General features: G+C 62.5%; 94 protein-coding genes (2 of these 94 running past the window's edge). 47 read left to right on the forward strand and 47 right to left on the reverse strand.

From position 1 onward, the window contains the following. The 4 genes from pgm to C0058_RS16780 form a co-directional block, all read right to left on the reverse strand. On the reverse strand, window positions 1–590 hold the beginning of the coding sequence (gene pgm / locus C0058_RS16765; protein WP_087694418.1) for a phosphoglucomutase (alpha-D-glucose-1,6-bisphosphate-dependent). 1,057 nt of this gene lie to the left of the window's left edge; 590 of the gene's 1,647 nt are visible here — the first part of the coding sequence; its start codon is at window positions 588–590; its stop codon lies off the left edge, out of view. Between the two features lie 99 nt (window positions 591–689). Next, complete coding sequence (locus C0058_RS16770; protein ID WP_102369125.1) at window positions 690–2,102, reverse strand: PLP-dependent aminotransferase family protein; 1,413 nt, start codon at window positions 2,100–2,102, stop codon at window positions 690–692. Window positions 2,103–2,126: 24 nt separating this feature from the next. Next, window positions 2,127–3,548, reverse strand: coding sequence for a hypothetical protein (locus tag C0058_RS16775; protein ID WP_256579483.1), 1,422 nt, complete (start codon window positions 3,546–3,548; stop codon window positions 2,127–2,129). Between the two features lie 651 nt (window positions 3,549–4,199). After that, a complete protein-coding gene (locus tag C0058_RS16780) occupies window positions 4,200–5,222 on the reverse strand; it encodes a zinc-dependent alcohol dehydrogenase family protein (protein WP_003217140.1) in 1,023 nt (340 codons plus the stop codon). Window positions 5,223–5,470: 248 nt separating this feature from the next. On the opposite strand from C0058_RS16780, the gene C0058_RS16785 reads away from it, so the two are divergent. Next, on the forward strand, window positions 5,471–6,385 hold the full coding sequence (locus C0058_RS16785) for a LysR family transcriptional regulator (RefSeq protein ID WP_003217142.1): 915 nt from the start codon (window positions 5,471–5,473) through the stop codon (window positions 6,383–6,385). A 75-nt stretch (window positions 6,386–6,460) separates the two neighbouring features. On the opposite strand, the gene C0058_RS16790 is transcribed toward C0058_RS16785, so the two are convergent. Genes C0058_RS16790 through C0058_RS33265 form a run of 4 tightly spaced genes read right to left on the reverse strand, consistent with a single transcriptional unit; the run spans window position 6,461 to window position 9,642 of the window. Beyond that, a complete protein-coding gene (locus C0058_RS16790) occupies window positions 6,461–6,646 on the reverse strand; it encodes a hypothetical protein (RefSeq protein WP_102369127.1) in 186 nt (61 codons plus the stop codon). Window positions 6,647–6,666: 20 nt separating this feature from the next. Beyond that, window positions 6,667–8,535, reverse strand: a complete 1,869-nt coding sequence (locus tag C0058_RS16795) for an FUSC family protein (RefSeq protein ID WP_102369128.1) — start codon at window positions 8,533–8,535, stop codon at window positions 6,667–6,669. Then, window positions 8,535–9,443, reverse strand: a complete 909-nt coding sequence (locus C0058_RS16800) for an HlyD family secretion protein (protein WP_102369129.1) — start codon at window positions 9,441–9,443, stop codon at window positions 8,535–8,537. Before C0058_RS16800 ends, C0058_RS16795 begins: the two co-directional genes overlap by 1 nt. A gap of 10 nt (window positions 9,444–9,453) precedes the next feature. Next, window positions 9,454–9,642 carry a DUF1656 domain-containing protein gene (locus C0058_RS33265; protein ID WP_032899212.1) on the reverse strand — a complete coding sequence of 63 codons (189 nt, stop codon included), beginning with the start codon at window positions 9,640–9,642 and terminating at the stop codon, window positions 9,454–9,456. Window positions 9,643–9,769: 127 nt separating this feature from the next. Here C0058_RS33265 and C0058_RS16810 point away from each other — a divergent pair, with 127 nt between their 5' ends. Next, the gene (locus tag C0058_RS16810; protein WP_102369130.1) at window positions 9,770–10,564 is read left to right on the forward strand and encodes a helix-turn-helix domain-containing protein; all 795 of its coding nucleotides are present in this window, start codon (window positions 9,770–9,772) and stop codon (window positions 10,562–10,564) included. A gap of 2 nt (window positions 10,565–10,566) precedes the next feature. Here the strand turns inward: C0058_RS16810 and C0058_RS16815 are convergent, their stop codons facing one another. After that, window positions 10,567–11,484, reverse strand: a complete 918-nt coding sequence (locus C0058_RS16815; RefSeq protein ID WP_087694537.1) for a LysR family transcriptional regulator — start codon at window positions 11,482–11,484, stop codon at window positions 10,567–10,569. A gap of 110 nt (window positions 11,485–11,594) precedes the next feature. On the opposite strand from C0058_RS16815, the gene C0058_RS16820 reads away from it, so the two are divergent. Next, complete coding sequence (locus tag C0058_RS16820; RefSeq protein ID WP_102369131.1) at window positions 11,595–11,813, forward strand: DUF2790 domain-containing protein; 219 nt, start codon at window positions 11,595–11,597, stop codon at window positions 11,811–11,813. On the opposite strand, the gene C0058_RS16825 is transcribed toward C0058_RS16820, so the two are convergent. From C0058_RS16825 to C0058_RS16860, 8 genes are all read right to left on the reverse strand, one after another. Beyond that, on the reverse strand, window positions 11,810–13,057 hold the full coding sequence (locus C0058_RS16825) for an OprD family porin (protein WP_102369132.1): 1,248 nt from the start codon (window positions 13,055–13,057) through the stop codon (window positions 11,810–11,812). The genes C0058_RS16820 and C0058_RS16825 overlap by 4 nt on opposite strands. A gap of 30 nt (window positions 13,058–13,087) precedes the next feature. Beyond that, on the reverse strand, window positions 13,088–14,422 hold the full coding sequence (locus C0058_RS16830) for an MFS transporter (RefSeq protein ID WP_102369133.1): 1,335 nt from the start codon (window positions 14,420–14,422) through the stop codon (window positions 13,088–13,090). A 55-nt stretch (window positions 14,423–14,477) separates the two neighbouring features. Beyond that, window positions 14,478–15,239: a 1,6-dihydroxycyclohexa-2,4-diene-1-carboxylate dehydrogenase gene (locus tag C0058_RS16835; RefSeq protein WP_008433831.1), complete on the reverse strand. Its 762-nt coding sequence runs from the start codon at window positions 15,237–15,239 to the stop codon at window positions 14,478–14,480. Window positions 15,240–15,249: 10 nt separating this feature from the next. Next, entirely contained in the window at window positions 15,250–16,272 is a 1,023-nt protein-coding gene (gene benC, locus C0058_RS16840) for a benzoate 1,2-dioxygenase electron transfer component BenC (RefSeq protein WP_008433832.1), read from the reverse strand. Window positions 16,273–16,282: 10 nt separating this feature from the next. Then, complete coding sequence (benB, locus tag C0058_RS16845) at window positions 16,283–16,771, reverse strand: benzoate 1,2-dioxygenase small subunit (RefSeq protein ID WP_102369134.1); 489 nt, start codon at window positions 16,769–16,771, stop codon at window positions 16,283–16,285. Further along, on the reverse strand, window positions 16,768–18,144 hold the full coding sequence (locus tag C0058_RS16850; protein WP_003210841.1) for a Rieske 2Fe-2S domain-containing protein: 1,377 nt from the start codon (window positions 18,142–18,144) through the stop codon (window positions 16,768–16,770). Before C0058_RS16850 ends, benB begins: the two co-directional genes overlap by 4 nt. A gap of 85 nt (window positions 18,145–18,229) precedes the next feature. After that, window positions 18,230–19,189 (reverse strand): AraC family transcriptional regulator, encoded by a 960-nt coding sequence (locus C0058_RS16855; protein ID WP_008433834.1) that lies wholly within the window; start codon window positions 19,187–19,189, stop codon window positions 18,230–18,232. 118 nt (window positions 19,190–19,307) lie between these two features. Next, the gene (locus C0058_RS16860) at window positions 19,308–20,708 is read right to left on the reverse strand and encodes a DHA2 family efflux MFS transporter permease subunit (protein ID WP_102369135.1); all 1,401 of its coding nucleotides are present in this window, start codon (window positions 20,706–20,708) and stop codon (window positions 19,308–19,310) included. 263 nt (window positions 20,709–20,971) lie between these two features. Here C0058_RS16860 and C0058_RS16865 point away from each other — a divergent pair, with 263 nt between their 5' ends. Genes C0058_RS16865 through C0058_RS16880 form a run of 4 tightly spaced genes read left to right on the forward strand, consistent with a single transcriptional unit; the run spans window position 20,972 to window position 24,891 of the window. Beyond that, the gene (locus C0058_RS16865; RefSeq protein WP_008433837.1) at window positions 20,972–21,817 is read left to right on the forward strand and encodes an ABC transporter substrate-binding protein; all 846 of its coding nucleotides are present in this window, start codon (window positions 20,972–20,974) and stop codon (window positions 21,815–21,817) included. A 16-nt stretch (window positions 21,818–21,833) separates the two neighbouring features. Next, the gene (locus C0058_RS16870; protein WP_102369136.1) at window positions 21,834–23,342 is read left to right on the forward strand and encodes an amino acid ABC transporter permease/ATP-binding protein; all 1,509 of its coding nucleotides are present in this window, start codon (window positions 21,834–21,836) and stop codon (window positions 23,340–23,342) included. A 17-nt stretch (window positions 23,343–23,359) separates the two neighbouring features. Next, window positions 23,360–24,025, forward strand: a complete 666-nt coding sequence (locus C0058_RS16875) for a GntR family transcriptional regulator (protein WP_003210850.1) — start codon at window positions 23,360–23,362, stop codon at window positions 24,023–24,025. A 14-nt stretch (window positions 24,026–24,039) separates the two neighbouring features. Beyond that, window positions 24,040–24,891, forward strand: a complete 852-nt coding sequence (locus tag C0058_RS16880) for a DUF1989 domain-containing protein (RefSeq protein WP_008433843.1) — start codon at window positions 24,040–24,042, stop codon at window positions 24,889–24,891. Window positions 24,892–24,921: 30 nt separating this feature from the next. Here C0058_RS16880 and C0058_RS16885 read toward each other — a convergent pair whose 3' ends face one another. From C0058_RS16885 to C0058_RS16900, 4 genes are read right to left on the reverse strand one after another with little or no spacing between them, the layout of a single operon-like run. After that, window positions 24,922–25,896 (reverse strand): ABC transporter permease, encoded by a 975-nt coding sequence (locus C0058_RS16885; protein WP_102369137.1) that lies wholly within the window; start codon window positions 25,894–25,896, stop codon window positions 24,922–24,924. Further along, complete coding sequence (locus C0058_RS16890) at window positions 25,893–26,885, reverse strand: ABC transporter permease (protein ID WP_102369138.1); 993 nt, start codon at window positions 26,883–26,885, stop codon at window positions 25,893–25,895. Before C0058_RS16890 ends, C0058_RS16885 begins: the two co-directional genes overlap by 4 nt. Further along, window positions 26,872–28,407: a sugar ABC transporter ATP-binding protein gene (locus C0058_RS16895; protein WP_102369139.1), complete on the reverse strand. Its 1,536-nt coding sequence runs from the start codon at window positions 28,405–28,407 to the stop codon at window positions 26,872–26,874. Before C0058_RS16895 ends, C0058_RS16890 begins: the two co-directional genes overlap by 14 nt. Further along, window positions 28,407–29,393, reverse strand: coding sequence for a sugar ABC transporter substrate-binding protein (locus tag C0058_RS16900; RefSeq protein ID WP_102369140.1), 987 nt, complete (start codon window positions 29,391–29,393; stop codon window positions 28,407–28,409). Before C0058_RS16900 ends, C0058_RS16895 begins: the two co-directional genes overlap by 1 nt. Before the next feature lie 265 nt (window positions 29,394–29,658). Here C0058_RS16900 and C0058_RS16905 point away from each other — a divergent pair, with 265 nt between their 5' ends. The 5 genes from C0058_RS16905 to C0058_RS16925 all read left to right on the forward strand — a co-directional run bounded on the left by C0058_RS16905 (window position 29,659) and on the right by C0058_RS16925 (window position 36,598). Further along, on the forward strand, window positions 29,659–30,045 hold the full coding sequence (locus tag C0058_RS16905; protein WP_102369141.1) for a cupin domain-containing protein: 387 nt from the start codon (window positions 29,659–29,661) through the stop codon (window positions 30,043–30,045). 68 nt (window positions 30,046–30,113) lie between these two features. Continuing rightward, a complete protein-coding gene (locus C0058_RS16910) occupies window positions 30,114–30,524 on the forward strand; it encodes a DUF3757 domain-containing protein (RefSeq protein ID WP_102369142.1) in 411 nt (136 codons plus the stop codon). 225 nt (window positions 30,525–30,749) lie between these two features. Next, window positions 30,750–31,991, forward strand: a complete 1,242-nt coding sequence (mexE, locus tag C0058_RS16915; protein ID WP_008433857.1) for a multidrug efflux RND transporter periplasmic adaptor subunit MexE — start codon at window positions 30,750–30,752, stop codon at window positions 31,989–31,991. Window positions 31,992–32,006: 15 nt separating this feature from the next. Beyond that, window positions 32,007–35,186 (forward strand): efflux RND transporter permease subunit, encoded by a 3,180-nt coding sequence (locus C0058_RS16920; protein ID WP_003210869.1) that lies wholly within the window; start codon window positions 32,007–32,009, stop codon window positions 35,184–35,186. Then, on the forward strand, window positions 35,183–36,598 hold the full coding sequence (locus C0058_RS16925) for an efflux transporter outer membrane subunit (RefSeq protein WP_102369143.1): 1,416 nt from the start codon (window positions 35,183–35,185) through the stop codon (window positions 36,596–36,598). Before C0058_RS16920 ends, C0058_RS16925 begins: the two co-directional genes overlap by 4 nt. Before the next feature lie 927 nt (window positions 36,599–37,525). On the opposite strand, the gene C0058_RS16940 is transcribed toward C0058_RS16925, so the two are convergent. The 3 genes from C0058_RS16940 to C0058_RS16950 all read right to left on the reverse strand — a co-directional run bounded on the left by C0058_RS16940 (window position 37,526) and on the right by C0058_RS16950 (window position 41,938). Continuing rightward, window positions 37,526–39,226 carry an aspartate:alanine exchanger family transporter gene (locus C0058_RS16940; RefSeq protein WP_168197511.1) on the reverse strand — a complete coding sequence of 567 codons (1,701 nt, stop codon included), beginning with the start codon at window positions 39,224–39,226 and terminating at the stop codon, window positions 37,526–37,528. A gap of 69 nt (window positions 39,227–39,295) precedes the next feature. Then, complete coding sequence (locus C0058_RS16945) at window positions 39,296–40,726, reverse strand: glutamate decarboxylase (RefSeq protein WP_008436222.1); 1,431 nt, start codon at window positions 40,724–40,726, stop codon at window positions 39,296–39,298. A gap of 189 nt (window positions 40,727–40,915) precedes the next feature. Continuing rightward, window positions 40,916–41,938 carry an AraC family transcriptional regulator gene (locus C0058_RS16950; protein ID WP_102369145.1) on the reverse strand — a complete coding sequence of 341 codons (1,023 nt, stop codon included), beginning with the start codon at window positions 41,936–41,938 and terminating at the stop codon, window positions 40,916–40,918. Window positions 41,939–42,106: 168 nt separating this feature from the next. On the opposite strand from C0058_RS16950, the gene efeU reads away from it, so the two are divergent. The 4 genes from efeU to efeO (C0058_RS16970) are packed head-to-tail and all read left to right on the forward strand — an operon-like array spanning window position 42,107 to window position 46,336. Beyond that, window positions 42,107–42,955, forward strand: coding sequence for an iron uptake transporter permease EfeU (gene efeU, locus C0058_RS16955; protein ID WP_003218412.1), 849 nt, complete (start codon window positions 42,107–42,109; stop codon window positions 42,953–42,955). 10 nt (window positions 42,956–42,965) lie between these two features. Next, entirely contained in the window at window positions 42,966–44,168 is a 1,203-nt protein-coding gene (efeO, locus tag C0058_RS16960) for an iron uptake system protein EfeO (protein ID WP_003218413.1), read from the forward strand. Between the two features lie 14 nt (window positions 44,169–44,182). After that, window positions 44,183–45,490 carry an iron uptake transporter deferrochelatase/peroxidase subunit gene (gene efeB / locus C0058_RS16965; RefSeq protein WP_008436218.1) on the forward strand — a complete coding sequence of 436 codons (1,308 nt, stop codon included), beginning with the start codon at window positions 44,183–44,185 and terminating at the stop codon, window positions 45,488–45,490. 27 nt (window positions 45,491–45,517) lie between these two features. Further along, window positions 45,518–46,336, forward strand: coding sequence for an iron uptake system protein EfeO (gene efeO / locus C0058_RS16970; RefSeq protein WP_003218415.1), 819 nt, complete (start codon window positions 45,518–45,520; stop codon window positions 46,334–46,336). Window positions 46,337–46,383: 47 nt separating this feature from the next. Here efeO (C0058_RS16970) and C0058_RS16975 read toward each other — a convergent pair whose 3' ends face one another. From C0058_RS16975 to C0058_RS17015, 9 genes are read right to left on the reverse strand one after another with little or no spacing between them, the layout of a single operon-like run. Further along, window positions 46,384–47,793 (reverse strand): isochorismate synthase, encoded by a 1,410-nt coding sequence (locus C0058_RS16975; protein WP_003218416.1) that lies wholly within the window; start codon window positions 47,791–47,793, stop codon window positions 46,384–46,386. Then, on the reverse strand, window positions 47,786–48,100 hold the full coding sequence (locus C0058_RS16980) for an isochorismate lyase (RefSeq protein WP_003218417.1): 315 nt from the start codon (window positions 48,098–48,100) through the stop codon (window positions 47,786–47,788). Before C0058_RS16980 ends, C0058_RS16975 begins: the two co-directional genes overlap by 8 nt. Window positions 48,101–48,112: 12 nt before the next feature. After that, on the reverse strand, window positions 48,113–48,892 hold the full coding sequence (locus C0058_RS16985) for a thioesterase II family protein (RefSeq protein WP_003218418.1): 780 nt from the start codon (window positions 48,890–48,892) through the stop codon (window positions 48,113–48,115). Continuing rightward, on the reverse strand, window positions 48,889–49,977 hold the full coding sequence (locus C0058_RS16990) for a saccharopine dehydrogenase NADP-binding domain-containing protein (RefSeq protein ID WP_102369146.1): 1,089 nt from the start codon (window positions 49,975–49,977) through the stop codon (window positions 48,889–48,891). Before C0058_RS16990 ends, C0058_RS16985 begins: the two co-directional genes overlap by 4 nt. Further along, window positions 49,974–55,397: a non-ribosomal peptide synthetase gene (locus C0058_RS16995; RefSeq protein ID WP_102369147.1), complete on the reverse strand. Its 5,424-nt coding sequence runs from the start codon at window positions 55,395–55,397 to the stop codon at window positions 49,974–49,976. The genes C0058_RS16990 and C0058_RS16995 overlap by 4 nt, the downstream gene beginning before the upstream one ends. Continuing rightward, window positions 55,394–58,801, reverse strand: a complete 3,408-nt coding sequence (locus C0058_RS17000; protein WP_102369148.1) for a non-ribosomal peptide synthetase — start codon at window positions 58,799–58,801, stop codon at window positions 55,394–55,396. Before C0058_RS17000 ends, C0058_RS16995 begins: the two co-directional genes overlap by 4 nt. Beyond that, on the reverse strand, window positions 58,791–60,548 hold the full coding sequence (locus C0058_RS17005; protein WP_003218423.1) for an ABC transporter ATP-binding protein: 1,758 nt from the start codon (window positions 60,546–60,548) through the stop codon (window positions 58,791–58,793). The genes C0058_RS17000 and C0058_RS17005 overlap by 11 nt, the downstream gene beginning before the upstream one ends. Then, complete coding sequence (locus C0058_RS17010) at window positions 60,545–62,293, reverse strand: ABC transporter ATP-binding protein (protein WP_003218426.1); 1,749 nt, start codon at window positions 62,291–62,293, stop codon at window positions 60,545–60,547. Before C0058_RS17010 ends, C0058_RS17005 begins: the two co-directional genes overlap by 4 nt. Next, window positions 62,286–63,938, reverse strand: a complete 1,653-nt coding sequence (locus tag C0058_RS17015) for a (2,3-dihydroxybenzoyl)adenylate synthase (RefSeq protein ID WP_003218428.1) — start codon at window positions 63,936–63,938, stop codon at window positions 62,286–62,288. Before C0058_RS17015 ends, C0058_RS17010 begins: the two co-directional genes overlap by 8 nt. Before the next feature lie 352 nt (window positions 63,939–64,290). Between C0058_RS17015 and C0058_RS17020 the strand changes: the two genes are divergently transcribed. The 8 genes from C0058_RS17020 (at window position 64,291) to C0058_RS17055 (ending at window position 73,169) form a co-directional block, all read left to right on the forward strand. Then, window positions 64,291–65,193, forward strand: coding sequence for an AraC family transcriptional regulator (locus C0058_RS17020; protein WP_003218429.1), 903 nt, complete (start codon window positions 64,291–64,293; stop codon window positions 65,191–65,193). A 133-nt stretch (window positions 65,194–65,326) separates the two neighbouring features. Beyond that, window positions 65,327–67,555, forward strand: coding sequence for a TonB-dependent siderophore receptor (locus C0058_RS17025; protein WP_003218431.1), 2,229 nt, complete (start codon window positions 65,327–65,329; stop codon window positions 67,553–67,555). A 5-nt stretch (window positions 67,556–67,560) separates the two neighbouring features. Then, window positions 67,561–68,412: a PepSY domain-containing protein gene (locus tag C0058_RS17030; RefSeq protein WP_003218433.1), complete on the forward strand. Its 852-nt coding sequence runs from the start codon at window positions 67,561–67,563 to the stop codon at window positions 68,410–68,412. Further along, complete coding sequence (locus C0058_RS17035) at window positions 68,409–69,524, forward strand: ABC transporter substrate-binding protein (protein ID WP_003218435.1); 1,116 nt, start codon at window positions 68,409–68,411, stop codon at window positions 69,522–69,524. Before C0058_RS17030 ends, C0058_RS17035 begins: the two co-directional genes overlap by 4 nt. Then, window positions 69,521–70,588 carry an iron ABC transporter permease gene (locus C0058_RS17040; protein WP_023658859.1) on the forward strand — a complete coding sequence of 356 codons (1,068 nt, stop codon included), beginning with the start codon at window positions 69,521–69,523 and terminating at the stop codon, window positions 70,586–70,588. The genes C0058_RS17035 and C0058_RS17040 overlap by 4 nt, the downstream gene beginning before the upstream one ends. 26 nt (window positions 70,589–70,614) lie before the next feature. Next, window positions 70,615–71,394 carry an ABC transporter ATP-binding protein gene (locus C0058_RS17045; protein ID WP_102369149.1) on the forward strand — a complete coding sequence of 260 codons (780 nt, stop codon included), beginning with the start codon at window positions 70,615–70,617 and terminating at the stop codon, window positions 71,392–71,394. Window positions 71,395–71,397: 3 nt separating this feature from the next. Further along, complete coding sequence (locus tag C0058_RS17050; protein WP_003218442.1) at window positions 71,398–72,618, forward strand: MFS transporter; 1,221 nt, start codon at window positions 71,398–71,400, stop codon at window positions 72,616–72,618. Between the two features lie 107 nt (window positions 72,619–72,725). Then, a complete protein-coding gene (locus C0058_RS17055) occupies window positions 72,726–73,169 on the forward strand; it encodes a hypothetical protein (RefSeq protein WP_008436193.1) in 444 nt (147 codons plus the stop codon). Between the two features lie 18 nt (window positions 73,170–73,187). Here the strand turns inward: C0058_RS17055 and pssA are convergent, their stop codons facing one another. Continuing rightward, on the reverse strand, window positions 73,188–74,531 hold the full coding sequence (pssA, locus tag C0058_RS17060) for a CDP-diacylglycerol--serine O-phosphatidyltransferase (protein WP_102369150.1): 1,344 nt from the start codon (window positions 74,529–74,531) through the stop codon (window positions 73,188–73,190). Between the two features lie 125 nt (window positions 74,532–74,656). On the opposite strand from pssA, the gene C0058_RS17065 reads away from it, so the two are divergent. Then, window positions 74,657–75,208: a TetR/AcrR family transcriptional regulator gene (locus C0058_RS17065; protein WP_102369151.1), complete on the forward strand. Its 552-nt coding sequence runs from the start codon at window positions 74,657–74,659 to the stop codon at window positions 75,206–75,208. 32 nt (window positions 75,209–75,240) lie between these two features. Further along, the gene (locus tag C0058_RS17070; protein WP_008436190.1) at window positions 75,241–75,720 is read left to right on the forward strand and encodes a nuclear transport factor 2 family protein; all 480 of its coding nucleotides are present in this window, start codon (window positions 75,241–75,243) and stop codon (window positions 75,718–75,720) included. A 126-nt stretch (window positions 75,721–75,846) separates the two neighbouring features. On the opposite strand, the gene C0058_RS17080 is transcribed toward C0058_RS17070, so the two are convergent. Both C0058_RS17080 and C0058_RS17085 read right to left on the reverse strand, forming a co-directional pair. Beyond that, a complete protein-coding gene (locus tag C0058_RS17080; protein WP_003218452.1) occupies window positions 75,847–77,007 on the reverse strand; it encodes a PQQ-dependent sugar dehydrogenase in 1,161 nt (386 codons plus the stop codon). Window positions 77,008–77,037: 30 nt separating this feature from the next. Beyond that, window positions 77,038–77,358, reverse strand: a complete 321-nt coding sequence (locus tag C0058_RS17085) for a hypothetical protein (protein ID WP_087692672.1) — start codon at window positions 77,356–77,358, stop codon at window positions 77,038–77,040. Window positions 77,359–77,554: 196 nt separating this feature from the next. On the opposite strand from C0058_RS17085, the gene C0058_RS17090 reads away from it, so the two are divergent. Further along, entirely contained in the window at window positions 77,555–78,403 is an 849-nt protein-coding gene (locus C0058_RS17090; RefSeq protein ID WP_003218456.1) for a Ku protein, read from the forward strand. A gap of 11 nt (window positions 78,404–78,414) precedes the next feature. After that, window positions 78,415–80,913 carry a DNA ligase D gene (ligD, locus tag C0058_RS17095; protein WP_102369152.1) on the forward strand — a complete coding sequence of 833 codons (2,499 nt, stop codon included), beginning with the start codon at window positions 78,415–78,417 and terminating at the stop codon, window positions 80,911–80,913. Window positions 80,914–80,931: 18 nt separating this feature from the next. Here ligD and lpxO read toward each other — a convergent pair whose 3' ends face one another. Both lpxO and C0058_RS17105 read right to left on the reverse strand, forming a co-directional pair. Then, the gene (gene lpxO / locus C0058_RS17100) at window positions 80,932–81,831 is read right to left on the reverse strand and encodes a lipid A hydroxylase LpxO (protein WP_102369153.1); all 900 of its coding nucleotides are present in this window, start codon (window positions 81,829–81,831) and stop codon (window positions 80,932–80,934) included. A gap of 262 nt (window positions 81,832–82,093) precedes the next feature. Further along, complete coding sequence (locus tag C0058_RS17105) at window positions 82,094–83,434, reverse strand: LPS O-antigen chain length determinant protein WzzB (RefSeq protein ID WP_102369154.1); 1,341 nt, start codon at window positions 83,432–83,434, stop codon at window positions 82,094–82,096. Between the two features lie 400 nt (window positions 83,435–83,834). Here C0058_RS17105 and C0058_RS17110 point away from each other — a divergent pair, with 400 nt between their 5' ends. From C0058_RS17110 to C0058_RS17125, 4 genes are all read left to right on the forward strand, one after another. Further along, window positions 83,835–84,221, forward strand: coding sequence for a TIGR03067 domain-containing protein (locus tag C0058_RS17110; RefSeq protein WP_008436175.1), 387 nt, complete (start codon window positions 83,835–83,837; stop codon window positions 84,219–84,221). Between the two features lie 541 nt (window positions 84,222–84,762). Further along, window positions 84,763–86,001 carry an MFS transporter gene (locus C0058_RS17115; RefSeq protein ID WP_087692676.1) on the forward strand — a complete coding sequence of 413 codons (1,239 nt, stop codon included), beginning with the start codon at window positions 84,763–84,765 and terminating at the stop codon, window positions 85,999–86,001. 162 nt (window positions 86,002–86,163) lie between these two features. Continuing rightward, window positions 86,164–87,753, forward strand: a complete 1,590-nt coding sequence (locus tag C0058_RS17120) for an ABC-F family ATPase (protein ID WP_008436174.1) — start codon at window positions 86,164–86,166, stop codon at window positions 87,751–87,753. Window positions 87,754–88,100: 347 nt separating this feature from the next. Then, window positions 88,101–89,285: an MFS transporter gene (locus C0058_RS17125; protein ID WP_102369155.1), complete on the forward strand. Its 1,185-nt coding sequence runs from the start codon at window positions 88,101–88,103 to the stop codon at window positions 89,283–89,285. Here C0058_RS17125 and C0058_RS17130 read toward each other — a convergent pair. Next, on the reverse strand, window positions 89,279–90,316 hold the full coding sequence (locus tag C0058_RS17130) for a dienelactone hydrolase (RefSeq protein ID WP_102369156.1): 1,038 nt from the start codon (window positions 90,314–90,316) through the stop codon (window positions 89,279–89,281). The genes C0058_RS17125 and C0058_RS17130 overlap by 7 nt on opposite strands. Window positions 90,317–90,543: 227 nt before the next feature. Next, window positions 90,544–91,155 carry an FMN-dependent NADH-azoreductase gene (locus tag C0058_RS17135; protein WP_087692678.1) on the reverse strand — a complete coding sequence of 204 codons (612 nt, stop codon included), beginning with the start codon at window positions 91,153–91,155 and terminating at the stop codon, window positions 90,544–90,546. Window positions 91,156–91,280: 125 nt separating this feature from the next. On the opposite strand from C0058_RS17135, the gene C0058_RS17140 reads away from it, so the two are divergent. Beyond that, complete coding sequence (locus C0058_RS17140; RefSeq protein ID WP_003215364.1) at window positions 91,281–92,189, forward strand: LysR substrate-binding domain-containing protein; 909 nt, start codon at window positions 91,281–91,283, stop codon at window positions 92,187–92,189. Beyond that, window positions 92,186–92,548, forward strand: coding sequence for an MmcQ/YjbR family DNA-binding protein (locus C0058_RS17145; RefSeq protein ID WP_032899493.1), 363 nt, complete (start codon window positions 92,186–92,188; stop codon window positions 92,546–92,548). Before C0058_RS17140 ends, C0058_RS17145 begins: the two co-directional genes overlap by 4 nt. Here C0058_RS17145 and C0058_RS17150 read toward each other — a convergent pair. Both C0058_RS17150 and C0058_RS17155 read right to left on the reverse strand, forming a co-directional pair. Then, window positions 92,531–92,914, reverse strand: a complete 384-nt coding sequence (locus tag C0058_RS17150; RefSeq protein ID WP_003215359.1) for a DUF1294 domain-containing protein — start codon at window positions 92,912–92,914, stop codon at window positions 92,531–92,533. The two genes, C0058_RS17145 and C0058_RS17150, sit on opposite strands and share 18 nt — an antisense overlap. Beyond that, window positions 92,911–93,741, reverse strand: a complete 831-nt coding sequence (locus C0058_RS17155; protein ID WP_003215357.1) for an undecaprenyl-diphosphate phosphatase — start codon at window positions 93,739–93,741, stop codon at window positions 92,911–92,913. The genes C0058_RS17150 and C0058_RS17155 overlap by 4 nt, the downstream gene beginning before the upstream one ends. A 229-nt stretch (window positions 93,742–93,970) precedes the next feature. Here C0058_RS17155 and C0058_RS17160 point away from each other — a divergent pair, with 229 nt between their 5' ends. The 4 genes from C0058_RS17160 (at window position 93,971) to C0058_RS17175 (ending at window position 98,537) form a co-directional block, all read left to right on the forward strand. Next, a complete protein-coding gene (locus C0058_RS17160; RefSeq protein WP_102369157.1) occupies window positions 93,971–95,605 on the forward strand; it encodes a methyl-accepting chemotaxis protein in 1,635 nt (544 codons plus the stop codon). A gap of 191 nt (window positions 95,606–95,796) precedes the next feature. After that, entirely contained in the window at window positions 95,797–96,360 is a 564-nt protein-coding gene (pnuC, locus tag C0058_RS17165; protein ID WP_003215352.1) for a nicotinamide riboside transporter PnuC, read from the forward strand. Beyond that, window positions 96,357–96,878, forward strand: coding sequence for an AAA family ATPase (locus C0058_RS17170; protein ID WP_102369158.1), 522 nt, complete (start codon window positions 96,357–96,359; stop codon window positions 96,876–96,878). The genes pnuC and C0058_RS17170 overlap by 4 nt, the downstream gene beginning before the upstream one ends. Window positions 96,879–97,019: 141 nt before the next feature. After that, window positions 97,020–98,537 carry an FAD-dependent oxidoreductase gene (locus tag C0058_RS17175; protein WP_102369159.1) on the forward strand — a complete coding sequence of 506 codons (1,518 nt, stop codon included), beginning with the start codon at window positions 97,020–97,022 and terminating at the stop codon, window positions 98,535–98,537. Here the strand turns inward: C0058_RS17175 and ggt are convergent. Beyond that, complete coding sequence (gene ggt, locus C0058_RS17180) at window positions 98,534–100,258, reverse strand: gamma-glutamyltransferase (protein ID WP_102369160.1); 1,725 nt, start codon at window positions 100,256–100,258, stop codon at window positions 98,534–98,536. The genes C0058_RS17175 and ggt overlap by 4 nt on opposite strands. Before the next feature lie 153 nt (window positions 100,259–100,411). Here ggt and C0058_RS17185 point away from each other — a divergent pair, with 153 nt between their 5' ends. Continuing rightward, complete coding sequence (locus C0058_RS17185; protein ID WP_003215344.1) at window positions 100,412–101,068, forward strand: TetR/AcrR family transcriptional regulator; 657 nt, start codon at window positions 100,412–100,414, stop codon at window positions 101,066–101,068. A gap of 121 nt (window positions 101,069–101,189) precedes the next feature. Here the strand turns inward: C0058_RS17185 and C0058_RS17190 are convergent, their stop codons facing one another. From C0058_RS17190 to C0058_RS17205, 4 genes are all read right to left on the reverse strand, one after another. Beyond that, on the reverse strand, window positions 101,190–104,726 hold the full coding sequence (locus C0058_RS17190) for a molybdopterin cofactor-binding domain-containing protein (RefSeq protein WP_174717784.1): 3,537 nt from the start codon (window positions 104,724–104,726) through the stop codon (window positions 101,190–101,192). Between the two features lie 16 nt (window positions 104,727–104,742). Continuing rightward, complete coding sequence (locus tag C0058_RS17195) at window positions 104,743–105,219, reverse strand: (2Fe-2S)-binding protein (protein ID WP_087692683.1); 477 nt, start codon at window positions 105,217–105,219, stop codon at window positions 104,743–104,745. A gap of 256 nt (window positions 105,220–105,475) precedes the next feature. Continuing rightward, complete coding sequence (locus tag C0058_RS17200) at window positions 105,476–105,910, reverse strand: MarR family winged helix-turn-helix transcriptional regulator (protein ID WP_003215338.1); 435 nt, start codon at window positions 105,908–105,910, stop codon at window positions 105,476–105,478. Between the two features lie 189 nt (window positions 105,911–106,099). Continuing rightward, complete coding sequence (locus C0058_RS17205) at window positions 106,100–107,152, reverse strand: 2,5-dihydroxypyridine 5,6-dioxygenase (RefSeq protein WP_102369162.1); 1,053 nt, start codon at window positions 107,150–107,152, stop codon at window positions 106,100–106,102. A 308-nt stretch (window positions 107,153–107,460) separates the two neighbouring features. Between C0058_RS17205 and C0058_RS17210 the strand changes: the two genes are divergently transcribed. The 8 genes from C0058_RS17210 to C0058_RS17250 all read left to right on the forward strand — a co-directional run. Further along, a complete protein-coding gene (locus C0058_RS17210) occupies window positions 107,461–108,594 on the forward strand; it encodes an FAD-dependent monooxygenase (RefSeq protein ID WP_003215332.1) in 1,134 nt (377 codons plus the stop codon). Then, window positions 108,591–109,400: an alpha/beta fold hydrolase gene (locus C0058_RS17215; RefSeq protein ID WP_102369163.1), complete on the forward strand. Its 810-nt coding sequence runs from the start codon at window positions 108,591–108,593 to the stop codon at window positions 109,398–109,400. Before C0058_RS17210 ends, C0058_RS17215 begins: the two co-directional genes overlap by 4 nt. A gap of 11 nt (window positions 109,401–109,411) precedes the next feature. Further along, window positions 109,412–110,164: a hypothetical protein gene (locus tag C0058_RS17220; protein WP_003215329.1), complete on the forward strand. Its 753-nt coding sequence runs from the start codon at window positions 109,412–109,414 to the stop codon at window positions 110,162–110,164. Between the two features lie 139 nt (window positions 110,165–110,303). Beyond that, window positions 110,304–110,936: an N-carbamoylsarcosine amidohydrolase gene (locus C0058_RS17230; RefSeq protein WP_003215327.1), complete on the forward strand. Its 633-nt coding sequence runs from the start codon at window positions 110,304–110,306 to the stop codon at window positions 110,934–110,936. Window positions 110,937–111,159: 223 nt separating this feature from the next. Further along, entirely contained in the window at window positions 111,160–112,470 is a 1,311-nt protein-coding gene (locus C0058_RS17235) for an MFS transporter (RefSeq protein WP_008436141.1), read from the forward strand. Window positions 112,471–112,497: 27 nt separating this feature from the next. Beyond that, the gene (locus C0058_RS17240; protein ID WP_102369164.1) at window positions 112,498–113,580 is read left to right on the forward strand and encodes a nucleoside hydrolase; all 1,083 of its coding nucleotides are present in this window, start codon (window positions 112,498–112,500) and stop codon (window positions 113,578–113,580) included. A 71-nt stretch (window positions 113,581–113,651) separates the two neighbouring features. Beyond that, window positions 113,652–114,935: a glycosyltransferase gene (locus tag C0058_RS17245; RefSeq protein ID WP_102369165.1), complete on the forward strand. Its 1,284-nt coding sequence runs from the start codon at window positions 113,652–113,654 to the stop codon at window positions 114,933–114,935. A 71-nt stretch (window positions 114,936–115,006) separates the two neighbouring features. After that, window positions 115,007–115,343, forward strand: partial view of an AraC family transcriptional regulator gene (locus C0058_RS17250; RefSeq protein WP_102369166.1) — the start only. It continues 569 nt past the right edge of the window; 337 of the gene's 906 nt are visible here — the first part of the coding sequence; its start codon is at window positions 115,007–115,009; its stop codon lies beyond the right edge, outside the window.

Here is a 115,343-nt window from a genome sequence, read left to right on the forward strand (position 1 = left end):
GCCTGGGCATGGGTGATGCGCTTGACCCCGGCCAGCTTATTGGCCAGCAGTTCGTTAGCCTTGGCTTCGATCCACTTGGTGATGTGGGTGTCGGCCGGGCCGCCGTTGGGCGGGTTGTACTTGTAGCCGCCGCTTTGTGGCGGGTTGTGGGACGGCGTGATCACGATGCCGTCGGCCAAACCACTGGTGCGGCCGCGGTTGTAGCAAATGATGGCGTGGGAAATCGCCGGTGTCGGGGTGTACTCATCGCCTTCGGCGAGCATCACGTGCACGCCATTGGCGGCCAGCACTTCCAGCGCACTGGCGCCGGCCGGGGTGGACAACGCGTGGGTGTCGAGGCCGACAAACAGCGGGCCGTTGATGCCCTGGGCTTCACGGTACAGGCAAATGGCCTGGCTGATGGCAAGCACGTGCCATTCATTGAAGCTGAGGTCGAACGAGCTGCCGCGGTGTCCGGAGGTACCAAAGGCGACGCGCTGGGTGGAGATCGCTGCATCAGGCTGGCCGGTGTAATAGGCCGTTACCAGTCGCGGGATGTCTACCAGCAATTGAGCTGGTGCCGGCTTGCCCGCAAAAGGACTGAGAGTCATGCATAAACCTCGGAAAGAGAAGGATTCGGAAAAAAGTGCAGTTTACTGGGACTTGGACTGCTCCGCGACGTTATAAATCCTACAGCAATCAGCGAAATTTCATTCAGTGCCGGTCTGTGCCTGCCTGAGCGCCAGAGCCAGCTCATCCAGGGCATTCTCCAGGTTATGGGCGCCGTCAACGGCATGGCTCAGCCGCAGATGCTGGCAGTGCAGGCCACTGAGGCTGAACAACTCCCCCGGCGCAATCACCACCTGCCGGGTGAGCAGGCGCTGGAACACCTGGCGCATATCCACCGGGGCCTCTGAGCGCAACCAGAAGGTCGCGCCAGCGACGGGCATTCGGTAGCTCACCTGGTTGCCCAGATGCGTGTCCAGCCGCAGGCCCATGAGCCGGGCCTGCTCTTTGAGTTGCGGTCGCAACTCCCGCAGATGCTGGTCGATGCGCCCGCTTTGATAGAGCCGCGCAATCGCGCGCTGGCGGATAGAGGACAACCGGAATGCGCGCAACAGGAACTGGCGCTGCAGCTCGCCGCTGAGGTGGCGCGACAGCAAATAGCCAAACGGCGCTTCCGGCCCGAGCATCTTCTCGAACGTGGAAAACACCATCAGCCGCTCGGGATTGGCCAGGTCCCGTAACGCGGTGATTGGCTGCCCGAAGCCGAGGTCACCATGGCTGTCATTTTCTAACAACCAACAGCCATGCTGGTCCAGCAATCGCACTAGCTGCAGGCGATCATGGGTGGACAGGACTACGCCGGACGGCAGGCTGACACCGGATGACAGCAACGCCAGCTGCACCGGCTCGGTGCTGAGCAAGTGCTCGAACAACGCCAGGTCCAGGCCGTCGTCCGCCGTGAATGGCAATTCGAGAACCCTCACGCCTGCCCCCTGCAACAACCGCAGGATCAGCCAGTCACACGGGGATTCGACGATGATCGCAGCGCCCTTGAGACCCAGCACCTCGATCAGGATTTCCAGTACCCCGCGCAAGTCGGCGCCGATGTATACCTCGTCCGCCTGCCAGCAACGGGTCGGCGACGAGGTATAGCGCGCCGCGAGCGTCGCCCGCAGTTCCCACACGCCACAGGGCTGCGACCATGGCTGCAGATGATGCGGGTAATGCCGCAACAGTTCGCGCTCGAGCAGCAACAGCGCTGCGTCCAGTGACGCCGCAAGTGCCGGCTCATCGGCGCTGAGCACGCGCATTCCCGGACGTCGCGCACTGGCATAGAGGCGCTCCAGCAGGTCGCCACCGCTGCTGCCTGGCGGTTTATTCAACACCGGCCAGGCGTAGTAGCCCGACTTGGGCACCGAGTACACCCGGCCCTCCTTCTCGAGCAACGAGTAAGCGTATTGAATGGTCGAGATCGACACATTCAGGCGCTCCGCCAATTGGCGCAATGATGGCAGTTTTACCCGGGCATCCGTGCCCACCTCGCCGATGAGGTTGATCATGTAGCGATACACCGCCTGGTAGGCGAAGTCGGTTTGCCGGTCGTCCCTGAGGTTCATCGCTGGTCACCCGCCGCCACCCGCTTAACGCCCCGCCAGTTGGTAGGCTGCCAGGGCGGGCGCATCTTGCTGTGGCGTCTCGGCCATGCCCGGCACGCCGGTGGCGGGCCGCTTGCGATAGAGATGTTGCAGCAGGTCGATCGGCAACCCGCTGGTGTCGATGGCCCATTGCACCAGCATCTCGGCCACCGGCTTGCCTTGCAGCGCCTTGTGCAGCTCGGGGAGCGCCACCAGCATGCCGGGGTGGCATTGGCGCAAAAAGCTTTCGAGGCGCTCGCCGTGACGGATAAACGGCGAAAACATCAGGCAATTCAGTTGGCTTTCATCCAATCGGAACAGCGCCTGGGCGTAGTCGGCCGCCAGCGCTCGGCCATCCTGGGTCGCTGCCTGGGCAATCAGGTGTTCGGAAATCTGCTTGCGCCGCATGAACATCGCGGCCTGCTGCATGAAGCCCTGTGCGCCCTCCTCGTAATCCAGTTCCCGCAGGCACTCGGCCTGCAGGCCCCGCAGATGGGCCATCAGCAACGGGTTCGCATAGCTCGCGTGGCTGAAATGAAAGCCAAACTCGTCCGGTTCATAGCCCATGAACTGACGCAACAGCGGCCCGGAGGAGTATTCGGCCGCGTCCTTAAGGTCGGCAGCGCCGATATAGGCCAAGTGGCGATGGTTGTCCGTGTCGGACTTATCGGCGACGGCGTAACGCTCGCCGTAAAGGTCGCAGTAATAGGCGTTGCTCCACTCATCCATGCGCGCGAACAGTCCGCTGAGCACCAGAGGCTGGCGCGGCGGGACCTCTGCACCGCTCGCCAGCGCAGCCTTCTTCAGCCACGCCAGGTACTCCCGCTGCTTGCGCGCGGAGTCACCGCTGACCAGCGCGTGCACGCCCCCATTGCAGGTGGTGACACGCCGGTAAAAGTCACCGAGGGCCAGGTAGGCGTCGTTGCACAGGGTTTGGCGAAGATCTCCCGAGGTCAGGTGCCCCACCATCAGCATATTGCGCCGGCTGGTATCGCGCGCCGCACTGGAGGCCGGCCGCAGGTGGTTGAACGGCAAGACTTCCTGATTCTCGACCATCAGCAATTCGACACGCGCATCGTCATGCAGGAACAGCGCGCTGTAGCCGCGGTGCAGCGTGTCCAGGGCATTTTGCGACATGCCGGCATGGCGCAAGGTCGCGACCCGCAGTTGAAACGTCCGTGGCGCCCGGCCTGCAAGCGTCAGCTGGGCTGCGCGCAACAACGCCAGGACATAGCTGCTGCCGGCGCCTGCGCCGTGAGCTACCAGCACCTTGTATTCACCGATCCGCTCCATGCCGCCTGCCGCTACCACGATTCGTTGAATCAATAACTGGAGCGAGGTACGTTCTGTTCGAGAGAAATGCCCTATCAAGCGTTGCAATACTTGTTGATAGACATAGTTCATGGCTTGTTCGTGAATAGCGCTCATAGTTCTACTACCTGAGTTGAAATATCAGTTTCGGGCAATCGTTGACGGCATTTGCCTGACCTGTTGTTTCTGTAGGGGCGTTACAACATGTGACATTCAATGGAGATTAGCACCGGGCCCTACCTGCCAAGCCTGCCTTTGGGGGCTTCCAGTCCCGAAAAGGCGCCAAGCCAAGGGGCACGCAGCCCAAACCGAAAGTCTTAGGAACGCTCTGACAACTTCCTACGCTGCTTTAACTTACAAACTAGAGAAGCATCCGACATAACCCACTTCAATATTGATGTTCCGGCAAAACAGCCATGGGAAACATTATTGGGCTTGACGGATGTACGGGGTGATTTCATATATTCAATCATTGCTCAATCCTTGAGATAAAAGTGACGGGGCAATTATCGGCACTTGAATAATGATTAACAGATACAGAACGCCGGCTAAAACCGGTTCAGATGGGGGCTTGCATGGGGTATCGAGTGTGCAGACACGACAACGCCGCGCTGGGATTCAGGGCGGCGTCAGGGGCATACATCTGGTTTATCGGGCTGAAGTGCTGAAATCCCGATTCAAGCGGTGGGCAGGTTAAGTCCTGTCAAATGGCGCATTTGCCCCATGCGCCCGGGGGCAGGAATACTCGCTTGAGAATATTCCCACAGATCAAACAGTTTCTACCTGCAAGGCAACCCGTTCACGGCACGGACATTCGTCCATATAGCGGTGCGCTTCAACGAACTGGCTGAACGGAAATACCGTGGTTTTCAGCGGTACCAGCACCTTGTCGGCGGTCAGTTGGTTGATGTCACGCAGGGCTCGCTGCAAGGCCACCTGGTCCTGGATGATGCCCAGTTCCGGTTTGCCGGTGAAGTTGCCGATGCAGTGCACAAAGAACTGAATGTTCTTCTGGAACGCCGCGCAGGCCGGGAATGGCGTCTGGTTGCCACCTTGCAGGCCGTACAGCACCAGGCTGCCACGCGGCGCCAGCACATCACCCAGCAACGACATCTGCGGGCCACCCAAGCCATCGAACACCACGTCTACGCCGCGGTTGTCGGTGAACTTGTTGACTTGCATCAGCAGGTCCTGCTCTTCGGTGACGATGACCTTCTCGGCCCCGAGGGACAGCAGGTATTCGCGCTCATCACTGGTCTTGGTGGCGGCAATCACCCGCACACCCAGGGCTTTGCCCAGTTGCACGAACGATGGGCCGGCACAGTGGCTGGCGTCCGTTACCAGGGCGAATTGCCCGGGTTTGACCCGCGCCAGGTCCATGTACGCAAAGTAGGCAATCAGCAACGGCGTGTAGTGCACGCTGGCTTCGATCGGGCTCAGGACATCCGGGTAGCGGGTCAGGGCCGAGCGCGGCAGGACGATCTGTTCGCCGTACACCGGGTAGTCATTCGGGCTCTCGGCCGGGAAGCTGGCGACCTTGTCACCCACCGCCAGGTCGTCGACACCCTCGCCAACGGCCACAACCACGCCGGCCATTTCATGGCCAAGGCCGGAAGGCAAGCGGGCATGGGACGACGCCAGGTTCTGGCGCCACAGAATGTCGTACCAGCTGATGCCAATCGCCTCGACGCGCACCTGCACTTCGCCCGGTGCGGGCTTAGCGGCTGCATGCTCTTCGCATTTGAGCACCTCGGCCGGACCAAACTTGTGAAAACGGATCGTGCGGGACATCGCAAACCTCGTCAAAGTAACCTCTATTGCCATGAACTCTATCTGGGCTTTCGGGGCAAGACCACCGGTCGCCGTTAATAGTCGACATGCCTGTCATTGATTCCGCACATACGGAAAAGGTGCCAAGCCATGTAGGAAAACTGAATTAGCCGGTGCAGAGTACCAGCCTTTCCCCGTAAGATTCATGCCGGTCATTGTTCTTATATGACCGCTCCCGTCAAGTTTACTGACGCCGCCTGGGACACAAGATGAACCGTAACGACCTGCGTCGTGTCGACCTCAACCTGTTGATCGTATTCGAAACCTTGATGCATGAGCGCAGTGTGACCCGCGCTGCCGAGAAACTGTTCCTTGGCCAGCCGGCCATCAGCGCAGCCCTGTCACGCCTGCGCGGCCTGTTCGACGACCCGTTGTTCGTGCGTACCGGACGCAGCATGGAGCCCTCGGCCCGTGCGGTAGAAATCTTCGCCCTGCTCTCCCCGGCCCTGGACTCGATTTCCACGGCCGTCAGCCGCGCCTCCGAATTCGACCCGGCCACCAGCACCGCGGTATTCCGCATCGGCCTGTCGGACGACGTCGAATTCGCCCTGCTGCCGCTGCTGCTCAAGCGCCTGCGGGCCGAAGCCCCCGGCATCGTGCTGGTAGTGCGCCGCGTCAACTACATCCTGATGCCCGGCCTGCTGGCCTCCGGCGAAATCTCCATCGGCGTGAGCTACACCACCGATTTGCCGGCCAACGCCAAGCGCAAGGTATTGCGCCGCAGCAAGCCGATGCTGCTGCGAGCCGACAGCATGCCGGGTTCCATGAGCCTGGATGATTTCTGCGCGCGGCCCCATGCCCTGGTGTCATTCGCCGGGGATTTGAGCGGGTTTCTGGATGAAGAACTGGAAAAACTGGGCCGCAAGCGCCATGTCGTGCTGGCTGTGCCGCAGTTCAATGGGCTGGGGACGTTGCTGGCGGGCACCGATATTGTCGCGACCGTGCCGGACTATGCCGCTGAAGCGTTGACTTCAGCGGGTGGCTTGCGGGCTGAGGAGCCGCCACTGCCGGTGCGCACCTTTGAATTGCACATGGCGTGGCGTGGGTCCCAGGACAATGATCCGGGGGAACGGTGGTTAAGGTCGCGGATTCAGATGTTTTTTGGGGACCCGGACAGCCTATAAAGCAACAGCACTGCCGGGCATCACACCGAACTCGTCACTTCGCTCCGAATAGATTGCAATCGACCGGGAACCGGCTCATCGCTGGGGATCTGCCTTGGGCCTTGAATCGCGGCCAGCCGCCCGGTGCTCAGCGAGCTTTTTTTGCTCTTGTTTGAATTGCTGTTGCCAGCGGGCCAGCGCCTCAGCCCCGTCCGATGCCTGCACCGCCATTGGCACAGACACGATCATCCCGAAAAGCGTCCAGATAAGGAGTTGCTTCATTTCATCTCACCTTCGTTGTTTTAGCTGAAACTGGTTCGGATATCGGCACGCTGGTATTGGTCGAGCAACCGCGCCAAATCCCGGTAACAAGCAGCCAGGTCGCGGGCACCAAGGCGGATCAGTGATCTCGACGTACGCCGGGCCTGGGCCGCGCTGATCGCTGAATCGAAGGCATATCTGGCAATACGCCGATCGCCCGCTTGCACACACCTGGCGATTGACGAATGAGGCTCCAGGTCGCGTGTCTTGCGGTGCAGCAACCTTAACTGTCGACCCAGTTGAAGCGAGACGGCACCGGCCTCATCGGCGCCCGACAGCGCTTGCAGGGCAACCATCCGGTGCTGTTGCGTGGCCTGCCACTTCAGAAGATCCATGCGGTGCCCGTGACGCAGTAACCGGCGTGTGTCCTTGTGCAGCGCGGTCCTCAGGACGTCGGCGTGGCTGGCGGGTTTCCCCGGCAGCAACTGGAAGGCCAGCAGGCAGATAGCAAGCGTCACCATCCAGGCCAGGGCTTGATTCGCGAAGTCAGCGAAGTCGTATTGGGCGGTCCCGGCGGTGCCGACCAGGGTATTGAACGTAATCAGGTAGGCGACGCCTTGCAGGGCATGGCGCGGCCGGGTCGTGGCATGAATCCCGACCGCCCAGAACGCAACCAGCACCACCGTGAGCAACCCGAACCCGCTGATGTGCGGCAACAGCAGGAACTTGCACCCCGCCGCTGCCAGGATTGCGTAGAAGGTTCCCCTGGCAAGGCTCGCAATGCCTTGCTCGGGCGCCGCGCTGGTGGCCAGCAAGGTGCAGAACGGACCCAGTACGGCCAGCAAGGTTGGCCCCTGGTCCCAGCCGGTGAGGTACCAGACAGCACCGGTCGCCAGCGTGGCCAGCAACGCTCGCACACCGTTACGCAGTGCAGCGCCGTAGTGTCGGTGAAACCCCACGGCGCGGGCCGGCGGCAGGGGCGCGCGCTCAAGGCAGGCAAAACTCGACAAGGCGCTGGCCAGTTCGGCCAATGGCTCATTCAGACGCCGCTGGCTCGCGCCTGGTTCAAGGCTGGCTTGCAGCTCCCGGACACGATCGGCCGCCACGCAAAACCCGGGCATGGCTTCAGCCAGCTGGCGCAACTGTGCGCCGATTCCAGCGTGCGAAGGTATCGCGCATTCGTCGAGCACCACGGCATGCAGATACGCAAGTCCTGCCTGCAGGGTCGCCAGCCTGGCGCGGATCAGCACCGACTCGCCCCGACCAATCCCGAGAAGGTCGTCCACTTTGCTGATATCGATGGCCAGCGGGTCCTGCGCACGCGCCGGCCCGCCGTCAAACCGCACGGCCAATAACCGCAGGGTGCGCGACGAGACGTCGCGAAGTGCCATGGTCAGTGTGCGCTCGACGGTCTTGCGGCTGAATAATGTGGCCACCAGGCTCAGGCTCAACACCCCCAGAACAACGGCCGTGCCCCGCCCGACGATATGTTCGAAACCTTGCTGTGGCGCGACGATGGCGGGCCCCAGGGCCAGGCAAACGGTGTAGCCGGCGACCACCGCCGCCGTGGCCTGGTAGTGCCGAAACACGGTCATGGCGCCGACACAAAGGCCCAGCCATACCCCGATCCCGAGGATAAACAGCAGCATTTGCTGGGCGAACAGGCTGGTCAGGACCAATGCCACAGCCAACCCCACGAGGGTGCCCAGTGCCCGGTGGAAGCCCTTGCCAACCACTGCCCCCTGCAGCGGATGGATCAGCAACAACACGGTTGAGGCGGCCGAGAACGGCGAATCCAGGTGTAATTGGAACCCCAGCCACAGGGCCAATGAGGCCGCCAAAAGACTACGCAGCACATAGCCCGAGGTAGCAGCTTCCCATGCCCCCAGCATGCGCAGTGCACGGAGCATCACATGAACGCCTGAAGCCATTGCACCAGCCTCCAGCGCGGCGCCGTGCCCTCCTCGGCAACCTCGATGCTGGCGGTCATCCCCGCCGCCAGTTCCACACCGGGCGGCACTTTGTCCAGTTCAATCCGCACGGGCACGCGCTGGGCCAGGCGTATCCAGCTGAACGTAGGTGCCACCTGGGGCAAACCACTGTTACTGCGCAGCTCGTTACCGTCGGCAATGCCCCGACCAATGCTCGCCACATGCCCTTCGAGCAGCGGTGAAAAACCCATCAGCTTGATGGACGTCGCAGCCCCCACCCGAACACCAGCCAGCTTGGTCTCCTCGAAGTAACCGGTGACCCAGAAGCTATGGCTATCGACCACAAAGATATTGGTCTCGCCCGCTGCCGCGTAGTCACCCGGCTGCAGCCGCAACTGGGTCACATAGCCGTCGACCGGCGAACGAATCGTCGTGCGGTCCAGATCCAGCCGCGCATGGGCCAGTTGGCTGCGGGCCGCATCCAGGCGCGCCCTGGCCACCGCCAGGTCCCGGGCTGCGTTGTCGGTTTCCTCCCGCGCAATCGCATCGCCGAGCTGGTTGCGGCGTTTGAGCTGTGCACTGCGCTGCTCGAAAACACTGCGCGCCTCGGCAAGCTCGGCCGTGCGCTGTTGCTGGGCAAGCAAGTAGCTGCTGCGATCGATCTGGTAGAGCAACGCGCCCTTGGCGACCCATTGGTTGTCGCCCACCAGCAGGTGTTCGACCTGGCCGGACACCTCGGGGGCAATACGGATGACTTGCGCGCTGACACGCCCGTCCCGCGTCCAGGGGGCCAACTCATAGGCACGCCACAGTTGCGTGCAGAACAGCAATGCGGCCAGCCCGAGCACCAGGGTGACGAGGGTCTTGAGGATGTGTTTGATGATCATCGCGCTGCCCTCAAAAGCTCAGAACCAAGGTCGAGAGCACGATCAGCGACACAAAGAAACGCGCCAGGCTGGGGTGCCAGGCCCAATCCAGCCAGCGCCGCAGGGCCCGCTCCAGTAGCCCGTACACCAGGGCTGCAACGCCGACGTAGAGCAAGAACGGAGGAATGTAGAGGTGGGCAATCGTGATTTCGCTGAGCATCGGTTGAATCTCGCAGTCGGCAATCACCTTGATCGCCTTGATAAAGATGGTAGGGACTGCAAGGTCGTGCCGATATTGAGTATGCTGCCAGGATATAATCAATTTCAGACAATCGAGGCGGTGCAACATGGGCGAGATGAAGCTCCAGGGCGTTGATCAATTCGAACTGGACAGTTTTGATCAGCCCGCCGTCGCGTTGATGCTCGGCAGCCAGCGCAACGACACCGAATTCCCCGTGCACAGCCACCGCAAAGGCCAACTGGTGGTGGCATATCACGGCGGTATCGTGTGTACCGTAGAGGATGGCGTGTGGATGGTGCCGTCGGGCTTCGGCGTGTGGATTCCGGGCGGTATCGCCCACAGCAACCGGGTGACCGCCAACGGCAGGATCGGCTATCTGTTTGTCGAGCCCGGCGCCGCCGCGCTACCGGAGAAATGCTGCACGCTGGTGCTTTCGCAGCTGGTCCTGGCGTTGATCCTGCACCTGAGTGCCCAGCCCCAGGATTATCCGCCTGCCTCTGCCAATTCGCGCGTGGCGAGCGTGCTCCTTGAACAACTGGAACTGGCTCCTTCGGAGCAGTTGTACCTGCCGCTCCCCGCTGCTACGCAGTTGCGCTTCATCGCCCGCGGCCTGGCCCAGGACCCGTCAAACCGTTGCACCATGGCCCAGTGGGCACGCCAGGTGGCCATGAGCGAGCGCTCCCTGGCCCGCCTGGTCAAGAGCGAAACGGGCCTGACTTTTGGCCAATGGCGCAAACAATGGCAAATCATCGTGGCCTTGCAGAGCCTGGCCGAGGGCGAGTCGGTGCAACGAACCGCCGAGGCGCTGGGGTACGAGTCGGTCAGTTCGTTCATCAGCATGTTTCGCAAGACACTGGGCTCGTCGCCGGCGCGCTACATTCGCCGTACGGCAACGCGCTAGCCTCAAGGTGCCTCAATCACTGCCAACTGCTCCGCCAACAACCCCGGCAATCGCGCCTGCAAAAACCCGACCCACGTCCGCACCTTGGCATCCAGAAAGCGCCTTGATGGATACACCGCGAAAATGCTCCGCTCCCGTAGCCGATATCCGGGCAACAGCCGCACCAACGAGCCCTCGCGCAGCGCCGGGTTGGCGCTGAAGAACGGCAACAAGCTGATGCCCATTCCTTCCTGCGTCGCCTTGACCATCGCATCCGCGACATTGGTCCTGAAGGTGTCACCCGGCGAAATCGCAATCTCGCCCTCTTGCCCCTTGAACAACCACGCATCCTCCTGGAAATCCTGCAGATGCAACCGTCGATGCTGCATCAACTGCTGCGGATGCTCGGGCACGCCGTACCGGGCCAGATACCCCGGTGCCGCACAGGGCACACTGAACAACTGCCCGATCGTCTGGCTGACCAGCGCCGAATCCGGCAACGAATGGGCGATGGAGATCACCACGTCGTGACCCTCTTCAAGCGGGTCCGGGTTGTGCTGGGACAGGGTCAACTCGATGGACACGTCCGGGTATTGCTCGCTGTAGCGGGCAATCAGCGGCGTGATCAGCACCCCCAACCCGCTCATGCAATGCACCCGCAATCGCCCGCGCGGGTTGAGGTGCGCGCCGCTGGCTTCTGCCGTGGCTTCCCTAACGTCTTCAAGAATGTCGCGACAGCGCAACAGAAAGCGCTCGCCCGAATCGGTAAGGCCCAGGCGTCGGGTGGTGCGTTGCAACAGGCGGGTCTGCAGGTGTTTTTCCAGCTCGCAGATCAACCGTGATACGTGTGCCCCGGACAGGTCCAGCGCCTCGGCCGCTGCGGCAAAGCTGCCAGTGTCGACAACCCGGGCAAACACCTGCATGCCATTGAGCAAATCCATCAACATTGCCCCTCGATTGCTACGTGATACGTACGAGTCATTCACCTGTTCCTGTCTTTATCCCGCTGCGGCAATCACTAAAATGAACCCTACTCACAGAGGAACTCATCATGAATATCAAATGGCTCAGCCTGCTCCTGTTTTTCACCGCCGCCGGCGCCATGGCGGCCGGCAGCAATGAAGCGCTGGATATCCAACACGTTGTTTCAATCACGCCCGTGCCGGGCAGTTGCCAGGTAGAACCGGCGACCATGGTGTATCTCGACAGCCAGGGCGCCAGCCACACTGTCAACTACCAGGTCATGGGCACGTGCCAGGGCGGGGTTTAAAGCAGCTTCCAGGTGTAACTGAGGATCAGCCGGTTCTCGTCGATGTCGCTGCGGTAGTTTGAACGGGCCATGACATTGCGCACCCGAATGCCCAGGCCGCTCAATGTGCCGCTTTGCACCACATAGCCGATATCCAGGTCGCGCTCGCGATCCTTGCCTTCATAACCCGCGCCGGTGGTCACGTTGTTACCGGTGATATAACGCACGGTGGTGGTCAGCCCCGGAATGCCCAGCGCCACGAAGTCATAGTCGTACCGCACTTGCCAGGAGCGCTCGTCGGTGTAGGCAAACTCGTAGGTGGGTACTTCGTTGCCCAGCGGCGTGATGTTGGCGAAGACCCGCGGGAAGGCACTGTCGCCGTACATGGCTTGATAACCGACGTAGAAGATATGGCCGCCATGCTTGGCCGACAGCAGCGAGAAAAACGCCTGGTTGTCGATCTTGCCGAGCAGTTTGTCGCCGTCTTCCCGGGCATCGTAGTAGCCGAGGTTGGCGCCGAGCGTCCACTCGCCCATTGGCTGGCTGTGCTTGAGGCCGACAAAGTCCTGGCGGTAGATGTCCTTGAGTTGGCCATGCCAGTAGCTGACGCTGGTGCGGTTGGTGTTGAAGGCGTAGTCGCCGCCGACGTAGTTGAACCCATCACTTTCAGCGCCGCGTTGCGGCACATGGCCGAGCATGGCGATCATTTTCTCGTCGCCGGCTTCGTTGCGCAGGCTGGTGGTGGTCAAGTGCCCGGCCTGCAGCGCAAGGCCGGCGATTTCGCCGGAGCTGACACTCACGCCCTGATAGCTCGGCGGCAGCAAGCGGATATCGCTGAAGGCCAGCACCGGCAGGTTCGGTTGCAGTTCGCCGACCTTCAATTCGGTCCTGGAAAACCTGGCCTTGAAGGTCAGGCCCAAACGGCTGTAATCATGCGGGGCGCTGCCGTCGCCCTTGACCGGGAGCAGGCCGGTATTGGTGCGGTCCGGGCTGCTGTCGAGCTTGAGGCCGAGGGTGCCCAGGGCATCCAGGCCAAAGCCCACGGGCCCCGGGGTGTAGCCGGATTTATAGGTCAGGATAAAACCCTGGCCCCACTCCTCTGCCTTTGATTGCTTGTTGGCGCCGACGATGTCCGAGAAATCGCGGCTGAAGTAATAGTTGCGCGCCTGCAAGGTGGCGGTGGAGTCCTCGAAAAACCCGCCCTCGGCCGCCGTCGCCGCAAGCGGCACGCCCAACAGGGATAGCCAGATACGTTGTGTGTTCATGTCGTTGCTCTTAGTTATTGTTATCGACAGTTACTGCGCCGGGGCGGCGATCACCTCCTGCCGGCCCCGACGTTCATTCAGCGCATACGCCGTCATTGCCAGCACGGCGATGGCCCCGGGGATGGCAAAGGCCATGAAGTTCAGGTGCAGCGGCAGTTCAATCCCCATCAGCGCGCCGCCCAGCAGCGGGCCGACGATGGCGCCGGTACGACCGATACCGGAAGCCCAGCCCAGGCCGGTGGCTCGAATGTTCAAGCCATAGAGTTGTGCGGCGCCGGCGTACAGCAGGATTTGCGTGCCGATGGTGGTGGCGCCGGCAAAAAAGATCAGCAGGTACAGGACCGGCATCGGGCTCTTGATACCCAGCAGGCTGATGGAGAGCAGCGCGGCGATAAAGAAACCGATCACCACCTTCACCAGGTTAAGCCGGTCACACAGCCAGCCACCGACAAGCGCCCCGGCGATGCCGCCAAAATTCAGCGCCAGCAGGAACGACAGGCTCGATCCCAGGCTGTAACCGGCACCCGCCATCAGTTTGGGCAGCCAGGAACTCAGGGCGTAGACCATCAACAGGCAGCAGAAAAACGCGATCCAGATCGCCGCCGTCCTCAAGGCCAGGCCGTGGCGGAACAACTCCAGCACCGAAGCGCCCTTGCCTTTACCGGCGCTGACGAGCAGTTGGTCTTGCGGGTCGATCCGGGTCTGCGGCGACAGGCGCTTGAGCAGCTCACGCGCCTGTTCATTGCGGCCCTGGCGAATCAGGAACCCGATGGACTCAGGCAGCCAGTACACAATCAACGGCATCAGCAGCAGCGGGATCGCCGCGGCGAAGAACATGGACGACCAGCCAAAACGCGGCAGCATGAAAATCCCCACGCCGGCCGACAGCATGCCGCCCAGCGAGTACCCGCCAAACATCACCGCCATCAGGATGCTGCGCATTTTCTTCGGTGCGTATTCGGTAATCAGTGCGGCCGCATTGGGCATCAGGCCGCCACAGCCGAGCCCGGCAATAAACCGGCAGATTCCGAACTCAGTCGGGTTGCTGGCAAAACCGTTAATCACCGTGGCGACGCTGAACAAGGCAAAGCAGATGGCGATGCCTTTGCGGCGACCGAACTTGTCGGCCAGGCTGCCGAAGACCAGCGCGCCGAACATCATCCCGAACAGCGCATAACTGCCCAGAGCGCCGGCCTGCAGGGGCGATAGTCCCCATTCCTTCATGATCGACGGCAAGACCACGCCGTAGATGAACAAGTCATAACCGTCAAAGATCAACAGCACAGCACACAGGCTGACCACCAGCCAGTGGAAACGATTGAAATGGGCATTATCGATAATCGAATTGACGTCATGGGTACGCATGGCAGTGCTCTCATTATTGTTGTTGTGAGTCAGTGTCTGCAGGTACGGCGCTGGGTCAGCCGAGGTCGCCGCCTCCTACCGGCAAGGTGACGCCCGTGATGTAGGAGGCCTCATCAGAGGCGAGAAACAGAATCGCGCCGGCTTGTTCGTCGATGCTGCCGTAGCGCTTCATCGGGCTGCTGTCGAGGGTCTGGTCGACGATCTGCTGGTACCAGACGCGCTCCTGGTCGCTCTGGGGCTGGCTGTTGCGCGGGATCCGCCGCGGTGGCGCCTCGGTGCCACCGGGTGCGGTGGCGTTGACCCGAATGCCGCTGCCGGCGGTCTCCAGGGCCAGGCACGCGGTCAAGGCGTTGACGCCGCCCTTGGCCGCGCCATACGGCACACGGTTCACTCCGCGCGTGGCCACGGACGAGACATTGACGATGGCACCGCTGCCCTGCTCCAGCATGTAGGGCAACACGCAATGGCAGCACCACAGGGTCGGGAACAGCGAGCGGCGCACCTCGGCTTCGATTTCGTTCTCGGCGTAGTGCTCGAAGGGCTTGGCCCAGATAGTCCCGCCGACGTTGTTGACCAGGATGTCGATACGCCCGAACCGCGCCTTGGCAGCGGCCATCACACGGGCACATTCGGCATGCTGCTCCAGGTCGGCGGTGAGGATCAGCGCCCGCTCATGCTGCAATTCATGCACGAGTTCCGAGCGATCGACGGCCACCAGCCAGGCGCCCTCTTCCAGCAAACGCTCGGCAACCCGCCGGCCGATGCCCTGGGCGGCGCCGGTCACCAGCGCAACCTGGGTGTTGAAACGTGGAGTCATGGGGGATTCCTCAGGCGGCGTCGCCGGTGACGATGGCGTTGGGGGTGAACTTCTCGTAGTGGAAGCTGGCGGGGGTGACGCCCTGGTTCTTGAAGTGCTGGCGTACCGCGTCGACCATCGGTGGCGGCCCGCACAGGTACACATCCACGTCGCCATCGTTCAGCACGTCAGCGGCCATGTGCTGGGTGACATACCCCTGCCGGGGGTGCGCGGTCTGGGGGTCGGCCACGCAGGTGACAAAACCGAAGTTGGGCAGGCGTTGGGCGAACGCCTCCAGCGCCTCGACCATCACCAGGTCCTGGTCCCGCGTCACGCCGTAGATCAGCGTGACCGGCCGGGTTTCCTCGCGCTCGGCCAACACTTCAAGCATCGACAGGAACGGCGCAAGCCCCGTACCACCTGCCAGCAACAGCAGTGGCCGCGCCACTTCGCGCAGGTAGAAACTGCCCAGCGGCCCGGTCATCGGCACCGCGTCGCCCGGCTGGGCACGCTCCAGCCAGCCACTCATCAACCCGCCGGGCACATGCTTGATCAGGAAGCTCGCGCGTTTGTCGCCGGGGCGACTGCTGAAGGAATACGCGCGGGTCTGCCCACTGTCGGGCACGCCGATATTCACGTATTGCCCCGGCAGGAACACCGGCGCCTGATCCAGTTCGAAGCTGACTTCCAACGCTGCATCGGCATGCCGGGTAATACTCGCCACCGTCGCGGCAAATTGCGCGGTGCCGGTCTTGCAGGCACCGGACGGCACCGGCACGGCAATCACGCAATCGGATTGCGGCACCATCTGGCAGGTGAGCACCTGGCGCTCAGCGGCTTCATCCTCGCTCAGGGCGTCTTCGATGTAGTCGTCGCCCAAATCATAGGCGCCGGTTTCACAGCGGCATTTGCAGGTGCCGCACACACCGTCGGAGCAGTCCATGGGCAGGTTGATACGTTGGCGAAAGGCCGCGTCGAGGACCTTTTCACCCACCTTGCAGTCGATGAAACGGGTTACCCCGTCCTCGAAGTTCAGGGCAATGGAGTACGTCATGGGCGTGTCCTCAGATGTGGTAGATATCGATGACCTGATGGATGTAGTCGTTTTTCAGCACCACCTTCTTGCGCGTGATCAGCGGCTGTTCGGCGCTGATGTCGAGGCGATAGAACGAGGTACCGAAGTACGTATCCGTGGTCTTGTAGCGATGGCTGAGGGTTTGCCAGTTGAAACGCAACTCCACGTGCTGCCCGTCGTCGGCCAGCACTTCGAGGTTGGTGATCAGGTGCGCGGTGCGCGGCTCCGGGGTGCTGGCGCTGGAGCGCTCGGTCTTGATCCGGAACACCCGGTCTTCCAGGCCGTCGCGGCTGGGGTAATAGATCAGCGAGATTTCGCTCTGGGGGTCTTCGGTCAGCGTGTCGTGGTCGTCCCAGGCCGGCATCCAGTACTCGACCTTGGGTGAATAGCATTCGAGCCACTCATCCCACTGGCGGTCATCCAGCAGGCGGGCTTCGCGGTACAGAAAGTCCAGCAGGCGGTCACGGGAAGCACTCATGCCAGCACCTCCTTGTCCGTCGCGATCAAGCCTTGCTGCTCCCGTTCGATAGCGCGTTGCAGGCTCTGGGCCCAGTGGGCGTGCTGGCGCACGAACAGGCCTTCGTCCTCGGTCTTGACGCCACTGAGCTGCGGATTCATGCCCATGGCCCGGGCGTTTTCGTCAGGGCCTTCGACCCACTGTTTGGCGCCGCGGCTGAGGTCATTCCACAAGGTGGTCGCACCCTGGTAGCCGGTCTGGCAGGCGCGGAACTCTTCCAGATCGTCCGGTGTACCCATGCCGCTGACGTTGAAGAAATCTTCGTACTGGCGGATGCGCGTGGTGCGTTCCTCGGCACTTTCGCCCTTGGGCGCCATGCAATAGATCGTGACTTCGGTCTTGTCGACCGCGATTGGCCGTACCACGCGGATCTGCGTGGAGAACTGGTCCATCAGGTACACATTCGGGTAGAGGCACAGGTTGCGGGTTTGGTCGACGATAAAATCGGCGCGTTCCTGGCCCAGGCGCTCGGCCAGCGCCTCGCGATGGGCATGCACCGGACGCACTTCGGGGTTGAGCAGGCGCGTCCACAGCAGGATATGGCCATGCTCGTAGGCGTACACGCCGCCCAGGCTTTTCGACCAGCCATTGGCATCCACGGTGCGCGTGCCTTCGGCTTCGTAATTGCGCCGGCCCATGGTCGCCGAGTAGTTCCAGTGCACGGAGCTGACGTGATAACCGTCGGCGCCGTTTTCGATCTGCAGCTTCCAGTTGCCGTCATACACATATGACGAACTGCCCCGCAGCACCTCCAGCCCCAGCGGGGCCTGGTCGACCATCTGGTCGATGATCACCCGGGTCTCACCCAGGTAGTCGCTCAGCTCCGGCACCGTCTCGCTGAGGCTGCCGAACAGGAAGCCGCGATAGTTTTCGAAGCGGCCAAGGCGTTTCAAGTCGTGGGAGCCGTCACAGTCGAAGCTGTCGGGGTAGGCGCCGGTCTTGGCGTCCTTCACTTTGAGCAGCTTGCCGGCGTTGCTGAAGGTCCAGCCGTGGAAAGGGCAGGTAAACGAGCCTTTGTTGCCTTGTTTACGGCGGCAGAGCATGGCGCCACGGTGGGCGCAGGCGTTGACCAGGCCGTGCAGCGTGCCGTGTTTGTCACGGGTGATGACCACGGGCTGGCGGCCGATCCAGGTGGTGAAGTAGTCGTTGATCTCCGGCACCTGGCTTTCGTGTGCCAGGTAGACCCAACCGCCTTCGAAAATGTGCTTCATTTCCAGGGCAAACAGGTCGGGGTCGGTAAAGATGTCGCGGCGGCAGCGGAACACCCCGGTGGCGGGATCTTCCTGGACGGAGTCGCGCAATTGTCGGGCGAGTCGGTCGAATGTGCTGATCATGGGGTAGGCCCTCGGTTGTTCTTGTATCAGGCCCCCCCACCTTATGTGCTTGCCCTACCCCTCAATATCCGCTGACTGCAATTCGTTATCCGCCTGGCGCGAGCCGGCGCTTCCACGTTTGCGAGGGCAGCTCGCCAAAGCGTTTGCGATAGGCCTCGGAGAACCGCCCCAAATGCACAAACCCATGATCCAGCGCCACCTCCGTCACGCTGCGCGCCGTGGCCAGTTGCAGCATGGCGTGCACCCGCTCCAGCTTGCGCTGGCGCATGTAGTCACGGGGTGACAGGCCGACCTGGCGTTCAAACAAGGTATACAACGAACGCTCGCTGACCCTGGCGATGGCCATCAGTTGTTCGACGCTGATGTCGTCGGCCAGGTGCTCCTCGATGAACTGACGCACGGCTTCAAAGCCCCCACCCTGATCCGGTCGCGGAATCACCCGCAGGACGTTGCTGGCCAGCAGCGCCAACAGCTTGTTCGCCACAATGCGCTCGTACAGGCCCTGCACTTCGGGTTCGGCGGCGTTTTCGGCCTCATGGCAGATCAGCCCCAGCAATTGCAGGAACCCACCCATTTCGGCAAGTGCGTGGCGCGGCGCCGCAAAACGGATGCCCGGCTGCGGCAACGTCCAGTGCTGCTCAAGGCAGGCGTTTTCCAGCAGGCGCACGGGCACCTTGACGATGAATTTTTCGCAGTCGGCGGAATAGGTCAGGTCTACCGGGTCATCCGGGTTGATCAGCAGCACTTCGCCGGGGCCCAACACCTGTTCTTCGCCACGGGAGCTCGAGCGGCAGTGGCCGTGCAGCAGGATCTGCAGGTGGTAGATGGTTTCCAGCGCCACCGAGGTCACCCGCACCGGCGCGCCGTAGCTGATGCGGCACAGGTCCAGGCTGGAAAAGGTCCGGTGGCTGATGCTTGCCTGCGGGCGGCCCTTGGGCGGCAGGCGGATGCAGTGGCTGCCGACATGCTGGTTGACGTAGTCGGACACGGCATAGGCATCTGCACGGTCGAAAATCTGGCTGCGCTCACTCAATAGCACGGTCATGGTTGCGCCTTTTATTGTTATGGGCCCTGCGTATGTACTTCACCGCAGAGTGATGCGGGGGACGCAAGCCGTCCAATATTCAATAGGTGTTGCTTCATACCCCGAAGGTATCGTGGGTTCACTTTCGCTGCAAAACCGACTCACCGGCCTGGGGCGGCAGCCGCAGGTTATCCAACAGCGCCACGCCGGCGATCACCGCCACTAGAAGAAACGTCAGCTGGAAATCGGCGGTGGCGGCCTGCCCGGTATTGCCGTGAAAATTCATGGCAAAACGTAACAACAGCGCGCCAATCGCCACGCCCATGGCCATGCTCAGCTGGAAGAACATGCTGAACAAGGTTGAGGCGTCGCTCATCTGCGCCTTGGGTATATCAGCGAACCCCAGGGTGTTGAACAAGGTGAACTGCATGGAGCGTGACAGGCCACCCACGAACAGAATGAACAGGATCAGCGCCCAGCTCATGCGCTCGTCCAGCAGCGCACAGGCCGCAATCGCGAGCACGCCAAGGATGCCGTTGATCATCAGCACCGAGCGAAAGCCCCAGCGCTGCATCACCGCCGTGGTGAACGGCTTCATCGCCAGGTTGCCGGCAAATACCGCGAGCACCAGCAACCCCGCATCGAATGCAGAAAGGCCGAACGCCAGTTGAAACATCAGCGGCAGCAGGAACGGCAAGGTGCTGATGGCCACCCGGAAAATCGACCCGCCGCACAGGCACACACTGAACGTGCGCACACTCACCACACCCAGCGCCAGCAATGGTTGGGCATGCTGGCGCATATGGCGCCAGGCAAAGGCACCGAGCATCACGCCTGCAGCGCTGAGTAACAGGCCCTGCAACAAGCTGCCACGGCTTTGCCCGAGCAGTTCCACGCCGTACAACAGCGCCGCGCTGGCGACACCCACCAGCAGGAAGCCGCTGAAATCGAATGAGCGGGACGTGACCTCGTCGTGTTTGGGGATCAGTACCAGCGTGGCAATCAGCGCCAGCAGGCCCAGCGGCAGGTTGAGGTAGAAAATCCACGGCCAGGACGCGTGGGTAACGATAAACCCGCCCACCGGCGGCCCGAGTATCGGCGCCACCAGGCCGGGCCAGGTGATGAATGAAATCGCCCGCACCAGGTCTTTTTTCTCGGTAGCCCGCAGCACCGCCAGGCGCCCCACCGGCACCATCATCGCGCCGCTGATGCCCTGCAACACGCGCGCGGCGACGAAGGTCTGCAGGCTGTCGCTCCACCCGCACAGCAGTGACGACAGGCTGAACAGCACGATTGCCCAACCGAATACCCGCCGCGAGCCAAAGCGGTCGGCCAGCCAGCCGCTGATGGGAATGAACACCGCGACGGCGAGCATGTAGGCGCTCATACCGATGTTCACGTCCACCGCGCCCACGCCGAAGGTTTTGGCGATGTCCGGCAACGCGGTCGCGATCACGGTGGCATCGAGGTTCTCCATGAAGAAGGTGACGGCGACCAACAAGGCAATCAGGGTTGAGCGGCGTTGGGAGGTCGACGTCATTGCTGTTCACTCATGGTTTCGAATCGGCACTTTATCAATAAGTGCGTCCTTTATGGTCCGCGAAATGCCTGCCTCACAACGTGGCGCCCGGTAACGAATTGCCCCGAATTGGGGTGCGCGCTTACAAAAAATGGCTGTCTCACGCGTCAAAACCCATCAAAAACCTGGAAAAGTCATTAGTTGGCACGATAACCGCTTATTAGCTAATGCAGGATTGTTGAACAATCCAAATCTCTCTGCATCCAGCAACCGAGGCGACGAACATGCAAAAAGGTCTGACGGGCAAGAACACCCTGCGCACATTGGCGCTAGCGATCACCCTGGCGTGCGTGACGCCGCTGCTGTCGGCTGCCGAAATCAAGGGCACCCTGAAACCGGGCGAGCTGTCCATCGGCTCCGACCTCACCTACCCGCCTTACACCTACCTTGAGCAAAAGACCCCGGCCGGTTTCGACCCGGAGTTCATGCAACTGATGGGCAAGCAACTGGGGCTCAAACCACGTTTTCTCGACACCCGTTTCGCCAACCTGATCCTCGGCGTCAACGCCCGGCGTTTCGACGTGGTGGCCTCGGCGCTGTACGTTACCCCCGAGCGCGCCAAACAGGTGGATTTCCTCAGCTACCTGAAGACCGGTTCTTCGCTGATGGTGCTCAGCACCGGCGACTTCAAGCCCCAGCGCCCGGAAGACCTGTGCGGCAAGCGCGTCGGGTCGATCAAGGGCGCGTCGTGGGTGCCAAAGCTGAACAAGGTTTCGGCGGACTACTGCCTCCCTGCGGGCAAGCCGGCGATCGAGTCGCGTGAGTTCCCGACGTCCCCGGAGGCCGCCCAGGCCCTGCTCGCCCAGGCGGTGGACGTGCAGATGGAAGACGCGGCGGTCGCCAAGATCACCGTGGAAAAACTGCAAGGCAAAACCGTGATCAGCTCCAGCGAGTTGATCTACCCGGTGGTGGTCGGCCTGGCCGTGCGCAAGGAAAACCCGGCACTGCTCCAGGCGCTGACCGGCGCCCTGAGCCAGATCAAGCAGGACGGCAGCTACGGCAAGCTGCTGGCGCGCTACAACCTGGCCGAGCCGAACGCCGCCGAGATCAGTGCGGCACTGGGTAACTGAAACGCGGAGCACCTTTATGCAATTCGATTGGCACTACACCCTGGGCTTGTTATGGAACGGCGACTTCTGGCGAGCCGTCGGCACCGTGGTCGAACTGAGCCTGGAAACCTGGCTGCTGGGCATTGTGCTGGGGTTTTTCCTGGCCCTGGCGCGGCAGTCGGAGCGCCGCTGGCTGCGGGACTCCGCCGGCGTCTACATCTGGTTCTTCCGCAGCCTGCCGTTGCTGGTGCTGTTGATCTTCGTCTACAACCTGCCGCAGGTGTTTCCGTCCACCAGCGTGGTGTTGTCCAACCCCTACTCCGCGGGCCTGATCGCCCTGGTGCTGAGTGAGGCGGCCTACATCGCCGAGATCCATCGGGGCGGCCTGCTGGCGGTGGTCAAGGGGCAGCGCGAAGCCGGCAAGGCGCTGGGCGTGGGTTATCGCGGCGTGCAGCGGTTGATTGTGGTGCCGCAGGCGCTGCGGGTTGCGTTGCCGACACTGGCCAACGAATACATCACCATCGTCAAGCTCACCTCGCTGGTGTCGGTGATTTCGCTTTCGGAAATCCTGCTGGTGGGCCAACAGCTCTACACCCAGAACTTCCTGGTGATGGAGACCATGCTGGCCGTGGCGTTCTATTACGTGTTCATCGTGACGGTGTTCAGTTGGTTGTTGCGGGTGCTGGAGAACCACCTGGACGTGACCCGGCGCAAACCCAAGGCCATCGCCCCCGCCGTGCTCGACCAGGTGGCCACGCGTCGTGCCCCCGGCCAGGCCGAGCCCGGTGAGTTTGCCTTGCAGGCTCGCGGGGTGCGCAAGGCCTATGGCGAGCTGGAAGTGCTCAAGGGCGTCGAACTGAATGTGCGCTGGGGCGAGGTGGTGTCGATCATCGGCCCGTCAGGCTCGGGCAAGACTACGCTGATTCGTACCATGAACGGCCTCGAAAGCCTCGACCGTGGCGAAATCACCCTGCAAGGCCAGCCGTTCCTGCGTGGCAGCCAGGAGCCGCAAGGCGCGCTGGGGCACAAGGTGCATATGCGCGGCATCGTGCATGTCGGCATGGTGTTCCAGGGGTTCAACCTGTTCCCGCATAAAACCGCCCTTGAGAACGTGATGCTCGCGCCGGTCTACCATGCCCATGGTAGCGGCGAAGAACTGCGCCTGTTGAGCCTGGCCCTGTTGCGCAAGGTCGGCATGCTGGAGCACGCCGGCAAATACCCGCACCAGCTATCCGGCGGGCAACAGCAACGGGTGGCGATTGCCCGCGCCCTGGCGATGCGGCCTTCGGTGATGCTGTTCGATGAACCCACCTCGGCCCTCGACCCGGAACTGGTGGGCGACGTACTGGCGGTAATCGAGGAATTGGCTCGCGAGGGCATGACCATGGTCATCGTCACCCATGAAATGAACTTCGCGTTCAAGCTTTCCGATCGTGTGGTGTTCATGGAAGGCGGCGAGATTATCCAGGACGCCGCACCGCGTGACATGCTCGAGCAACGCAGCGAACGCATGACCAAGTTCCTCAAAGACGTCCAACTGGCGTGAGCCCAAGGAGCCCCGACGTGAGCCAAGCCAAGGAACCCAGCCTGTCGCTGGCCGACCAGGTTGCCATCGAACTGCGCGAAGACATCATCGGCGGCCGCCTGCTGCCCGGCATGCCGCTGGTGGAAAGCGAACTGGTGAACGCCTACAACGCCTCGCGCAACACGGTGCGTGAAGCCTTGCACCACCTGGGCCGCGAAGGCCTGACCAGCTACGTGCGCAACAAAGGCGTGATCGTGCGCCGCCTGGGGGTGGAGGAAGTGCGTGACATCTTCAAGGTGCGACGCACCCTGGAGTTGCAGGCCATCGCCGCCAGCAAGCCGCTGCGCGAATACCAGTCCGACCTGATGCTGGAGTCCATCGAGGCCGCGCAGCTGGCCCAGGACCGCGAGAACTGGCAAGCCTTTGGCACCCACAGCCTGCGCTTTCACCAACATATTGTCGGGCTGATGCGCAGCCCGTTGCTGGACGAGTTTTTTACCCATATTGCAGCCCAGATGCGCCTGGTGTTTTCCAACGCGCCCAGCGAGGAAACCTTCCAGAAGCCCTGGCTGGAGCGCGACCGGCAGATTCACGACTTGCTGGTTGACGGCCACAAGCAAGCCGCCGGCGAAGCCCTGGCCAGCTACCTCAATGACTCCGAATCGCTGCTGCTGGACATCCTGAGCAGCATTCCAAAACCCTGAAGCGAGGACCCACCATGTACAAGGACTACCCAGCGGCCTACCAAGTCAGCAAAGGCGCTGCCTTGCAGGTCGACAAAGCCTTCTATGACCGCGTGCGCGAGTCCCGGGACGGCCGCACCCTGATCGAGCAATTCGAAGTGCCGATCCGCACCGGCCGCGCCTGGAAAGTACCGGCGGGCCATGTGTTCCGCGTGACCACGCCGGTTGGCCCGCAGGTTGGCGACTTCAACGTGTGGAGCGCCAACGACCCCCGCGAACGCATGTGGGCGGCACGCACCCGCCAGCTGCAAGGCGCGCACGTCACCACCTACGACCGCCTGTGGTCGAACCTGCCGTTTTTGCGGCCGATGGTCACCATCACCGACGACAGCCTGGCCGACTATGGCATCGACGAACACGGCGGGCGCCTGCACGACTTGCTGGGCACGCGCTGCGACCCTTACGTGAACAAGATGCTCACGGGCGAAGACTTCCACCACCACTGCCACTCCAACCTGACCCGCGCCGTGCTGCCCCATGGCCTGACCGAGTTCGACGTGCACGACGTGCTGAACATTTTCCAGTGCACCGGCCTCAATCACGACGACATGTACTTCATGAAAGCCTGCCCGGCCAAGCAGGGCGACTATCTGGAGTTCTTCGCCGAAATCGACCTGCTGTGTGCCCTCTCCACCTGCCCCGGTGGCGACCTGTCGCTGCCGATGTGGGGCCCGGATGCGGAAGACCCGTTGAAGGTCTGCCGTCCGCTGGGGGTGGAAATCTACCGCCTCGACGACGCGCTGCTGGAGGGCTGGAAACAACCCGAGCGCGCCGCCTATAACGGCAACCATGGCCTGTTGATTGCCAAGGCCGACTGGGAAAAGTAAAGGGCAGGCCCGCACCTGGGGCGCCGCGCCTCAGGTGTTCTGCGCAATACTGCGGCTGACAAAACTGAAGGCCAGCACGATAAAAATCAGCACGCCGGTTGCCACCTGCTGCCAGTAGAAGTTCCAGCCGATCAACAGCAAGCCATTGGCGATGACGTTGATGAACAGCACCCCCAGCAATGTGCCCGGAATATTCGCCCGGCCCTGGCGGTTCAATGTGGTGCCGATAAACACCGCACCAATCGCATTCAGCAGGAACGCATTGCCCGACAGCGGCACGTAGGCGCTCACCGTCGAACTGAGCAGGACCCCCGCCACCGCGCACGCCAGCGCCGCCGCCAGCACCGTGGTGGTGACGATGCGCCGCACCGACAACCCCGAGTAATACGCCAGCAGCGGCTGGGTACCCTGGGCCAGCAGTTCGCGCCCCAGGCGTCCTCGAGCCAGCAACAGGCCGTAGACCACGGCCAATACCAGCACGATCAACAGCGGCAAGGGCACGCCCAACGGGCTGAAGCTCGCCAGTTCCGGCTTGAAACCCTGGGCGATATAAATTGGCTGGCCGCCGTCCGAGAGCAGTTGCTGGGCACTGGTGCCGATAAACAAGGTGCCGAGGGTGGCCAGGAACGGGCTGATCCGCAGCCCCGCGATCAAGCCGGCATTGAACAGTCCTACCAGCAGCCCGGCGGCCAACGCACCGGCAATCGCCACACCCAGCCCGTGCCCGGCGTTAAGCAACACCACGAAGCTGAAGCTGGCGAAATCCAGCGCGGTGCCTACCGACAGATCGATGCCACCGGCCGCCACCGCATAGGTCATGCCGATCGCAACAATCGCCAGCAGCACGAAGTTATTCAGCACCAGGCTTTTCAGGTTGCCGCCACTGAGAAACCCCGGGGCCTGCCAGGCAAACACCACCACGATGGCCACGAACACCAGCGGCAACGTCAGGGGCAACAGCGAACGCCAGCCGCCATGGGCTTGCAGGATGGATACCTGACTCATGAATGTTCTCCCCGGTTCAATGCGCTGGAAGCGGCGACCACCAGCAGAATCAGCACGCCCTGGACACCGTTGACCCAGAAGCTCGATACGTTGAGCAACTGAAACCCGTTGATCAAAAAGCCGATCAACAGCGTCGCGAGCAAGGTGCCGGGGATGCTTGCCACCAGTCGCCGGGAAAACACCACGCCAAGAAAGGCTATGGCGACCACCGACAACAGCATGTCACCGGAGCCGGTGGTGCTGCCGCTGAAAAATGCCGCTGAACACAAAGCCGCCACCGCGGCACACAGCCCAGAGAGCAAATAACTGGAGAGTACGTAGGCCGGCACTCGAATCCCGGCGGCCTCGGCGGCGTGCGGGTACTCGCCGACGGCATGCAGGCGCAGCCCATAGGCGGTGTGCTGGATCAGCAGCGTCAACACAAAGGCCGTCACCAGCAACACCCAGGCGAGTGCCGGCACGCCCAGCCAGGTCCCGCCACTGAGCAGGTCGAGCAACGGTGAGTCAGTCGAGACCACGGTGTTTTCGGTGAGGACCAGCTCCAGCCCGGCCAGTACATTCATGCTTGCCAGCGTTGCGAGCAACGGTGGCAAGCGCAGCACCACCACGGCCAGGCCATTGAGCAGGCCCACCGCCAGGCCGCAACCCAAGGTCAGCAGCAGGCTTGCCCACAGGTCGAGGCCTGCGTTGTTGAGTCGACTGAACACCGCCGCGCACAAGCCCAAATTGGCCGCCAGCGACAGATCAAGCCCGCCCGCCACCACGTTGGAGCCGCCGCCGATAATCACGCAGGTCAGGCCGAAGGCAAGTACGCCGAGGATCGCCGACTGGCTGAACACATTCGCGATATTGCCGACTGAAAAGAAGTTCGGCGCGGCGACGGCAAAGCCCAGCAAAATCGCGAGGAATACGCCCACCGAGCCGCGCCGCAACAGCAGTACCCATAACCGTTGGGACAAGCCAGGAGTAGCAGCTTCAAGCAGGGACATGCACCACCTCCTGTTTCACCTGCACAGCCACTGTGGACTGCACCGCACCCGTGGCACACGCCAACAGTTGATCACTGTCCGCCTCACCGGCATGGAACTCCCCGGCTATTTCGCCTCGATGCAACACCAGGATGCGGTCGCAGATCCCCAGCAGCTCGGGCAAATCCGAAGACAGCACCAGCACCGCTGCGCCCTCTTCCACCAGCCGCCCGATCACGCGATAAATCTCGACCTTGGCGCCGACGTCCACACCTACGCACGGTTCGTCCAACAGGTACACCGCCGAGCGCCGGCTCAGCCATTTGCCCAGGGCGACTTTCTGCTGGTTGCCGCCGCTGAGCTGGCTGACGGCAGCCTGCGGGCCCGGCGTCTTGATCGCCAACTCGTCGATCAGCCGCAGGCTTTCGGCCTGCTCCTTACGCTGGCTCAGTAACCCCCAGCGACTGAAACGCCCAAGCCCGGCGAGCGTGAGGTTTTCCAGCACCGACAGCAGCGGTGAAATCCCCTGGCTGCGGCGTTCTTCCGGCACCAGTGCAATCCCTTGGGCAATGGCTTCTCCGGGTGAACGCAGGCGCAACAAACGCCCCTCCAGATGAATGCTGCCGCTGTCGGCGCGCACCACACCGAACAGGGTCTTGAGCAGGTCCTTGGCGCCCGACCCGACCAGCCCGGTGAGGCCGACGATCTCGCCACGACGCAATTCCAGGTCGATCTGCCGGTAGCGCCGGGCCAGGTTCAGCCCACGCACCTGCAGCAATGGTTCGCCGAGCTCGACCTGCGCCTTGGGGTACATCTCCTGGACCTCGCGGTTGACCATCAACCGCGCAATCTGCGCGCTGGAGGTGTGCCGTGGCTCAACCACGGCCACATCTCGACCATTGCGCAACACCGTCACTTCATCGCACAGGCTGTCGATTTCCTGCAGGTAATGGGAGATGTAGAGAATCGACAAACCCTGGTCCCGCAGGCGCTTGACGATCCGCAGCAACTGGTCGACTTCGCGCTTGACCAGCGCCACGCTGGGCTCGTCGAACACCAGGATCTTCGGCTTGCGAATCAACGCCCGGGTGATTTGCAGCACCTGGCGCTCGGCGCTGTTCAGCTCGCCTACCAACGCGTCGGCGGGCAGTTGCAGCTCAAAATATTCCGCCAGCAAACGTTCTGCCTCGCGCTGCTGCCGGCGCCGGTCGACAAACGGACCACGGCGTAATTCATGGCCGAAAAACAACGCCTCGCCCACGGTAAAACTCGCCGGCAACAGCCGCTCCTGATGGATGAACTGCACGCCCAGCGCGTCCACCTGGCGCGGCGACAGTGCGGCATACGGCTGGCCGTCAATGCTCACCTGCCCCGAGTCCGCTTTGTGGATCCCCGCCAGGACCTTGATCAAGGTCGACTTGCCGGCACCGTTCTCGCCCACCAGGCCGTGAATGGTGCCGCGCTCGACCTTCAGGCTCGCATCATCCAGCGCCAGGGTGGCGCCGAAGCGTTTGCGCAGGTGCTGCAAGTGCAACGCGGCCATCAATCACCCCGCAGTTGCTGGACCTGCGCCAGGTTGGCGGCGGTGGTCAGCAGCGTCGGCACATGGGTTTCCTTGGGCAGGTCACGCTGCCCGGCCAGGTAGCGGGCCACGTTCTGCACAGCAGTCTTGCCGATCAGCGCCGGTTGCTGGGCGACTACCGCGCCCACCGGCGAATTGGCCTGGCCGAGCAGCTCCAGTACCTCCGGCGTACCGTCCACGCCGTAGGTCTTGATCTCGGTGCGCTTGGCGTCGATCAACGCCTTGCTTGCCCCCAGTTGCGGAATGTCCCACGCCGCCCAGATCGCCGAGACACTGCCGGCCGGGTACTTGTTGAGCAACGCGGACACCTGGGAATAGGCATCCTGCACGGTGTTGGGGATCACATCCCGCAGCTCCGGCTCGATGATTTCCAGTTGCGGGTGATCCTTGAGCGCCAGCTTCAACTGGTCGTAGCGAATCGCGCACACCGGCACGCCGTAGAAGCCGTTGAACACCAGGATCTTGCCCTTGCCGCCGGCATCCTTGATCAACTGATCGGCCAGGGCCTTGCCGGTGGCGACGTTATCCGAGGTGGTGTTGTTGAGGCTGTACTGCGACGGCGCGTCGATGGTGAACAGCGGGATGCCGGCCTTGCTGATGCGCTTGAGCCACGGGTCGATCACGCTCAGGGTGCCGAGGGTCTGGATCACCGCATCGGGTTTCTGGGTGACCACGGTTTGCAGTTGGGTCACCAGGTTCTTGTCGTTGCGCCCTGCATCCAGGGTGATCGGCGTGCCGCCGAGGCGCTTGATCTCATCGACCTGGGCCTGGAAGGCCTTGATATCGAAGTAGTGACTGGTGCCGGTCATGCTCACGGCAATGCGCTTGCCGGCCAGGGACGGCACCGCGTCATCGCCCCCGGCGGCCTGGGACACGGCGGCGTGGCCCAGCAACAACGCTGCGCCGAGCAAGATGTAACGTGAACGCGAGAAAAAGGTGCAAGGCATACAGGGCTCCGCTGAGCAACGGGTGAAAGGGTTCACCTGTGTGCATTGCAGAGCCCATGCCATAAATTACTTTCAATAAAATCAACGCGATAAAAACAATGGACAAGGCCTTGCTGTCTCGAGCAAACCACAACTGTCCGACTGCTGTTGCCCAGCCAACAGTTGCACACACCCAGGACCGTCGCGCGCTGCACGATCATTCAATATCCGGCGGGCCGTTGGGCCTAACTTAAGGCTCCAATGTCCTGAAACCCTGGAACCTACAATGCCCGCCTCCCACACTTCGACGAATTACGCCTCGATCAACTTCGCCCAGAAATACGCCCTGTTCAGCGAGCAATGGGCGCCCAAGGTCGTCGCGCAGATGAACGACTACCAGTTCAAGGTGGTGAAGATCGAAGGTGACTTCATCTGGCACGACCATGCCGACACCGATGAAACCTTTATCGTCCTCGAAGGCACCCTGCGCATCGACTTCCGCGACGGCGCGGTGACCATCGGCCAAGGGGAAATGTACGTGGTGCCCAAGGGCGTCGAGCACAAGCCGCACGCATTGGGTGAGGTGAAGTTGCTGTTGATCGAACCCTGCGGCGTGCTGAACACCGGCAGCGAGGGTGGCGAGCGCACGGCAATCAACGACGTGTGGATTTAGCACCTTCCGGCGTTGCCTGTTTGGGCTAGTCTTTACCTCACAGTTACTCCAGACCAGGAGCACGCGTGATGAACAGGCAGCTCAGGAAAACCTCAGCCCTCGTGATTGCCCTGATGGCGTTGATGGGCAACGTCTACGCTGGCACTGGCGCCTGCCCGCCCACCGATGCCCTTAAAGATACGTACAAAAAGACGCCGACCGGCGAAGTGGTCGCCTACACCGCGTCCGGCCCGGACGGTCGGCAATGGACCGGGCAAAACCCGATGACAGAGCAGAAGGACCTGCACCAGGTCCACTTTGAAAAGGCGGTGATCCAAAGCAGCCAGGGCCAGTCGTCTGTGGCATGCCACTACCTGGATCAGAACCATGAACCGGTAAGCATGACCCTGAAAAACCAGGTCAATGCCAGGCCTCTGGGCAGCGCATGGTCAGGCAACGAATGCACGGCAACCAACCCGGCGCTCTGTACATTTGAATAGCAGGCACGCCCGACAGTTTATGCGGCGCGCTGTTCCTTGCATCTTGCGCAACAGTCCTTTGTCATCAACAGCATTGATAGCTCCCTAACGAAAGCCCCATGCTAGAGGGCTCGCTTTACGCTTATATCATTCCGAATGATAGTTACCTTTGTTTCATTCGATTCGTGAGATAGCACCCTGCCGAGCATGATCCGCCCATCTTAAATACATTGGCGGATGCACCTCATGGAACAGTCACTCAAACATTTGCGCTATCCCTTGGCCATTTTGGCCGTGATGGTGATGAGCGCCTGCGGCAAAGCGCCCGAACAGGCAGCCGCCATGCCACCAAGCCACGTCAGCGTGGCCAAGGTGCTGGAACAACCGGTCAATGAGTGGGACGAATTCACCGGTCGGCTCGAAGCGCCGGAAACCGTGCAGATCCGTCCGCGCGTGTCGGGCCAGATCGATCAGGTCGCCTTCACCGAAGGTGCCTTGGTCAAGAAAGGCGACCTGTTGTTCCAGATCGACCCACGCCCATTCCAGGCTGAGGTGCGCCGCCTCGAAGCACAACTCGCACAAACCAAGGCCGCCGCCACCCGCAGCGATAACGAAGCCCAGCGCGGCGAACGCCTGCGCCAGAGCAATGCGATCTCCGCCGAGCTGGCCGACTCGCGCACCACCGCCGCCCAGGAAGCCCATGCGACTGTCGCCGGCATCCAGGCGCAGTTGGACCTGGCCAAGCTGAACCTGAGCTTCACCCGTGTCAGCTCGCCCATCAGCGGCCGCGTCAGCCGTGCCGAGATCACCGCCGGCAACCTGGTGACCGCCGATGTCACCGCGCTGACCAGCGTGGTGTCCACCGACAAGGTCTACGCCTACTTCGACGCCGATGAACGTGTGTACCTCAAGTACACCGAACTCGCGCGCCAGGGTCGCCGTGGCGCGACTACCCCGGTGTACCTGGGCCTGTCCAATGAAGACGGCAACCCGCACCTGGGCCAGATGAACTTCGTCGACAACCAGGTCAACCCGGCTACCGGCACCATTCGTGGTCGCGCCGTGTTTGATAACAGCAAGGGCGAATACACCCCAGGCCTGTATGCGCGCCTGAAGCTGGTAGGCAGTGGCACCTACTCCGCCGTGCTGATCAGCGACGAAGCCGTGGGCACCGACCTGGGCAAGAAGTTCGTACTGGTGATGGACGGCGACAAGCCTGCCTACCGCGCTGTGGAACTGGGTCCGAAGATCGAAGGTTTGCGCATCGTGCGCAGCGGCCTGACCAAGGACGACACGATCATCGTCAAGGGTTTGCAGCGCGTTCGCCCGGGGTCGCCGGTTGCACCGGAAACCATCCCGATGGCCAGCAAGGAAACCCTCGCCGCCTTGGCACAACAACGACAAGCGCTTGAAGCCAGCAACCTGGAGCAAGTGGCGCCGGATAAAGCCGCGCCCAAGCTCGCAAGTACAGCGACTCCACGCGGTTAAGGGATACGACTCAAGATGAATTTTTCCAAGTTCTTCATTTCGCGGCCGATCTTCGCAGCGGTGCTGTCGCTGTTGATCCTGATCGCCGGCGCGATTTCACTGTTCCAGCTACCGATCAGTGAATACCCGGAAGTGGTGCCGCCGACCGTCGTGGTCCGTGCCAACTTCCCGGGCGCCAACCCCAAGGTCATCGGTGAAACCGTGGCCGCGCCTCTGGAGCAAGCCATCACCGGCGTCGAGAACATGCTGTACATGTCCTCGCAGTCAACCGCCGACGGCAAGCTGACCCTGACCATCACCTTCGCCCTGGGCACCGACCTGGATAACGCGCAGGTACAGGTGCAGAACCGGGTAACCCGGACTCAGCCCAAACTGCCCGAGGAAGTGACGCGCATCGGTATTACCGTGGACAAGGCCTCTCCCGACCTGACCATGGTGGTGCACATCACCTCCCCCGACCAGCGCTACAACATGCTCTACCTGTCCAACTACGCGATCCTCAATATCAAGGATGAGCTGGCACGGCTGGGCGGCGTGGGTGATGTGCAGCTGTTCGGCATGGGCGATTACTCCCTGCGTGTGTGGCTGGACCCGAACAAGACCGCCTCGCGCAACCTGACCGCCACCGATGTGGTCACGGCCATTCGCGAACAGAACCGCCAGGTGGCGGCCGGTGCCTTAGGCGCGCAACCTGCGCCGAATGACACCAGCTTCCAGCTGTCGGTCAACACCCAGGGCCGACTGGTCACTGAGGAAGAGTTCGAGAATATCGTCATCCGTGCCGGCGCCAACGGCGAAATCACGCGTTTGAAGGACATTGCACGGGTTGAGCTGGGCTCCAGCCAGTACGCCCTGCGCTCGTTGATCGACAACCAGCCGGCCGTGGCGATCCCGATCTTCCAGCGCCCGGGCTCCAACGCAATCGACATCTCCAATGAAGTGCGCGCCAAGATGGCGGAGCTGAAACAGAGCTTCCCGGAGGGCATGGATTACCGCATCGCCTATGACCCTACCGTCTTCGTACGTGGCTCCATCGAGGCCGTGGTTCACACCCTGTTCGAAGCACTGATCCTGGTGGTGCTGGTGGTGATCCTGTTCCTGCAGACCTGGCGTGCGTCGATCATTCCATTGGTGGCGGTGCCGGTATCGTTGATCGGTACCTTTGCGGTGATGCACCTGTTTGGCTTCTCGCTCAACGCGCTGTCGCTGTTCGGGCTGGTGTTGGCGATCGGTATCGTGGTGGACGACGCCATCGTGGTGGTGGAGAACGTCGAACGGAACATCGAATTGGGCCTGGAACCGTTCCCGGCCACTGAAAAGGCCATGAGCGAAGTAACCGGCCCGATCATCGCGACCGCGCTGGTACTGTGTGCGGTGTTCATTCCAGCGGCATTTATCAGCGGCTTGACCGGCCAGTTCTACAAGCAGTTCGCCTTGACCATTGCGATCTCGACCGTGATCTCGGCGTTCAACTCGCTGACCCTGTCGCCCGCACTGGCAGCGGTATTGCTCAAAGGCCACAACGCGCCGAAAGACGGGTTCTCCAGGTTCCTCGACAGGATGCTGGGCGGCTGGTTGTTCAAACCGTTCAACCGCTTCTTCGACAAGGCCAGCCATGGTTACGTCGGCACGGTACGCAGGGTGATCCGCGGCAGTGGTATCGCGCTGTTCCTGTACGCCGGCCTGATGGTCCTGACCTGGATGGGCTTTGCCCACACGCCGACCGGTTTCGTACCGGCCCAGGACAAGCAATACCTGGTGGCCTTCGCGCAATTGCCGGACGCCGCGAGCCTGGACCGTACCGAAGACGTGATCAAGCGCATGTCCGACATCGCCATGAAACAGCCCGGCGTGGAAAGCGCGATCGCCTTCCCCGGCTTGTCGATCAACGGTTTTACCAACAGCCCGAACAACGGCATCGTGTTCGTGACCTTGAAGCCGTTCGATGAGCGTAAAGACCCGAGCCTGTCTGCCGGTGCGATTGCCGGTGCACTGAATGGCAAGTACAGCAGCATCCAGGAAGCCTACATGGCGATCTTCCCACCGCCGCCGGTACAGGGCCTGGGTACGATCGGCGGGTTCCGCCTGCAGGTCGAAGACCGTGGCAACCTGGGTTACGACGAGCTGTACAAAGAAGTGCAGAACATCATTACCAAGAGCCGTGGCGTGCCTGAGTTGTTCGGCCTGTTCACCAGCTACACGGTCAACGTGCCCCAGGTCGATGCTGCCATCGACCGCGAAAAGGCCAAGACCCATGGCGTGGCGATCAGCGACATCTTCGACACCCTGCAGATCTACCTGGGCTCGTTGTATGCCAACGACTTCAACCGCTTCGGGCGCACCTATCAGGTCAACGTGCAGGCTGAGCAACAGTTCCGCCAGGATGAAGACCAGATCGGCCAGCTGAAAGTGCGCAACAACAAAGGCGAGATGATTCCCCTGGCGACCTTCATCAAGGTCAGCGACACCTCGGGCCCGGACCGCGTGATGCACTACAACGGCTTCATCACCGCCGAGATCAACGGCAACGCCGCACCGGGCTACAGCTCCGGCCAGGCCCAGGCGGCGATCGAGAAACTGTTGAAAGACGAACTGCCCAACGGCATGACCTACGAGTGGACCGACCTGACCTATCAGCAAATCCTCTCGGGCAACACTGCGCTGTTCGTGTTCCCGCTCTGCGTACTGCTGGCGTTCCTGGTACTGGCCGCCCAATACGAAAGCTGGAGCCTGCCACTGGCGGTGATCCTGATCGTACCGATGACCCTGCTGTCGGCCATCACCGGGGTGATTATCTCTGGTGGCGACAACAACATCTTTACCCAGATCGGCCTGATCGTCCTGGTGGGCCTGGCCTGTAAGAACGCGATTCTGATCGTCGAGTTCGCCAAGGATAAACAGCAGGAAGGCCTCGATCCGCTCGCTGCGGTACTGGAAGCCTGCCGTCTGCGTCTGCGGCCGATCCTGATGACCTCGTTCGCCTTCATCATGGGTGTAGTGCCTCTGGTGATGTCCAGCGGTGCCGGTGCCGAGATGCGCCATGCCATGGGTGTGGCGGTGTTCTCCGGGATGATCGGCGTGACCTTCTTCGGTCTGCTGCTGACGCCAGTGTTCTATGTACTGATCCGCCGGTTTGTTGAACGCGGTGAAGCGCGCAAAGCGGCCAAGGCCTTGAAGCTGGAGACACAGCAATGAGCGTGAAAGTATTTTTGCCGAGCTTGCTGGTACTGGCGCTGAGCGCCTGTGCCGTGGGCCCGGACTATAAAACCCAGCCACTGGAGGCGGCCAACGTAACGGCCGCCGCCGACGCCAAGCAATACGACCACGGTAAGTTCGAAGGCATCTGGTGGCAGCAGTTCGAGGACCCGACCCTTAACCAGCTGGTGACTCAATCCCTGCAAGGCAACCGTGACCTGCGGGTGGCATTTGCCCGCCTGCGGGCGGCCCGGGCGATTCGTGACGACGCCGCCAATGACGTGATGCCGGTGATCACCAGCCGTGTCAGCAGCGATGTGGGCAAAGGCCAGATCCCCGGCCAGACCACCCAACGTGTCAACAGCGAGCGTTATGACCTGGGCCTGGACATGGCCTGGGAAGTGGACTTGTTCGGCCGCATCCGCCGCAACCTGGAGGCCAGCGACGCTGACCAACAGGTTGCCGAAGCTGACTTGTATCAGCTGCAAGTGACGATGATTGCCGAGTTGGTGGACGCTTACGGTCAACTGCGGGGCGCGCAACTGCGCGAGAAAATCGCGGTGGCCAACCTGAAGAACCAGGAAGACTCACGCGGTATCACGGTCAGCCTGCGGGATGCCGGTGTGGGCGATCAGCTCGATGTGGTGCGGGCCGATGCGCGTCTGGCGGCTGTAGAAGCCAGTGTGCCGCAGTTGCAGGCCGAGGAAGTTCGCGAGCGTAATCGTATCGCTACCCTGCTCGGTGAGCGACCGGACAAGTTGAGCGTGGATTTGAGCCCGAAAGATTTGCCGGCGATTGCCAAGGCGTTGCCGATTGGTGATCCGGGGCAACTGCTGCAACGTCGTCCGGACATTCTCAGTGCCGAGCGTAAGTTGGCAGCCGCCACGGCGCGGATTGGGGTGGCCAAGGCTGATCTGTTTCCGCGCGTGAGCCTCAGTGGGTTCCTCGGGTTTACCGCTGGGCGGGGTTCACAGATTGGGTCGGCGGCGGCGAATGCCTGGTCGCTGGGTCCGAGCATTACCTGGGCGGCGTTTGACCTGGGCAGTGTGCGGGCAAGGTTGCGTGGTGCGGATGCCGAGGCGGATGGCGCCCTGGCGACTTATGAGCAGCAGGTGTTGCTGGCGCTGGAAGAATCGGAGAATGCCTTCAGTGATTACGGCAAACGCCAGCAGCGGTTGGTCTCGCTGATTCGTCAGAGTGAGTCGAGCCGGGCTGCTGCGGATCTGGCGGAGATTCGTTACCGCGAAGGGACGGTGGACTTCCTGGTGTTGCTGGACGCGCAGCGTGAGCGTTTGGCCGCCGAGGACTCCCAGGCTCAGGCCGAAGTGGATCTGTATCGTGGGATTGTGGCGATCTACAAGGCGTTGGGCGGTGGGTGGCAGCCGAGTACCACGATTGCCAGTGCCAAGTGATTTGACTTAAAGAGCTCCTTTGGTTGGTCGCATCCAGCCAATTTTTAGCCCCGTGCCGTCATTCGGTCGCGGGGCTTTTTTTTGCTCGCTTGTGGTGTGTGCATATCCGTTATTTCGGTCAGGGCTGCTATTGGTTCCGCTCTTACAGCGGCTCACTTTTGAAAAGCGCAAAAGTAAGCAAAACGCTCTTGCCCCACCACTCGGCACCTCGCCTAGGCTCGGTGTGCCCTCACTCCGGCTTTGGAGCGTGGGCCGCCGTCATGGGCCATCCCTGGCCCAGGACGGCTAACCCGGCGTCCTGCCGGGTTACCCACGCTCCAAAGCCTGCGTTCGGCCAGCGTGGTTTAACGGGGCGCCCAAGATCAAGATCAAAAGCAGATCAACAGCACAGCGGCCTACCGGCCGGCTTGAGTGTTTTAGAGCAACAGCACAATCAAAAGCTAAAGCGGGCACGGTGCACTGTAGGAGCTGGCTCGCCTGCGATTGCATCGCCTCGGTGTATCTGGAGGACCGAGGTGTCTGCATCGCAGGCAAGCCAGCTCCCACAGAAAAGCAGCTCTGTTTTCGCTCTGGTCTTTGCTTTTGCTTTTAACACTCAAGCCGGCCGGTAGGCCGCTGTGCTCTGCTTTTGATCTGCTTTTGATTTTGATCTGTGGGCCCCGTTAACCACGATGGCCGCAAGCAGGCACGGTGGAGCGGGTAAATCGGCAAGGATGCCGATTTAGCCGCGCCGGGCCATGGATGGCCCGTCGCGGCGGCCCGCGGAGCCGTGCCGGAGTGCGGGCATGCCGAGCCTAAGCGAGGCACCGAGTGGTGGGGCAAAGCGTTTTTTGGTTACTTTTTTAGGCGTTTGTAAAAAAGTGACCCGCTGTAAGAGCGGAACCATAAGCCGCCGTTACCGCAGCAACGGATATGTACCCAATACAGCTACCGCGCCAGCACCATGGCAAAATACCCAAACACCGTGAGCAAAATCCCCGACACCGCATACGCCACCGGAAACCCGATCCACGGCACCGTACTATCAATTTCCTTTGCCGCCTCCCGCGCCGGCCCCGAGTGACTCCGCGCCCCCGCAACACCGCCCATGAGAATCGCCGGGTTGATCTTGAACACATGAAAACCCACAGCCCAAACAATAAACGGTGGAATCGTACAAGCCACGAACCCAAGCAAAAAGATCTTCAACGCAATGATCGCGCTAATCTGCGAAACCAGGTTAGCCCCCGCATTCACCCCCACAATCGCGACAAAGAATATCAACCCCATGTCCTCGAGAATGTTGCGCGCCGCATTCGGGGTATTCCCAAAAAACCGCACCCGCGACACCAGCGACGAGACGATAATCCCCGACACCAGCAACCCGCCCGCATTGCCCAGCCCCACCGCCGCACCGAACGCCGGCACCTGAATCAGCCCGATCAACAACCCCAGCACCATACCCAGCGACAGCGTCAGCAAATCCGTCGCCGTACTCGCCCGCCCCGCCTTGCCCAGCAACGCCGTGGCCTTGTCGATGGCACTGCGCAAGCCAATCAAGTGCATCACATCCAGGCGCTGCAACCGCGTTTCCAGCCCCACCGGAATCGGCGCTCCACCCCGCTCAATCCCCACCAACTGCACCTGCCCGGCAATCGGCGACTGGCTGAATTCCTTGAGCGCCCTGCCCACGGCATCCTTGTGGGTCACCAGAATCACCGCCTCATCCAGCGGTATATTCAACGCCCGGGCATCCGGTACTTCCGGCCCGATCAGGCCCATGTGATCGGTCAGCGCATCCAGGCTACCGCCCAGGGCGATCACATCGCCGAGTTGCAACACCAGCGTCGGATCAGCCCCCAGCAACTCTTCACCACGCTCGACGTTCTCGATCTGGTACAACGCAAAGCGCTGGCGAAACTGCGCGATGCTCTGCCCCACCAGCTCCGGGTTCACCAGGCGATAGGCCCGCAGGTCAAACGGCCGATACCCACTGAGCCCGGCATCGTCGACGTTCGGCACACCGTGCTCCAGCTCGAATTCCTTGGCCGCCTTGCGCGCATCCACACCCCACCAGCGCGGCAGGTATTTGCAGATCAGGATGATGCCGACCGTGCCCCAGATATAGGTGATGCCGTAAGACAGGGCGATCATCGCGGTGGCCGCCGCCGCCGTGGTGCCCGGTGGCAGCGGCACCACGCCCGAGGTAATCGCCTGTTCGGCGGAGCCAATCGCCGCCGACATGGTTTGCGAACCGGCAAGAATCCCGCCCGCCGCGCCCACCGGCAGGGATAACAGCCGCACGCCGAGCACCACGATACCCAGCCCGAGGAACGAGGACAGGATCGCCAGGAAGGTGAATTTCAGGCCATCACCCTTGAGACTGTTGATGAACGAAGGCCCGACCCGCAGCCCGACGCCGTACATGAACAGGTAATAAAACAGGCTCTTGGTAAAGTTATCGAGTTCGAAATGCACGCCGTAGTAAGACGCCCACGTCGCAATCGCGCAGCCGATCACGATGGCCCCGGCCACCGCGCCCAGGCCATAACCCTTGATGGTGCCGCGCCCGACCCAGACGGACAGGCCAACCACCAGGAACAGCAGGATGTAGGGGTTGTCGTGCAGGAAAGTAAAGAAGGCAGTCACGATGATTCGTACCTGGCGATGCAACGCTAAAGGCACCGGGCCTCGAGGCCCGGCGGGTGTTCAGTGCGTTCAGTCGAGGTTCGGGGTGTCGGCCGGGATGACCGGGTCGGCGATGGCGCCATGGCTGAAGCTGGGGCCCGCGTCGGAATGCTCCACCGGGTTTTTCTGCAGGTGGGCAACGGCCTTGCGCAGGTCTTCCAGCAGCAACGCCACCAGGTCACGGCTCACGCCATGCCGTACGAGGATGCGCTGTACCACGACGTTCTGCCGATCGGACGGCAACGGGTATGACGCGATCTGCCAGCCGCGCATGCGCACGCGCTCCGACAGGTCGTAGAGGCTGAAGCCGTGGTCGACGCCGTCCTTGAGCTTGTAGCAGACCGCCGGCAGCCCATCCTTGCCGTCGTACACCAGTTCCAGCGGGGCAAACTTGGTGATTTCCGAGGCCAGCCATTGCGCCGTGTCGGAGCACGCTTGTTGAATCCGCGTGTAGCCGTCGCGCCCCAGCCGCAGGAAGTTGTAGTACTGGGCAATGATTTCACCGCCGGGCCGGCTGAAGTTCAGGGCAAAGGTCGCCATGTTGCCGCCCAGGTAGTCGACGTAGAAGATCAACTCTTCCGGCAGGTCTTCGGTGGAGCGCCAGATAACCCAGCCGACGCCCAGCGGCGCCAGGCCGTACTTGTGGCCGGAAGCGTTGATCGACTTGACGCGCTCGATCACAAAATCCCATTGCAGCTCTTGCTGGATGAAAGGGGCGATAAACCCGCCGCTCGCCGCGTCGACATGGATCGGGATATCCAGACCGAGGTCACGTTGCATCGAGTCCAGCTCGGCCGCCAGGGCTGCGACCGGTTCGTAGATCCCGGTGAAGGTTACGCCCAGGGTCGCGACGACACCGATGGTGTTTTCGTCGCAATATTCCCGCAGGTCGGCCGGGCGCAGGCCCAATGCGTCACCGCGCAACGGCACTTCGCGAATTTCCACATCGAAATAACGGGCGAATTTCTTCCAGCAGATCTGCACCGGGCCGCACACGAAATTCGGCTTGTCGGTGGGCAGCCCCGCCGCTTCCCGGCGTTTCTTCCAGCTCCACTTCAGTGCCAGGCCGCCAAGCATCGCCGCTTCGCTGGAACCGGTGGTGGAGCAACCCACGGTTTGCCACGATTTCGGCGCGTGCCACAGGTCGGCAATGATGTGCACGCAACGGTTTTCGATCTCGGCCGTCTGCGGGTACTCATCCTTGTCGATCATGTTTTTGTCGAGGGCATCGGCCATCAACTGCTGCACTTCGGGCTCGACCCAAGTGGTGCAGAAGGTCGCCAGGTTCTGCCGGGAATTGCCGTCCAGCAGCAGTTCGTCGCGCACCAGGTTGTAGGCGGCCGACGGCGTGGTCGAGTGGTCCGGGAGGCGGTATTTGGGCAGTTTGTGCTGGGCGGAGCCACTCGAATAGACGTCTTCGATGGCTTGGTCCTGGGTCTCTACGGTTCTGTGAAGTGCCATGAAATCCTGCTCTTGAATGAGGGAAATGGCGTAGACGTTGATCGCGACAAATGCCGATCAGGCTGCGTCAGGAAACGAACGATGGAGCGGTGGCGCCGAATATCACACGCACGGCGGCGCAGGAAAGTGACCCAGATCATTAAAGGCGTGGATAAGCAGGCAAACGTGCCGGGGGTGCCTGGCAGTGACCTACTGGCTCAGTGCTTCGTTCAATATCAGGCTGCGATAGTGCCCGGGGTTGGAGCCCGACCACTTGCGAAACGCCTTGTAGAACGAGCTGGCATCGGCAAACCCCAGGCGGGTGGCGATCTCGGCAAAGCTGATGTCGGAATCGGCCAGCCAGACGATCGCCAACTCCTTGCGCACGCTGTCCTTGAGGCCCTGGTAGGTCTGCCCTTCTTCCGCCAGGCGCCGGCGCAGGGTCGAGGCCGAGATGCACAGGGATGCGGCCAGGCCTTCGGTTTCCGGCCAGGTGTCGGCGGGCATGTGCCGCAGGTCGGTCTTGATGCGGGTGGCAAGGCTGTCCGGGTCGCGGTATTTGACCAGGATGTTGGCCGGCGCATGGGCCAGGAAGCGCTTGAGCTCCTCCGGGCTGCGCTTGATCGGCAGGTCGAGGCAGTCGGCGGAAAAGATCATCCGGGTACGCGGCCGGTCAAAGCGCAGGTTGTCGGAAAACATCACCTGGTAGTCGTCGCAGAAGTCCGGCTGCGGGCAACGCAGTTCAATCGCCAGGATCGGGATCCGGCGCCCAGCCAGCCAGCAGGCGACGCCGTGGACGATCATCCAGTAGGCGAAATAGGTGAAGGCGCGCCTGGGTGCGGGCTCCGGCTCCAACAGGACGATTTCCGCCAGGCTCTGCTGGCGAACCAGTTGCGCCGGCATGCGCTCGAGCATCAGTGACAGGAACCCCAGGCCGGTTTCCAGCGCAGTGGCCAGGCTCGGTTGTGCCATGGAGGCCCGGCAGAGGAACTCCAGGCTGCCGGATTTGAGCTTGCGCGGGTCCATGCCAAAGAATTCATCGTCCATTCGCCGTGCCAGCAAGCGCCATAAGCGTGCGTAAGCGGTTGCCGGGACGCGTGCGGTTGGCTGGCCCAGCAGTGCTGGATCAATCCCGACCTTGGTCAACACTTCATCGGTCGCCGCACCCGGCGCACAGCTCTGCAACAGGGCTTCGCGGACCAGTTGGATGGAAATCGTGTCTTTTTCCGACATGGGGAATGGCGCAATCCGGTGGCTGGGACGATGCCGCGCATTCTAGTGTCGGATGCGGTTTGCCACCACCGTTCAGTCAAGGTTCAGTAAAGGTCAATATTCCCTGTTTAGTAATGAGTATCATTATGTTACAACTTAGCATCCTATCTAGTGACGATTCGGTGCCGAATGCTTGTTCCCTTTTTAATCATGCTGCGCGAAGGCATAGAAGCCGCCTTGATCGTTGGCATTATTGCCAGCTACCTCAAGCAAACTGGCCGTGGCCAGTACATGCCCGCAGTGTGGATCGGCGTATTTCTGGCAGCGGCCCTCGCGCTGCTGGTCGGCGGTGGCCTGGAACTGGTGAGTGCCGAATTCCCGCAGAAACAACAGGAACTGTTCGAAGGCATCGTCGGCCTGGTGGCCGTGGGCATTCTCAGCTCCATGGTGTTCTGGATGCGCAAGGTCGCGCGTTCCATCAAGCATTCCCTGCATGAATCCCTCGATCATGCCCTGGCCGGCTCCAAACACCAGGTCACCGCACTGATTGCCATGGTGTTTTTCGCCGTGGCCCGTGAAGGCCTGGAAACCGTGTTCTTCCTGCTGGCCGTGTTCCAGCAAAGCGAAGGTCCGGGCGCGCCGATTGGCGCCCTGCTCGGCCTGATCCTGGCGATCATCGTCGGCTTCCTGATCTACACCGGCAGCATGCGCCTGAACCTCGGTGCGTTCTTCCGCTGGACCGGCCTGTTCATCCTGGTGGTGGCCGCCGGCATCCTCGCCAACTCGGTACAAGCCCTGCACGAAGCCGGGGTATGGAACCACCTGCAAACCGTACTGTTCGATTTCAGCGCGACGCTGCCGATGGATGGCCCGCTGGGCTCGGTGCTGGCCGGCATGTTCGGCTATCAGGACGCCCCGACCATCAGCACCCTCGGTGCCTACCTGATTTACCTGGTGGTGGCCCTGGTGATGTTCTTCCTGCCGGCGCCGCCGAGCAAGCCGGCTACCCGCACAACTTCTTCCGTTTCCAGCCAGTAAGGACCGCCTCTTGTCCAACCAAACCCCTCAACCGGCTCCGCCCTCCCGCGCCTTGCGCTGGGCGGTGGGCGGCTCGGTGGTCGTGATGATCGCCGCCGGTGGCCTGTTCTACTACGCCTCGCAACTGGCCGCCTCCAAGCGCCAGGCCAACCACGATGAAATCGCCGTCACCATCCACGCCCACAGCTGCGAGCCGAATGCGCTGACGGTGCCGGCGGGACGCGCCAGCTTCCGCATCATCAACCGCTCGGACCGTGCCGTGGAATGGGAAATCCTCGACGGCGTGCTGGTGGTCGAAGAGCGCGAGAACATCGCCCCGGGCCTGAGCCAGGTGATCAACGCCAACCTGCTGCCCGGCGACTACCAGATCACCTGCGGCCTGCTGAGCAACCCGCGTGGCACCTTGAAGGTGACACCGACTGCCGAGTCTGACGCCCAAGCCAAGGCCAAGCCGTCGATGGTCGCGTTTATCGGCCCGCTGTCGGAGTTCCGCGTGTACCTGAGCAGCCAGGGTAGCGCCCTGGTCAAGGCCGTTACCGCGCTGGACCAAGCCATCGAAGCCGGCGACCTCGCCCAGGCCCAGGCGCTTTACGTACCGGCCCGCGAGGCTTACCAGCGCCTGGCCCCGGCCTCGCAACGCCTGGCGGAACTGGACAACGCGATCAACGCCCGCGCCGACTACTTTGAAAAGCGCGAGCAGGACCCGGCCTTCAGCGGCTTCCACCGTCTCGAATACGGCCTGTTCCAGCAACGCAATCTCGACGGCCTGGCGCCGATTGCCCAGCGCCTGGTCACCGACGTCACCAGCCTCAAGCAACAGCTGCTGGCCCAGTCGCTGCCGCCGGAGCAACTGGTGAGCATCGTGGTGCGCAACCTCAACAGCCTGGCCGACGTACGTGCCGCCAGCGGTGAGGAAGAACGCTACAGCCATACCGACCTCAACGGCTTCGCCGCCAACCTGGACGCCGCCCGCAAAGTGGTCGACCTGATGCGCCCGCTGCTGACCAAATCTGCCGCGCAATTGCTGCCGGGGATCGACAGCGCGATCAACGCCCTCGATGCCGAACTCAACGGTTTGAAAGTCGATGGCCGCTACGCCTCGTATGACAGCGTTACCGCCGATCAGCGCAAGCAGATCGCCGACAAGGCCAAGGCTCTGGCCGTTGCACTCGATGGAATCGACCCCGCCCTTGGCCTTTCCGGCCTGAAGTGAAGACGACCGTAGACATGAGTGATTCAGAACAATTTTCCGCCCAGCGTCGTCGTGTATTGCTGGGTATGGCCGCCACTGGCGCGGCCATTGCCGGCAGCAGCCTGAGCTGCCCGGCAATGGCTGCCAACGCGGCGGCACAGGTGACCACCGCGCCAAGCAGTGAAAAGACCCAGGACCACCACGATTTCCATGGCAAGCACCAGACCGGCATCGTCACTCCGCGCCCGGCCTGCGGCATGTTGGTGGCATTCGACGTGTTGGCCAGCGACCGCGAGGACCTGGAGCGGCTGTTCCGCACCCTGAACGAGCGCATCGCATTCCTGATGACCGGCGGCACCGTGGTGCAAGTCGACCCGAAACTGCCCCCCACCGACTCCGGCATCCTCGGCCCGGTGGTGACACCGGACAACCTGACCATCACCGTATCGGTGGGCGAGTCGCTGTTCGACGAACGCTTCGGCCTGGCCGCGGCCAAGCCCAAGCGCCTAATCCGCATGGTCGGTTTCCCCAACGATGCACTGGAACCGGCGCAGTGCCACGGCGACCTGAGCCTGCAGTTCAGCTCCAACACCCCGGACACCAACATCCACGCCCTGCGCGATATCGTGAAAAACCTGCCGGACCTGCTGCTGGTGCGCTGGAAGCAGGAAGGCAGCGTGCCGCCCCAGGCCCCTGCCCGCCCCGGCGAGCCGGCGCAAAGCGCGCGCAACTTCCTCGGTTTTCGCGACGGTTCGGCCAACCCGAACTCCAACGACAACAAGGCGATGGATCAGATTGTGTGGGTCCAGCCAGGCAGCGACGAACCGGCCTGGGCCGCCAACGGCAGCTACCAGGCGGTGCGGATCATCCGCAACTTCGTCGAACGCTGGGACCGCACCCCGCTGCAAGAGCAAGAAAGCATCATTGGCCGGATCAAGACCAGTGGCGCGCCCATGGATGGCCAGAAAGAAACCCAGGTCCCGGACTACAGCAAGGACCCGGAAGGCAAGTTGACCAAGCTCGATGCCCACATCCGCCTGGCCAACCCGCGTACTGCACAGACCCAGGCCAACCTGATCCTGCGCCGGCCGTTCAACTACTCCAACGGCGTCAACAAAAACGGTCAGCTGGACATGGGGCTGTTGTTCATCTGCTACCAGGCTGACCTGGAGAAAGGCTTTATCAGCGTGCAAACCCGGCTCAACGGCGAGCCCCTGGAGGAATACCTGAAGCCGGTCGGCGGCGGTTACTTCTTCACCTTGCCAGGCGTCACCGGGGCCCAGGATTTCATCGGGCGCACGCTGCTTGATGCGACACATCCACAAACCACTGCCAAAACCTAAAACAAACCCCAGAGCGGAAATCGTCCCATGAAGAAGTCGTCTCTCGCATTGTCGTTGTTAATGAGCCTTTCGCCGCTGGCCGCCTTCGCCGCCACCGCGCCGCTGGACCTGGTAGGGCCGGTGTCGGACTACAAGATTTACGTCACCGAAGAAATCGGCGAGCTGGTCACCCAGACCCAGGCGTTCACCGACGCCGTGAAAAAAGGCGACCTGGCGACCGCCAAGAAGCTGTACGCGCCAACCCGCGTGCACTATGAGTCGATCGAGCCGATCGCCGAACTGTTCAGCGACCTCGACGCCTCCATCGACTCCCGTGTGGACGACCACGAGAAAGGCGTGAAAGCCGAAGACTTCACCGGCTTCCACCGCATCGAGTACAGCCTGTTCTCCGAGAACACCACCAAAGGCCTCGACGCCCTGGCGGACAAGCTCAACAGCGACGTACTGGACCTGAAAACCCGCGTGGACGGCCTGACCTTCCCGCCGGAAAAAGTCGTGGGTGGTGCTGCTGCCCTGCTGGAAGAAGTGGCCGCGACGAAGATCTCCGGTGAAGAAGATCGCTACAGCCACACCGACCTGTATGACTTCCAGGGCAACATCGACGGCGCGAAGAAAATCGTCGACCTGTTCCGTCCGCAGATCGAGAAGCAGGACAAGGCCTTCGTCGCCAAAGTCGACAAGAACTTCGCCACCGTGGACAAGATCCTGGCCAAGTACAAAACCAAGGATGGCGGTTTCGAGACCTACGACAAGGTCAAGGAAGCCGACCGCAAAGCCCTGGTTGGCCCGGTCAATACCCTGGCGGAAGACCTGTCCACACTGCGTGGCAAGCTTGGCTTGAACTGATCCAGACGCTGCATGCTCTCGCCCGGCCTGCCGGGCGAGAGCCTTCCTCAGGCTGACGCCACCTGCACTCCGTCCGAAGGCCGCAAGGCATCGCGGATAGTCCGCAGCTTCAAGCACGTTTCCTCGTACTCACTCCCGGGATCCGACTCGGCGACAATGCCGCAGCCGGCGAACAGGTGCGCCTCACAGCCTCTGATCAACGCCGAGCGCAACGCCACGGCAAATTCACCATCACCCTGCGCATTCATCCAGCCCACTGGCGCTGCGTACCAGCCACGGTCGAGCTGCTCGTGCTCTCGGATATAGGCCATCGCCTCACGTCGCGGCAAGCCACCCACCGCCGGCGTCGGGTGCAGGGCCTGCACCAGTTGCAGCAATTGCACCTGGGGATGCAAGCGGCCCATCACCGGCGTCAACAGGTGCTGCACGTTGGCCAGCCGGTGCAACTGCGGCTGGCTGGCAATGTCGAGCATCGCGCAATAGGGCTGCAATGCTTCGCGCAGGGTTTGAACCACCAGGGTGTGTTCGTGGCGGTCCTTGGGGCTGTCCATCAAGGCCTGGCCAAGTTCGGCATCGTGCTGCTCGTGACGACCACGCGGGCAAGTACCGGCCAACGCCACCGTGTTCAGCGTGCCACGAGTCACCCGCACCAGCCGCTCCGGCGTTGCGCCGAGAAAGCAGCTGTCACCACGGCTGAACGCAAACAGGTACGCCTGGGGATAGGCCGCCTTGAGGTTTTCCAGCAGCGGGCCACAGGGGATCGTCCGTGAGGTGGTCAACCGCACTTCGCGGGCCAGCACCACCTTGCGCAGGTCGCCGGCGTTGATGCGCTGCACGGCCGTCGCCACGGTGTCTTGCCATTGCTGCGCGCTGATGGTGTTTTCGTCGCTCGGTGTGCCGAGGGGAATCTCCTGGCGTGGCGCACTGGCGTAGCGGGACAGAAGCAACGTCCACTGGGTTTCCAGGCTCTGGGCGCAACGTACCGCGTCCGCCCCGGGCTCCAGCCACTGGCTGAAGATCACATGATGTTGCTCGGCTTCCCGCAGCAGCAGGATGCGCGGCAGCACCAGGGAGGTGGCGGCGAATGACTGCCATTTGAGCGAGCGTGGGCCCTTCGGGTCAAACGCAAAGCCGCCACACAGCAACGGCTGGCGCGGCCCCACCTGATGGGCCTGGCTGAGCAACGCCTGCCACGCCAGGGCACTGGCGTTGAAGCGGTCATCGGCCCCGGGGCTGATTTCCTCGGTACAACCAAAGCCGGCCATGGCCAGTGCGCCCCGGTCACTTGACCAGAACAGGCTTTGCCCGAGTACCTGGCGGTTGGCGGCAAATAACCGCAGCGGGTCCAGGCGCTCCGAGGCCAGGCTGAACACCACCAGCACTGCGCCGCCCTTCTCGCGCGCCAGGCGTTCGCCCTCGGTCAGCGCCTGAAGCAATCCCGGCAGACGTTCACTCATGCTCCGCTCCTTGATGCTGCTGGCGCCAGTGGCGCACTTGCTGGTCGATATTCCATTGGATGATCTGCGCAAACAGCGGGACCACGAACATCGGGTCCAACCCTTCGCGCTCGGCCCAGCGGCGGCGATGGGGCAGCATGGCGGCCACCCGCTCGGGGGCGGCGATGCTGGCTTCGTCAGGCTTGAACTGCGCCGCAGCTTTCACATAGGCCAACCGCTGGCCGAGAGCGCGGATGATCTGTTCGTCCAACGTGTCGATACCCAGGCGGACGTCTTCCAGCCCGCTGCACTGCTCAGGTGTTTTCATAGGATTCTCCGGTCATGGGGTCGACGGCCAGCACTGCCACGCCGGTTCGGCGGGGCTGCCCAGCAACAGTTCCAGGTGCTCGATCAGGTCGGCCTGGCTGTCGCGCAGGTAAAAATGCCCGCCGTTGAAGGTTCGAAAGTCGGTGACCTGGCGCGTCACTTCCGACCAGGCATGGGCTTCCTCCCGATCGACTTCGCGGTCGGTGCTGCCCAGGCATACGCTCACGGGCACGTCCAGCAGCTCGCTGATATCGCCGCAGTAGTTTTCGATCAGGCGGTAATCATTGCGCAATGCGGGCAGGTAAAGTGCCTGCATCTCGGGTTCGTCCAGGGGTGATGGCGCACCACCCGACAGGCGCCGCACATCCGCCAGCAGACCGGCATCCGGGCCCTGGTGCAATTGGCTGTGACGTTGCCGGTGAGGGGCCGGATGGGCGGAGACGATCAGCCGTTGCAGGTCCTTGCCCTGGCGGTTCAGGCGCCGCGTCACCTCATAGGCCAGCGCCGCACCCATGCTGTGGCCGAACAGCACCAGCGGCCGGTCGGACAGGTCCCACAGCGCCCGGGTAATAGTGCCCGCCATCCATTCCAGGCTGCCGGGCCAGGTTTCACTCAGGCGCTCTTCGCGGCCGGGGTATTGCACGCTGACCAGTTCGATGTCAGCCGGCAACAGTGCCTGCCAACCGCTGAAAAATCCCGCGCTGCCGCCGGCGTGGGGCAGGCAGACCAATCGGCAACGCGGCGTTTGATGCTGCGGGTAACGTCGCAGCCATGGGCTGGGGATTTTCTTCATAACACGCCCTCCTCCAGTTCAGTGGTGACGTGGATCCGGGTCTGCGGCAACCAGCGCAGCACCTGGCGCAAGCAGTCATCGGCGTCCATCACCTGGGCAGCGTAGTGCGTGCCTTCGGGCAGTTTGGCCAGTTGCAGGGCGCAGATTGCCGCCACTGTGCCGGTCAACGCCGAGCCGTCGGCGGCACGCAACCAGGCGGTGGCCTGCTGCGGTTCGCCGTGTTGCAGGCCTGCCATTTCGACTGCGAGCAACTGGTAAGGCGTGCGCCCTGCCAGGTCCAGCGCACTGGCCTGTACCAGGGCGGCAATGTTCTCTGCCGTGTGTCGCAGAGCCGGTGGCGAGCCCTGAATGCGCCCGAGTGCGGCCCGCAGGTGGCCGCCGTCGAACAGGTTGTAGGCCTGGGCTTCGCGCACCCGCAAGTCAGTAAACAAGCGCTGTTGCTCAGTGGTTAGATACGGGTGGGCCGTTACGGGACCGCCCACCAGCCAGGGCCGCTCGAAGTGTTCATCGACGAGTACGGCGGACTTGATTGCACGGCCATCGCACCAGCCCATCGAGGCCTGGCCATAGCCGTTGCCGAGGCTCAATAGAAAGTCCTCGGCCGCCGTTGTCGACAACCGCCCAAGTCCGACGGCATAGCAATGCACGGCATCGACGCGCTCGAACGACGCCGCAAGCACCTTGGGAAACAACCCCGACAGCCCGGGCAACATGCCGGCTGATAACACCACACGACGACCCGGCGGCAACTGAGCGGGCAGCAGCTGATGCAGCGGATCATCGCCGCCGACATCGATGTAATCGGCGCCACTGGCCAAAGCGGCCAGCGCCACCCGGTCGAGCACCTGGTAGCTGGGGCCCGCGCAATTGATCAGCAGGTCGCAGCCGCTGCAAAACGCCGCCAGGCTTTGGGCGTCCCACAGGTCCACTTCACGGATCTCGGCCTGCCCGTTCAACTCGCCGTCGTTAAAACGCTGCCCTTGCCCAGGGTCGCGACCGCCCAGGCGCAAGCGGCAATGACCGACCAGCACCCGCGCAACCTGCCGACCGACATGCCCATAGCCGCCTATAATCCCGACTCTCACGCCGCCACCTGCGCCAGCCGTTCGAACGCGCGGGCCACGGCTTCGACCTGGGGGCTCTGCATGCAGCTGAAGTGGTCGCCCGGCACGTCCACCACCTGCAATTCGCCAAGGCACAGGGCCTGCCAGTATTGGCTCATGTCGCGGTGCATGCCGGGCAGTACCTGGACTTCACCGCACTGGCGGATAAACACCATGTCACCGTCGTAAGGCGTGGCCTGATGCAAGGCGACGGCGGCCAGGCTGTGGCGCAGCACCTGCAGTTGCTCGCGCAGCCAGTCCAGGTCGCTCAGTTGCGAGCCGGCGTGGCGCATCGCGTCTGCAATTACCTGCAAGCGCTCATCTGCCGACTTGGATGCCAGGGCCCGCAGGCAGGCCAGGGCCGTGGCACAGTCGGGCTCATCCTGCAGCGCCAGCAACGCACCTTGGGGCACGCGGCCCGGAGTTTGGCGCAGCACCTTGGCAATCGCCCGCTCCATCGCCTGTTCATCCACCGGGTAACCCAGGGTGTGCGGGTCGGCCTGCATCACGCGGGCGAACACGTACTCCGCCAGCAGGTCATCCTCGATCATGAACGGCACGCGGTAGCTGCTGATCACTGTCAGTTGCAGCACCTCGATGTCCCTCGCCGCGAGGCATGACGCCAGCTCCGTCGCCAGCAACCCGCCGAGGCAATAACCGACGATGCTCACCTGGCGCCGGCCTTCGGCGTGCAAGGTGTCGGCATAACGCTCGGCCAGTTCACGAATCGCCGTAGCCGGTGCCAGAGCCAGGTAACCCGGTACATCATTGAGCACCAGCCCCTCCAGTGGCGCTTCTTCCCCGAGTGCAGCAAACAGCGCGCGATACGGTGCCAGGGTGCCGCTGCCATCATGGACAAAGATCCGCGCCGGGCCTTGCGCCTCCTCACGAATCCGCACCAGCGGCGACAGGCTCTCGCTGCCCTGCCCCCGCAGGTAATCCGCCAGGGCCGCAACGGTGGGCTGGTTGATCAACTGGCGCAGCAAATCCCCCCAGGGCACATTACGGGCCTGGGGCAGGCTTTCCCGCAGGCGACCAACCACCTGCGCCACCAGCAATGAATCACCGCCCAACTCAAAGAAGCCCTGTTCACGGCCCACACTGGGCACCCGCAACAGGGTTTGCCAGACCTCTGCGATACTGCGCTCCAGCGCATCCAGCGGTGCAGCCCCGCTGTTGGCCTGTTGCGTGGCCTGGGCCATGCCGAGGTTGGCCAACGCCTGGCGGTCGACTTTGCCGTTGACCGTCAGCGGCATTTCATCCAGTACCCGCCACTCGGTGGGTACCATGTAATCCGGCAGGCGCTGGCCCAGATGCGCGCGCAACGCCTCCGGCTCAAGGGTCTGGCGCTCGGTCTTGAAGCGCGTGATGAACAGGTGCTGGCCGATCTGTGACATCGCATCGTCAGCTGCCGGCATGCACAGCGGCGTCTGCGCGCCGGCTTCCTGCAACAGTTGCTGCCACTGCTCGCGGCGGATGAACGTGGTGTCCTGCTCGGCGCGGAAATCCTCGAACGCGGTCAGGCCCTCCTTGAACTCCATGGACGCCATGATCTGGTAGGTGTCGCGGGTGGCTTCGATAAAGATCAGCCAGCCGCCGGGGGCGAGCATTTCCCGCAGCCGGGCGAGTACCTGGCTGGCATGCCGCGAGTTGTGCAGCACGTTGGCACACAGAATCACATCCAGGGAGTTGGCGGCGATGCCTTGGGCCCAGTGGTCGAGGTTCAGGTCAAACAGCCCGTAGCTGACCCACGGAAACTCGACGAAATGCTCCCGCGCTTCGTTGAGGAAAAACTGCGACAGGTCGGTGAACTGGTAGTCCACCGCCAAGCCGTCCAGGGCCGGAATCAGGTCGGCACTGGTGCCGCCCACGCCTGCGCCGATTTCCAGCAACTGCAGACGCCAGCCCGCCGGTTGCAGTGCGGCGATTTCCTGCACCGCCGCACACACCGCCTGGTTCAGGTACTGGCTGATCAGGTTCTTGCGATAGGCGCCTTCGGCGGTGTCGGTACGGCCTTCGGGAAACAGCAAGTGCAACGGGTCGAGCCGGTCGCTCATCAGGGCAGGCAATTGCTCCTGGCTTTCCCGCAGGTAGCGCAGCACTTCACCGCCCCAGCCCACACTCGGTTCCAGCGCCTCGATGCGCTGCCACAGCTGACGGTATTCAGCACCCGAGACCCGCAGTGACGAATAGGCGCCGGTGCCTGGGTTGCGGTCTACCAGTTGTTCGCGATGCAGCGCTTGCAGCCAGCGGCGGATCAGCCGTTCGTTGCGTGGCGCCACTTCGCACAGGCTCATGATCTGGGCCAGGTCGTGCTCGACGCCCGGTTGATCAAACAGCCCCGGGCGTTGCAGGGCCAGGCCCATGGAGAGCAACGCGGCACGCTCGACGCAATCGGACATCTGCGTAATCAGCGCTTCCGTCAGTTGGCCTTTCACGCCGTTGGCCGCCGCCAAGGCGTTGGGTGCCAACCGGGTCGGCCAAGGCAATGGAGTATCACGCAAAGTCCCGCGCACGCAGGCCTGCAAACGCCGCTCGAACGCGCCCTCGCCCGCAGCGACCACCACGGCCGATTCGACATGAGGATGACTGAGCAAGGCACTTTCGACTTCCGCCAACTCGATGCGATGCCCGCGAACCTTGACCTGGAAATCCTCACGGCCAAGGAACTCAATCAACCCGCTTTCAAGGTAGCGCCCCAGGTCGCCGGTGCGGTACAGCCGCTCGCCGCTGTGGGCATGCTCGATAAAACGCTCGGCGGTTTTCTCCGCGTCCCCCAGGTACCCCATCGCCAACCCCGTGCCGGCGATGAACAGCTCACCGGCAACGCCTTGCGGGCGATCGCGGCCTTGTTCGTCGAGCACCATGAAGCGTTGATTGGCCAGCGGCGCGCCGTAGGGAATGCTGCGCCATTGTGCGTCCACCTCGGTGATTGGATAGGCAATCGACCAGATCGCCGCTTCTGTGGCGCCGCCCAGGCTGATCAGTTGCAGCTCAGGCAACAACGCAGCGATTTCGGCGGGCAGGTTCAGCGGGATCCAGTCGCCGGACAGCAAGGCCAGGCGCAGGCTCTGAGGTGCCGCGGCCGGCACGGCTTGCAGGTAATGGGCAAGCATCTGCAACTGCGCGGGCACCGAGTTCCACAGGGTCACACCGTGCTCGCGGGCGCACTCGGCCCAGTGGGACGGGTCGGCGCGGCGTCCGGCGTCGGGCAACACCAGGGCGCCACCTACGGCCAGCAGGCCGAAGATGTCGTACACCGAGAGGTCGAAGCCCAGGCTGGCCAAGGCGAGTACCCGGTCTTCGGCGCCGATGGCGAAGCGCTGATTGATATCCACCACCGTGTTGAGGGCCGCCTGGTGACTGATCATCACACCCTTCGGAATCCCGGTGGAGCCGGAGGTGTAGATCACGTAGGCAAGTTGTTGCGGTGTCACCTGCGGCGCCGGCAGTTCACGTCCGGCACTGGCTGCGGCCTGATCAACGGGTATGCACTGGGTCACCTGGGCGGGCCAGGCCACGTCCTCGCTCAACCACGACTGGCTGAGCACCCGGCTGACCTCGGCGTTCTCAAGAATCAACGCGCGCCGCGCCATCGGCTGATTAGTGTCCAGCGGCAGGTACGCCGCGCCGGCCCGCAAGATCCCGAGTACACCGACCACCTGGTCGATGCCTTTTTCCATGCATACCGCGACCCGCTCGCCGGGCTGGCAACCGCCATCCAGTAACTGCTCGGCAATCGCCTCGGCACGGGCGGCGAGTTGCGCGTAAGTGAGCTGTCGCGCGCCCTGGATCAGGGCGACACGTTGGGGTTGCGCCCGGGCCTGGCGAAAGAACGGTTCATGCAGCAAGCCTGGGGGAATCGGCTGCGCCGTCTGGTTGATCAACTCCCGCACCAGTCGCTGGGGTGCCGGCAGTTCAAGGCAATCGTCCAGGGTCCAGGCCGAAGGCTCCCGCGCCAAGCGCTTGAGCAGACGTTCGAAGGTGTCGAACATCGCTTCCAGCATGGCCTCATTGAACACGCCCTGGCGAATGTCCCAATTGATGAACAGGCCGTTGTCGCGCTCGCTGACCTGGCAATCAATCAACACTTGCGGGGTCTGGCTGATGCCGTGCACCAGTTCTGCGCCGGGCATAAATGCCCCGCCGCCACTTTCGCCACCGGCGCCCAGGGTGCTGGTGAAGGCATAGGGCATCAAGGCCGCATCACGGCCTTTGCGCCGCGCCAGTTCGCGCAGTACTTCAATGCCGGAACACAGGCGGTGGTCCATGTCTTGCCACAGTCGCTCCTGCAACTGCTGGCTGCGTTCACCAAAGCTGCCGCCTTGCAGGGTCTGGACTTCCAGCAATTCCACCGAGCTGAAATCCCCCACCAGCCGATCGACCTGCGGGTGCAGCGACAGGCGATTGAGCAAGGTCAGGCTCAAGCAGAAATGCCCCTTGCGGCTCCAGCGCCCCAGGGTTTCGGCATAGCAGGAAAGAATCGCCGCCGACGCACCCACGCCGGCCGCCGCTGCATTCAGGCGCAGGGCGTTGAAATCCCGGGCCTCCAGGTTCAGGGCGCGGCGCTCGAAACGCGGTCCGCTGGGAGCGCCCTGCATGGGCAATTCCGGAGCACCGGGCAGGCTGTCGACCCGCGCCCACCAGTACTGGCGGTCACGCTGGTAACGCGGCTGTTCCCGCAACCGGCGCTCGCCCAGTACGTAGTCGCGAAAACTGATGGGCGCCGCCGGCGGCAAGGCTTCGCCACGATAGACCTGCTGCAACTCGGCCAACAGCATGCGCACGCTCTGGTAGTCGCACACCAGCAGATCCACTGAGAGATGCAGGCGCGCATGTTCACGGCCCTGGCTGACGCACAACTCGATCAGCGGCCACTGCTGGGGCGACGCCAGGCGAATTTCCATGCGTTCGCGCAGAGCGGCCAGTGCACGGCCGTCGTCTTCGCGCAGGTCATGCCGGGCGATCAGGTAATGCGGCACCTGGGGCAGGATTTGTTGGTAGCCGTCTTCCAGCACCACCGCCCGCAGCATGTCGTGACGCGCAATCAGATGGTTCCATGCCTGCTCCAGGCGCGCCGGGTCCAGTTCCCTGAGTTCAAATTCCAGGTAACCGTGGCACGCCACCCCGCCGTAGCTGAATGCCTGGGTGCGGCCCATCAGGTAAGCGGCCTGCACGTCGGTCAGCGGAAACGGTTCGCTGCGGGCAACCAGGTCGGCCGAGACGGTGGGCATCACCGGTTCCATCAATTGCTGCAACAACGCGTCCTTGTGTTCGCGCAATTGTTGCAGGCGGCCTTCATCCATCACCCCGGCGGGCGCCCGGTAGCGCAGGCGGCCCTGCTCTTCCCAGAGTTCCACACCCAGTGCTTCGAGGTCCTGTTGCAGTTGCTGCAGTGTCATAGCGCACCCTCCACCATTGCGTTCCGGTTGACGTGGTCCTGTTCTCGTCGGGCGACAAGCCATTGGGCCTGGCGGGCGACGGTGGCCGCGTTGAAAAAGTCCTTCAGCGACAGTTCGACGTCGAACTGTCGGGCGATACGTTCGATCAGGCGAGCGGCCAACAGACTGTTGCCGCCGAGGGCGAAAAAGCCCTGGTTGCGTCCCACCAGGGGAATGTCGAGCAATTCGCGCCAGAGCCCGGCCAACAGTTGTTCGGCTTCGCCTTGAGGCGCGTCTTCATGCTCGGGTCTGGCGCCCTGGCGTTGCTCCTGCACCAGCCACAGCAGTGCGGCGCGGTCGACCTTGCCGTTGGCGCTCAGGGGCAGTTCGGTGAGGTTCAGCCAGTGGTCCGGCAACATGTGTTCCGGCAACCATTGGCAGAGCCACTGGCGCATGGCTTCGGCATCCGGCAGCGCGTCGCCCATCAGGGTTGCTGCCAACTGCGGGTTGGCCCCGGGCAACACCAGGGTGACGGCACGACTGACGGCCGGATGGCGTTCCAGGGCCACGTCGATCTCACTGAGTTCGATGCGGAAGCCACGGACCTTGACCTGCTGGTCCATACGCCCGAGAAATTCGAGGCTGCCGTCGGGCCAATAACGGCCCTGATCGCCGGTGCGGTACCAGCGTTGCCCGGCGTGCTCGACGAAGCGTTGGGCGCTGAGATGCGGCAGGCCACGATAGCCCTGGGCAACCCCGGCGCCGCCGATCCACAACTCCCCCGCCACCCAGTCCGGGCAATCGCGGCCCTGGCTGTCGACGACTCGAAAGCTTTGGTTATCCAGGGGTTTGCCGTAGGGAATCGAGAGCCAGTGAGCCGGCACTTCGTCGACGTCCTGGACGTTGGACCAGATGGCCGCTTCAGTGGCGCCGCCGAGAGCGGCGAACCGGGCGCTTTCGCCGGCTGCCAATCGCAGGCGGCGTGGCAGGTCCAGCCCGACCCAGTCACCCGAGACCATCGCCAGGCGTAATCCGCTCAGGGCATTCGGCTCGCGGGCCTTGAGGGTCAGCATGTCGAGCAACGCCGGTACCGAGTTCCACAGGGTCACGCGCTGCTGGCGGATCAGCCGCAACCATTCGGACGGCTCCTTGCGCCGCGCATCCGCTGGCAGCACCACGGCGCCACCGACACTCAGCAGGCCAAACAGGTCGTACACCGACAGGTCGAAATCGAGGGCGGAAACCCCGAGCACACGGTCATCCGCGCCCACCTGATAACGCCGGTTGATCGCGGCGACGGTGTTCAGCGCCGCCTGGTGGGAAACCTCGACGCCCTTGGGTTCGCCGGTAGTGCCAGAGGTAAAAATCACATAGGCCAGTGCGTCCGGCGCCACCTCGATCGGTTGTTTCAGGGCCCTGGCCGAACGCGCCTGGGCCAGGTCCACCACTTGCAAGTCCGCCAGCCATACACCGCGATCACGGTGGGCCGTATCGGTGATCACCACCTTGGCTCCGGCGCGTTGATAGATCATGTCGCGACGGGCTGCCGGCTGTTCGATACCCACCGGCACATACACCGCGCCCGCCGCCAATATGCCGAGCACCGCAACGATTTGCGCCTGGCCTTTGGGCAAGGTGATCGCCACCGTATCACCCGGTTCAATCCCCCACTGGCGCAGGGCACCTGCCACTTGCAGGGCCTGGGCCGCCAGCTCGGCGTAACTCAACTCAGCGTCCTCGGTGATCAATGCCACCCGCTGCGGGTGCACCTGCGCCTGTTGGAAAAAGCCATCGTGCAGCAAGCCTTTGTCATAGGCCCAGGGCGTGTGGTTGACCGCTGCACGGACCTCTTGCTGGCCTTGGGGCAACGGCAGCGGCGCGGGTTGGCGCCAGTCACCGGTACACAGCCACGCCAGCAGGTCGCCATAGGCGGTGAACATTTCGTCCAGCAGGCCTTCGGGGAACAGCGCATCTACCCCGTCCCAGTTGAGCAACAGGCCATCGGGCAGCGGATAGCTCTGGTGGTCAAGCCACACTTGGGGCGTTTGCGACAAGGCCCAGCCCGGTTCGCCCAGGTGCTGCCGGCAAGTGGCGTCGACAAACGCTTCGCCAAGGTTGCAGGCAAACACTACGGGGGCGCCGCCTTGCCGGGTGCGGGACAACTCACGCAGCACTTCCACACCAGGCCAGGCGCTGTGGGCGATGTCGCGGTGCAGTTGGCGTTGCAGGACTTGCGCCTGCTGCGCGAAAGAACCCGCCTGGCGCTGGTCGATCTCCAGCAGCACCAGGTTGGAAAAATCCGCCAGCAGATGCGGGACGCAGGGGTGCAGCTCCTGGCGGTTGAACAGCGGCACGTTCAACAGGAAATGCTGGCTGGCGCTCCAGCGGCCCAGCACTTGGGTATAGGCGCAGCACAGCACGCTGGCCAGGGTCAGGCCGTGTTGGCGGGCCTGGTCTTCCAGGGCTCGCAACTGCGCGCGGCCGAGGCGCATCGCCAGGCGACGAAAACGCGGCGGGCCGAGGGATTGCGGCTCGTGTGCCAAGGGGAGTTGCGGGCCGTCGGGCAGGTCATCCAGACGTTGCAGCCAGTAGTCCCGCGCGCCGGCATCGCTGGTTCGGGTGGCGCCCAGGTAGTGGGCAAAATCCCATTCCAGACGTGGCAGCTGCGCCTCTTGCCCGCTGTAGATCAGCGCCAGATCCCGCAGCAGTACGCTGATACTCAGGACGTCCGCCACCAGCAAATCGATGTTCAGGTGCACCCGGCTGCGGCCGTCGGGCAAGCGGCTGAGTTGCACATCAAACACCTCGCCCTGGCGCACATCCAGGCAGCGGTGGGCCAGGCGCTCACGCAAGGCCAACTCATCCGGCCGTTCATGCACGGTCAACCCAGGCCACGGGCTGGTCGGCAGCACGCGCTGGCAAGTGGCGTTCGGGAAACAGGCGCGCAGCATGGGATGGCGGTGAGTCAGGCGCATCACCGCGCTTTCCAGGCGTTGAGCGTCGACCTGATACCCGTCCAGCTCCTGATACAGGTGACAGCCAACGCCCCCCAGCGGCATGGCCGGGTCGCGACCAAACCAATAAGCCTGCTGCAACGGTGTGAGGGCGAAATCGTTGTCGGCGGCGACGGGCTTGAGGTGCGTCGCCTGCCCGCGACGGCGGTCGATCAGCAACCACCAGGCCTCAAGGGTCGGCTGCTCAATCAGTTCGGCAAAGCTCACCTGCACACCTTCGCGGGCGAGCAAGGCCGGCAGGCGCATCATGCTCACCGAGTCCAGGCCCTGCTCGATCAGCGAGGCATCGGGCTCCAGGTCCTGGGGGGCATAGTCGAGCAACTGCGCGACACCGGCGCACAGCGCCTCGGGGCTGTGTGCGAGGCCGCCGGGTGCAGGATGAACGCATGCCAGTGATGGGTTATCGGTCATGGGGGACGGTCCTTTGGGGAACGGTAGGGTCTGGGCGCAAGCGCCAGCGATTGATCGCTTCGCGCTCGTGGAACAACTCGCGGTAACGGCCGGGCGTGGCCATCAACGCGTCATGGCGGCCGACCTGGGCCAACTGGCCGTGGTCGAGCAGCAGAATCTGGTCGGCATGGGGCGCCAAGGTCGGTTTGTGGGTGACCAGCACCACCGTGTGCCGGCGGGCCAGTTGCAACAGGGTCCGATTGACCCGCGCCTCGCTGATGGCATCGAGGGCGGCGGTCGGCTCGTCCAGCAGGATCAGCGACGCGTCCTTGAGCAACACCCGCGACAACGCCAGGCATTGGCGCTCGCCGCCGGACAGGCTGACGCCCTGCTCGCCCAGCACGGTGTGCCAGCCCTGGGGCAGGCGCTCGGCGAGGCGGTCGAGGCCGGTGGCGCGGGCGGCGTGCTGCCATTGCTCTTCGCTGGCGTCGGGGCGGCCCAGCAGCAGGTTGTCCAGCAGGCTGCCCGGCAACAGCGGGCTGTCCTGGAACATCAAGGCGACCTGGGTATCTCGGGCCAGGGCCGACAGTTGCCGCAGGTCGACACCGCCGAGGTGAATCGCGCCACTGCTTACATCGCTGAAGCGCGCCAGCAGGCGCAACAGGCTGGACTTGCCGGAGCCGGACGCCCCCACCACCAGGTTCAGCGAACGCTCCTGCAACGTGAAGTCGATGCCTTGCAAGATCGCCTGGCCCTGGCGGACCAGTCCTACGTCCCGCACTTGCACGTCGTAACCCAGGGCAGGTTGGGGTTCGAGAGGCTCAGGCAACCCCGGCATCTGCAGCAGGTGGCGCAGGCGATTCAAGCCGTGGCGGGTCTGGCGCAACGTGGTACCGAGGTTGACCAGCGCGCCCATTGGCTCCACCAGGCAGGTGGCGAGAATCGCCAGCGCCAGGAACTTCGCCGCATCGAGGGTGCCACCCAATACGGCATACAGGCCGCATAACAGGATGGCGCTGTAGCCGGCCTGCAACACCACCGCCAAACCCAGCGCGGCGGGAAAAGTGCGCCAGTGGGCGTGACGCTGTGCCTGTTGCTGCTGGGCCAGGGCCTCGGTGAGCAGGTCGAAACCTTGCTCGGTGCGCCCGCTGGAGCGCAGCAACGGTTGCTGGCGCAGAAACTCCATCACCCGGGCCGCCGCTTCATTGGCTGCGGCTTCGCTCAGTGCTTCAGCTTGCCCGCCCCAGCGCACGCCCCAGTGGTACACCAGCACCAGCAACGGCAACGCGGCCAGTGCCGCCAACGCCATGGAGCGGTCGTAGAAAAACAGCGCCAGCAGGAGTGCCAAAGGCGTCAACAGCGCATTGGCCATTGGCTGCAAAAGGTGCGCCGGGGTGCTCATGATTTGCAGCACGGTGTGAGTCACCAGGCGATTCAGTTCAGCGCTGCGCCGCTCCACAAACCATTCCAGCGGCAGTTGCACCAGCTTGTCACCAATGCGTCGGTTCAACGCCTGGGCTGCTTCGGCACCGGCGCGATAGCCCGCCAGCTGGGCATACCGGCGCAGCCAGAGGCACAACAAGGCCATGCCGGTGAAACCGATGGCCCAGGCCCAAGGCGTGGTGTTGCCGAACCACTGGGCAAAGGCCATCGGCAACAACGCCAACGCTGCGCCCTGGGCCAACGCACTCAACGCCATCGCCATCAGCGCACGCCGCAACAAGCCGGCTTCACGGGGTTGCAGGCTGCGTAACAGCGCGCGAATCATGCCCGTGCCCTCTTCAGTGCGGCCGCCGAAAACTGCTCAGCGGCCCACAGCCCGGCGTAAGTGCCCTGCTGGTCCAGCAAGCCGTGATGCGTACCGCGCTCGACAATCCGCCCGCCTTGCAGCACGACGATCTGGTCGGCGTCCTGGATGCTGCTCAAGCGGTGGGCGATTACCAGCACCGTGCGGGCACGGGCCAGGCGAGACAGCGCCTGCTGGATCGCGGCTTCGGATTCAGGATCACTGGCGGCGGTGGCTTCATCGAGAATCAGGATCGGCGCTTCACTGAGCATCGCCCGGGCAATGCCCAGGCGTTGCACTTCACCGCCGGACAGTTGCACGCCGGCTCCGAGGACGGTGTGATACCCCTGGGGCAGCGCGAGGATGCGCTGGTGAATCTGCGCGGCCCGGGCGGCGGCTTCCACCTCGATTTGCGTGGCGTCGGGGCGCGCCAGGCGCAGGTTGTCGAGGACGCTGGTGCGCAGCAGGCGCACATCCTGGAACACAAAGGCGACCTGGCGATACAAGGTGGCGCTGTGCATGTCCCGCAGGTCGACGTCGCCGATGCGGATCGCCCCGGCACTCACATCGGCAAAGCGCGCAAGCAAAGTGGCCAGGGTGGATTTGCCGGCGCCCGAGTCGCCCACCAATGCGGTCAGCGTGCCGGGCGGTAGATCCAGGTCAATGTCATGCAGCACCTGCGTGCCGTCGGGGTAGCGAAAGTCCACGCCTTCAAAGCTCACCTGGCGGCCCTTGGGCTCGCGGGATTCGCGAGGTTGCGTCAACGTCGCGCTGTTGAGCACGGTGGCGATACGGCTGGCGGCCATGCGGCCCTGCACCAGTGCATCCGCACCATGCCCGACGGCCGCGACCGGCGCTGCCAGGGCCGGCCCCAGCAGCAGGAACGGCAGCAGTTGCACCGGCATCAGCCAACCGCCAGCCACCAGCGACGCACCGCCCAACAGCACCAGGGCCAGCACCAGCAACGGCGAAAGCAGCACCTCGACACTCGCCCCAAGCCCGGCCCAGCGTTGGGCCCAGCAGGAAAAGAAACTGGCGAAACGTTCCACCGCACCGAAGAACTTTGACTGCACCCGATCGGCCCGGCCGAATGACTTGACCATGGCGATGCTCTGCACAAACTGCTGGGTGGCCAGGGACAGGTTGCCCAGCGCGGCGCCCAGTGCCTTCTGGTCATCCCGATAAGCCTGGGAGCGCAAGGCTCGCAGTCGCCACAGCGCCAGCGCTGGAGGCAGCAGCACCACAACGGTCATCGGCACACTTACCGTCAGCAGGTACAACAGGCACGCCAGGGGCGCCACCAATGCGGCGGCGAGGTTGTTTGGCAAGTGCGCCACCAGTTGATGCAGCGCACCGACGTCGTCGAGCAAAACACGGTCGACTTTTTGCCCACCACGGGCGCTGAACCAAGCCAGCGGAACCCGCGCCAAATGCGCGGCCAGCCGTTGGCGAACCTGGCGTTGCAGGTCGCTGTCGGCCAGGTGGGTCATCTGCAAGGCGGCAGCCAGCCCGAGCATGCGCAACAGCAAAGCGCCCGCACCGGCCAACAACCACCAGAACCCATCGTGCAGATCGAGTTTTCCGTCCAGCAACGACGGCGCCAACTCCGCCACCGCGATCAACGGCAGCAGGCCGATCAGGGTCGCCAGGGCTTGCAGCAGCATGGCGCAGATCAACCGGCCACGTACAGGCGCGAGCAGTTCACGCAGCGAGTCTTGATCAGCCACGGGCGGCGCTTCCCTCAGGTTGTTTTGCCCCGAAATACAGCTGCTGGATAGCCTCCCGCAGGTGCTTGCGGCTGACCTTGCCCACGCCGGTTTGCGGGAAACCGGGGATAAATTCGAAGCGGTCCGGCAGCTTGAAGGCCGCCAACCCTTGCTCACGCAGATGGCGCAGCAGTTCCGGCGGGCGCGGTGCCGTGCCACGGGGAATCACGAAGGCGCAGGTGCGTTCGCCGAGGTAGGCGTCCGGCATCGCCACCAAGGCCACATCGGCGACGGCAGGATGGCTGAGCAGGAGGTTTTCGACTTCTTCGGCGGCGATCTTTTCGCCGCCACGGTTGATCACGTCCTTGTCGCGACCTTCGACCATCAGGTAGCCGTCGTCGGTGAGCATTACCCGGTCGCCGGTGCGGTAGAAACCGTCAGTGGTAAACGCCTGGGCGTTGTGCGCAGGGTGGCGGTAGTAACCGCGAATCGTGTACGGACCACGGGTCAGCAATTGGCCGACCTGGCCCTGTATCACGTCCTGTTCGTTGTCGTCCACCACCCGGATTTCGTCGCCCGGGGACATGGGTTTGCCCTGGGTGTGCAGGACTCGTTGCGGTGGGTCGTTGGGGTCGGTATAGCAAATCAGCCCCTCGGCCATGCCGAACACTTGCTGCAAGCGGCAGCCGAGGGTGGGTTCCACGCGGCGGGCAGCCTCGAAGCTCAGTTTGGCGCCGCCGACTTGCAGCAGTTGCAATCCTGGCAGGCCCTGCCCGCGCGCCTGGGCGGCATCCAGCCAGACCAGCACCAGTGGCGGCACCAGCGCGGTATGGGTCACGCGTTCATGCTCGATCAGGGCGAAGCAGGTTTCGGCGCTTGGCGAGCCGCTCAGCACCACACGGCCGCCCATCAGCAAGGTGCCCATGAACCCCGGGCAGCACATGGGAAAGTTATGGGCCATGGGCAGCGCGGCGAGGTACACCGTGGCGTCGGTCAGGCCGCAACGTTCGGCGCTGGTCCGCACGTTGTAGAGGTATTCATTGTGGCGACGCGGGATCAGTTTCGGCACGCCGGTGGAGCCACCGGACAACTGGAAACACGCGACGGCATCCGCGGGCGGCGCAGAAAAGGTTGGCTGCGGGTCGTCCAGATAAAGGTCTTCGAGCGCGATGAATTCTTCAGCCTCACCGGCCACGATCACCCACGCAAGGTCGCCATGGGCCGCCTTCAAGCCACGGGCCATGCCCCGATAATCAAAACCTGCCGTGACGTCAGCGCAGAGGTATGCCCTGGCCTGGGCAAACTCGCAGAAGCGGCCGATTTCCAGATGACGATGGGCCGGTAACGCAAAGATTGGCCGTACGCCGAGGCGATACAGGGCGAAGCACACTTCGACAAAACCCACGCAGTTCGGCAGTTGCACCACCACGTTGTCCCCTGCCACCAACCCCAGCCGGGAGAACCCGCCGGCCAGTTGATCGACCCGTTGATCCAGTTGGCGATAGCTCACCCGCAGCGTTCCATCGGTGATCGCTTCACGCTCGCCAAAGGTGCGGGCGGCGTTGCGTAGCAGGTCGCCAAAGGTCTCGTCGCGCCAATAGCCTGCGTCGCGATAGCGTTGGGCAAACGCTTCGGGCCAATCGGGGCAGTCGTCAATGATAGTCATGGGGTCTCCAGAGTTTTTTTCGGCAATAAGGGGCCGATGCCGTGAACAAAAGGCCTGCGGGGCAAGGGTGAAAAGGGCTAGGGAGAATGGGTCATTGAGCGGTTCATCCATGAGTCGCCAAGGGCTGCGGAAATGAGAGTGATTATTAATAGGCAAAAGCCGCAGCACGGCAACCGGCAGGACATTCGTTTGCGCGGCTTTTTCTTTTGATTGCGCTACAGCGTGAGTTTCTGCGGCCTGCAGCGATGAGGCGTGGTCCGGGCTTTCGGCTAAAGGATAATCATTCTTAATTACAGGTAAGAAATTTCCTGCTAGCGTATGCCCCTCTTTTCCGGTTCACAGGGAGTCCGCCATGCTCAGCCCACACGCTGCGCCGCTACCGACCCAAAGGGATTTCACCCTCAATTTTCCCAACACTTTGAACACGGGTGCCGCCACCGTCGTGCCGGAAATCACCCTGTCCGCCGGGACTGTGTTGATGGACAGCCAGATGTGGATGCAAGAGCCGCTGTGGCAAGGTTTGAAGATCATCCTGGTGCTCAGCGGCCAGCTCAATTGCCGGGTCGAAGGCCAGCAGGAAGTGGAGATTCGCGGGCCGACCCTGTGCGCCGTGGCCAACCAGGGTGAACATTGTGGCGATCACCTGTTCGCCAGTGGTGTGCCGGTGCGCTACACCACCGTGCAGCTGGATTTCCCGTCGATCCGCAGCGTCGGCCTTGAGCCTGAGCGCCTGCTGGATAAACGCGGCGGCGGGCCGATGATGTTCTGCCAGCCCGCGAGCAAACCGTTGCTCGCCCTTGCCCAACAGATTTTCACCTGCCCGTTGCAGGGCCCTGCCCGCTCCTTCTATCTGGGCGGCAAGGCCCTGGAGCTGACAGCGCTGGGGGTGGAGGGAATTCTCGCGCAAACCGAGTCGCGCCCGGTGCAGGACGCCCATTGCAACTCAGCGGACATCGAACGCATTCATGCCGCCCGCGACCTGTTGCTCGGTTCGTTGCAGGCTTCGCCGTCATTGGCCGAGCTGTCTCGCGCAGTCGGCCTCAACCCGCGCAAATTGACCGCGGGCTTTCGTCAGGTATTCGGCACCAGTGTCTATGTGTACTTGCAGGAACAGCGCCTGGCCGAAGCCTATCGCCTGCTCGCCAGCGGTGAGACCAATGTGTCCAGCGCCGCGTACCGCGTGGGTTACAGCCCGGCGCATTTCTCCACGGCGTTTCGCAAGCGTTTCGGGGTTTCGCCCAAGGCGTTGCGCTGACGGGTTGTGAAAGTTCCGCCCTGCCCCGCAAACGAAAGAAATGATCGCTCGACCCAAAGCAATAGCCCTGCGTCACAACGCCTGGATGAGATACGTTTGCATTCGCATTGAACACCTCATCATGGAGTGAAGCATGGGCACCCGCGTTCTGTACCGAGACACCCCAGGTTTGCCAATCGATACCGCAGTCCCGCACTTGAAAACCAGTCGCAAGCCCTTGGCAACCCTGATCCATGGCGTTGCCCTGGGCCTGTCGCTGACCCAGATGAACCTTGTGCAGGCCGCCGAGGCGGACACCGATCACGCCCTGGTGCTCGACAGCAGCGTGGTCACCGGGACCCAAGCCGACAGCCCCACCGGACAACAGGCCGGCTACGTGGCCAAGCGTAGCCTCAGCGGGACCAAGACCGACACCGCGCTCAATGAAATCCCCCAGTCGATCTCCGTAGTGACCCGCGACCAGATGGACGCGCAGCAAGTGCAATCGGTGAGCGAAGCGTTGCGCTACACGGCCGGCGTGCAGGCCAACACTACCGCCGCCAGCCAGCGCTTCGACAACCTCTCGATTCGCGGCTTCGACGTGACCAGCACCGGCATGTTGCGCGACGGCTTACGTGGCACCACCACCCAGGCCTGGCCAAAAGCCGAAGCCTATGGCCTGGAACGCATCGACGTGCTCAAGGGCCCGGCCTCGGTGTTGTTCGGCCAGAACGCACCGGGCGGTGTGGTCAACCAGATCAGCAAGCGGCCACTGGACCAGTCGTTCCATGAAGTGCAGCTCCAGGGCGGCAGTTTCGACCGCGCCCAGGGCCAGTTCGACTTCAGCGGGCCACTGGATGACCAGAGGCAATTCCTCTATCGGCTGGTGGGCCTGGAGCGCAGCAGCGGCACCCAGTTCGATCACATCAAGGACGACAAAACCTTCATCGCGCCGTCGTTTACCTGGCGGCCGAACGACGACACCAGCCTGACCGTACTGGCCGATTACTCGGAGGATGAATTCGGCGCGCCCCGGGTGTTCCTGCCGACGGTGGGCACGCTCAAGCCGAACCCGAATGGCAAGGTCAAACACAACGTCTTTCTCGACGAACCCGGCCTGGACAACGGCCGCACGCAATACTCGCTGGGCTACCTGTTGGAGCACCGGATCAACGATGTGTGGAGCCTGAATTCCAGCGCACGTTATGGCCACGTCAACCTGCTGACCAACACCGCCAGCGGCATGTCCCTGGCGCCGGACCTGCGCACCTTGAACCGGTCGGCCTACCGCTTCCGCATCGTCGGCGACGTGTACTCCCTGGACAACAATGCCCAGGCCCGCTGGAACCTTGGCGAGGTGCAGATGGTGTCGCTGCTGGGGGTCGATTACCGGCGCACCCGTGAAGACTATTACCTCAACGGCGGCGCGGCATCGTCGATCGACATCTACAACCCGGTGCACGGGGGTGTGTTCGCGCCGAACACCCCGTTCGCCAGCACCTTGCAGCGCGCCGACCAGACCGGGCTCTACGCCCAGCAGCAGATGACGTTCAACGACCGTTGGGTACTGACCGTCGGCGGTCGCCAGGATCATTCGAGTGCGCGCACCGACAACCGCCTGACCGACACCGGGCAGAAGCAGGACGACAACAAGTTCACCTACCGTGCAGGCCTCGTTTACCTGGCCGACAACGGCCTGTCGCCGTACATCAGCTACGCCACCTCGTTCGACCCGGTGCTCGGCACTGATTTCTACGGCACCAGCTTCAAACCGAGCACCGCCAAGCAGTCGGAAGTCGGCATCAAGTACCAGCCGCCCGGGATCGACAGCTACATCACCCTGTCGCTGTTCGACCTGACCCAGCAGAACGTCAAGACCACCGACCCGAGCAACCCGCTGAACAGCGTGCAGACCGGTGAGGTCAACGTGCGCGGCGTGGAGCTGGAAGGCAAGGCCAGCCTCGCCAAGGGCCTGGACCTGCTGGCAACCCTGACCTACAACGACGCCGAAGTCAGCAAGAGCAACAACCCGCTGGAAAAAGGCAACCGCCCCACCGACACCCCGGAAAAAATGGCGTCGTTGTGGGCTGACTACACCCTGCCCTTTGGCCCGCTCACCGGGCTCGGATTTGGCGTCGGCGTACGCTATATCGGTTCCACCGAGGCCGATGCTGCCAACACTGTGAGCGTGCCCTCCTACACCTTGCTCGACGCGGCGGTGCACTACGATTTCGACAAGCTGATCCCGGCGGCCAAGGGCCTGCGCCTGGCGGTGAATGCCACCAACCTGACCGACAAGCACTATTACGAAGGCTGCTCCCTCTCCAGCTGCAGTGCCGGGTATGACCGCAGTGTCATCGCCAGCCTGCGCTATCGCTGGTAACTGCCATGCGTGGGTGGTGGCTTCGTGTGCATCGATGGCTGGCGCTGAGCGTCGGCCTGCTGCTGGCGCTGATTGGCTTGAGCGGTGCGCTGCTGGAACTCAAGGGGCCGATCCTGCGCTGGGAGGTCGGCAGCCAGGCCTTGGACCTGGCTCCGGTTGAACACGGCGCACTGCTGGATGACGCGCAGTGGATCAGCGCGGCACTGGGTGCCTACCCGCAATTTCAGAAAGTCTTTGGCGCCGCAAAACCGCGCCAGGGTTTCCTGGAATCGGACAACGCGATCGTCTTCGGAGCCCTGGAGGATCGGCCCGGCATCGGCATTGCGATGATCGATCCCTACAGTGCCGAGCCACGGGCATTTTTTGTGTTCGATGACCTGTGGCTGGCGAAGCTGGTGGCGCTGCACCGGGCACTGCTGTTGCCGCCGCCCATTGGCGCCGTCGCCCTGTTTGCCTGTGGCCTGGTGCTGCTGGGCTCGGTGGGCAGCGGCCTGTACCTGTGGTGGCCGGGGCGGCGCAGCTGGTGGAAAGCCGCCAGCTTGCGCCCGGGCAGCCAGGGCCTGCGCCGCCTGCGGGAATGGCACAACGTCGCAGCCGCCTGGCTGTGCCTGCCGTTGGCGGTGATTGCCGGCAGCGGCGCCTGGCTGGCCCGGCCCGACTGGTTCTTCGCCAACCCCGCCGCGATCAAACCGCTGTTCTCCGCCGCCCACGGCCACCTGTTGCTCGGGTTGCCCGGCGCGGCCCTGGCCTTTCTTTGCGGCCTGGCATTGCCGCTGCTCTATCTCACCGGGCTGTTGTTGTGGTGGCGCAAACGCGTCCGCCACGTGCGCCCAACTGTTCAAGGAAATTGTTCATGAAACACCCTCTGTTGTTGCAACGCGGCCTGCTGCTCGGTCTTGGCCTGTTAATGAGCGGCCTGGCCTGCGCCCACACCGTCACCGACCTGGCGGGGCGCAAGGTCGACGTACCGGACAAGGTCTCGCATATCCTGCTGGGTGAAGGCCGGATGATCTACTCGCTGTCGCTCCTTGAAGGCAAGAACCCGTTTACCCGCATCGCCGGCTGGCAAGGGGATTTTCGCGGCCTGGACGTGCAGGGTTACGCCGCGTTCCAGAAGCACTTTCCCGAAGCCGACAACGTACCGTTGGTAGGCGGCACCTCCGCCGAAACCTTCAGTGTGGAAAAGGCCCTGGCGGTACACCCGGACCTGGCGATCATGGCCTTGAGCGGCGGCCATGGCCCGAGCCCCGACAGCGAGGCGGTCAAGCAGCTGGAAGCGGCCGGCGTGGCGGTGATTTTCGTCGACTTCAGCGACCATCCGCTGAGCAACACGGTGCCGAGCATGCGCCTGCTGGGCAAGGCTCTGGACCGTAATCAACAAGCCGAGGACTACATCGCGTTTTACCAGGCCTCGCTGGCCAAGGTCACCGATACCCTGGCCAAGGCCGGGACGGTAAAACGGCCGAAGATCTTCATCGACATGCTCGCCGGCCTGCAGGATTGCTGTGGTTCGCCGGGCACCGGCAACTTCGGGGAAATGATCAAGCTCGCGGGTGGCCGGAACATCGCCGACGGGCGCATTCCCGGCCCGATCGGCACATTGAACGTCGAATACATTCTGTCCAGCGATCCGGATGTGTACGTCGCCACCGGCGTATTCGGCCACGGCCAGGGCGGTGTGACCCTCGGCTATTCGGCCACGCCGCAGCAGGCCAACGACAGCCTCAAGCAAGTGTCCCAGCGCGCGCCGCTGAATGAACTGCGGGCGGTACGTGAAGGCAACGTGCATGGCCTCTGGCATATTTTCTATGACTCGCCGGAACACTTGATCGCAGTGCAGGCCCTGGCCAAGTGGCTGCATCCTGAGTTGTTCGCCGACCTGGATCCGGAACAGACCCGAGCCGAATTGTACCGGCGCTTTATGCCAATTCCGGCCAGCGGCGTATTCACCACGAGCCTTGTGCCGTGACGCAGGTGCAAGCCTGTGCGAGCGCCGATGGCGCAGGTGAGCGCTATCGCCACCGCCATGGACGACGGGTATTGCTGTTGTCGGCGCTGGCGTTGGCATTGGTGGTTTCCCTGGCGGTGGACATCACCACCGGGCCTTCCGGCATGAGCCTGACGCGCCTGTTGCAAGTGCTGTGGGACCCGGCTTCGATGCCGCGAGTGGAGGCGGTGATCGTATGGAATGTGCGCCTGCCTTACGCGTTGATGGCGGTACTGGTGGGCGCGGCACTGGCCCTGGCCGGCGCCGAAATGCAGACGGTGCTGGATAACCCGCTGGCCAGCCCGTTCACCCTCGGCGTTTCCGCCGCCGCCGCCTTCGGTGCAGCCCTGGCCATTGTGCTCGGGATGGGCATTCCTGGCGTGCCGGCGCAGTACCTGATTTCGGCCAACGCCTTTCTGTTCGCACTGGCATCGGTGGCATTGCTGTATCTGTTGGCACGCTGGCGTGGGTTTGGTGTGGAGAGCCTGGTGCTGTTCGGGATTGCCCTGGTGTTTGCGTTCAATGCGCTGGTGGCACTGCTGCAGTTTGTGGCGAGCCAGGACAGCCTTCAGCAACTGGTGTTCTGGACCCTGGGCAGCCTGGCCCGGGCGTCCTGGGAAAAGCTCGCGATCCTCGCTGCGGCGTTGCTGCTGTGCCTGCCGTTTTCCCTGCGTCAGAGTTGGGCGTTGACTGCCCTGACCCTGGGCGAGGAACGCGCCCGCAGTTTCGGGATTGATGTCGGCCGCCTGCGGGTGCTGTCGTTGCTGCGCATCAGCCTGTTGTCGGCGCTGGCGGTTTCGTTTGTCGGCACTATCGGTTTTATCGGGCTGATTGCTCCGCATATCGCGCGGCTGTTGGTGGGTGAAGATCACCGCTTGTTCCTGCCAGCGAGCGTGCTCAGCGGTGGCTTGATCCTGTCGATGGCGTCGATTGCCAGCAAGGCATTGATGCCCGGCGTGTTGATTCCGGTGGGGATTGTCACCGCACTGGTGGGAATTCCGTTTTTCATGGCGATTGTGATGCGTAACCGCCGAGGTGCTCTGTGACCGGATTAAGCACACAAGCATTGAGCATGCACTACGGCAGTCGCAGCGTGCTGCAGGACATTCATCTGCCGGCGTTGCTGCCCGGCACCATCACCGCGCTGATCGGCCCCAACGCTGTCGGCAAGTCGACCTTGTTGCGTGGCATCGCCGGACTGCACAAGGCGCACGGCCAGATCTGGCTGGAGGGTGTCGATCTCAATCGCCTGCCGCAAGTCGAGCGCGCGCAACAAGTGGTGTACCTGCCTCAGAGCCTGCCGGAGCGTACGCGCCTGTGCGCCTTCGAAGCGGTACTGAGTGCGGCCATGGCCGGCCATCGCGGCGCGGGTTTTGCGCCTGGGCGGCCGAGCCCGACGGTGCTCAAGGGCGTGGAAAAAATCCTCGCCGACCTCGACCTGACCGCCCTCGCCGACCGCCCGATCGATGCACTTTCCGGTGGCCAGCGCCAACTGGTGGGCCTGGCCCAGGCCCTGGTGCGCCAGCCTCGGGTGTTGCTGCTGGACGAACCCACCAGCGCCCTGGACCTGTATCACCAGTGCCAGGTGGTGGAAGCCATCACCCAGGCCACCCGCGAACGCAACCTGATCACCCTGGTGGTGGTGCACGACATCAACCTCGCCCTGGGCTTCAGTGATCAGGTGGTGGTGTTGCACAACGGTCAGTTGGCCGCTGCCGGGCCACCGCAAGTGGTGATCAATCAGGCGTTGCTGAAAAACGTCTATGGTGTGAGTGGCCGCCTGGAACAGGTGCATGGCCGCCCGCTGGTGATGGTGGATGCACGACTGCCCTTTTCTCCTGCCCTTGGATAACCGATGAACAGCTCCCAAGACGCTGCACTCGCGACTTTGCACACTGACCGCCCATTCAACCTGAGGCCGCTGCTGTTGGCCAACATGGCCTGCACCATGGCGATGATGGCATTTGTCTCGCTGATTGGCCCGATCGCTCGGGTGCTTGGCCTGGCCACCTGGCAGGCAGGTGCGGCGGTCACCGTGTCCGGGGTGATCTGGATGCTTCTGGCTCGTCCATGGGGCCAGGCCAGTGACCGACTGGGCCGGCGCCGTGTGCTGCTGCTGGGCACCGGTGGTTTCACCCTGGCCTACTGGGCGCTGTGCGTGTTTATCGATGCGTCCCTGCAACTGCTGCCATCGGCCATGTTGGCGTTTATCGGGCTGATTCTGGGTCGTGGCCTGATCGGCGTGTTCTACGCTGCGATACCGGTGGGCGGCTATGCGCTGGTGGCCGACAACATTGAGCCTGAGCACCGCGCCAAGGCCATGGCTTCCCTGGGCGCCGCCAACGCCTGCGGCCTGGTGCTGGGCCCGGCGATTGCTGCGCTGTTGGCGCGTCACAGCCTGAGCCTGCCGTTTTATGCGATGGCGGTGTTACCGCTGTTGGGATTCTTGTTGCTGCTGGCCAAATTGCCGCGCCAGGAGCTGCACCTCAAGCAGCCGCCCAAGCCGGTCAACCTCTCGGACCCACGCCTGCGTCGACCGTTGGTGGTGGCGTTTGTCGCGATGCTGTGTGTGTCGATCGCGCAGATAACCGTGGGTTTTTTCGCGTTGGATCGCTTGAAGATGAACCCGGCCGATGCGGCACAAACTGCCGGTATCGCCCTGACCATGGTCGGGCTGGCGTTGATCTGTTCGCAACTGGTAGTGCGCAAACTGGAGTGGCCGCCGCTGCGGATGATTCGCATCGGTGCGGTGGTGTCAGCCCTGGGATTTGCCGGCAGCATGTTCGCTGATACGGCCTGGATCCTGTGGCTGTGCTTTTTTGTGTCCGCGGCCGGCATGGGCTGGATCTTCCCGTCTTTCGCGGCGCTGGCGGCGAATGCGGTGGATGCGTCGGAGCAAGGCGCCACGGCAGGTTCGGTGGGTGCGGCCCAAGGCCTGGGCGTGGTGGTCGGGCCGTTGGCCGGGACCTTGATCTACGCGATCGAACCTCGCCTGCCCTACTTGGTGGCGGCGGCGCTGCTGCTATTGATCGCGTGCTGGCCGGCGGCACGGCAACCAGGTAACACCCCAGGTTGAGCTACCTGTTATTTCTGACAGTAGACGTCCATCCCTGAAAAGCCTCTGATAAAGCGCGTGGCCACAGCATTAGCTGAGGCCACCTACCTTTTCTGGAGACAAGCACCATGAGCGACGACCTGAATGACTTGACGACATTTACTGACAGAAATTGGAATGGCTGGCACCCGGACCGCCCAGACACCGCAAAGCTTGAGCCACGGACGCCTGGGAACGATCACGAGTTCTACCTCACCAATGCATCCGATGCGGTTCATGAGATGGGTATCTCCAAGTCCTACTCATTCATAAAGGGCACTGAATACACAGTGATCTTTGAATACCGGACCCTATCGGAAACGGACATCATCGTGTTGGCGGGAGGCTTGGAGCAAGCATACGGGCCACATCCACCGTCTCCCGGCTGGACGCGCCTGACTGTCCCTCTTCCGTACGTGAAAGAGGACGGAGGCACTCACCCAATCTCAATCAGACTCTGGTCAAGAAGTGCAGGCAGCGAACCCCATCGCTACGACTTGGACAACATTCTTGTCAGGTCGATTCCGGATTAACCTGCAAGGTCACGGGCCCTACAAAATCCGATACAGCAAACGCTCGATCCGCACCCGGCTGACCCGGCGCAAGAACTTGCCGACTGCCGCCGGGTACTCCACGAGGGTTTCCAGCTGCTGGTAGCGCTCAATACGCGAGGTGTGCTGGAAAATCTCGGCAAGCTCGGTGCGCCGTGGCCCTACCCACTCCCCCTTCGGATCATCGATCAGCAAGGCGTTTTCCAGGTCGAGGCGAAACGCCCGCGGGTTGATGTTATTGCCGGTCAGCAAGGTGTAGCGCTGGTCGACCCACATGCCCTTGAGGTGGTAGGTGTTGTCGCCGTCGCGCCACAGGTGCAGGTTCAGCTGGCCGCTGTCGATCATGCGCTGGTGACGCTTGGCGAAGCGACGCAGGCTGATTTCGTAGAGATACGGTAGCGCGGCGATGACCTTGAACGGCTCGCTCGGCGGGATGTAGAAATCGTTGGCGGTCTTGTCGCCGACAATGATGTCGATCTTCACCCCGCGCGCCAGGGCGCGGTTGATTTCCCGGGTCACCGGCAGCGGCAGGTTGAAGTACGGCGTACAGATGGTCAGCTGGTGCTGGGCGCTGGCAATCAGCTCGCAGATCACCCGGCTCAGGGGGTTGTTCTTGCACACGCCCAACAACGGACTGACCGTCAGGTTGCCGTTGGGCAACTGCCCCGCCGAGGTGTCATACACGGCGTGTTTCAGGCGGCTGCGCAGGTCGCCGATGTCGTTGCGCAGGCTGCGAGTGGTCGGTGGGTTGGGCAGGTCCAGGCGATGCACCGCCTTGGCGGCCACCAGGCCGTGCTCCACCAGGTGCTGCATCGAGTCGGCCAGCGCCTTGTTGTGGATCAGGTGATAACGGTCATAGCGGTACTTGTCGAACTTGTGCAGGTACACGTTATTCAGGCTGGCGCCGCTGTACAGCACGCTGTCATCGATCACGAAGCCCTTGAGGTGCAGCACGCCGAACAGTTCGCGGGTTTGCACCGGCACCCCATACACCGGCACTTCGGTGCTGTGGGACTCGGTCATGGCCTGGTACCAGGCGCTGTTGCCCGGCTGCTTGCCGGCGCCGATCAAACCACGCTGGGCCCGCAGCGAGTCGACCACCACCACGATATCCAGCCCGGGCCGGGCGGCCTTGGCAGCGTGCAACGCGTCGTAGATCTCTTGCCCCGCCTCATCCTGCTGCAGGTACAACGCTACGATGTAGATGCGCTGGGTGGCCTGGGAAATTTTCTCCAGCAGGCAACGGCGGTACTCGGCGGCGCCGGACAGCACCTCGATCGCGTCGGGCGTGAGGGGAAAACCGCGCAGCTTGGGCAACAGGGAGCGTTTGAATAACGACGGCATAGGGCTCGCAATGGGTCGAATCCGAAGGACTCCAGAGCTTACACCATGGGCTGGCTCAGGTCTTCCCGCCCAGGGTTAAAAATAATTAATTGACCAAGGAGAACGATCGTTCTACTGTAATCTCCATGAACGATATCACTCGCGACATTATCCTCGACGTTACCGAAAAGTTGATCTACCGAAATGGCATCGCTGCCACCGGCATGGATCTTCTGGTGAAAACCGCCGGCGTCTCCAGAAAGAGCGTCTACCGCTACTTCGCCAACAAGGACGAACTGGTGATTGCCGCCCTGCAACGCCGCGACGAGCGCTGGATGCACTGGCTGCGCAGCGAAGTTGAACGCCATGCCACCACGGGCGAGCGCCTGCTGGGTGTGTTCAGTGCGCTGAAAACCTGGTTCGGCTCCGACGACTTTCGCGGCTGCGCCTTCATCAACACCAGCGGCGAGACCGGCGACCCGCACAACCCGGTGCGCCAACTGGCCAAGGCCCACAAACAGAAACTGTTCGAGTACGCCCTCGAACTGTGTCAAGCACATGGCACCCCCGACCCGGAACGCCAGGCCGCGCACCTGCTGATCCTGATTGATGGCGCCATTACCGTTGCCCTGGTGATGGGCGACACCACCGCTGCCGATAATGCGCAATCCATGGCGCGAACCCTATTGCAACTTTGACCTGACTTTTAAACCTGTTAAGGAGCCGTCCCATGTCATCCAACGCAGAAATACGCCCGCCGTTGCCGCCGTTTACCCGTGAGTCGGCGATTGAGAAAGTTCGCCTGGCCGAAGACGGCTGGAACTCCCGGGACCCGCAACGGGTGTCCTTGGCCTATACCCTGGATACCCAATGGCGCAACCGCGCCGAGTTCGCCCACAACCGCGAAGAGGCCAAGGCCTTCCTGACCCGCAAATGGGCCAAAGAGCTGGATTATCGGTTGATCAAGGAGTTGTGGGCGTTTACCGGCAACCGCATTGCGGTGCGCTATGCCTATGAATGGCATGACGACTCCGGCAACTGGTTCCGCTCCTACGGCAACGAGAACTGGGAGTTTGACGAGAACGGCTTGATGGCGAACCGGTTTGCCTGCATCAACGACATGCCGATCAAGGAAAGCGAGCGCAAGTTCCACTGGCCGCTGGGGCGGCGTCCGGATGAGCATCCGGGGTTGTCGGAGCTTGGGTTGTAGGCTCGACGCTACACAACTGTGGGAGCGGGCTTGCTCGCGAAGGCAATGGCTCAGCCAACATCTCCAGCGACTGACCCACCGCTTTCGCGAGCAAGCCCGCTCCCACATTGGTATTTGCCGTATCCGTCAGTCCTGGTTCAAACCCACCCGATACAACACGCCGTTATCTTCATCCGTGAGCACATACAGGTAACCATCCGGGCCCTGGCGCACATCGCGGATCCGCGCTTTCAGGCCGCCCAGCAGTCGCTCTTCGTGGATGACCTTGTCCCCATCGAACTGCAAGCGAATCAACTCCTGGCTGACCAATGCCCCGATAAACACGTTGTGCTGCCAGGCCTTGAACCGGTCGGCGTCGTAGAACGCCATGCCGCTCACACCCGGGGATTTTTCCCAGACGTGGTGCGGTGCAACGGTGCCTTCGACCGTCTTGCCCTTGGCCTCGGGAATCGGCGTCAGGGAATAGTTGATGCCATGGGTCGCCAGCGGCCAGCCGTAGTTTTTCCCTCGTTCAATGATATTGATCTCATCCCCGCCGCGCGGGCCATGTTCGTTTTCCCAGAGTGTGCCGCTCCACGGGTTGAGTGCCGCACCCTGGGGGTTACGCTGGCCGTAGGACCAGATTTCCGGCCTCACGCCTTCCTGGCCGACAAAGGGGTTGTCTTCCGGTATACGACCATCCGGGAAGATCCGCACCACCTTGCCTTGCAGCTTGTCGAGGTCCTGGGCGGTGGGCCGGTCGTTGTTTTCCCCGAGGGTCACGAACAGGTACCCATCGCGGTCAAACACCAGCCGCGAGCCGAAGTGGTTGCCCGTGGACAGCTTGGGCTCCTGACGCAGGATCACCTTGAAGTCTTGCAGGCCGCTCAGGTCATCGCTCAAGCGCCCACGCCCGACTGCGGTGCCTGCGGTGCCATTCGTGCCGCCACCCTCGGCGTAGGACAGGTACACCAGGCGGTCCTCCTTGAAGTCCGGCGACAGCACCACGTCCAGCAGGCCGCCCTGCCCTTTGGCAAACACCTTCGGCACGCCACTCAGGGGCGCGGACAGTTTGCCGTCCGGGCTGACAAACCGCAGGTTGCCGGGACGTTCGGTGACCAGGAAGCCTTGCTTGTCCGGCAGGAACGCCACCGCCCACGGGTGATCGAGGCCCTTGGCAATCGGGGTGACGGTGATACTCCCTTGCTCGCTGGGAAACTGTTGGGTGGCGGCCGCCGAGACAGGCAGCGCCAGGGGCAGCAAGGCAGCGGCGCAGAAGGTCGCTAGAAGGGTTTTGCGTAACAGCATACGGTGGGTTTCCTTGTCGTCTTTACACACTCAATCGCCGCGATTGCCATTGGCGTCACGGGTGGGAGCCTTGGGCTGGATAGCCGGCGGGGTCTGCGCGCCGTCACGGCGCTGGACGCTGTTGCCGATACCGCCGTTTTGCAGGGTCGGCGGCCGCTGTGCCGGCGGGATGTAGGTGCCGCGCGCAGCCGGTGCGTTGGGCTGGGTGCCCTGCATGCTGTTGGGGTTGGCCTGGTGGATGGGGCCGTTGTAGGGGTTGTTGCTGCTGCCGGGCAGGTTTTGCGCCTGTGCCAACGAACTCAAGGCCAGGCCCAACGCCAATACGGCAAGGTTGCGCAAACGGGTGTTCATGACAAAGCCTCTCTGGGCGCAAGTAATACGTGCTTTCGATAACACGCTACGCCTTGGGTTCGGCTTTGGTAACTAAATAGTTTCTCATCAGGTGTAACACGATCTGTCTGAAACCCTGGTGCCAGCCGGCTGGCCAGGGAAACTTTTGCCGAATCCGCCCTGTCACCTGAAGACCACACACTTCAGGAATACCGACATGCCACGGGCTATCTGGAAAGGCGCAATCAGTTTTGGCTTGGTGCACATCCCCGTGTCACTGGTCTCGGCCACGTCCTCCCAGGGCGTCGACTTCGACTGGCTGGACAAACGCAGCATGGACCCGGTGGGTTACAAGCGCATCAACAAGACCACCGGCAAGGAAGTCACCAAGGAAAATATCGTCAAGGGCGTGGCCTACGAGAAAGGTCGCTACGTGATCCTCAGCGAAGACGAAATCCGCTCGGCCCACCCCAAGTCCACCCAGACCATCGAAATCATCGCGTTTGTGGCCAGCGACCAGATCCCGTTGCAGAACATCGACACGCCCTACTTCCTGGCCCCCGACAAGCGCGGCGGCAAGGTGTATGCCCTGCTGCGCGAAACCCTGAAGAAAACCCGCAAGGTCGCCCTGGCCAACGTGGTGCTGCACACCAAGCAGCACCTGGCGGCACTGATGCCGCTGGAGTCGGCGCTGGTGCTGGTGATGCTGCGCTGGCCTGCCGAAGTGCGTGGCCTGGACGAGTTGGAATTGGGCAGCGACGTGACCAAACCGACATTGGCCAAGGGCGAACTCGACATGGCCAAGCGTCTGGTGGAAGACATGAGTGCCGACTGGCAGCCGGACGAATACCGCGACAGCTTCCAGGAAAAGATCATGGCGCTGGTGGCGAAGAAGGCCAAGGCCGGCAAGATCGAAGACGTGGAATCCAGCGAAGGTGTCGACGAGCGCAAATCTGCGGACGTGATCGACCTGACGGAGTTGCTCAAGCGCAGCCTGGCCGGCAAGCCCGCGACCAAGGCTGCAGCCAAGAAACCTGCCGCGAAAAAGACCAGCAAGGCTTCATGAGGTAGACCGCCATGGCCAAGCCCCTGAGTGAATACAACGCCAAGCGCGACTTCGACGTGACCGCCGAACCCGCCGGCAGTGCGCCTCGCGCCAGGAACCGGGCGCATGCCCTGTCGTTCGTGATTCAAAAGCACGATGCGCGCAACCTGCATTATGACTTTCGCCTGGAGCTCGACGGCGTCCTCAAAAGCTGGGCGGTGCCCAAGGGCCCAAGCCTCGACCCGAGCCAGAAGCGCCTCGCGGTGCATGTGGAAGATCATCCATTGGGCTACGGCAGTTTCGAGGGCAGCATTCCGGCAGGCCAATACGGCGCTGGCGATGTGATCGTGTGGGATCGCGGTGTATGGCAGCCCCACGATGACCCGCACAAGGCCTACGCGGCCGGCAAGCTGAAGTTCAGCCTGATCGGCGAAAAACTGGCAGGCGACTGGACGCTGGTGCGCACCCGACTCAAGGGCAGCGGCGACAAGGAGCAGTGGTTGTTGATCAAGGAGAACGATCAGCAGGCACGCCCGGTGGCTGACTACGATGTGGTCCAGGCTGAACCGAAAAGCGTGCTGAGCGACGCAACGGTGGGGGCTGCGAAAAAGCCCGCAGCGCCGAAGAAAGCCAGGCGCAAGCCCTCAACCGACCTGCCCGATCAACTCGCGCCACAGCTGGCGACACTGGTGGACCGTGCACCGGAAGGCGATTGGGTGTACGAGATCAAATTCGACGGCTATCGCATCCTCGCGCGGATTCGCGATGGCGAAGTTCGGCTGTTCACCCGCAATGGCCATGACTGGACCGATCGCCTGCCACGCCAGGCCAAGGCCCTGGAAGCCCTGAAGCTCAAGGACAGTTGGCTTGACGGTGAGGTGGTCAGCCTGAACGCCGACGGGCTGCCGGATTTCCAGGCGCTGCAAAACGCCTTTGATATCGGCCGCAGCCTGGACATTGTCTATTACCTGTTCGATGCGCCGTTCCTGGACGGCCGCGACCAGCGCGAAGCCGCTGTCGAAGAGCGCCGCACCGCACTGAAGGACGCGGTTAGCCGCAGCAAGAGCAAGCTGCTGCGCTTCTCCGAGTCCTTTGCTGCCAACCAGCGGGATATCTTCGAAAGTGCCTGCGACCTGGCGCTGGAGGGCGTGATCGGCAAACGTGCCGGCAGCCCCTACGTTTCCAGGCGCAGCCCGGACTGGATCAAGCTCAAGTGCCGGCTGCGCCAGGAATTCGTGATCGTAGGGTTCACCCGCCCGCAAGGTTCGCGCAGCGGGTTTGGCGCGCTGTTGCTGGCGGTCAATGATGACAGCGACCTGGTGTATGCCGGGCGCGTAGGTACCGGATTCGATCAGGCCGCGCTGAAAAAGATCAGTGCACAGTTGAAGGCGCTGGAACGCCAGACTTCACCGCTGGCCAAGCCCCTGACCAGTGCCCAGGCACGCGGCGTGCACTGGGTCGAGCCGCAGCTGGTGGGCGAAGTGCAATTTGCCGAATGGACCCGCGAAGGTGTGGTGCGCCAGGCGGCGTTTGTCGGGCTGCGCACCGACAAGCCGGCGGAGCAGATTGTGCATGAGCAGCCGCGGACGGCCAAATCGCTGAAGGAAAAACCCCGCAAAAAGACGGCGGGCACCGGCGCCGTGGCTGGGGTCAGGATTACCCATCCGGACCGAGTCATCGATGCCCAGAGCGCTACACAGAAACTGCAACTGGCACAGTTCTATGAGGGCATCAGCGAATGGCTCCTGCCCTTTCTGCGCAACCGGCCGGTGTCCTTGCTCAGGGCACCGGAAGGCATTGCCGGCGAACAGTTTTTCCAGAAGCACTCCGAGCGCCTGTCGATCCCGAATATCAAGCAACTGGACCAGGCCCTGGACCCGGGCCATGCGCGGCTGATGGAAATCGACAGCCCGGCCGCGCTCATCGGTGCCGTGCAGATGGGTACCGTCGAGTTGCATACCTGGGGCGCTACCGCTGACAAGATTGAAACCCCGGACCTGTTTGTGCTCGACCTCGACCCGGACCCGGCACTGCCGTGGAAAAGCATGCTTGAAGCGGCGCAACTGACCTTGTCGGTACTCGATGAACTGGGGCTTGAAGCGTTCGTCAAGACCAGCGGCGGCAAAGGCCTGCACCTGGTGGTGCCGCTGGCGCGCCGCGACGGCTGGGACTCGGTAAAAGCCTTCGCCAAGGCCATCGCCCAGTTCATGACGCTGCAGTTGCCTGAACGCTTTACCGCGACTTCGGGCCCGAAGAATCGCGTGGGCAAGATCTTCATCGACTACCTGCGCAACGCCCGGGGCGCCAGCACGGTAGCCGCCTACTCGGTGCGGGCGCGGCCCGGCCTGCCGGTATCGGTACCGGTGAGTCGTGATGAGTTGAAGAGTTTGCACAGCGCCCAACAATGGACGGTGGCTAACCTGCACGAGCGTTTGCAGGGTTTGAAGAAGGACCCGTGGGCGGGTTATGCCAATCGGCAGAAGATCAGCAAGAAGATGTGGGAGAAGCTGGGGGCGCATCCGCCAGGCTGATGCGCTCCGCTGCCCGGTTCAGATGAGGATGAAGATCGCGGCCAGGCCGGCAAAGATCGCCCACTTTTCCAGGTAGTAACGGGTGCGGTTGCGTTTCTTCAACTCCTTGCCCCGCAGGCGAATCTTGTACAGCCGGGTAAACGCACGGTTCAGGCCGCCGGTCTTGTCACCGGCATCGTTGGGCGAACCGGCCGCGGCCATCACATTGCGGCTGAACCAACGGTTGAACGCGGCCGCCCAGCGGTACTTCATCGGGCGTTCGATATCGCAGAACAGAATGATCCGGTTCTGCTCGGTGGTGTTTTCGGCGTAGTGGATGAAGGTCTCGTCAAACATCACCGGTTCACCGTCGCGCCAGTAGTAGTTTTCACCGTCCACGTTGATGTAGCAGCCCGGGGAGTTGGGCGTGTCCAGGCCCAGGTGGTAACGGTAGGAACCGGCATACGGGTCACGATGGCGTACCAGCTTTGAGCCCGGTGGCAGCTCGGCAAACATCGCGGCCTTGATCGAGCCGATGCTTTGCACCAGCTCGGTGGTGCGCGGGCACAGCTTCATCGCCGAAGGATGGCTGTCGCCGTACCACTTCAAATAGAAACGCTTCCAGCCCGACTTGAAGAACGAATTGAAACCCACGTCATTGTACTGGTCGGAGCGCTTGATCTCGCCTGCGCGCAGCAGGTTCTGGCCTTCCTCGCGGATCTCTTGCCAATGCTCCTGAAGCGGGCTCAGGTCGGGAAAGTCGCTGGGGGACAGGTACGGTCGGCTGGGCAGTTTGGAAAAGAGGTAGAGAAAGCAGTTCACCGGAGCCAGGAAGGTCGAGTGATCACTGAGCTGGCGCCCCAGCTTGTGGCGCACCCGGCCACGCAGGTGGACATACGCAATAGAGGCAATGTAGAGAGCAACAATGATGAGTTTCAAGGTATTCGTCACAAGTCAGAAGAGAACAGGCTGCTCCCGCGTGCCCACAACGGCCGAGGATTGAAGATGCAGCACCTGAAATCACAATTCACAAAACCGGCAACACGAACGGCTGGGTGACAATCCGGTCGTGGCCATTGGCAGCTATTTTAGCCACACTTTGTAACCAAAGGTTAATCAAGATTTGTGAAAAGGTGTCCAGTGAGTGTGCCAGGAAGAGCAGCAGCGGGCTTGCCGGGCGGCCTGCCCGCTGCTGAAGGCGTCAGCTTTTCGGTTCATCATCCTTGCGTGTACGCAGAGAAAGCCGATATTCATCCAACTCCGAGTAGGGTACGGCTTCGCGTCGTGCCAGCAGATGGCGGCCCAGCGCAATCAGTATACCCACGGTCAACCCTGCCAGCAGGCTCAGTATCATAACCAGGGCTTTCTTGGGCTTGATCGGGCTCAGCGGCTCTTGGGCACGACGGTCAATGGTTACCAGCTTGAGGCCACTCATGTCGATATTCAGGCCTCGCAAACGCGCGACTTCCGCTCGTAACGGTTCAACATCCTGCAAGAAAATGTCTTCATTCCCGCGATTTTTCAGCACCTCCACTTCACGGTTGACCTCCAGCATCTGCAACTCTTTGCCAATCTGTGCAATGCGGCTGTTGGTAAAGTCGTCGCTCGTACGCGCCTGCAACGCGGCACGTTCCGCCTCAAGCGCCTCTGTACCGAGGAAGTACAGCGGGATTTTCTGGTTGTTGACCTCGGTGCGCATTACTTGATTCGAGCCGCTACGCGAGGCATCTGCCATGGACGAAGGAGTGGTCGGGGTCTTGATGCCCATCGACTTGGCGATGGAAATGGCCTCCGCCAGCTCTGCCAGCCGGTCCGTGCGCTCCATTTTCATCTGTAAGCGCAGGGCACCCAGTTCGTCCTCCAGCTTGGCCCGTTTGAGCCTGTCGGCTTCAAGCAGCTTGGCAATCTTCGATTCCTTGTCGGTTTCGTAATTGGAGCGCGCCGCGTCGATTTTGCCCTTGAGTTCGTTCAAGCGGTTATTGACGATCACTTTAAGGTCAGCACCGACCTGGGCACGTTCCGAATCAATTGCGTAGTCTACAAAGCCGTTGAGAATCGCTACCCCGTCGATGTCTGCCGGGTATTCCAGCTCAAGCTTGATATAGCTGCTCAGGGAGTCGGACTTCTTGGGATCGGGCAGGCTCAGGTTGATGGAGTTTCGATTGAATTCTTCAAAACTCTGCTCGAGGCTTTGCCCGGTTTTCTGGAACGCCTTGAACAGGTCCTCATGGGACTTGAAAAACCCCAGGCGCGCTTCGTATGAGTCCAGTTGCGCCCCCACTTTGTTCAGGGCGTCGGCCGGCGGCAACTTATAGACTTCGGAGCGGTTCAGAGCATCCAGCTCATTGATGGCAGCCGGGCGCAGCACACTGCTGACCTGATACTCCCGCGGGGCCAGAAAAGCGTAGCCCGCCCCCAGCACCCCCGCCAGAATCGTACACCCCAGCACCAACTTCTTTTGCCGCCAGATACCATGACACAGTTCAAACAGATCAATTTCGTCCGATGCCGCATGAGCGTGGAGCCGAGGAGTTTTATTCAAAACTGATGCACCTTAAAAAGTCGACAGTCAGCGGTCACACATATTCATCAAATACTGAATGGCCGCTTGAAAATCAGGGACAACGCCCTGTACACAAGACACGAACGGTCTACCGATGGTCATCGGACCACCTCGATCATGGAAAAATCCCACATCACCGTAGATTGTTTTCGTTCAGATTACGCAGGAGCCCCTACCCTGGTGCTGAGCGTAGACGAACTTGTAAAGAACCGTTTCCGAATCAACGCACAAAATGGCGCTAAATACCCGTGAATACTGGGAAAATTCGTACGCAACAAAGAGAAACCAGACAATTCTCACAAAATCGATTCAGCTTATCCGTCAGGCATCTACGCACCAAGGTATTGACTGCTCGTTTTTTAACCAAAAAGGAATTTGTATGACACGTGCTTCAAATGCGGATTTCCAGGCGCTCCAGGGGGCATGGGAACAAACGGCGCTGGAAGACAATGGTGTGCTCAATCCCACGGATGAACACAGCGCGCCAGGCGCGATCACGACAATCTCGGGCGATCAATTCCAGGTGGTGACGGTCGACGGCGAGGTTTTACTGGCAGGCAGCTTCACGCTCGATGCCAGCACGGCACCCAAAAGCATTACCTGGGTTGACTCGATGGGAGAGGATGCCGGCAAACAGTTACCCGCGAGTTACCGGCTGGAAGGTGATCACTTCGTGTTTATTGCGGCAGATGAAGGCATGCCCCGCCCTACCCGCTTCAGTACCGGCCCAGGGCAAACCATGCGCACGTTCGTGCGCAAACCCTGACACGGATATACATCCGTTCCTGCGACATGGTTTTCACATGGCCTTCACGTGTTGACCTATAGGGTGAAGGCTACCTACTCCAGTGAACACCTTGGCCCGTCTACCCCACGGGCCTTTTTTTGCCTGCACGGCAGCCAATCAGCACGGGCGCTTGATGGCGGTGAGGGTGTAGCACGGGGCAGTTGAGCGGGCTGGTTTTGATACCTGGGCTGACAGCATGTCCATTGCGTCTCCAATATGTTCCGGTCATTGCGACAAAAGAAGTCCGCCCTACACCGAAAGCCTCGCCATCCTTGAACCGGTAAAGAGCCTTCACTGTAGGGCGAACGGACGGAAAATAAGCCAGGCTTATTGGATGTTCAACTGTTAACAATAAAAAGCCCTGAAAAAGCCTCGATCAGCGCTATTTTTCGATGCAAATGGCTCCACTTTGTAAATGTTTTTGCTTGTATTGCCATACGAGTGCAACGCCGCCTTCAGAAACTATACCTTCATGCCATGGGTCACTACTGCTACCGACCTCTTGCCTGAAGACCGTGCCATGGCCACTCGCTCTGACCTGCGCAACACCCTGTCCCTGGACAGCCTGAACTTCTTCCTGGCGGACGTGCGTGACGGACTGGGGCCGTACCTGGCGATTTATCTGCTGGCCGTGCACCACTGGGACCCCGCCAGCATCGGCGTGGTCATGACCCTGGCCGGCATCGCGGCCCTGCTCACCCAGACGCCGGCCGGCGCATTGATTGACCGAACCCGCAGCAAACGGGCAGTGATCGTGATCGCCGCGCTGCTGGTGACTGCCAGTTGCCTGCTCCTGCCCTTCGTCAGCTCCTTCAGCCTGGTGGCGCTGACCCAGGCGGCCAGTGCAGCGGCGGCCTCGGTGTTTGCGCCGGCCATCTCGGCGATTTCCCTCGGGATCACCGGGCCGCGCGCTTTTACCCGGCGCACCGGCCGCAATGAAACCTTCAACCACGCCGGCAACGCGGTGGCGGCCCTGCTCGCTGGTGGGTTCGCCTACCTGTTCGGCCCGGTGGCGGTGTTCTATCTGATGGCAGTCATGGCTGCGGCGAGTGTCATCGCGGTCAGCTGCGTGTCAGCCCAGGCAATCGACCACGAAGTCGCACGGGGTTTCGACCCTGCGCATGGCACCGGCCATGAACAACCGTCGGGGTTGGCCGTGCTTCTGGCGAACAGGCCCTTGATGCTGTTTGCCATCTGCTGCGCGCTGTTTCACCTGGCCAATGCGGCCATGCTGCCGCTGGTCAGCCAGAAGCTGTCGCAGATCAACCTGCAGATGGCCACGCCGCTGACCTCGGCCTGCATCGTCGCGGCCCAGTTGGTGATGGTGCCGGTGGCCTGGCTGGTGGGCGTGAAGGCCGACGTGTGGGGGCGCAAGCCGTTGCTGCTCGCCGGTTTCATGATCCTGCCGCTGCGGGGCGTGTTGTATACGCTGTCCAGTGATCCTTATTGGCTGGTGGCGGTGCAGATGCTTGACGGGGTCGGCGCCGGGGTGTTCGGCGCGCTGTTTCCGGTGATCGTCAAAGACCTCACCCAGGGCACCGGACGCTTCAATGTCAGCCTGGGCGCGCTGTCCACGGCATTCGGCCTCGGCGCGGCCTTGAGCAGCAGCCTGGCAGGTTTTGTCGTGCAGTGGGCGGGTTACAACGCCGCGTTCCTGACCCTGGCCGGCGTGGCGGCCGTCGCATTGGGGCTGGTGTGGGTGGCAATGCCGGAGACTCGGGCGAATCCATCCGTGCAGCGCCATACAACTCCCGCCTGACATATGCGACAATGCGCGCCAAATTCCAACATGCACCCATTTTTCTGCTCAGCGACTGGGCCCCAAGCCTTGATGTCGCTGCCGACGTATGCCCGTTGGCCTGGGCCACAAAATGGGCCCGGCTCAAATTAGCGCACTCCAAGCTATTGATAGGTAAAGTAATTGATCTCCACAGCTAACATCACCATGCAGTTCGGCGCCAAGCCGCTATTTGAGAACGTTTCGGTCAAGTTCGGCGCAGGCAACCGTTATGGCCTGATCGGTGCCAACGGTTGCGGCAAGTCGACTTTCATGAAAATCCTCGGTGGCGACCTCGACCCGTCGGGCGGCCAGGTCATGCTGGAGCCGAACGTGCGCCTGGGTAAACTGCGCCAGGACCAGTTCGCCTACGAAGAATTCACCGTACTCGACACCGTGATCATGGGTCACGAAGAGCTGTGGAAGGTCAAGGCCGAGCGCGACCGTATCTACTCGCTGCCGGAAATGACCGAAGACGACGGCATGGCCGTGGCCGAGCTGGAAACCGACTTCGCCGAGATGGACGGCTACACCGCCGAATCCCGCGCCGGTGAGTTGCTGCTGGGCCTGGGTATCGGCATCGAGCAGCACAACGGCCCGATGAGTGAAGTGTCACCAGGCTGGAAGCTGCGTGTATTGCTGGCCCAGGCGCTGTTTTCCGATCCGGAAGTGTTGCTGCTCGACGAGCCAACCAACCACCTGGACATCAACACCATCCGCTGGCTGGAAAACATCCTGACCCAGCGTAACAGCCTGATGATCATCATCTCTCACGACCGTCACTTCCTGAACAGCGTCTGCACCCACATGGCCGACCTGGACTACGGCGAGCTGCGCCTGTTCCCGGGCAACTACGACGAATACATGACCGTGGCGACCCAGTCCCGCGAGCAGTTGCTGTCGGACAACGCCAAGAAGAAAGCGCAGATCTCCGAGCTGCAATCCTTCGTCAGCCGCTTCTCGGCCAACGCCTCGAAAGCCAAGCAGGCCACTTCCCGTGCCAAGGCGATCGACAAGATCCAGCTGGCCGAAGTCAAGCCATCGAGCCGCGTCAGCCCGTTCATCCGCTTCGACCAGACCAAGAAGCTCCACCGCCAGGCGGTCATCGTCGATCGCATGGCCAAGGGCTTTGACGGCAAGACGCTGTTCAAGGACTTCAGCTTCCAGGTTGAAGCCGGCGAGCGCGTGGCGATCATTGGCCCGAACGGTATCGGCAAGACCACCCTGCTGCGTACCCTGGTCAACGAACTGACCCCGGATGCCGGTACGGTCAAGTGGACCGACGCGGCTGAACTGGGCTATTACGCCCAGGACCATGCTTCAGACTTCGAAGACGAGTCCAACCTGTTCGACTGGATGGGCCGCTGGACCAAGGAAGGCGAGCAAGTGGTTCGCGGCACCCTGGGCCGCATGCTGTTCTCCAACGACGAGATCCTGAAGTCGGTGAAGGTGATTTCCGGTGGCGAGCAAGGTCGCATGCTGTTCGGCAAGCTGATCCTGCAAAAGCCGAACGTGCTGATCATGGACGAGCCGACCAACCACTTGGACATGGAGTCCATCGAGGCGCTGAACCTGGCGTTGGAGAACTACCCGGGCACGCTGATCTTTGTCAGCCATGACCGGGAGTTTGTGTCGTCCCTGGCCACCCGCATCATCGAGCTGAGCCCGAGTGGGGTGATCGACTTCAGCGGGACTTATGACGATTACCTGCGTAGTCAGGGTGTGGTTTTCTAAGAGCCGCCGGTAGTTTGAAATGCGAAAGCCCCGTCCAGTGTGATGGGGCTTTTTTTTGGGGTATGGCTCTGCTTTTCTGTGGGAGCCGTCGAGCTTTAGCGAGGCCGCGATAGCGGTGTGCCAGGCAACATCTTTATTGACCATGCCGCCGCCTTCGCAGCCTCGCTAAAGCTCGACAGCTCCCACACTTTACCGCGTCCGCTTTAGTCGTCCCGGGCCAGGGAGGCCCCATGGATCCAAAGCCGGATAGGCACGGGCCGCAATATCATCAAATATAGTTAGCCTGCTTCCTTTTACCCCAAGCCCTTGCCATGATGCCCGCACCGCCCGCCCGCGAACGAGTCCCCATGCCTGCCACACAGCCTGCCACCCCCAGCTCCTTGTCGATCACCCTGCAGATCGTTTCCATCGTTTTCTACACGTTTATCGCGTTTATCTGTATCGGCCTGCCGATTGCCGTCATCCCCGGCTATGTCCACGGTGAGCTGGGTTTCAGCGCGGTGGTCGCCGGGATAACCATCGGCTCGCAATACCTGGCCACGCTGCTCAGCCGCCCCATGGCGGGGCGCATGTCGGACAACGTGGGCACCAAGCGCGCTATCGTGCTGGGCCTGAGCGGGATTCTGCTGAGCGGGGTGCTGACGTTCATCGCCACGCTGGTGCAAAGCTTGCCGTTGCTGAGCCTCGGCATATTGATTGTCGGCCGGCTGTTACTCGGCGTCGCGCAGGGCCTGATCGGCGTCGGCACCATCAGTTGGTGCATGGGCGCGGTCGGTGCCGAACATACGGCACGATCGATCTCGTGGAACGGCATCGCCTCCTACGGCGCGATTGCCATTGGTGCACCGCTTGGGGTGGTGATGGTTGCCGACTACGGCTACACCAGCCTCGGAATCGCCCTCACGGCACTTTCCGCCCTGGGCCTGCTGCTGATTCGCAACAAACCTTCGGTGCCCGTGGTGCGCGGCGAGCGGCTGCCCTTCTGGGCGGTATTTGGGCGTATCGCGCCGTTCGGCGCCAGCCTGTGTCTGGCATCGATTGGCTACGGCACCCTCACCACGTTTATCACCCTCTACTACTTGAGCCGTGGCTGGACGGGCGCAGCCTGGTGCCTGACGGTATTTGGCGTGTGTTTCATCCTGTCACGGCTGGTGTTTATCTCTGCCATCAACCGCTTCGGCGGCTTCACCGCGGCGATTGCCTGCATGACCATCGAAACCCTGGGCCTGACGCTGCTGTGGCTGGCACCGTCCACCGGCGTGGCCTTGATAGGCGCCGGGCTGACCGGCTTTGGTCTGTCGCTGGTGTACCCGGCGCTGGGCGTGGAGGCGATCAAGCAGGTGCCCAACAGCAGCCGGGGCGCCGGGTTGAGTGCATATGCGGTGTTTTTTGACCTGGCGCTGGCCATTGCCGGGCCGGTGATGGGTGCGGTGGCGCTGAACCTGGGCTACTCGTGGATCTTCTTCTGCGCCGCCCTGCTTTCCATCAGCGGCCTGGGCCTGACGTTACTGCTCAAGCGCCGCGCTTACTGATCAGCCGTCTGCAAGCCCGCCCGGGTGGATTGCCCGAGGGTGTGATTAAAGAACCGCCCGGCCTCGGAAATCAGGTCGCGGTGGATGCTTTCACGGTCAACCCCGTCAGCATCGGTGCACATGGCGGGCATCGCGGCCAGTTGGCTCTCGTCGCAAGGCGCCATGAACACAAAGTGCCCTGCCCCGGCCAGCAGCTTGAAGTCCGGCGGCTCCGGCAGTTTGCGCGCCAGGGCCTCGGCGTTCTTGTCCACGGCCACCAGCTTGTCGCCGTCGCCGCTGTAGAGCAGCACCGGTACATGCACGTCCGCCAGGGTGTGGCGGCCAAACATCAGGCTCAACGGCGCCATCAACATCAAGGCATGGATACGCGGGTCGGCCTGCGGTTGCAGGTCGTCGCGGTCGACGATCAACTCGCCCTTGGTGGTGCAGGCGTCGCGATCTTCCGGGCGTTGCTGGCAGTAGCGGCGCAGGCGGTCGAGGTCCGGCTTGGCGCCGCCGAGGATCAGCGCGGTTTCGCCACCGGCCGAATAACCGATGACGCCTACCTGGTCGACGTTGACGAATGGCGACAGCATCGGGTCGCCGAGGGTGGCGGTGATCGCTTCGGAAATCTGGATCGGGCGCCCGTACAGGTTGCTCAAGGTGCCCAGCCGGCTGTGATCCTTGTAGTTGTCGCCAGGGTGCAGCACCGCCACCACCACAAACCCCTTGCGCGCCAGGGAGGTGGCGAGGTCGTGCAGGGCCAGGGGCGTGCCGGTATTGCCGTGGGACAGCATCAGCATTGGAAAGCGGCCGATGGCGATTTTCGAGTCTTCAGTGGCGGCGATGTGATAAGCGCCCACCTGGGTGGTGTGTTCCAGGCCGGTGGACGGGTAGAACGCGACGGCTTTCATCGGCTGCAGATCCAGCGGGTCGAGAAAAGTCATGCGGTGGAAGCCCACACTCCAATGGGGGTGCGGCGCGGGCGCGGCTTGCACTGAAATCAGGCCGCCGAGCAGGGAGAGAACCAAGACTGCACAAAGACGCATCATGGGGATGTCCACCTTTGTTGCGTAAGCCCGCGTAGCTGTTGAAGTATCCATGGTTCAGGCGCTCGGACTGGCAGGGTTTACCCATGCGTGCATAACCTGGGCCAAAGTAGTGACAGCGGGTAAACGAAAAAACTCCGTACTCCGATCGCTTTTCAGGCGAGCAGAATACAGAGTTTAGGCGCCTCGAATCAGATTGATATCGAGGAACAGCAAAATTTACACAAGTCTTACGCTGCGGCAAACAATTGTTCGTTGATCACTGCGTTGGCGTCGCTGATCGCCTTGCTGCGCACTTCATCGCCATAGCCCAGGCCGTGAGCGCGGACGATTTCGATGTCGGTGATGCCGAGGAAGCCCAGCAGTACTTTCAGGTAGTCTTCGTGAGCCACACCGGTAGGCTGGCCAACGTGCAGGCCGCCGGAGGTCGACACGATGATGACTTTCTTGCCACCGGCCAGGCCTTCAGGACCGTTTTCGGTGTAGCGGAATGTCTGGCCGGCGACGGCGATACGGTCGATCCAGGCCTTGAGTTGGGTCGGGATGGTGAAGTTGTACATCGGCGCAGCCAGGACGATGGCGTCGGCCGCGAGGAATTCGGCGAGGGTGTTGGCGCTCAGCTCGGCTTCATGTTTCTGTACGGCATCACGCAGCTCGGCAGCGGTGCCCAGTGCACCCAGGGTCACGCCGGAAAAGTGGTTGATGCCTTCGCTGGCCAGGTCACGGTAGGTCACTTCAACGTCTGGCTCGGCCGCCTGCCAGGTCTTGACGACACCTGCGCTCAACTGACGGGAAACCGAGTTGTCGCCGAGGATGCTGGAATCGATATGCAACAGTTTCATGGTTAATCTCCAAGTAAGCATCGCCAAGGGCGACGGAATGGAAATAAGCCTACAGATGAAACCAATCAGCGATTAGTCAGGCAATGTGCGATTATTCGTCCCACTGACAGGACAATAGGCCCACCATGCAAGATCTGAATGACCTCTACTACTTCGCCAAGGTGGTGGAAGCCGGCGGTTTCGCCGCTGCCGGGCGACTGCTGGGGATTCCCAAGTCGCGGCTGTCGCGGCGCATTGCCGAGCTGGAAGAACGCCTCGGCGCCCGCTTGCTGCAACGTACCACCCGCCAACTGACCCTCACCGCCGTGGGTGAACGCTACCTGCGCCACTGCCAGGCAATGCTGCTGGAGGCGGAAATGGCCGATGAGGCAGTGGCCAGCATGTCCAGCGAACCCCGCGGTCGGCTGCGGGTCAGCAGCCCCGTGGGCCTGGCTCACCAATTCCTGCAGACCGTGGTGGCGGAGTTTCTCACCGCCAACCCGCTGGTGCAGTTGGAGATGAACCTGGTCAACCGCCGCGTCGACCTGGTGGCCGAAGGCATTGATGTGGCCTTGCGCGTGCGCGAGCTTGGGGATGAAGACCCGCTGCTGGTGACCAAACGCCTGCGCCAGGCCCAGACCGCGATTGTCGCCAGCCCCGACTTTGTGCGTGAGCGGCAGATCGACACCCTGGAAGACCTCAAGCAACTGCCGGTGCTGGGCGCCCTGGAAGCAGACCGCATGGTGCACTTCCGCATGCTCAGCCCGGAAGGCAGCAGCCACGACCTGGTGATGGAAGCACGGCTGGGGATCGATGATTTCCTGGTACGCAAGGCCTGCGCCCTCGCCGGCCTGGGGTTTACCGTGCTGCCGATGATGTATTGCGAGGAGGAATTGGCCAACGGCCAATTGGTGCAGCTCTTGCCGCAATGGTCATTGCCGGGTGGCTGGTTGCAGGCGGTGTACCCACATCGGCGCGGCGTGTTGCCGGCCGTGCGGGCCTGGATCGACCACCTAGATAACGCCTTCAAAGGTTGCGGAGACCGTTTGCTATGAGAATGACCGAAGAACAAGTCGCCACGTTTTGCCTGGGCTTGCCCGGCGCGCGGGAAGATTACAAATGGGGCGGCGTACGGGTGTTTTCGATTGCCGGCAACAAGATGTTTGCCTTGCAGAACCTGCGGGGCGACTCGCTGGCCTTCAAGGTCGACAAGGAGCTGTTCCTGGGCCATGTGGATCGCCCCGGCATCCACCCGGCGCCGTACCTGGCGCGGGCGCAGTGGATCATCATGGAAACGCCCTACCCGCTGGGCGCCGAGGAACTGCGTGGCCTGTTGCAGCGTTCCCACCAGTTGGTGGTGAGCAAGCTGCCCAAGCGCACGCAGGTCGGCTTGTTGCTAGAAGATCGAGAGTAGCGTGCCACCCAGGAACAGCTGATCAATCCAGAACACCTGGTGCAGCAACACGATCAGCCAGAACACCACCTGATAAGACACCTTGCGCGTCTTGTGGCGGAACACCTGCTGGGCAATCAACGCCCCCGGCCAACCGCCTGCCAGCTCCACCGCGTGCAGGACGTTTTCCGGGGTGCGCCAGCTGTCTTCGCGAGCCTTGCGCTTGTCGCTCCAGTACAGCAGGAACGCCACCACGCTGACCACGCCATAGGCCACCAGCGGGATCAGCGAAACCCCGCGGTACCCCAGCAGCGCCGCACCAAACAGCGGCGCGGCGCACAACAGTGCAAACACCAACGCCTTGAAGCGCGGATGCTGGATGATCATGGCTTGACGGCCGACCAGTCGATCCAGCCGAACTGCCAGGTGGCCAGGATCACCAGGCCGAAGGCGATCCGGTACCAGGCGAACGCCGCGTAGCTGTGGCTGGCGATGAACTTGAGCAGCGCCTTGACCGCGATCATCGCGAAGATGAACGAGGTGACAAAGCCGATGGCAAACACCGGCAGGTCATCCGGCTGGAACAGGTGACGGTATTTGTAGCCCGAATACACCGCTGCGCCGACCATGGTCGGCATCGCCAGGAAGAACGAGAACTCGGTGGCGGTCTTGCGTGACAGGCCGAACAACAGGCCGCCAATGATGGTAGCGCCCGAGCGCGAGGTGCCCGGGATCATCGCCAGGCACTGGGCAAAGCCGACTTTGATCGCGTCCTTCCAGGTGATGTCGTCGACGGTTTCGGCGTGCACTTCATGCTGGCGGCGCTCGGCCCACAACATGATGACGCCGCCCACCACCAACGCCGCCGCAACGGTGATCGGGTTGAACAGGTAGTGTTTGATCAGGTCGGCGAAAATCACCCCCAGCACCACCGCCGGCAATACGGCAATGATCAGGTTGACGGTGAAACGCTGGGCATTGCGCTGGGTCGGCAAGCCAATGACCACGTCGAGGATCTTGCGTCGAAACTCCCACACCACCGCCAGGATCGCGCCCAGCTGAATGATGATATTGAACGCTTCAAAGCGTTCGCCACCGAAGTTGATCAAGTCGGCCACGATAATCTGGTGCCCGGTACTGGAGATCGGCAAAAACTCCGTCAGCCCCTCTACAACGCCGAGTATCAGTGCCTGTACGGCGGTCCAAAGATCCATCGATTCCCCCAAAGGTCATGCCCACGGCATGCCTCGTTGATATTTTTTAGACGTTCACTAACGAAGAGTGCGCTGCAAGCACAGCGCAAATAATCAAGGCCGAACTGCGAAAATTCCGTGAAAAATCAGGCAGGACTCAGGTTTTTTGATTCTGGGCCGAAAGCCTATCAGACAAGCCGGAAATGTCGATGCAGCACCCAAAATTATAAGAACACGGAGTGACAGGACCATGAACAGTTTGCGCAATATGTCTATCAGCCGGCGCCTCTGGCTGATCCTGATCGTCGCCGTGCTGATGCTGCTAACCCTCGGCCTGCTTATGCTCAAGCAGATTCATGACGACCTGTACCAGGCCAAGAGTGAGCAGACCCAGCGCGTGGTGCAAACCGCCAGCGGGATCCTGACTTATTATCACAGCCTCGAAACCAGCGGCGTCCTGACCCGTGAAGCGGCGCAGAAGCAAGCCTTGAGCGCAGTACGTGGCTTGCGCTACGGAAAGGACGACTACTTCTGGATCAACGACCTCACGCCCGTGATGATCATGCACGCGGCCAACCCCAAGCTCGACGGCCAGAACCTGTCGGCCATCCGTGACCCGGACGGCTTTGCAGTGTTCAACGAGTTCGTGATCCTGGCCAAGGCCAAGGGCGCCGGGATGGTGAATTACCGCTGGCCCAAACCCGGCGCCGATGCGCCGGTGGCCAAGACCTCCTATATACAGCTGTTCGAACCCTGGGGCTGGATCATCGGTTCCGGCGTGTATGTCGATGACGTGCAAGGCGAGTTCCGCGGCCAGGTGTGGAAAGCCTCGGTGGTTGGCCTGGTGATCGCGCTGATCATGGCCCTGCTGGTGGTGCTGATCGCCCGCAGCATCGTGCGCCCGTTGCAGCAGGCAGTGAATGCGATGGCCAATATCGCCAGTGGCGAAAGCGACCTGACCCGCACCCTCGACACCCATGGCCAGGATGAAGTCACTCAATTGTCGCGGCACTTCAACAGCTTTACCGCCAAGCTGCGGCAGGTGGTAGGCCAGTTGCAGACCTGCGCCAACGCCTTGGGCCAGTCGTCCACCGAGCTGGGCAGCAACGCCAGCGATGCCCATGACCGCAGCCAGCAGCAATCGCAGCAGATGGAACTGGTGGCGACGGCGATCAATGAAGTCACCTATGGCGTACAGGACGTGGCCAAAAATGCCGAGCATGCCGCCAGCGAAATGCGCGATGCCCAGGTGCAGGCCGAACAGGGCCAGCTCAATATCGATGGCAGCCTGCAACGGATCGACCAGCTCTCCGGCACCATCAGCCAGGCCGTGGAGGTGATCCGGACGCTGTCGACTGAAAGCACGCAGATTGGCGGCGTGCTGGAAGTGATCCGCTCGATTGCCGACCAGACCAACTTGCTGGCCCTCAACGCCGCCATCGAAGCGGCCCGCGCCGGGGAGCAAGGCCGTGGTTTTGCGGTGGTGGCCGACGAAGTACGGCTGCTGGCCCAGCGCACGCAAAAATCCACGGCAGAGATCCAGGCGATGATCGAGCGCCTGCAAGGCCATTCGGAGGCAGCGGTCAAGGTCATCAGCGACAGCCACCAGGCCTCGCAACTGACTATCGAACAAGCAGGCCAGGCGGGAGCGAGCCTGACTGCCATCGGCCAGGCGCTGCGTAATCTCAACGGGCTGAACGCCTCGATTGCCAGTGCCACGTTGCAGCAGGCGCATGTGGTGGAAGACATCAACCAGAACGTCACCCAGGCAGCCGGCTTGTCCCACAGCACGGCACTGGCGGCGCAGCAGTCCAGCGTCGCGAGTGCGCACTTGAAAGGCCTGAGCGAACAACTCGACAGCCTTCTGCGCCAATTCAAGGTCTGACGCCGATGATCGTTCCCACGCTCTGCGTGGGAACGCATCCTGTGACGCTCTGCGTCACCGTTGCGCAGAGCCGGGACGCGGAGCGTCCGGAACTGCATTCCCACGCAGAGCGTGGGAACGATCTATCGTCGCACCGCCGCTCCCACATTGGTTACAATCAGCGCCCTCTTCGACTCCCCCAAGGAACCGCCATGTCCGGGCTTGAACTGTTTGCCGCCGCCCTGGGGGTGATCGCTGTCTGGTTGACGGTTAAACAGAACCCGTGGTGCTGGCCCATCGGCCTGGTGATGGTGCTGCTGTACACCTGGATCTTCTTCGATGTGAAGCTCTACTCCGACATGCTCCTGCAAGTGATCTACGCCGCCCTGCAACTCTACGGCTGGTGGCAGTGGACCCGCGCCGGTGAGGTCAAGCAGGGCCGGCAAGTCACCAGCCTGGGCCTGCAACCGATCCTGCAAGGCCTGGCTGTGGGTGCTGTGGGCAGCCTGTTGCTGGGCGCAGCCATGGCCCACTGGACCGACGCCGCCCAACCCTGGCTGGACGCGGCCCTGACCGGCTTCAGCCTGGTGGCGCAGATGTGGATGGCGCAAAAACGCGTGCAGTGCTGGCCGTTGTGGATCACCGTGGATGTGATCTTCGTCGGGCTGTTCCTCTACAAAGGCCTGTACCTCACCGCCGCGCTCTACGCCTTGTTCACCGTGATCGCCGTGCAGGGCTGGCGTGAATGGCGCGCCGACCCGGCGTTGCACGCATGAAGGTGGTGGTACTGGCCGGCCCGGAATCCAGCGGTAAAAGCTGGCTGGTCGCCCAGTTGCAGGCACATTTTGGCGGGGTAATGGTGGGCGAATACGTGCGTCATTTCATCGACCACCACCAGCGCGATACCACCCTGGCGGATATCCCGGAGATCGCCCGGGGCCAGTTGGCCTGGGAAGATACCGCCCGCGCCGCGCAGCCGGCGTTGCTGATCCTCGACACCAACCTGCTGACCAACAAGCTGTGGAGCCAGACCCTGTTTGGCGACTACCCGGCGTGGCTCGACAGCGAACTGCTCGCCCGCCACTACGACCTGCACCTGCTGCTGTCTCCGGAAGACGTGGAGTGGACCGCCGATGGCCAGCGCTGCCAGCCGGAGTTTGCCGATCGCCTGGCGTTTTTCCAGGCCAGTCGTGACTGGCTGGAGCAACATCATCTACCGCTACGGGTCATCCGTGGGGATTGGCAAGCACGCCAGGACCAGGCCTTTTCAGCTGTGGAACAACTGCTGGATTGACCGGCGGGGACGATTTTCATGCACCGCTCGTTACGCATGGCCCACTTTCAACGTTCTGGCGCGCAGGGCTGAAGACCGGTTATCGGGTCAACGCAGTCCTCTACCCGGGGCACCGGTCAATCCTTAAAAGGAGATTGGCCTATGAACATGCGCATCGTTGCCCGCTTGATCAACTTGCCCGAAGACCGTGGCGTTCGTGTTGAAACCGCCGCCCATCACATCCTGCTGGTGCGTTCGGGTAGCGAGGTCCGTGCCTATCAGGCGGATTGCCCCCACGCCGGGGCGCCCCTGGAGCAAGGCGTGGTCTGTGACGGGAGGATCATTTGCCCGTGGCACAAGGCGGCCTTCCGGGTGGATGACGGCCAGGTCTGCGAGCCGCCCGCGCTGTTGCAGCTCAAGCAGTACCCGGTGGAGATTCACGACGGCGTGGTCAGTGTGGGCGACGAGGCACTGCCCTCACCCGCTGCCCCGCACACCAACGATTCGCGCTGCTTTATCGTGATTGGCGCCGGTGCAGCCGGTTCGGCGGCCGTGGCCACGCTGCGCCGCAAGGGTTTCAGCGGCCGGTTGTTGTGGATCGACCAGGAACAGGACCCCGCCTACGACCGCACCGCCCTGAGCAAATTCGTCATCTGCGGCGAGATGCCGCCGCAGGAAACACCGCCCTTGCTGGACGAGGCCACCTGCCACGCGTCGCGGATCCACGGCGAAGTGCGCCATCTCGACCCTCAAGCCAAGCGCCTCGAGCTTGCGGACGGTCGCCATTTCGACTACGACGCCGCACTGCTGGCCACCGGCGGCGAAGCCAGGCCGCTGGATATTCCGGGCACCGTACTCAACAACGTGTTCGTGTTGCGCTCCCGGGACGATGCGGCGCGTATCGTCAAGGCGGCTCAACCGGGCACATGTGCAGTGATCATCGGCGACAGTTTTATCGGCCTGGAAGCCGCGTCCGCCTTACGCAAGCGCGGGTTGACGGTGCAGGTGGTGGGCCGTCACGAGATTCCGCTGGCGGCCCAACTGGGCAAGCGCATCGGTGCCTCACTGCGCCAATTGCATGAAGCCAACGGCGTGATATTCCACACCGCCAGCGAGCCTGCACGCCTGGAAGGCCACATGGACGTGACGACGGTGGTGCTGAAAAACGGCCACAGATTGGCCGCAGACCTGGTACTGATAGGCGTCGGCGTCACGCCTGCCACGGGGTTTGTCGAGGGGCTGGAAAAAGCCGAGGACCAGTCGCTCAAAGCCGATGCCGGTTTGTCTGTCGCGCCCGGACTATGGGCGGCGGGCGATATGGTGACCTTTCCATGGAACGGCCAACCCGTGCGCATCGAACACTGGCGTGTGGCGCAGCAACTCGGGGTGCTGGCGGCGCGCAATATGCTGGGCGCACAACAGGTGTTTGCCGATGTGCCGTTCTTCTGGACGTATCACTTCGGCAAGACCTTTGAACTGCTGGGCCACCCCCGCCACTGGAATCAGCTCCACGTGGAAGGCGACCTGCAGCGCCACGACTTCATCGCCCTGCTCTGCCAGGGCGACGAAGTGGAAGCGGTAGTTGCCTGTGAACATCAGCGGGCCATGGCGCTGCTCTCGCAACGCCTGAAGCACCCGCTGAAGAAGGCCGAGGTGCTGGAGCTGATCCGCGGGCTTTAGTAGCCCAGCGACAACCCGGTATTGCGCCGAGGGTCGTTGGCCCCATAGAAACGGTTATTGCCGACCGGCTTGCCGTCCAGGGACGGCGCGCCTACCAGGATCGCCGCCAGGTGGTTAGCGTCCTGCGGGCCGGCAAACTTGTGGCCCCAGCCTTCGAGGATTTTCTGGGTGTCGGGGCTCAGGGCAAAGCGTTCGATATTGGTCGCCTCAGGCAGCCATTGCTGGTGGAAACGCGGGGCGTCCACGGCTTCCTGGATGTTCATCTTGTAGTCGATCACGTTGAGGATGGTCAGCAACGTGGCCGTGATGATACGGCTGCCACCCGGCGTACCCACCACCATCACCGCCTTGCCATCCTTGGTGACGATGGTCGGGCTCATGGACGACAGCGGCGTCTTGCCCGGAGCAATGGCGTTGGCTTCGCCCTGCACCAGGCCGTACATGTTCGGCACGCCGATCTTGGAGGTGAAGTCGTCCATTTCGTCGTTGAGGATCACCCCGGTCTTGCTCGCCATCACGCCCGCGCCGAACCAGTCGTTGAGGGTGTAGGTCACCGAGACCGCGTTGCCCCACTTGTCGACGATGGAGTAGTGGGTGGTGTTATTGCCTTCGTGGGGCGAAACGCCCGGCTTGATGTCCTGGGAGATCCCGGCTTTCTGCGGGTCGATGGCGGCGCGCAGTTTGGCGGCGTAATCCTTGTCCAGCAGGTGCTCGACCGGGTTCTGCACGAAGTCCGGGTCGCCGAGGTAGCTGTTGCGGTCGACGTACGCGTGGCGCATGGCTTCGATCTGGTAGTGCAGGCCCTGGGCCGAGTGATAGCCGAGGTCGGCCATCGGGTAGCCTTCGAGGATGTTCATGATTTCGCAGATGACCACCCCGCCCGAGCTCGGTGGTGGTGCGGACACCACATGGTAGCCACGGTAGTCACACTCGATGGGCGCCAGTTCGCGGGTCTTGTATTTGTCCAGGTCGGCTTGGGTGATGATGCCTTTGCCCGATTGGCTGGAATCCACAATCGCCTTGGCTACCCAGCCTTTGTAAAAGCCATCGGTGCCCTTGACGGAGATTTCCCGCAGGGTTTTCGCCAGGTCTTTCTGCACCAGCTTCTGGCCCACCAGCATCGGCTCGCCGCCGTGCAGGAAGATGCCGCGCAGGTCTTTGTCTTTCTTGAATTCGTCAGTAGCGGTGTGCAGCAGGTCGACATCGCCCTGCTCCAGGGCAAAACCGTCTTCGGCCAGCTTGATCGCCGGGGCGATGACCTGGGCGCGCTTGAGGGTGCCGTATTTGCTCAGCGCCAGTTCCATGCCCGACACAGTGCCGGGAACGCCGACCGCCAGGTGGCCCTTGGAGCTGAGGTCCGGGACCACGTTGCCGTCCTTGTCCAGGTACATGTCGGCGGTCGCGGCCAGCGGGGCTTTTTCGCGGAAGTCGAGGAAGGTCTTGCGGCCGTCGGCCAGTTGCACGGTCATGAACCCACCGCCGCCCAGGTTGCCGGCCGCCGGGTACACCACGGCCAGGGCGTAGCCCACCGCCACCGCCGCATCCACGGCGTTGCCGCCGGCCTTGAGCACATCCACGCCCACATGGGTCGCCAGATGCTGGGCGGTGACCACCATGCCATTTTCGCCAGCCACCGGGGCCTGGGAGGCCGCCTGCACGCCGCTGACAGTCAGCACCAGCGCGGTGGCAATCAAAGTTCGGGTAAACGGTTGGTATTTCATCCCTGGCTACTCTGTTTATTAGAAGAACTCGAAAGTAATACTTTTCCGATCCAAGCCCCAGCGTTATGCCGCGTTTGTGACAGAGCCTGTCGGTAACGGAATAATGCCCATGCTATATTCCGGGCCTTTACGCCGCGCAGCAGAGGCTTTTCGATGGTGATCAAGAAGACCGGTATCCGCGCCCAGCAAGCCGACCAGACCCGCGCGCGGATTCTCCAGGCGGCGGTCAAGGTCTTCACCCGCGACGGCTATTCCGGCGGGCGTGTGGAAAGCATTTCCCGCGAGGCCGACTCCAACGACCGCATGCTGTATTACTACTTCGGCAGCAAGGAGCACCTGTTTGTGTGTGTGCTGGAGCACACCTATGAACAGTTCAACAAGGCCGAAAGCAAGCTCAAGCTCGACCTGACTGCACCGGTGCAAGCGTTGCAGGCGCTGGTGGGGTTTATCTGGAATTACTACGTCAAGCATCCCGAGTTTGTGGCGATCCTGAGCATCGAGAACCTGCACCAGGGCAAGCATGCGAAGCAGTCGGGTGAACTGCGGCGGTTGTCCGGGGAGGCGGTTGGGGTGTTGCGGCCGATCATTGAGGCGGGCCAGGCCCAAGGGCTGTTTCGTGAAGATGTGGACATCAAGCATGTGTACTTGATGATTGCTTCGTTGTGCTACTTCTATAACTCCAACCAGCACACGCTGAGTTCGTTTTTGGGGGAGGATTTGGCGGATAAGACCCAGCAGCGGGATTGGCTGGGGTTTATCAGTGATCTGGTGTTGCGCGGGGTATGCGTGACACCGCCCATCCAACGGTAGAACCTGGATCTAAATGTGGGAGCGGGCTTGCTCGCGAATGCGGTGTATCAGTCAATATATTTGGCGACTGACGAACCGCTTTCGCGAGCAAGCCCGCTCCCACATTTTTTGACCGTGTGAATCAATGGGTACCGGGATTGGCTCGCAGGTGTGCCACGGTTTGCTCCAGGCCTTCCCACTGCGGTGCATGGGGTGCGAAGCGCCCGCGCAGGTAGGCGGCCAACTCCGCCACTTGGGTGTTCGACAAACTGTCCTTGAACGCCGGCATGTAACCCAGATCCTTGGTCGCCGGAGTGCTGATCCCTTGCAAAATCACCTTGATCAGGTTGTCCGGTTGATCGCTGTGCACATTGGTATTGGTCGCCAGTGACGGGCTGACGCCGAACAGCTTCGGGCCCTGTCCGTCGGCATGGCAGGCCTTGCATGAACCTTCGAATACCCGTCGCCCATTGGCATTGGGCACCGTCGCAGCTGCCACCACCTGCGCTTCGGCGGCGCCGCTGTCGTTCAGCAAAGCCAGGTACACCGCCATCGCGCGGATGTCGGTCTTGGGCAGTTTCGCCAGTTCAGTCACGACCGGTCCCATCGGCCCCGTTGCCACGCCATGGGCATCGGAATAACCAGTGCTCAGGTAGCTGAACAATTGGTCTTCGGTCCACGGCGTCGGCGCCTTGGACAAGCCATTCAAGGCCGGCGCTTCCCAACCGTCCACCCTGCCGCCCGCGAGGAACGCCTTGCCGCCCTTCTCCGCCCCCATCAGGTTGCGCGGCGAATGGCACGCCGCGCAGTGCCCCAAACCGTTGACCAGGTAAGCGCCACGATTCCATTGCTCGCTGCGCTGTGGCTGCACGCTGATTTCCCCACGGCGCAGGAACAGCGCATTCCAGCCGGCCATCAACGGCCGGATATTGAACGGAAACTTCATCGCATTCGGCACCGGTGCCTGGCTCACCGGTGCCTGGGACATCAGGTAGGCATACAGCGCCTGCATGTCGGCATCGTTGATATTGCGAAACGCCGTATAGGGAAACGCCGGGTACAGGTTGCGCCCGTCGCGGCCAATGCCGTCGCGCATCGCCCGCTCGAACGCCGGGTAGGACCAGTTGCCAATCCCGGTTTTCTCATCCGGGGTGATGTTGCTGCTGTAAAGGGTGCCGAACGGCGTATGCATCGCCAGCCCGCCGGCATTGGGGGCACCGCCCGGTGCCGTGTGGCACACCGCGCAATCCCCCACGGCGGCCAGCAAGCGCCCGCGCTCCAGCGTGGCCTTGGACCAGGTGCCTGCACTGGGCGGCGCAATCGGGGCAATTTCGCTGTGAAACGGCCACGCGGTAGCAGCCATGCCCAGCACCGCGCCAAAGGCGGCGAACAATGAGCCGAACAACCATTTGCGGCGCTTTTCCGGGGACTTCGCCGGCTCGCCCAGGGTGCCTGCATTCAGCGCCGCCAATACCCGCTCGGGGGTAATCGGCAGCTCGCGAAAACGGATGCCGGTGGCGTCATAGATCGCATTGGCAATCGCCGCCGCGCTGGGCACCGAGGCCGACTCACCGGCGCCCATCGGGGGCTGGTCCTGGCGCGGCATCATCAGTACGTCGATCTGCGGCACTTCCGGGAAGGTCAGGATCGGATAACCGCCCCACTCCTTGCTCGCCACGGTCGACTCTTCAAAGGTCACGCGTTCCTTGAGCACACGGCTGGTGGACTGGATCACATTGCCGTGGATCTGATGCTGCACCCCTGCGGGGTTGATCATCATCCCCGAGTCATGCCCGATCACCACCCGCGTCACCGAGACATCGCCGGTCTGCTTGTCGATGGCCACGTCCGCGACCCACGCCGCCCACGCCGCACCGAAGCCGGGGAACTTGCTGTGGATGTAACGCGCGTAGGCAAAGCCCCGACCACGCAGCAGGTGGTCCTCATTCGCGGTTTGCATCGGCGCGGTACGCGGTGCCCAGTTGGCGCGTTCGGCGGTGGATTTCACCAGGTCGATGGCGCGCTCGTCCTTCAGGTAACGCAGGCGGTACTCCACCGGGTCGACCCCGGCGGCAAACGCCAGTTCGTCGATATAGGATTCATGGGCGAAGGTGTTGGGCAACGCCGACACACCGCGCATCCACGAGGCGCGAACGATCGGCGCCATGTCGTTGATGGTGACGCGCATGTTCGCGATGTCGTAGGGCGGGATCGAGGTGCGGTCGCCCATCTCGAACATCGCCGCCACCGGCTCGACCCGGCCGGTCAACAGCAGCGCCAGGGTGGGCGCGCCGTTGGACGGGTAGCTGGTTTCAAAGTCATAGGCGGCGATGCTGCCGTCGGCGTTCAGGCCGCCGTCGACATCCATCAATTGCGCGGTGCCCTTGGGCTCCCACAGGTGCTCCTGTTCGCGGGTCAGTTGCACCCGCACCGGCTTGCCCACCGCACGCGACAGCAGCAAGGCGTCGGCGCATACATCATCGGCGCAGTTACGGCCGTAGCAGCCGGCGGCCTCCATGCGAATCACGTCGATGGACGCTTCCGGGCATTCCAGCAACCAGGCCAGGTCGGCCCGCAGCAGGTGCGGGTTCTGGCTGCCCGACCAGACGCGGCTGCCACCGGGCTGATAATCCGCCACGCCACAGGACGGGCCGATGGAGCCGTGCATCTGGTATGGCCACAGGTAGGTGCGCGGCATGCGCTGGCTGGCGGCGGCCAGGGCTGCGTCGACGTTGCCCTGGTCGAGCACGGTGCGGCGTACCCGCGGGTTGTCGCGGATTGCCTGCTCCACATCGCTCATGTCCGGCAGTGGGTGGTTCCAGGGTTTCCAGTGCACCTGCAGTTCCTGGGCGGCCTTGATTGCCTGCTCTTCGCGCAAGGCCACCACGCCGACAAAATCACGGATCACCACCACCGCAACAATGCCCGGGATATGGGCGATGGAAGACTCGTCGACCTTCAGCAGGCTGTTGCCGACAAAGTCACCGCAATCCAGGCCCGCATACGGTGGGCGGATCACCCGACCGTGGAGCATGTCCGGCACGCGCATGTCGTGCACGTACGTCAGTTCGCCGGTGGCCTTGCCCGGGATATCCACCCGGGCTGCGCCCTTGCCCACCAGGCGGTAATCGGCGGTGGCCTTGAGCGGTGCATCGCCGCTGATGCGCAGTTGGTCATGCTCGCCCGTCACCAGTTCGCCATAAGTGATGGTGCGCCCGTCTACGCCGCGGATAACGCCTGCGTCGACCTTGAGACTTTGAGCATTTACGGACCAGCGTTGCGCCGCCCGCGCCAGCAGGAAACGCCGGGCTTCGGCGGCGGCATTGCGCAGCGGAATCGCGGAGATCTGCAAGGTTGCGCTGGCAATGGTCGCGCCCTGGTTCGGCGCACGCTCGGTGTCGCCCAGCACCATGCGCACCTGGTCCATGGTCAGGTCCAGTTCTTCAGCGACGATCTGCGCCAGGGAGGTGCGAATGCCGGTGCCCAGGTCCACGTGCCCGTTGAAGGCGTACACCAGCCCATCATCGTTCACTGCGATAAACAGCCCCAGCTCCTTGGGCTTGACCGTCGGTGTGCCGCCTTTGGCCACCGGCCCCGAAGGTGGCAGCACATCGTCGACGATCAGCAGGACGCCGGCCTTGGCCAGCCATTGGTCGCGGGAAGGGATTGCGTCAGTCATGGTCATCGATCCACGTTCAAGGCATTTGGCGGGCGGCACGCAGCACCGCGCGGAGGATTTCGATATGGGTGCCACAGCGGCAGAGGTTGCCCGACAGTTCGCTGCGCACCTCGGCTTCGCTGGGGTTGGGATTGCGGTCGAGCAAGGCCTTGGCGGTCATGATCATGCCGTTGAGGCAGTAGCCGCACTGGGCGGCCTGTTCATCGATGAAGGCCTGCTGCACCGGGTGCGGGGTCTGGCGGGTGCCGAGGCCTTCGAGGGTGACGATGTTGCGGCCCACGGCACCCGACAGGGGGAAGACGCAGGAGCGTGCAGCCACGCCGTCGATGATCACCGTGCAGGCGCCGCACTCCCCCAGGCCGCAGCCGTATTTGGGGCCGTTGAGTTGCAGGTCATTGCGCAGGATCAACAACAGCGGGGTGTCGGCCATTGCGCTGACTTCGCTGGTGTGGCCGTTGACCTCAAGCGTTACCGTGATGTTCTGGCTGGTCATTCGCTTCGCCCGTTGGATTTGGTGAAGTGTCCACTACATCAAACAGTCAAAAAAAAGCGTCGCGTACCTGGGGTCTCGCGACACACTTGACGGGTGAAGTGGTTACTACATCAACGTAGAGCAAAAACGGTGCCAGAAGATGGATGAATAGCTGTGGCGAGGGAGCTTGCTCCCGCTGGGTTGCGAAGCGACCCCAAAAGATGGGCCTGCTGCGCAGTCCGGCGGGAGCAAGCTTCCTCACCACAGGGGATCGGGGTCAGGTTTGGGGGTCTTCGATCATTTTGCGTAGCAGGAAGAGTACGGCGACGCGTTCGGCGGGGTTTAGGTTGCTCAGGGTCAGTTCGGTGATGGTGGCGGCGCAGGGCACGGTTTGCTGCACCAGGGCGGCGCCGGAGTCGGATAGGTTGACCACGACTTTGCGTTTGTCCTGCGGGTCGGGTTCGAGGGTGATCAGTTCGCGGGCCTTGAGGCGTTCGACGATGCCACGGATGGTCGCCTGGTCGACGGCGGTGGCCTTGACCAGTTCGGTGAGCGAACTTGCACCGTGATCGCGCAGGGCGCACAGGGTGACGAACTGCACGGCGGTGAGCTGGGAGTCGCCGACGTTCTGCTGGAAGATCGCCAGGTGACGCTGGTAGGCCTTGCGCAGCAGGTGGCCGACTTGCTCGGAGAAAACGTAGGAATCAGGCACGGCGGGCTCGGGAAGGCGGTGGTCGATGGGGTGGCATGATGGCGGGGTTGTGGAAATGACTCAAGGATCTCATTGCCGGAACGCGGTTGAAATGTGGGAGCGGGCTTGCTCGCGAATGCGGTGTGTCAGGTGGCGCATGTGTGACTGACGTACCGCATTCGCGAGCAAGCCCGCTCCCACATTGGATGTTTAGTGGGCCAGGGAGGCCTTGGGGGCTACGACGTCGCCGGCGATGACTACGGCCTCATCATCGAGGTAGACGTCGCAATTGCGCAGCGGGATGTCCATGTGGCACGGCGTCTTGCGGGTGCCGCCGACTTCGGTGTTCGGGCCGGTGGAGAACAGGAAGTTGCCGTAGAACGCGCGGGCGTCCATGCACATGCCGTCGTTCTTGTCGTGCAGGCCCATGGCCGTCCATTGCGCCCGTGGCTGCAGGCCCCAGCCGATGTGGGAGATGCCATATACCTCGGGGTCGTCGAAGTATTTCATGTAGTCGCGCAGGTATTCGGCCTCGAAACCACCGTGGATTCTGGTGATGAAGCCCTTCTCGATCTCCAGGGTGATTTTCTCCCGGGTGTAGGTCTTGAACGGCAGCAGGATGTCGCCGATATCCAGCACCAGCACGCCCTCTGCAGTTTCCTCATTGGGCCAGGAGAACAGGAAGCCGCTCGGCCAGTGGTCCCAGCGTCCCGGTTCGTCGGCAAAGCCGTATTCGGTGACGGACGGGTATTGCCCCAGCGCCGCCCGGAAATCACTGCCGGCGCGGGATTTGACGTGGATCGAGCGGGCTTTTTTCAGCAGTTCTTCAGCGGCCAGCACGCGCACTTTGTCCTCTTCGGTCGGCAGCATGCGCGCCAGCACTTCCGGGGGTTCAACCGCCAGCAGGATGCGCGTGCCGGTCTTGAGGATCTGTTCCTGCTCCGGCGAGTGCAACAGCATCATGGTGTCGACGATCAGGTCTGCCGCTTCCAGCGCCCGCTGCGCCGCGATATTGCCGGTCAGGGCAGTGTCGCCACAGTAGGCCGTCATGTCATTGCCCATCGCCCGGGGATGGTTGAACGACGGCAACTCCACCGCATACACCTTGGCCCCCAGGCGCTGCGCAGCGTCCATCGCGGCGCGCACGGTGCGCGGGTCGGAGTAATGGCTCTTGAGCACGGCGACGCTCTGGGTCGGGTCGACCTTCGAGAGCTTCAACACATGCTCAAACATCTGGGTCAGTTCGCAATCACTTACCGGCATTTCCTGTCTCCTCAGCTGCTGCACCAAGATCTTGCAGGGCGCTTCACTCTAGTGCGTTTTTATAGCGTATACGCCAATTAATCACGATAAGAACTGATTTCATCATGGACTGCAAGCACCACGCCAAAACGTTACGAATCCACACAAGCCCAGTTATATATGGAGACAACCGGTTACAAGGGATCGATATGGCCAAAAAAACAATTTTTCAGGCGTGGGCTTTTCATTTGAAAAAATGAGCGTATACACTTTAAAAACCTTGCGGACAGACGCCGCCGGCCATTATTCGAAAAAGAGGACCACGCCCCATGGGAAGCACACAAAAAATCGCAATCGTCGGCGCCGGCCTTGGCGGTGCCGCCGCTGCCACCCTGCTGCAACAGGCAGGGTTCGACGTGGACATCTACGAGCAGGCGCCGGAGTTTTCCCGCCTGGGTGCCGGGATCCACATGGGCCCCAACATCATGAAAATCTTCCGCCGCATGGGCATCGAAAAACAGCTGGACCTGATGGGGTCGCACCCCGAGCACTGGTTCAGCCGCGATGGTGAAACCGGCGACTACCTGTCACGCATTCCCCTGACTGGCTACGGCGCGTCCTACATCACCGTGCATCGCGGCGATCTGCACGCGCTGCAGATGTCCACTCTCAAGCCCGGCACCCTGCACTTCAACAAGCGCCTGGAAACCCTTGAAGAAACCGATACCCAGGTGCGCCTGACTTTCGCCGACGGCGAGGTAACCTACGCCGACATCGTGATCGGTGCCGACGGCATCAACTCGCGCATTCGTGAAGAGCTGCTGGGTGCCGAAAAACCGTTGTACAGCGGCTGGGTCGCGCACCGTGCGCTGATCCGTGGCGACCAGTTGGCCAAGTACGACCTGAAGTTCGAAGACTGCATCAAGTGGTGGACCGAGGACCGGCACATGATGGTCTACTACACCACCGGCAAGCGCGACGAGTACTACTACGTCACCGGCGTGCCGCACCCGGAATGGGACTTCCAGGGCGCCTTCGTCGACAGCAGTCGGGAGGAGATGTTCGACGCCTTCAAGGGCTACCACCCGACCGTCCAGGCCCTGATCGAATCCACCGAAAGCGTGACCAAATGGCCGTTGCGCAACCGCAACCCGCTGCCGTTGTGGAGCCGTGGTCGCCTGGTATTGCTGGGCGATGCCTGCCACCCGATGAAACCCCATATGGCTCAGGGCGCCGGCATGGCCATCGAAGACGCCGCGATGCTGACGCGCTGCCTGCAGGAAACAGGGATCGGCGACTACCGCACCGCGTTCGAGCTGTATGAAGCCAACCGCAAGGAACGCGCGTCCCGGGTGCAGGCCGTGTCCAACGCCAACACCTGGCTGCGCACCCAGGAAGATCCGGACTGGGTCTACGGCTATGACCTCTACGCCCAGCAACTGAAATCGGGGGTGGCGGCGTGAGCAGCTTTCTCTATGGCGGCAACGTCCAGGCCAACGGTATCCGCCAGCATTACCTGCGTTACGGCGGCAAGGGCCCGGCACTGATCCTGATTCCCGGCATCACCAGCCCGGCGATTACCTGGGGTTTTGTCGCCGAACGCCTGGGTTTGCACTTCGACACCTACGTGCTGGACGTGCGCGGTCGCGGCCTGTCGTCCACCGGACCGGAGCTGGACTACAGCGCCGACACCTGCGCCGATGACATTGGCGCGTTTGCCGACGCCCTGAAGCTCGACAGTTATCACCTGGTCGGCCATTCCATGGGCGCGCGGTTTGCCGTACGCAGTGCGGTGCGCCATCCACAAAGTGTCAACCGCGTGGTGTTGATCGACCCGCCGATGTCCGGCCCGGGTCGCCGCGAATACCCAAGCAAACTGCCGTGGTACGTCGATTCGATTCGTCAATCCCAGGTCGGCATGGATGCAGAGGCGATGCGCGCCTTCTGCGCCACCTGGACCGACGAACAACTGCAACTGCGCGCCGAATGGCTGCACACCTGCTACGAGCCGGCGATCGTGCGTGCGTTCAATGACTTCCATACCGTCGACTTCCATCAGGACCTGCCGCACCTGGAGGCTCCTGCCCTGCTGATTGTTGCCGGACGCGGCGGTGTAATTCAGGCCGAAGATGTCGCGGAAGTCCGACAGTTACAGCCGACCCTACAGGTCGCCCATGTGCCAAATGCAGGACACATGATCCCCTGGGATGACCTTGAAGGCTTTTTCGCTGCCTTCGGCGACTTCCTCGGCCAGCCCCTGACTGCATAACGGAGACCATCATGCTCAAGCCTTATCGCATCGGCCAGATTGTGCCGAGCTCCAACACCACCATGGAAACCGAGATCCCGGCGATGCTTAACGCGCGCCAGGCGATCCGCCCGGAACGTTTCACCTTTCACTCCAGCCGCATGCGCATGAAGCAAGTGCGCAAGGAAGAACTGGCGGCCATGGACGGTGAGTCCGACCGTTGCGCCATCGAACTGTCCGACGCCAAGGTCGACGTGCTGGGCTACGCCTGCCTGGTAGCGATCATGGCCATGGGGCTGGGTTACCACCGCAAGTCCGAGCAACGCCTGCGCAAGGCCACCGCCGACAACGACGCCAACGCCCCGGTGATCACCAGTGCCGGCGCCCTGATCGAAGGCCTTAAAGTCATGGGCGCCAAACGCATCGCCATTGTTGCGCCGTACATGAAACCGCTGACCGAACTGGTGGTGAACTACATCCGCGAAGAAGGCTTTGAAGTGGTGGACTGGCGCGCCCTGGAAATCCCCGACAACCTCGAAGTGGCCCGCCACGACCCGGCCAACCTGCCGGCGATTGTTGCCGGGATGAACCTGGAAGGTGTCGACGTAATCGTACTGTCGGCCTGCGTACAAATGCAGTCGCTGCCCGTGGTCGCGAAGGTCGAAGCCCAGACCGGCCTGCCGGTGCTCACCGCCGCCATCGCCACCACCTACGCCATGCTCAAGGCCCTGGACCTGGAACCCATCGTCCCCGGCGCCGGCGCCCTCCTGTCGGGAGCCTACTAAAAACGCTTTTGTGGCGAGGGAGCTTGCTCCCGCTGGGGTGCGAAGCGCCCCCAAAAAAACAGGCCTGCTACGCAGCCCAACGGGAGCAAGCTCCCTCGCCACAAGGTTATGTGCACTGTCCATTACCGAGGACTGAAAGATGAGCGAACAATCCGCCGACGCCAACTACCAGGGCGTCTGGGGTAACCGAATCGGCTTCGGCAAAAAATCCGCCCTGCTGATGATCGACTTCATGCAAGGCTATACCACCGAAGGCGCGCCACTGTTTGCCCCCGAAGTGCGCATCGCCGTGGCCGAAAGCGTCGAGCTGCTGGCCTGCGCCAGACGTCACGGGATCAGCGTGGTGCACACCAATATCCGCTACCATCCGGGCCATTTCGCCGACGGCGGTATCTGGGTAAAAAAGGCCCCGGTGATGAAAGACATGGTCGAGGGTAACCCCCTCGCCGCCTTCTGCACCGAAGTGCTGCCCCTGGCCAATGAAGTGGTCATCACCAAACAATACGCCAGCGCGTTTTTCGGCAGCAGCCTGGCCCCGATGCTGCACGCCCAGGGCATCGACACCGTGGTGCTCGCCGGCTGCTCCACCAGCGGCTGCATCCGGGCCACCGCAGTGGATGCGGTGCAACACGGGTTTCGTACCATCGTCGTGCGCGAATGCGTCGGCGACCGCCACCCGGCGCCCCATGAAGCCAACTTGTTTGATATCGACAGCAAGTACGGCGACGTGGTGAGCAAGCAGGAGGCGATGAGCAAGTTCAAGGAGCAATAACGCGTCAACAGGAACCACGACAAAGAGCGTGGTCCGGAAAAAACTGAGCGCCCACGCTGGAATGCAGTCGAATGTGGGAGCAAGCCCGCTCCCACACTTGATCACCTCCAACAGGGCCACCTCAGTCTTCTGTCACTGCCTTTGGAAGTCGCTTTCACAGCACTCCGAAGTGCTGAAAAAGCGGCCGTATAAAAACCATAAGTCACCGCCAGGAGACACCCCAATGCCCATTGCGAATGCAGCGCCCGCGACTACGGTCGCCGATCCGGTCCACACGCTCTACCACAAGATCACCTGGAAGCTGATTCCGTTCCTGTGTTTCTGCTACCTCGCGGCTTACCTGGACCGCATCAATATCGGCTTCGCCAAACTGCAGATGCTCGACCAGCTGCACTTCAGCGAAACCGCGTTCGGCCTCGGTGCCGGGCTGTTTTTTGTCGGCTATATCATCTTCGAAGTCCCCAGCAACCTGATCCTGGAAAAGGTCGGGGCGAAGATCTGGATCGCCCGCATCATGATCACCTGGGGCCTGCTGTCGGCCTGCACCATGCTGGTCACCTCCACCACCCAGTTCTACATCCTGCGGTTCCTGCTGGGTGCGGCCGAAGCCGGGTTTCTGCCGGGCGTGCTGTATTACCTGACCACCTGGTTTCCCACCCATCGCCGGGGGCGGATCATCGCCCTGTTCATGATCGGCCTGCCGCTGTCCAGCGTGATCGGCGGCCCTTTGTCGGGCTGGATCATGGGCCACTTCGACAACATGGCCGGCCTGCGCGGCTGGCAGTGGCTGTTCCTGATCGAAGCGGTGCCCAGCGTGCTGCTCGGTGTGTGGACCTTCTGGGCGCTGCCCAATACCTATCAGCAAGCCAAGTGGCTGTCGCCGGAAGAAAAAAACCTGCTGGAAAGCGAACTGCGCAAGGACGACGCCGACGGTGCCGCCAGCAAACACAGCTTCCGCGACGGCTTCTTCAACCTCAAGGTGTGGATGCTCGGCGGTATCGACTTCTCGATCCTGCTCAGTGCCTATGCCATGGGGTTCTGGATGCCCACATTCATCCGCAACGCCGGGATTACCGACACTTTCCACATCGGCATCCTCACGGCCCTGCCCAGCGTGGCGGCCCTCTTGGGCATGCTGCTGATCGGCGCCAGCTCCGACAAACACCGCGAACGCCGCTGGCACATCATCGTGCCGTTCTTCATCGGCGCGGCGGCGATGGCTACCAGTACGTTCTTCACCCATAACGTGGTCGCCACCGTGGCGCTGTTTGCGATTGCCTCGGCGGCGATCATCGGTGCGGTGCCGGTGTTTTTCAGCCTGCCGGCGACCTTCCTGAAAGGCACCGCAGCGGCCACCGGCTTTGCCCTGGCCTGCTCGCTGGCGAACATCGCAGGCCTGGTGAGCAACTCGCTGATGGGCGTGGCGATTGACGTCACCGGCAGCAGCGCAGGGGCCTTGTGGTTTTTTGCTGGCTGCCTGATTCTCAGCAGCTTCCTGGTGATCGCCTTGCCGGCGAAGCTGGTAAACCGCTAACAACAACAATTTTTCGGGTGAGTCTCCATGCAAGGTTTCATCAAGCGCTGTGCCCTGCTTGTCGCCGTGGGCCTGTGTGCCGGTACGGCGCAGGCCGCAGAAAAGGTCATCTTCGACACCGACTTCAACGTGCTCAACGATGACGGCCAGGCCTTTATCATGCTCGCCCAGCTGCACGGGCAAAAACGCATCGACCTGCTGGGCATGACCCTGGTCAGCGGCAACGCCTGGGTCGACCAGGAACAGGTCGACGCCCTCAAGGCGGTGGAACGCATGGGTGTGGAGAAGGAAGTCGGCGTGTATTCCGGCGCCGCCTACCCGCTGCTGCATGACTACGCCACCTATGAGGCGGAAAAAGCCCTGTTCGGTTTCGGCTGGCCGGGTGCGTTCAAGAACCCGCGGCCAACCAGTGCCTCACAACTGGTCGCGCCACCGGACGGCCTGGCGACCCACACCAGGCTGCGCAAGGAAACCGCCGCCCAGTTCATCGTCGACAGCGTACGGGCCAACCCCCACGAGGTAACGATCCTGGCGGTCGGCCCGCTGACCAACATTGCCCTGGCGATTCGCTCGGCGCCGGACATCGTGCCGCTGATCAAGCGCATCGTGTACATGGGCGGCGCGCTGGAGATCCCGGGCAACACCACGCCGGCGGCGGAGTTCAACTGGTGGTTCGACCCGGAGGCCGCGAAGATCGTGTTGCGCTCGCCCATCGAACACGTGATTTTTCCCAACGATGTCTGTGAGAAAGTCACCTTCGACAAGTCGGTGTATGAGCGGGTGATCGCACACAAAGGCCCGATTGCCGACCTGTACAAGCACGAGTTCGGGCCACTGTTCGCCAAGGACCCGGCTTACCACAGCTTCACCTGGGACAGCCTGCCGGCACTGTTTCTCGTGAACCCCGGGATCGTCACCGAATCCCGCGAGCTGTGGGTGGACGTGGATGCCACCTTCGGCGCCGACTACGGCCGGGCACTGGGCTACAAGAAAGGCGCGCCGGTCGGCACGCAAAAGGCCAAGGTGGTCTTCGCGGTGGACCAGAAGCAGTTCTGGGACGGTTATGTAGGGTTGGTGACGCTGCCGACGCCGGTCAACATCTTCCGCTGAGTGCGCCGGAACTTGAGGGGCTGTGGTTTAATTGCGCGCCGTTGCCCAGCCCTTCAAGGAATCCGTTGTCGATGAATCAGCCCGCCACCAAAGTCCTGGTCATTGGCTACGTCTGGCCAGAGCCTCGCTCCTCGGCGGCCAGCGGGCACATGATGCAGATTCTGGAGAGTTTCCTGGCCCAAGGCTGGGACATCACCTTCAGCAGCCCGGCGGTCACCGGCGAACACAAGGCCGACCTGCCCGCCCTGGGCATTCGCGAATGCGCGATCGAGTTGAATAACAGCAGTTTCGACGCGTTTATCCAGCAATTGGCTCCGGATATCGTGCTGTTCGACCGTTTCATGATGGAAGAACAGTTCGGCTGGCGCGTGGAAAAATCCTGCCCGAATGCTCTTCGGGTGCTGGAAGCATCCGACCTGCAAAGCCTGCGGGACGCCCGCCACCAGCGCCTCAAGGATTTCCTGAAGGCGCACCCCGAAGCTGATGACTTCGACGCGCTGTTCAGCCGGGACCTGGCCGCCGAATTCGATGACATGGCCGATACCGACCTGGCCAAGCGCGAGATCGCTGCGATCTACCGCTGCGACATCAGCCTGATGATCTCCGATGTGGAAATCCAGTTGCTGACCGAACACTTCAAGGTGCCCGCTGCCCTGCTCCACTGGTGCCCGCTGATGCTGGCGCCGCCCACCGAAGCCTTTGCCCCCTTTGAGGACCGTGCCCACTTCCTGAGCATCGGCAATTTCCGCCATGCGCCGAACTGGGATGCGGTGTTGTGGATGAAGAACAGTGTGTGGCCGCTGATCCGCCAGCAACTGCCCGGTGCTCAACTCCACGTGTACGGCGCCTATACGCCACCCAAGGCCACCGCGCTGCACAACCCGGCCCAGGGCTTCCATGTGATGAATTGGGCCGAGGATGCATTGCAGGTCATGAGCGCTGCGCGTATCTGCCTGGCGCCACTGCGCTTTGGTGCCGGGATCAAGGGCAAGCTGGCCGACGCGATGCTCTGCGGCACACCCAGCGTTACCACACCGATTGGCGCCGAAGCCATGGGCGAACCGTGGCCCGGCGTGGTCGAACACAGCGCCGGTGCACTGGCGGCTGCGGCGGTTGCGCTGTATCAAGACCCGCCACGCTGGACCCAGGCCCAGGAAGATGGCCGGCAGTTACTGGCCCGCCGTTACGCCCACGACCTCCACGGCCCGGCCCTGGTGGAGCGCCTGGAGCAGTGCCGCCGCCAGTTGGCCGAGCACCGTCGGAACAATTTCACCGGCAGCATGCTGCGCCACCACCTGCACAAAAGTACCCAGTACATGGCGCAGTGGATCGAGGCGAAAAACCGTACGCTGTAGACACAGACGCTGGCGAGGTGGCGCGCAAGGGGGCATTATCCTTTTCGCAACCACAATAAAGCGACTGCAGCATGACCCGAGCAGCGAGAATCACCGATCCTTCCTACGAGCTGATGGACGATCACAACGGTCTGTCCATCATCTATCGCCAACACGGCTTCCCGTGCCCGTTGGTGCGCTGGCATTTCCACAAGGAATACGAGCTGCACCTGATCGTTGCCAGCTCCGGCAAGGTGTTTATCGGCGACTACATCGGCAACTTCTACCCGGAAAGCCTGTTCCTCACCGGCCCCAACCTGCCCCATAACTGGATCAGCCAGGTGGCCGAGGACGAAGTGGTGCCCAAGCGCGACATGCTGGTGAACTTCACCGACGAGCTGTTCGACGGCGGCAGCCATGTCTTTGCCG

This window comes from Pseudomonas sp. NC02, assembly GCF_002874965.1.
Classification (GTDB): Bacteria; Pseudomonadota; Gammaproteobacteria; order Pseudomonadales; family Pseudomonadaceae; genus Aquipseudomonas.

Excerpts from the sequence above, each read along its gene's own strand:
- C0058_RS16770 (WP_102369125.1), bottom strand. The coding sequence starts at position 2,102 with ATGAACCTCAGGGACGACCGGCAAACCGACTTCGCCTACCAGGCGGTG.
- C0058_RS16775 (WP_256579483.1), bottom strand. The coding sequence starts at position 3,548 with ATGAGCGCTATTCACGAACAAGCCATGAACTATGTCTATCAACAAGTA.
- C0058_RS16780 (WP_003217140.1), bottom strand. The coding sequence starts at position 5,222 with ATGTCCCGCACGATCCGTTTTCACAAGTTTGGTCCGGCCGAGGTGCTC.
- C0058_RS16785 (WP_003217142.1), top strand. The coding sequence starts at position 5,471 with ATGAACCGTAACGACCTGCGTCGTGTCGACCTCAACCTGTTGATCGTA.
- C0058_RS16790 (WP_102369127.1), bottom strand. The coding sequence starts at position 6,646 with ATGAAGCAACTCCTTATCTGGACGCTTTTCGGGATGATCGTGTCTGTG.
- C0058_RS16795 (WP_102369128.1), bottom strand. The coding sequence starts at position 8,535 with ATGCTCCGTGCACTGCGCATGCTGGGGGCATGGGAAGCTGCTACCTCG.
- C0058_RS16800 (WP_102369129.1), bottom strand. The coding sequence starts at position 9,443 with ATGATCATCAAACACATCCTCAAGACCCTCGTCACCCTGGTGCTCGGG.
- C0058_RS33265 (WP_032899212.1), bottom strand. The coding sequence starts at position 9,642 with ATGCTCAGCGAAATCACGATTGCCCACCTCTACATTCCTCCGTTCTTG.
- C0058_RS16810 (WP_102369130.1), top strand. The coding sequence starts at position 9,770 with ATGGGCGAGATGAAGCTCCAGGGCGTTGATCAATTCGAACTGGACAGT.
- C0058_RS16815 (WP_087694537.1), bottom strand. The coding sequence starts at position 11,484 with ATGGATTTGCTCAATGGCATGCAGGTGTTTGCCCGGGTTGTCGACACT.
- C0058_RS16820 (WP_102369131.1), top strand. The coding sequence starts at position 11,595 with ATGAATATCAAATGGCTCAGCCTGCTCCTGTTTTTCACCGCCGCCGGC.
- C0058_RS16825 (WP_102369132.1), bottom strand. The coding sequence starts at position 13,057 with ATGAACACACAACGTATCTGGCTATCCCTGTTGGGCGTGCCGCTTGCG.
- C0058_RS16830 (WP_102369133.1), bottom strand. The coding sequence starts at position 14,422 with ATGCGTACCCATGACGTCAATTCGATTATCGATAATGCCCATTTCAAT.
- C0058_RS16835 (WP_008433831.1), bottom strand. The coding sequence starts at position 15,239 with ATGACTCCACGTTTCAACACCCAGGTTGCGCTGGTGACCGGCGCCGCC.
- benC (WP_008433832.1), bottom strand. The coding sequence starts at position 16,272 with ATGACGTACTCCATTGCCCTGAACTTCGAGGACGGGGTAACCCGTTTC.
- benB (WP_102369134.1), bottom strand. The coding sequence starts at position 16,771 with ATGAGTGCTTCCCGTGACCGCCTGCTGGACTTTCTGTACCGCGAAGCC.
- C0058_RS16850 (WP_003210841.1), bottom strand. The coding sequence starts at position 18,144 with ATGATCAGCACATTCGACCGACTCGCCCGACAATTGCGCGACTCCGTC.
- C0058_RS16855 (WP_008433834.1), bottom strand. The coding sequence starts at position 19,189 with ATGACCGTGCTATTGAGTGAGCGCAGCCAGATTTTCGACCGTGCAGAT.
- C0058_RS16860 (WP_102369135.1), bottom strand. The coding sequence starts at position 20,708 with ATGACGTCGACCTCCCAACGCCGCTCAACCCTGATTGCCTTGTTGGTC.
- C0058_RS16865 (WP_008433837.1), top strand. The coding sequence starts at position 20,972 with ATGCAAAAAGGTCTGACGGGCAAGAACACCCTGCGCACATTGGCGCTA.
- C0058_RS16870 (WP_102369136.1), top strand. The coding sequence starts at position 21,834 with ATGCAATTCGATTGGCACTACACCCTGGGCTTGTTATGGAACGGCGAC.
- C0058_RS16880 (WP_008433843.1), top strand. The coding sequence starts at position 24,040 with ATGTACAAGGACTACCCAGCGGCCTACCAAGTCAGCAAAGGCGCTGCC.
- C0058_RS16885 (WP_102369137.1), bottom strand. The coding sequence starts at position 25,896 with ATGAGTCAGGTATCCATCCTGCAAGCCCATGGCGGCTGGCGTTCGCTG.
- C0058_RS16890 (WP_102369138.1), bottom strand. The coding sequence starts at position 26,885 with ATGTCCCTGCTTGAAGCTGCTACTCCTGGCTTGTCCCAACGGTTATGG.
- C0058_RS16895 (WP_102369139.1), bottom strand. The coding sequence starts at position 28,407 with ATGGCCGCGTTGCACTTGCAGCACCTGCGCAAACGCTTCGGCGCCACC.
- C0058_RS16900 (WP_102369140.1), bottom strand. The coding sequence starts at position 29,393 with ATGCCTTGCACCTTTTTCTCGCGTTCACGTTACATCTTGCTCGGCGCA.
- C0058_RS16905 (WP_102369141.1), top strand. The coding sequence starts at position 29,659 with ATGCCCGCCTCCCACACTTCGACGAATTACGCCTCGATCAACTTCGCC.
- C0058_RS16910 (WP_102369142.1), top strand. The coding sequence starts at position 30,114 with ATGAACAGGCAGCTCAGGAAAACCTCAGCCCTCGTGATTGCCCTGATG.
- mexE (WP_008433857.1), top strand. The coding sequence starts at position 30,750 with ATGGAACAGTCACTCAAACATTTGCGCTATCCCTTGGCCATTTTGGCC.
- C0058_RS16920 (WP_003210869.1), top strand. The coding sequence starts at position 32,007 with ATGAATTTTTCCAAGTTCTTCATTTCGCGGCCGATCTTCGCAGCGGTG.
- C0058_RS16925 (WP_102369143.1), top strand. The coding sequence starts at position 35,183 with ATGAGCGTGAAAGTATTTTTGCCGAGCTTGCTGGTACTGGCGCTGAGC.
- C0058_RS16945 (WP_008436222.1), bottom strand. The coding sequence starts at position 40,726 with ATGGCACTTCACAGAACCGTAGAGACCCAGGACCAAGCCATCGAAGAC.
- C0058_RS16950 (WP_102369145.1), bottom strand. The coding sequence starts at position 41,938 with ATGTCGGAAAAAGACACGATTTCCATCCAACTGGTCCGCGAAGCCCTG.
- efeU (WP_003218412.1), top strand. The coding sequence starts at position 42,107 with ATGCTTGTTCCCTTTTTAATCATGCTGCGCGAAGGCATAGAAGCCGCC.
- efeB (WP_008436218.1), top strand. The coding sequence starts at position 44,183 with ATGAGTGATTCAGAACAATTTTCCGCCCAGCGTCGTCGTGTATTGCTG.
- efeO (WP_003218415.1), top strand. The coding sequence starts at position 45,518 with ATGAAGAAGTCGTCTCTCGCATTGTCGTTGTTAATGAGCCTTTCGCCG.
- C0058_RS16975 (WP_003218416.1), bottom strand. The coding sequence starts at position 47,793 with ATGAGTGAACGTCTGCCGGGATTGCTTCAGGCGCTGACCGAGGGCGAA.
- C0058_RS16980 (WP_003218417.1), bottom strand. The coding sequence starts at position 48,100 with ATGAAAACACCTGAGCAGTGCAGCGGGCTGGAAGACGTCCGCCTGGGT.
- C0058_RS16985 (WP_003218418.1), bottom strand. The coding sequence starts at position 48,892 with ATGAAGAAAATCCCCAGCCCATGGCTGCGACGTTACCCGCAGCATCAA.
- C0058_RS16995 (WP_102369147.1), bottom strand. The coding sequence starts at position 55,397 with ATGACACTGCAGCAACTGCAACAGGACCTCGAAGCACTGGGTGTGGAA.
- C0058_RS17000 (WP_102369148.1), bottom strand. The coding sequence starts at position 58,801 with ATGACCGATAACCCATCACTGGCATGCGTTCATCCTGCACCCGGCGGC.
- C0058_RS17005 (WP_003218423.1), bottom strand. The coding sequence starts at position 60,548 with ATGATTCGCGCGCTGTTACGCAGCCTGCAACCCCGTGAAGCCGGCTTG.
- C0058_RS17015 (WP_003218428.1), bottom strand. The coding sequence starts at position 63,938 with ATGACTATCATTGACGACTGCCCCGATTGGCCCGAAGCGTTTGCCCAA.
- C0058_RS17020 (WP_003218429.1), top strand. The coding sequence starts at position 64,291 with ATGCTCAGCCCACACGCTGCGCCGCTACCGACCCAAAGGGATTTCACC.
- C0058_RS17025 (WP_003218431.1), top strand. The coding sequence starts at position 65,327 with ATGGGCACCCGCGTTCTGTACCGAGACACCCCAGGTTTGCCAATCGAT.
- C0058_RS17030 (WP_003218433.1), top strand. The coding sequence starts at position 67,561 with ATGCGTGGGTGGTGGCTTCGTGTGCATCGATGGCTGGCGCTGAGCGTC.
- C0058_RS17035 (WP_003218435.1), top strand. The coding sequence starts at position 68,409 with ATGAAACACCCTCTGTTGTTGCAACGCGGCCTGCTGCTCGGTCTTGGC.
- C0058_RS17045 (WP_102369149.1), top strand. The coding sequence starts at position 70,615 with ATGCACTACGGCAGTCGCAGCGTGCTGCAGGACATTCATCTGCCGGCG.
- C0058_RS17050 (WP_003218442.1), top strand. The coding sequence starts at position 71,398 with ATGAACAGCTCCCAAGACGCTGCACTCGCGACTTTGCACACTGACCGC.
- C0058_RS17055 (WP_008436193.1), top strand. The coding sequence starts at position 72,726 with ATGAGCGACGACCTGAATGACTTGACGACATTTACTGACAGAAATTGG.
- pssA (WP_102369150.1), bottom strand. The coding sequence starts at position 74,531 with ATGCCGTCGTTATTCAAACGCTCCCTGTTGCCCAAGCTGCGCGGTTTT.
- C0058_RS17065 (WP_102369151.1), top strand. The coding sequence starts at position 74,657 with ATGAACGATATCACTCGCGACATTATCCTCGACGTTACCGAAAAGTTG.
- C0058_RS17070 (WP_008436190.1), top strand. The coding sequence starts at position 75,241 with ATGTCATCCAACGCAGAAATACGCCCGCCGTTGCCGCCGTTTACCCGT.
- C0058_RS17080 (WP_003218452.1), bottom strand. The coding sequence starts at position 77,007 with ATGCTGTTACGCAAAACCCTTCTAGCGACCTTCTGCGCCGCTGCCTTG.
- C0058_RS17085 (WP_087692672.1), bottom strand. The coding sequence starts at position 77,358 with ATGAACACCCGTTTGCGCAACCTTGCCGTATTGGCGTTGGGCCTGGCC.
- C0058_RS17090 (WP_003218456.1), top strand. The coding sequence starts at position 77,555 with ATGCCACGGGCTATCTGGAAAGGCGCAATCAGTTTTGGCTTGGTGCAC.
- ligD (WP_102369152.1), top strand. The coding sequence starts at position 78,415 with ATGGCCAAGCCCCTGAGTGAATACAACGCCAAGCGCGACTTCGACGTG.
- C0058_RS17110 (WP_008436175.1), top strand. The coding sequence starts at position 83,835 with ATGACACGTGCTTCAAATGCGGATTTCCAGGCGCTCCAGGGGGCATGG.
- C0058_RS17115 (WP_087692676.1), top strand. The coding sequence starts at position 84,763 with ATGGCCACTCGCTCTGACCTGCGCAACACCCTGTCCCTGGACAGCCTG.
- C0058_RS17125 (WP_102369155.1), top strand. The coding sequence starts at position 88,101 with ATGCCTGCCACACAGCCTGCCACCCCCAGCTCCTTGTCGATCACCCTG.
- C0058_RS17130 (WP_102369156.1), bottom strand. The coding sequence starts at position 90,316 with ATGATGCGTCTTTGTGCAGTCTTGGTTCTCTCCCTGCTCGGCGGCCTG.
- C0058_RS17135 (WP_087692678.1), bottom strand. The coding sequence starts at position 91,155 with ATGAAACTGTTGCATATCGATTCCAGCATCCTCGGCGACAACTCGGTT.
- C0058_RS17140 (WP_003215364.1), top strand. The coding sequence starts at position 91,281 with ATGCAAGATCTGAATGACCTCTACTACTTCGCCAAGGTGGTGGAAGCC.
- C0058_RS17145 (WP_032899493.1), top strand. The coding sequence starts at position 92,186 with ATGAGAATGACCGAAGAACAAGTCGCCACGTTTTGCCTGGGCTTGCCC.
- C0058_RS17150 (WP_003215359.1), bottom strand. The coding sequence starts at position 92,914 with ATGATCATCCAGCATCCGCGCTTCAAGGCGTTGGTGTTTGCACTGTTG.
- C0058_RS17155 (WP_003215357.1), bottom strand. The coding sequence starts at position 93,741 with ATGGATCTTTGGACCGCCGTACAGGCACTGATACTCGGCGTTGTAGAG.
- C0058_RS17160 (WP_102369157.1), top strand. The coding sequence starts at position 93,971 with ATGAACAGTTTGCGCAATATGTCTATCAGCCGGCGCCTCTGGCTGATC.
- pnuC (WP_003215352.1), top strand. The coding sequence starts at position 95,797 with ATGTCCGGGCTTGAACTGTTTGCCGCCGCCCTGGGGGTGATCGCTGTC.
- C0058_RS17170 (WP_102369158.1), top strand. The coding sequence starts at position 96,357 with ATGAAGGTGGTGGTACTGGCCGGCCCGGAATCCAGCGGTAAAAGCTGG.
- C0058_RS17175 (WP_102369159.1), top strand. The coding sequence starts at position 97,020 with ATGAACATGCGCATCGTTGCCCGCTTGATCAACTTGCCCGAAGACCGT.
- ggt (WP_102369160.1), bottom strand. The coding sequence starts at position 100,258 with ATGAAATACCAACCGTTTACCCGAACTTTGATTGCCACCGCGCTGGTG.
- C0058_RS17185 (WP_003215344.1), top strand. The coding sequence starts at position 100,412 with ATGGTGATCAAGAAGACCGGTATCCGCGCCCAGCAAGCCGACCAGACC.
- C0058_RS17190 (WP_174717784.1), bottom strand. The coding sequence starts at position 104,726 with ATGACTGACGCAATCCCTTCCCGCGACCAATGGCTGGCCAAGGCCGGC.
- C0058_RS17195 (WP_087692683.1), bottom strand. The coding sequence starts at position 105,219 with ATGACCAGCCAGAACATCACGGTAACGCTTGAGGTCAACGGCCACACC.
- C0058_RS17205 (WP_102369162.1), bottom strand. The coding sequence starts at position 107,152 with ATGCCGGTAAGTGATTGCGAACTGACCCAGATGTTTGAGCATGTGTTG.
- C0058_RS17210 (WP_003215332.1), top strand. The coding sequence starts at position 107,461 with ATGGGAAGCACACAAAAAATCGCAATCGTCGGCGCCGGCCTTGGCGGT.
- C0058_RS17220 (WP_003215329.1), top strand. The coding sequence starts at position 109,412 with ATGCTCAAGCCTTATCGCATCGGCCAGATTGTGCCGAGCTCCAACACC.
- C0058_RS17230 (WP_003215327.1), top strand. The coding sequence starts at position 110,304 with ATGAGCGAACAATCCGCCGACGCCAACTACCAGGGCGTCTGGGGTAAC.
- C0058_RS17235 (WP_008436141.1), top strand. The coding sequence starts at position 111,160 with ATGCCCATTGCGAATGCAGCGCCCGCGACTACGGTCGCCGATCCGGTC.
- C0058_RS17240 (WP_102369164.1), top strand. The coding sequence starts at position 112,498 with ATGCAAGGTTTCATCAAGCGCTGTGCCCTGCTTGTCGCCGTGGGCCTG.
- C0058_RS17245 (WP_102369165.1), top strand. The coding sequence starts at position 113,652 with ATGAATCAGCCCGCCACCAAAGTCCTGGTCATTGGCTACGTCTGGCCA.